The following is a 115,343-nucleotide window of genomic DNA, read 5'->3' on the forward strand; positions in this document are numbered from 1 at the left end:
GCCTTCCTGCTCGGGCCCGTTGAAATCGTCGTTGAGGCGATATCCCGCCTGCCTGCAGGCCTCCAGATAGGGGGCCGTCAACGGCGAGACGGTCGGTGGCTTGCCCACCGGCAGGCCGCCGCAGTCATTGTGGTAGGCACTCTTGCCGCCCTCGTAACTCTCGCTCTTCGTGAAATAGGGCAGCACGTCGTCGTAGGACCAGCCGGCGTTGCCGAGCTGACGCCAATGATCGAAATCCGACCTGTTGCCTCGGATGTACTGGGCGCCGTTGAAGATGAACGATCCGCCCAGCATCTTGCCGCGGGGAAAGTACATGCTTCTGCCATTCAGATTTTCCTGCGGCTGGCTCCGGAAAGCCCAGTTGTTGCGTTCGAACTCGAACAGCTTGCCAGCGATGAACGGCAGATCGTAGCTCGGATCGCGACCGCTGTTGCCTGCCTCGAGCAGTAGAACCCGGTTGGCTGGGTCGGCACTCAATCTGCTGGCCAGCACGCACCCCGCCGACCCGCCGCCTACGACGATGAAATCGAAGTTCAAATCAGCTTCGCGCATACTTCCTGAATGCCCCGATACTCTGTGAGGTGCCTAGATTGCCGAAATGACCGGCTTGAGCAACGGCAGTCCGGGAAAGCGTCTATGAGTCAGAGTCATGGCGAGATTGATCGGAGGGTTCGCCCTAACGAAGAAGTCAGATCATTTCGGGGCGCATCAGAAATGCGCGAAACCAACTATTTCCATTACGGACCGATCTGGGTGGAGGTGCATTTCGCCATGCTCGCATTGCCGTTGAAGGCGGCACGATGTCTCGCGACATCCCTCGAGCCTAAATTCTCGGACTGACGTTTCCCGCGCTTCAGATCGCGCATGCAAAGCTCTAGATGCGAAATCGTGATGTGGCCACCCCGATGTAAACATAGGTCCGCTGAGCGGACCAGCACATGATGCATGCAGGCGTTCTCAGCGTGTATCCAAAGTTCCACCTTCGTAGACGAGGCGGGCAGTCGGAACGCGTTGGCCGAGCCCGGCATCCCGTCGGGTCGCATTGACCTAGGCGCTAGGCGTCACTGGAGAACCAAACCGTGTTAGAAATTCCGAAGCGCTTCGCAGATCAACCTGCCTGGCCCTCAATAGACCACCGCAAGAGCCGCACGGCTATTTTCTCCATCTTCTTCCTGCATGGCTGCATCTTCGGCACCTGGTCCTCCCTTGTGCCGACAATCAAGGCGCGTCTCTCGATACCAGACAGTCAATTCGGCTGGTCGCTGTTCATGATTGTCGTGGGCTCACTCTTCGCCATGCTGGCGAGCCGGTCTCTCATCACGCGTTTCGGCAGCAAACAAGTGGTTCGAGTGTCGGCGCCCATTCTCTTGGCGACAGTCGTGCTGGCCTCGTTCACGAATGTCCCAACCTTGTTCCCCCTGGTGCTGCTGATGCTGGGGCTTGCCGGCAATTTCATGGATGTCGCCATGAACGCGCAGGCGGTCGAGGCAGAGCGCTTATCCCAAAAAGCCCTAATGTCCACGTTCCACGCCATGTGGAGCCTTGGCGGGCTTACAGGTGCTGCCTCGGGAGGCCTGCTTGTCAAATTTGCGGGGAGTTCGATGGGCGCGCTGATAGCTGCGCTATTACTCTCGCTTCTCTTCGTGGCAAACCAGAGCAAGCTTCTTGCCGCAAGGCCAAGTGAGGGCGCCACGGGCGCTCGGCCAATCAGCCCAATGTGGCTGCTGGTTGTCGCGGGCCTGCTTGCCGGTGTGTGCATGTCGACAGACGCAGCGGTCCGTGACTGGGGCCCCCTCTATCTCACTGGCCATTTTGCGCTTGATTTCAGCTTCTCGGGACTAGGCTATGCGGCGTTCGCCAGTTCCATGGCAATCTGTCGGCTGGCTGGCGATCGCGTCAGAACGGTCGTGGGCGAGAAACAACTTCTTGCAATCTCGACAGGCTTGGTGATCGTCGGTCTCTCGATTGTCGCCTTCGCCAAGATCGTGCCTGTGGCGCTGTTCGGGTTTGTCCTGTTGGGCATCGGCGTATCGAATATTTTTCCCACACTGTTGAGCATGGCGGGGCGACGCGGCGACGCATCAAACATAGTGGTGGTCTTCGCGACGGGCTACATAGTTGCCCTGGCCACAGCGCCCAGCTTCGGGATCCTCGCCGAGGCAACCGCCTTGTCCAATATCTACTTGTTGCTGGCCGTGTTGTTCCTGCTTACCGGAACGGCTTTCGTCCGCGTCGCCAGTCGCTTCTGAATTGTGGAAATTCCTCTCCATCGCTGGCGGTTCTTAAGCAAGTGGCTGTCGCCTCCAAGGCAAAGGCATGTTTGATCGAGCCGACCCTATATCGTCCCAGACTCATTGACACGAATTTGTAAACGTTTACACTGTCCAAGCGACATTGTCGGCACCGGTCGGCTCATGATCGAGAGGCATTTAGTGGAAAAACCTCAAGGGCGCGCTATGCACGATCACAATCAAACGCGTAATGTGTTCCTGCAGCTAGTGAAGTTTTGCACCGCTCTTCTCGCGCTTTTTATGTTTGCAGAGCTTAGCCCGACGGCGATGGCGATACTTGCCGACCAAAGTGTTCAGCGCGGCATGATCGCCCAGGAGCAGTCCAAGGCGGCGGAGCATTATCTGTCGATCCTGCTGAACTAAATCCAAGCGCGCTTCGATCCGGTGACGTGCCCCGTCGAACGCGATTGCCCTTAGTAGACGCAAGACCGGTGGCACGCCTTGGCAAACGCACGAGCTGCGGTACGCACCAACCAAATTTGGCGCGGTAGCCTTTGAGACGTGTAAACGTTTACTAGCACAAACCTGGAGGCGTGAGTGCATCTCGATACGATCGGAAGTCATCCCTCGTCCTTTCAAGGCGGAATTCAGGGTCTGATCAATCAGGCTGAGATGATCGTCGACCTAGAGGCAGTGCGGGAAAATTACAGGCGACTGAGCGCCATGGCGGGCGGAGCCGATTGCGCTGCCGTCGTGAAGGGCGACGCCTACGGCCATGGCATGATCCCGAGCGCGCTGGCACTGAGGCAAGCAGGCGCCAGGACGTTTTTCGTGGCAACGGCCAATGACGGCGTGGCCCTCCGAGCTGCTCTTCAAGAAGCAGAGATTTGCGTGCTCGGCGGCTTCCTGCCCGAGGAAAGAGGGGCATTCGTCGGCGCCAACCTGGTACCCGTCCTCAACAGTCGCAATCAGATCGAGGAATGGGAAAAGGTTGCCGTCGGGGTGGAGCGTCCTCTCGCCTCGATTATCCATTTCGACACGGGAATGAACCGGCTCGGACTGCTGGCCGATGATGTCGCGTGGCTTCGCCAGAACTTGCCGCTGCTGTCGCGTATCCCGCCTATCCTCTACATGTCGCACCTTTCGGCAGCCGACGACCTCGATTTCGACAGGTGCGAATTCCAGCGCGGGGCTTTCCTGAGCGCGGTGAGCGGGCTTCCCATCGCGAAAATGTCGCTGGCCAATTCGGCTGGCACCTATCTGGGCGCGGACTACGCGTTCGACATGGTCCGGCCCGGCAAGGCGACATTCGGGATAAACCCGCTGACAGGGCGCCCAAATCCCATGTTGCAGCCAGCTCGCGTCGTCGCGCCGATCATTCAGGTCAAGACGATGAAGCGCGGTGCCCCTGTCGGCTACAGCTCGACCTACCGCCTGACCGAGCAAGCCAAGATCGCGACGGTCGCGATCGGATACGCGAACGGCTATTCCCGGGCCGGCTCAAGCCGCGCACCCGTGTCCGTTGCGGGTTTTGCCGCCCAGGTTGTCGGACGCGTTTCCATGGATCTGCTGACCGTCGACGTATCGGGGGTCCCCGACTGGGCGCTAGTACCAGGCAGTCCGGTCGAAATCCTCGGCCCCCATGTTCGTGATCACGATCTGGCGAAGGCTTGCGGAACGATCGAGCATGAAGTCTTGATTTCACTAGGCCATGGCTGTGCGCGGCGTTACGTCAACGAATAGCACGTGCCATGGCGTTGAGTGCTGAAGCACAGGCCCGCCCCCAGCCTACGCAAGGCACTCTGCCGCCAACGGGCATTGCTATGCAGCCGTTGGCGGCCCCGATAGGCGAGTCACGCAGGGAGGCGCGTTGCTTTGTTGAAATGCGTGATTTGTCATGACCCCATCGTTGTCGCATGAGCCAGCCATCTATTGCAGCCTGCCCGAGCTCATCGGCATGCTGGAAACTATCTTCGTGCGCAACGGAACGTCCGACAGCGTCGCCCGAGTGCTGGCGGCGAACTGCGCGAGCGCCGAACGCGACGGCTCGCGAAGCCATGGCTTGTTCCGGATGGCGGGCTATGTGAGCAATCTGAAGAGCGGCTTCGTCGACGGCCGCGCCGTTCCACAAATCCAGGACGCTGGAGCCGCCTTCCTTCGCGCCGACGCCGGCAATGGCTATGCCAGACCGGCGCTGGAGGCGGCCATGCCACAAGCCATCGACAAGACGCGGTCGGCCGGCGCCTGTGTGCTCGCCATCGGCAATGCCCATCATAACGGTCCGCTCTGGCTGGATGTCGAGCCATTCGCGGAGGCGAGACTGATCGCCCTCAGTGTCGTCAACAGCGTCACTTATGTCGTCCCTCATGGCGGTCACAAGCGGCTCTACGGAACCAATCCGATGGCCTTCGCCGTACCGCGCGCCGATGGACAGGTTCTCCTGTTCGACCAAGCGACGGCAGCGATGGCTCATGGCGAAGTGAAGGCTGCAGCGCGTGAAAACAAGGTCCTTCCCGAAGGGATAGGCCTCGACGCCTCGGGGCTGCCAACCAGCAGCCCGCAGGCCATACTTGACGGGGGCGCGCTGCTGCCTTTCGGCGGACACAAGGGTTCCTCCATCGCCATGATGATCGACATCCTTGGCGGTGCGCTGACTGGCAGCAACTTCTCCCATCAAGTCAATTCGTCGGCCTATCCGGGGGCGGACTCCGCTCATACCGGTCAAACGATTATCCTGATCGACCCGACGAAAGGAAATGGTAGCCTGGGAATGTTCACAGGGCGGATCGAGGAATTGGTCGAGGCGATAGCCGAAGCCGGGCAGACGCGCCTTCCAGGTGAACGCAGGCTCGCCGCCCGCAAATTGGCGGCCGAGCGCGGCATCGCCATCGAGGCCGAGACATGGAAGCAATTACGCGCCCTTTGACACACGCAAAGCGCGAATGCGTGATTGGATTGAGGCGTCAACGGTGGGGGGCGACTCTTCTCTTCAACGGGTTACCCAGACCAGAAGGTACATGGCCGCTGTCGCGACAGCCATCCAAAACCAGCCCCACAAACGGGCTCGTCGCTCGGCAGCGCTATCCTCATCCCTTCGCTCGATCTCGTTCTTGCTGTCCATATCAAGATTCCACGGCAGGGTTCAGATGTCGTTGAGCATCCGCAACGCAGCCTCATGCAGGATGGCGTTTGCCGAGGCCAGGACGTTGCCGCCCCGCTCCGGGCGACCGCCGTCGAAGCGAGTGACGACACCACCGGCGGCCTCGATGAGCGGAATAAGCGCAACGATGTCGTAGGCTTTCAGGGCGAGCTCGACGCAAAGGTCGATCTGGCCGGCGGCAAGCATGGCGAATGCGTAGCATTCGCCGCCGTAGCGAGTGAATTTGACCGACGACGCCAGCCGGGCAAACCCTCGGCCTGGACGGCGTGCGAACGGTTCTGGAGAATTCGTGTGGCAAATCGCATCGGAAAGACGTTGAGTGCCGCTCGTCCTCAAAACGGTCTCGCCAAGGGCTGAATGACAGATCGATTTCGTACCGTCGGACCAGAAGCATTCCCCGGTTTGGGGCTGGTTCATCATTCCCATTGCGGAGCGGCCATCGACAGTGAACCCTATCAGAGTTCCCCAGACCGGAAGCCCGCACAGGTAGGGTTTCATCCCGTTGATCGGGTCAATCACCCATTTGAGGGGCCCGGATCCCGACGGACTGAGTTCCTCGCCCAATATCGCGTGCATCGGATAATTGGCCGATATCATGTCGCGGATAGCTCTTTCAGCATTGCGGTCGGCCTCCGTGACCGGATCGTATGGCAGGCCGGGTTTGACCTCGGCTTCGACCACCAACCTGTTGCGAAACGTCGGCATAATCTCCGCGGCAGCCGCATCCGCTAGTTTGCGGAAAAACTCGAAGTTGGGCAGCAGGTCCCCGTCCCGTTGGGATGCAACACTGAGCTTGCGAAGTGAGGCTTGCCTGGCCATCAGAAGGCGCCCTGCTGGAAGGTCTTGTGGCCACCGCCTAGCCCGAACGCCATCTGGGTCGTCTTCGGGGCCGCCGTCAAAAACGCAGGGCGCTCAGTCATTCTTCCCTCAACGCTACAACGGATGTCATTGACTTCCCTCAGAACCGGCAGGGCGCCCGCAAACCCGCGGGCACGCCGATTTCCCGCGACGGGCTGACGGCCGGGCCGAAAGGGCCAGGCGCCTGCATGCCGTCAGCGCAGCTGGATCCAGACGGCTTTTGTCTCGGTGTATTGATCGTGCGCAGCAAGGCCCTTGTCCTTGCCGCCGAAGCCGGATTCCTTGTAGCCACCGAAGGGCACGGCGAAGTCACCTTCCGAATAGCAGTTCACGGAAACCGTACCGGCGCGGATCGACTTGGCGACGCGATGCGCCGTGTTGAGATCGTCGGTGTAGAGGGACGCAGCAAGGCCGTAGTTGGTGTCGTTCGCGATGCGAACAGCTTCGGCCTCGTCCTTGAACGAGATCACCGACAGGACAGGCCCGAAGATCTCTTCACGGGCAATCTTCATGGTGTTGGAGACGCCGTCAAAGATCGTCGGCTCAACGAAGCTACCACCTGTTTCGGCCAGCACGCGATTTCCGCCCAATGCTACTTTGGCGCCTTCACTGCGTCCGGTCTCGATGTAGGACAAGACCTTGGCGAGATGATCCTCCTCGATCATCGCGCCGATGCGCGTCGAGCGCTCGAGCGGATCGCCGACCGTCCAGGATTCGAACACCGGCTTCAGCTCATCAAGGAGACGGTCCTTGATGCTCTCGTGGACGATGAGGCGGGAGCCGGCAGAGCAGTTCTCGCCCTGGCAAAACAGAATGCCCGTCGCGACATTTTCGACGATCGGGGCGAAGTTCTTGACGTCGCTCATGACGATTGCCGGGCTCTTGCCGCCGCACTCGAGGATGATCCTCTTCATGTTGGAATCGGCGGAATATTTCAGGAAGAGCCGACCGACCTCGCCAGAGCCCGTGAAGCTCACGCAGTCGATATCCCGGTGCAGGCCGATAGCCTGGCCGGCAGTCGGCCCCAGACCCGGGACGACATTGAAGACGCCGTCCGGAATGCCTGCCTCGGATGCCAGCGCTGCCAGCCTGATCAGCGACAAAGACGTCTGTTCGGCCGGCTTCAGCACGAGGGAATTTCCTCCCGCCAGGGCGGGCGCCAACTTCCACATCGCGACGAACAGAGGGAAGTTCCAGGGAATGACGCCCCCGACGACGCCGATCGGCTCGCGCACGATCATCGACACGACGTCGCGCGGGGCCGGCGACATCTGATCGTAGATCTTGTCCGTCGCCTCCGCATGCCAGCGCAGCGTCTCGACGGAGTCTGGCAGGTCGACACTGAGGGAATCGTTGATCGGCTTGCCGCAATCGAGCGTTTCGATGAGCGCGAGTTCGGCGCTGTGCTTCTCGATCAGATCGGCAAAGCGCAGCAAGACTTTCTTGCGCTCCCGCGGCGGCATGCCCGACCAACTGCCGGCCTCGAAACTGCGGCGTGCGGCACTGACCGCAAGGTCGACGTCCGCAGCGCCGCCGGCGGCGACATTAGCAAGGAGCTTGCCGGTGGCAGGATTGACGGTTTCGAACGTCTCCCCCGATTTTGCCGCCACATAGGCGCCGTCGATAAAGGCCCGCGTTTCGAATTTCAGCCTTTCGGCTTGGGCGTGGAAGTCTGCGTGCACGTTCATCTTGAACTCCTGCAAATGACAATGATGGATATTGGTCAGGCTCCGGGCCAGGTATCGGAAAGTGTGTAGCCCCTCGGAAACGGATCGCTCGGGTCGAGCACGAACTGATGGAAGCCGGTGATCCAGGCCCGTCCGGTGATGGCGACAGACACGGCGTCGAGACCTCCGACCTTGGACGTCTCGAATATCTCGCCGACGAATTTCGTGCCTATGATCGACTCATGGATGAATTGTTCGCCGGCAGCGATTTCACCACGCGCGTGCAGCAACGCCAATCGCGCGCAGGTGCCGGTCCCGCATGGCGAGCGGTCCAGTCTGCCTGGTGAGACGATGACCCCATTCCTGGATGTCTTGATCCCGTCGACTACCGCGAGCGGACCGGCAAAAAGCGTCTGGTTGATTGTGTGTATCTCTGGATTCTCGGGGTGGACGGATGGTAGTTGCTCGGCCGCCGCTCGCTTGATTTTTTCGCCAACGTCCGAAAGATCGCGCGCTTCGGACGGCTCGATCTCGAAGCCGCAGTCCTGAGCATCGACAATCACGTAGATCATCCCCCCGTAGGAAACGTCGACGCGGAGCGAGCCTATGCCTTCGACCTCGATCATCCGGTCCCGGTGCATGACAAAAGACGGCTGATTCCTGAACTTGACGCTTTCGCACTTTCCGTCCCGGCACCGTGCTTCGACCTCAATAAGGCCGGCCGGCGCCTCGAGCGTCAGCCTGGTGACGGGCTCCTGCATCGGGATAATTCCTGTCTCCAGGAGAACGGTCACCGTGCATATCGTGTTCGTGCCCGACATCGGCGGATAGGAAGCCGGTTCGATGATGACGAAACCCATCTGGGCGTCAGGGTGAGACGAAGGCAGCACAAGGTTGGTGCAGAGCGTGACCTTCCCGCGGGGCTCATGCAGGAGAAAGGCTCGCAGGTCGTCGCCTTTGGTCTCCAGCCATCGCGCTTTCTCGAACATGGTCTTGCCGGGAACATCGATGACACCGCCGGTAATGACGTCGTTCGGCTCGCCCTCTGCGTGGGCGCCCACAACGTTGATCATCCGCGACAACCGCATTCCTCAATCCTTTCTGCCGGGCCGGCCCTGAAATCGTGCAATCCGATGCTGGACGAGGAAAAACGAATGTCCAGAACCAGTTGCAGCAGCCGGATCCCCGGGGCAACGAAGCCCCGAGGACGACCGGATCGCGTCAGGCAGCTGCCGCAGCAAGCGCCTTGTCAACCAGTTTAACCTCCTCGGCGGTCAAGGGGAGGACCGGGAGGCGGCACTCACCGACAGGCCGACCCGTCTTGGTGCTTGCGGCCTTGGCGACTGGATTGAACGGGGCGGTCCAGAGCAGCAGTGACAGGGGACGCAGCTTGAGCCACAGCGCGGTCGCTTCGGCCAGGTTCTTGTTCTGAACCAGATCATAGAGCCGCACGAGTTGCTGCGGAACAGCGTTGCCGGAGCCGGTAAAAACACCCGGCGCGCCGCTCAGCAGGCTGTAGAAATTCAGATAGTCGCAGCCGTTGAACACCTTCGCACCCTGTGCCGACAGCTGGTCGATGCGCATCATGTTGGAGGTGCTGTCCTTGATGTACTTGACGGTATCGATCTCGCTGAAGCGCTTGTAGACGTCAGGCGTGATGTCGAAACCGGTGTACTGAGGAATATTATAGACCATGATCGGGGTGTTCACGGCGCTGGATATCTGTTCGTAGTGATAGCGAACACCTGGCTCGCCCGGCCCCTCGAAGAAGGGCGGGAGTATGAGCAAAGCGTCGGCGCCAGCGTCGCTCGCATGTTTCGAGTTTTCGATGGCGTCTTCGGTGCGCAAGGCAGATGTCTGGACGATCAGCTTGGCGCGGCCGTTGATGCGCTTGCCGGCAACCTCCGCGATACGCCGCTTCTCGCTTTCAGTCAGAAACGGGAACTCACCCGTCCCGCCATTGACCGCGATGATGTGAATGCCCGCATCGATCAGCGAATCGATGTTTGCGCCCAGAGCCCCCTCATCGAGTGCCGCACCCTTGTCCTTGAATGGCGTGCAAATCGGCACGCAGATTCCTTTTAGTTCGCTCACGTCCATGCTCCTTTTTCGAGATCGGATTTGTTCAAGATTTCAACGAGGACCGTGGCTTGAAACGACTGCCTTGGTAGCCGCCGCAAACATAAACGGCCAATATACTTCTTTTTCATTGCCATTTTTCTACAGCAATATTTATCTCAGCGAATGTTGAGTTTATGTAATCGTTTTCACATAAGATATCAAGCGCCCTCGACATGGTATCCCCGCTAGCTCAGGCAGTGTGATAAGGCTGTGGATCCGCAGGCAACGCGACGCGACCTCGGATGGCGTCCGCGACCTTTTCCGCCATCATGATGACCGGCGCATTGAGATTGCCGCTGACGATCTCTGGCATGATCGAGGCATCGACAACTCTGAGCCCCTCGATGCCGTGCACTTTCGCGTCCTTGTCGACGACCGCGTCGTCGCCCTCGCCCATTCGGCAGGTGCAGCACGGGTGGTAGTTCGTGCCGGCAACGCCGCGCAGCCAATTGGCGATGTCATCGTCGGTCGAAACAGACGACCCGGGCATTTCTTCAACGCCCCGGAATTCGTCCCAGGCCTGCTGACGGACCACATTGCGAATTGCCTTCACGGCCTGGACAGCCTGCACCATGTCGTCGGGATGCTGCAGATAGTTGAAAACGAATTTTGGCGCGGCAGCCGGATCCGCCGAATCCACCCAGACGCGTCCTTCGCTCTTGGGACGCATAAGGCTCAGAAAGTACTGAAAGCCGTTCTCGAGCTTGACATTGCCGTGCTGGAATTCTCCCAGCATCGGGACGAATTCGAACTGGACGTTGGGTACGGCCTCTTCGTCGCGCGTGCGCATAAACGTGCCCACCTCGAAGAAATTCGTCGCGCCGAGCCCCTTTTTGAACAGCAGCCACTGGAGGCCAATCCTGGCCTTGCCAAAGGTCGACAAGTCCTTTGCGGCCGAGACGTCCTTGGTCGCGCGATACATGACCGGCGCCGCGACGTGATCCTTCAGCCCGCGGCCGACGCCCGGCAGATGATGCTTCACAGCTATGCCGGCGTTTTTGAGATCCTCGGCCGGCCCGATGCCGGAAAGGAGCAGGAGCTGCGGCGAGTTGAGAGCACCGCCGCACAGAATCGTCTCACGCTCCGGCTCGAACCGCTGAGCGCCGGATTTCGTGGTAACCGCAACTCTTACGACGCGCTTGTTGCTTGTCTCTATGCCCGTGACCCTTGCACCGGTCAGCACGGTGAGATTGGGTTTGCGCGGTTGCGCATGGATATAGCCCTGTGAGGTGCTCCAACGGATGCCGTCATGGACGTTACGCTGAGTGATGTGCACACCTTCCTGCTGGTACGCATTGTGATCAGCAACATGCTTCAGCCCGCTTTCAACTCCGGCGTTGAGGAAGGCGTGATAGAGGGGATTTTCCGCCTTGCAGGTTTCGATCTGCATTGGCCCTGCCCCGCCGCGATAGGCGTTCGCTCCCTTGTCGAATGTCTCGGCTTTCTTGAAGTAAGGCAGGCATTCGGCATACGACCACCCGCCAGCTCCGATGCTCGCCCAATTGTCATAGTCCCATGGATTGCCACGGACCCAATTCATGCCATTGATGGAGGACGAGCCGCCCAGCACGCGCCCCCTCGCCTCATGAACGATCCGTCCCTGCAGATGTGGTTCTGGCTCCGAATTGTAGAACCAGTTGAAGCGGTCGTTCATCAACGGGAAGCCGAGGGCCGCCGGCATGCGGATGTAGATATGCTGATCCGAAGGCCCTGCTTCCAAAAGAAGGACAGTCGTGGAAGGGTCTTCGGCGAGGCGAGAAGCGATTACCGAACCTGCCGAGCCGGAGCCGATGACGATGTAGTCGAACGTCTTCTTGTCTACCACCTGAAGGCACTCCCTACTGTTTAGTTCGCCACGGTGTGCGGCAAGGCGTGCGGGCGCTGCCCTAGCTTGATAAAGGTCGACTTTACCTCGGTGAACTCGAGCAATCCGTCCAGGCCGTTTTCACGACCGATCCCGCTCTCCTTGAACCCTCCGAACGGCAGCTGAACGGCGGTCTCAAGAAAGGTATTGACGTACACCGTCCCGCTGCGGAGTTCGCGGGAAACGCGAATTGCCTTGTCGATATCCTTCGTCCAGACACCATTGCCGAGGCCATAGTTCGTGTCGTTGGCAAGGGCGATCGCCTGGTCCACGCTGTTGAAACGGGTGACAGCCAGAACCGGCCCGAAAATCTCTTCACGGAAGATCGTCATATCCGGGGTGACATCGGAAAAGATCGTGGGGGCAATATAAAAGCCCCTGCCCAGGCCGTTATCCGTGACCCGACTGCCGCCGAGCAAAAGTGTAGCGCCCTCATCTATGCCGCTCTGGATGTAGGATAGCACCTGTTCCATGTGCTTTTCATGGATCAGCGCTCCGACATCCGCCTTTTCATCCGTCGGCAGGCCGAGCCGGATCTTCCTGGAGCGCTCGACCAACTTATCCAGGAAGGTATCCGCGACGCTGTCCTCGACCAGCAGCCTGGTCCCTTGAACGCATTCCTCGCCTTGGTTGAGGACATAGCCAAGCAGGATGCCATCCAGCGCGGCGTCGATATCGGCATCGGCAAAGACAATATTTGCCGCCTTGCCACCCAGTTCGAGGCCAACGCGCTTTACCTGTTCGGCAGCGCGCTGTGCTATCCTGATGCCGACCGCGGTCGAGCCAGTAAACGAGATCATGTCGACCTTTTGATGCCCGGTCAGCATTTCGCCGACGGTGCGGCCTGAACCGGTGACCACGTTGATAACACCGTCGGGAATGCCCGCTTCTTTTGCCAGCCTGGCGATTTCCAGCGTCGACCCTGAGGTCAGCTCGGATGGCTTGATCACAACCGTGCAGCCGGCCGCGAGCGCGAAGGGCAGCTTTTGGAACAGCGTTACCAGGGGGAAGTTCCATGGCGTTATCATTCCGATCACGCCGCGCGGCTCACGGGTCACAAGGCCTAGATTTGCGTCCCCTATATTGGAGACCAGATCTCCGGGGATTTGCCAGGCGAGCGCTGCAGCGTAGCGCGCAAGCTCAATCGACCATTCGACTTCGGCTTTGGCGAAGCGGACCGGCTTGCCAACCTCTTCGGCCTCAATCAAGGCAACCCTGTCGATCTCACGGGTCAGCAAATCCACCCAGCGCCCGAGAGCCTTTGCCCTGTCGGCGCCGGGAATGGCTGACCACACGGATCGGCTATCGAAGGCCTTTCGGGCAGCTTCGATCGCGGCGTTGACGGCGTTCTCGTCGCTTTGCGCGAATCGCGCCAGCAGTTCGCCATGGGCCGGTGACTTGCGTTCCACCTTGCGAGCGGTGGTCGCCCAGGCGCCATCGATCCAGTTCTCGTATTCGCGCACGTTCATCAGTTCACGTCCCCGGTCAGTTGCGCGCGACGAGCCGGCTCTTGCCGGGCGTTACGGCTACACCGACAACGTCGCCGATCTTGGCTTCAGTGCGATCTGTCACGACGATGAATTTGTGACCATCGCAATCGACGTAGACATTGGTTGTCTGTCCCAGGGGCTCCACGAAGTCGACATTTGCCGAGGCTGCGCCTTCAACGCCATCGCGGACGATCATGAGGTGCTCGGGTCGTACGCCGACATAGAACTGTCCCTGGGCGTCGGCAAAGCTGCTTGCCCTATCGGCGACCTCGCCCGACAGACTGTCGGCAAATGGCTGCACGGAAGCGGCGATTCCCTTCTTGCCGTCAAAGTGGGCAGGAAACAGGTTCATGGGAGGCGACCCGATGAAGTCGGCGACGAATTCGGTCCTCGGCCTGTCATAGATTTCGAGCGGGGTTGCGACCTGCACCATGTCGCCGCGGCGCATGACGGCGATCCTGTCAGCCATCGACATGGCCTCGATCTGATCGTGTGTCACGTAGACGGTCGTGATGCCGAGGCTCGTCACCAATTTCTTGATCTCGGTGCGCATTGTGGCACGCAGCTTCGCATCGAGATTCGAGAGCGGCTCGTCCATCAGGAAGACACGGGGGTTGCGAACCAAGGCCCGAGCCAGCGAGACGCGCTGCCTCTGCCCGCCGGAAATCTGCCCCGGTTTGCGGTCCAGATACTCGGCAATTCCTAGTTTCTCCGCGGTCGCCTGCACCTTCTTTTTACGCTCGCCCTCGGCAATCTTGCGCACCTTCAGCGGGAACTCGATGTTTTGGAATACCGACAGGTGCGGATAAAGCCCGTAGTCCTGGAACGCCATCGCGATATCGCGATGGCGAGGTTCCTCATAGGTGACGTCACGGCCATTGATCTTTATCTGGCCGTCGCTGGGGAGCTCCAGTCCGGCGATCATCCGCAAGGTCGTGGTCTTGCCGCAGCCGGAGGGGCCAAGCATGACGAAGAACTCACCGTCCTTGATGTCGACCGAGACGCCGTTGACGGCGGTAAAGGCGCCAAAGCGCTTGTATACGGATTTGACTTCGATACCCATTATCTCTTCCTCATCCCTTCACGGCGCCGAGGGTCAAACCCCTGACCAGGTATTTTTGCATCAACAGCACGAGCACGACGACCGGCAACGACATCAGCACGCCCGCGGCCGATCCCAACCCCCACGATATGGCCTTGGCCTTGATCGAACTGGCCGCGATCACAGGCAAGGTGCGCGCCTCCGAAGAGGTCAGGATGCTGGCGAGCAGGAATTCGTTCCAGGCGAACATGAAGATGATGACCATGGTCGCCGCGAGGCCCGGCAAAAGCAGCGGCAAGGTTACGCGCCAGAAACACTCGAAGCGGCTGCAACCGTCGATCAGCGCGGCCTCTTCGATCGACTGCGGAATCTCCTGGATGAAGACGCGCATGACCCAGACCACGAACGGCAAGCCGTTCAGCGTATAGACGGCGATCAACAGCCACGGTGTGTCGAAGATGCCGAGTTGCTTGGCGATGATGAACAGCGGGATGACGCTCACCATGGGCGGCAGCATGCGGATCGACAGCACCTCGAAGGCGATGAAGTTCTTGTTCTTCACGTCAAACCGGGCCAGCCCGTAGGCAGCGAGCGTGCCTGCGATCATTGCAAACAGCGTGGCGAGGCATACGATGAAGGTGCTGTTGATCAAGGCATCCATCGCATTCAGCTCGGTGAAAAGCTTGCGAAAGCTCTCCAGTGTCGGCGAAAAGATCCATTTCGGCGGATAGGCCGATATGTCGACATCCGACTTGAGCGAAGACAGCGTCATCCAGACGATGGGAAAGGCGAAGAAAGCAGTCGCGATCAGGGCCAGCAGATAGTAGCCGATGCCGCCGAAGAGGGATCCACGTGGCGCAGTCGAACTCGACATCAGCGTGCCTCCTTTTCGTTCACCATGCGCATGAAGCCGGTGTACTTCACGAAGATCAGAACCACGGCCAGGATTATCAGCAGCGTGAGCCAGGACAGTGCCGCGCCATATCCGAGATTGAAGAAACGGAAATTGACGCGCGCCAGATAGATGCTGAGCAGATCGGTGGCGAAGTCAGGCCCGCCTCGGGTGATGATGTAGACGGTATCGTAGGTTCGGATGGCGTCGACGATCCGCAGCAGACTGGCGATGACGATTACCGGCTTCAGCATCGGAAGCGTGACCATGAAGAAGGTCTGAACGGGCGAGGCGCCGTCAATTGCCGCTGCCTCAAACGGGCTCTTCGGCAGCGCCGACAGGCCGGCAAAGATGATGAGGAACATGAACGGCGTCCACTGCCAGACGTCGACCAGCACCATGGAAGCCATGGCGCTGATTTTCTCACCGGCCCACGGCTGCGGCGGGATACCTGCGAGGCTGAGCAAGTAGTTGAGCACCCCGAGGTCGGGCATCATCATGATGCGCCATGTGATGCCGACCGCGATCGGCGTGATCAGCATCGGCACGATGATGATGGTCCTTAGAACGGTGAAACCCCTGAGCCTGAGGTTGAAGAGCAGGGCCAGCAGAATCGCCAAGGTGAGGGACAGTCCGACCGAGAGCACCGTGAACAGCAACGTCAGCAGGATTGAATGCAGGAACTGGGCGTCGGTGAGCGCATCCGCATAGTTGCCGAGACCGACAAATCCCTGAAACTTGTCAGGATCCGCCGGCCTGTAGCCAGTGATGCTCATGTAGAGGGAGTGGAGGAGCGGAAACAGGCCGACGACAGTCATGATGATCATGGTCGGCGCAAGCAGGACCATGCCCGTGTAGCGCTCCCCGGCGCGCTGAGCGCGGTCGCTTGCGATTGGCAAACTCTCTAAGCTGGCTGTCATGTTTCCTTGGTCTCCAGGGCGCACGCGGGCATCCGCCCGCGGCGCTTTCCTGTTCAACGAACGTCGGGATATCCCGACGCACCGGTGCTGCGACTTCAGCCCTTGACGAGCTTAGCCGCTCGATCAACGGCATCGACCATGGCTGTCTTGGGCGTCTTTCGCCCGGTCACGCCGGCGAGGACTTCCTCGTAGATTGCCCGCTGCACTTCCACCGCGTTGGTGAGGCGATACGGCGGGATAGCGATCGGCTGCGTGCCACGGGTCTTGAAGTCCTCGAAGACATGGAGCCCGGGGATCTTCTTGATCATCTCGGGATTTTCCAGATCCGGCTTGTAGCAAATCGAGGTTTCGCCAGCCTCCGAGAAATATTTGTAGCCACCATCGGCAAGCCAAGCCAGGAACTTGTAGCCTTCGGCCTGCTTCTTGCTCGCGGCGTTCAACACCACGGTCCAGCCGCCAATCATCGACTGCTGGAACTTCTCCGTGGGCGCCACGGCGTAGCCGAACTTGCCAGCATGCGGACCACTTTCAATTCCGGAGAGCGCGTCCGACCAGGATATGATCATGGCTGCCGTGCCTTGGCCGATCGCCGACTGGCCTTCAGGATAGTCGAACCCGGACACGCCCTGCGGGCAATACTGCAAGACCTCCTTCAGCCGCTCGATGGCATGCTCGCCCTGCCCTTCCGAATTGAAGACGGGTTCATTGGCATCGTTGAAGCAACCGTCATCCGTGGGCGCCAGCTTCGTCATGCCCATGACACGGGTCATCCAGTCGCCGGACATGTGGGCGTCCTGCCCTCCCAGACACAGAGTGTTTCCGGCCACATCCGAACTGTGCAGCTTCTTGGCGGCCGCGACATACTCATCCCAGGTGACAGGCACCTTGTCGATGCCGGCCTTTTCGAACAGGTCCCGGCGATAGATGAACACAGGAATTGTCATGGCAAGCGGCAGGCCGTAGTGCTTGCCCTGATAGATCGAGTACTGGAGCGAGCCTTCGGTGACGTTCCCGTAGTTGATGTCGGGAAGACCCGGGGTTGCGGCCTTGATGTCTTCCATCGTCGGCGCCCACTTGTTGCGCTGCGGCTGGCGAACCCAGAGGCTGTCGGTGGTGATGATGTCGAACGTCTCCGACCCCTGCGAGAGTTCGATCAGCATTTTTTCGTAGTGGGACTCATATGGGTTGGACTCCCCCGTGATCTTTGCGGCCGTATAGGCCTTCGCCACCTGGTCGGTCAGGGCACCGGCCCACACCGAGTTGCTGTTGAGGATGTTGAGTGTCACCTCCTCCGCATAGGCGGATGAAGCGCGATACGCTGCCATCGCCGCGGCGAGACCGGCGGAAGCCTTCAAAAAGCTGCGACGGGAAAAGGGCAGTCTGATCGGGGCGGTCACTTGTTGCTCCTCCTGTTTTCATGCAAGGCGAAACGAGTACGCCTTAGCGTTCCCAAATCGTGTAAACGTTTTCATTTTTACGACCCTGCTACCCCTTGTCAAGCGCCATTCCTGAAATATGTAAACGATTTCACCAAAAGCGCTTTAAGACTTGTCAAGGCGGGCGAAGTCGAAGACAAAGGCTGAAGGTCGATGAAACCAACGATCACGGTGGCGGCGTATGCCCGGTAAAAAGACGAAACAGCCAAGGCTCAAGAAACGAGCTGGTGTGTTCGATGTTGCCCGGGAGGCAGGCGTATCCGTCGCGACAGTGTCGAGAGCCTTCAACCTGCCCGATGTAGTCAGCGAGGATGTGCGCCGGCGTGTGCTGGCGACCGCGCAACGCCTCGGCTACGCCGCCAATCCGGCCGCCAAGGCGCTTCGTTCGCGCAAGACACACATTGTCGGCGCTGCCATTCCCACGCTCGACTACGCCATCTTTGCAAAGATGATCAATCACTTCCAGGATACGTTCGCCCAGCATGGCTACATCACGATTGTCGCCACGACAGGTTTCGAGCACGCCAACGTGTTCGAGAAGGTCAAGACGCTGGTCGATCGCGGCGCCGAAGCGCTGCTGCTGGTTGGCGCGATAGAGGATCCGGCATTGGTGCGCTACCTGAAGGAGCCGCATATTCCGGTCGTCACGACCTACTCCTATATTCCAGAGGAGATCGTGCCCTGCATCGGCTTCGACAACTACGCCGCTACCCAGAGCGCGATGGAATATCTCGCGGATCTTGGTCATAGAAATTTTGCCATGATCGCCGGCAGTCCTAAGGGGAGCGATCGTCAGCGCACCCGAATTGCCGCCTACAGGGATTTCATCGCGGCGAGGCAACTGGAGGGTGAGGAGAACATTATTATTCGCGACTTTACCATTCGCGACGGCGCCGAAGCGATGCGCGCCCTGCTGGATAAATATCCCGACACAACCGCATTGGTTTGCAATACCGACGTGGTTGCCTTCGGTGCTCTCAGCGAAAGCCGCCGGCTTGGGATTCGCATTCCCCAGGATATCTCCGTCGTGGGGTTCGACGACGCAGAGTATGCTGCACAGTTGGACCCGCCGCTGACGACGATTGCCGTACCTGCCGAAGAGATGGGGCGCCTGAGCGCCGATATGCTTCACATGTCGCTCTCGACAGGGGAGTCTCCTCGCTTTGTGCGGCTGGACTCTCATCTAATCGTGAGAAAATCCGCCTGCCCACCACGAGGCCTGAAGCAACTGCGCCTCGCCAGCGCCGTGTAGACCATCGGCGCTGCTGCCCCGGAAACAGTGTGATCAAGAGGTAAGGCGTTGCCCCATAAGACACTTCTTCCGGCCCGCCCTGCGGCAATAATTTTCGATTTCGACGGCGTCATCTTGGATTCGGCCGAGATCAAGGCTCAGGCTTTTGCAGAAATCTATTCCGGGCACGGCGAAGAATGGGCTGCTTTCATCCTGGATTATCAGCGCATGCATGGAGGCGTATCGCGCCGGGAAAAGTTCAAACATTTTGACAAAACGATACTCGGCCAAGAGCCGACCGAGGAGAGGCTTTCTTTCCTATCCCAAAGGTTCACGGATATCGTCTTCAAGAAGGTACTTTCCGCACCTTTCATTCCGGGAGCCAGATCGCTGCTGGATGCGGCTCGCGATCACTCTCGGCTTTTTGTCGTCTCGGGTACGCCACAGGAAGAACTTGTCGAGATCGTCCGACAACGCGCCCTGGATTCCTATTTCGAAATCGTCATCGGCGCGCCTACCAAAAAGCATGAGGCTTTTACCCGGATCCTTGCCTTGGGCCTGGCCCGGGAAACGGTGGTGGCTGTCGGCGATTCCATCACCGAATGTTCGGCTGCGATAGAACTGGGAATACCGTTCCTGGGAATCCGCAACGGCCCATCGCCAACGAATTTCCCGGAAGAAGTCCTGCCCCTTCCCGACCTGACTGATGCTACCCGACTGCTTGGATTTTGAGTCCACGCATCGCGGATTTGCCGGAAGCGTCCTCGGCCCCCAGCTTTCAATCGCTATATCTTACAGCCTGCAAAGTGGGCGCGACCCGGGTTCTAGAACCGCGCCGTGAGCATCCAGACGCCTATTAATTACATCCCTGCCGGCTTACGACGTTGTTGAGCCCCGCGGAGCCAACCCGGGAATGAGTTTGCCGGGATTCATGATGCCGTTCGGGTCAAAAAGACCCTTGATAGCGCGCATGATGTCCAGGGCTGGCCCATGTTCGGCTTCCATGTATCTGAGTTTGCCCAATCCTATGCCATGTTCCCCGGAGCAGGTCCCTTCCATTGCCAGGGCGCGATAGGCCAAGCGGGAACTGATGCCGCTCGCGATCTCGTATTCTTCCTGGCTATCCGGATCGATCACCAGACCAAGGTGGAAGTTCCCGTCTCCCGCATGTCCGTTCAGACACACGAAGAACGGGGCCGTTTCGATGTCGGCCTTGGTTTCCACGACACATTCGGTCAGGCGGGAGATCGGCACACAAGTATCCGTCGGCATCACTTTCGCGCCGGGCCGGCTGGCCAACAAGGCATTGTGCATGCGATGGCGCGCGCGCCACAGCGCAGCCCGGCTCTCCTGATCCCTGGCCCAGCGAAACTCGCCTCCGCCCATTTCCGTGGATATCGCCCCGACAGTGGCTATCTGTTCGGCAACGGCTTGGGACGCGCCGGCGAATTCGAAAAACAAGGTAGGCCGTATTTCATAATCGAGCTTGAAGTACTCGACGCATGCCCGCATGGCCGGCTCGTCCATCAACTCCGCTCGCGCAATCGGCAAGCCCAGCTGAATTATTTGAGTGACCGTATCGACCGCGGCCTTTAAAGATGGATAGCCGCACACGGCCGCAACCGTCTCCTCTGGGACGCCATGCACGCGGATGGTGAGTTGCGTGATGATGCCGAGAGTGCCTTCCGAGCCGATGAAAAGCTTGGTCAGGTCGTAGCCTGTCGACGATTTCCGAGCCCGGCTCCCCGTCTTGATGACCCGCCCATCGGGCAATACCACACGCAAGGACAGTACGTTCTCGCGGATCGTTCCATAGCGCACGGCATTGGTGCCGGACGCACGCGTAGCTGCCATCCCGCCAATCGTTGCCTCCGCGCCGGGATCGATGGGGAAAAACAGCCCCAGATCCTTCAGATGCCTATCAAGCGCCTGTCGCGTAACGCCAGGTTCGATGACCACGTCCAGATCGTCGGGATGCACAGCAAGTATTCGATTCATGCGGCTGACATCTAGGCTTACTCCGCCGTGGACGGCGCTCAAATGGCCTTCCAACGACGTTCCGGCTCCGAAGGGAATGACCGCTACGCGATGGGCATTGGCGTTCTTGAGGATCGCCGCGACCTCCGCTTCGCTCTCGGCAAAGCAGACGGCGTCTGGTGCTTCAACCGCGTGGAACCCCTCTCCACCGCAGTGCTGCTGCCTGAGCGCCGTGTTGGTGGTGAAGCGGTCGACAAGCAGCTTTGCGATCTCTTGGACAAAGGCAGTCGGCAGCGGCTGCTTCGACACTGACATTGGAAATCCCATCGACTGAGTATGCCTGTGCTGGCTCATTTGACCGGTTGGAGAGATCGCAGGCTGGCTGTTGGCGGCGCGATTATCCTTTGACCGCGCCGGCCGTCAGGCCCCGGACGAAGTACCTTCCGGACAGGACATAGACGATCAGCGTCGGAAGCGCGGCTATCAGTGCCGCCGCCATGTCCACGTTATACTGCTTGCGCCCAAGGGTTACGTTCACGACGTTGTTCAATGCAACAGTGATCGGTGAACTTCCACCGGCGGAAAACGATACGCCAAACAGGAAATCGTTCCATATCGACGTGAACTGCCAGATGCAGCACACAACGGCGATAGGAATGGCCGTAGGCAGGGCAATGCTGAAGAATATCCTGAAGAAGCCAGCGCCGTCGACCAAAGCCGCCTTGGTCAACTCATCAGGGAACGAGACAAAGTAGTTCCTGAAAAACATTGTCGTGAATGCGATACCATAGACCGTGTGAACCAGTATGAGGCCCGCGGTGGACCCCGACAAATGCAACATGCCGAGCACTCGTGCAATAGGCAGCAGGACCGCTTGCAGCGGAAGGAAGCACCCAAACAACATGAAGGCGAAGAAAAGGTCTGATCCGCGGAATTTCCACTTGGCCAGCGTGTAGCCATTGATGGCGCCGATGGCCGTGGACACGAAAACCGCCGGGACAGTAATGATCAGCGAGTTCAGAAAGAAGGGCGAAAGGCCGACACAGTTGGTGCCGATACAAGCCGTGCTCCAGGCTTTCGACCACGCTTCGAACGTGAATTGCTTTGGGAGGCCGATAAGCGAGCCGGAATAGATTTCATCCAGTGGCTTGAACGACGTAATCAACATGACCCAGAGCGGCACCAGGTAGAGCGTAGCCAGGAAAGCCAGGCAGCCATAGACAAACAGCCTGCCGCCGTAGCGCTCGAATTTGCGCATCTTAATGATCATTGGCTGGCTTCCGAAGTTCGGTGTAAAGATACGGAACGATAATCGCCACCACCGCGGCCAGCATCATCATCGCGCTCGCCGCGCCGACTGCCATCTGGTTTCTTTCGAACGTCGCGGAAAACATGAACATCGACGGCATCTCGGTTGCCCCGCCCGGCCCGCCATTCGTCAGGGCGAATGTGAGGTCGAACGTCTTGATGGCGATCTGGCCAAGCAGGACGACGACGCTGAGAAACGCCGGTCGAAGCATCGGCACGACGACGCTGACATAGATGCGGACCTGAGAAGCGCCCTCCATCTGAGCGGCTTTTATGATCGAATTGTCGATCCCCCTCAGGCCGGCGAGAAAAATGGCCATCGCGAAGCCGGACGACTGCCATACCGCGGCAATGACGACGGTGTAGAGGGCGTAGTTGGGATTCACCAGCCAATCGAATGTGAAGGAGGTCCAGCCCCAGCTCCGAACCACATTCTGGATGCCGAGACCGGGGTTCAAGACCCATTTCCAGGCGACGCCGGAAACGATGAATGACAGCGCCATCGGATAGAGGAAGACGGTTCTGAGAAAGCCTTCCGCCCGAATTCGCTGATCGAGGAGAATGGCGATGAAAAGGCCAAAGAAAGTCGCGATCGACAGGTAGAGTGCCGAGAAGATAAACAAGTTCTTGACGGCTATGTACCACCGCGGGGTCGACCAAAGACGGATGAACTGCTCCAGACCCACAAAATCGTATATCGGCATCACCCTGGATGAACTAAGCGAAATACTTGCAGTCCACGCGATGAATCCGTACGTAATTACGAGTATAATCAATCCGCTCGGAGCCAGAATGATTTTTGGCAACTGGGCGGCGAAGTATCGCTTGATATCCGTCCTTCGAACCATGTCATTCCTCGAATTGCCCGGCCAATTCAGGTTCAAGCAGAACGCCAGCCGGAAGGCCATCGGCGGCCTTCCGGTCGTTGTCAATCACGCCTAACGAGCGTTATCGATTTCGTCAGCGAGAAGCGTCACCGCATCTTGCGCGCTCATGTCCGACACGAAGAACTTCCCTGCAACTTCCTTGAAAATCGCAGCGAATTGAGGTTCGGCGGCATAGCCGCCAGACAGGGTGCCGAGGAACGATCTGTTGTCGATCGCCGTCTTGAGGTCCGCTGCGGCCTGCTTGGCGCATTCGTCAAACTTCGACATGTCGACACCGAGCCGAGGCGGGATCGACCCCTTGATCAAGTTGAACTTTATCTGCACTTCCGGATCGAGGATCACCTTGACCAGTTCGTCCTGCGCGGCCCGAAGGTTCGGATCGGTGGTCTCGAACATGCTGAACGAGTCCATCGCCCAAAGGAAATTCGGCGTTGACGTGGGGGTCGGGAAACACAGGAAGTCCACGCCGGGCTTCAGGTTCTTTGCGAGAAACTCGCCCTTCGCCCAATCTCCCATGATCTGCATGCCGGCTTTACCGCTCGCCACCATTTCACTCGCAACAGCCCAGTCACGGCCGACAAAATTGTCGTCGACGAGACCCCTTACCTGGCGCAGCTTTTCGAAAACCTTGACCATTTCCGGGCTGCGAATGGCCTTGTCGTCAACCTTGAGCGCGACCCGCGTGTAAAACTCGGGTCCATTCAAATCGATGATAAGGCTGTCGAAGATTTTGGCGACCTGCCATGCCTCGTCGCTGGCTGCCAGAGGGATGATACCCGCCTTGCGCAACTTTTCGCCCGACGCGATGAGCTCGTCCCAGGTTTTCGGAATGCCTATACCCGCGGCGTCGAACGCCTTCTTGTTTGCCCAGATCCAGTTGGAACGATGCAGATTGATCGGCACCTCGACCCACTTGCCGTCGGGCGCCGCAAGACGCTTATAGTCGGGCGGGATCAAGTCAGCGCCGCCATTCGCGGTTTCCAAATCGGTCAGGTCCCGCAGAACGCCTTCCTTGGCCCAGGTCGAGGCGTCGTAGCCCAGCATCTGCATCGCGCCCGGTGGGTTGCCGGCGACGATTCGTGCGCGGAGCGATTGCTCCGCATTGACACCATTTGCTCCACCTATAGCGGCGTCCTTCCAGATGACACCGCGCTTTTCCAGCTCCTGCTTGATCGTATTGACCGCGGCCACTTCGCTGTCGGACACCCAATGGTGAATGACCTCAATGGACTTTTCTTCCGCTTGGGCCGTGGCAGACATCATGCCGCATATGGCGGCGGCCAGTAACAGAGTCCGACTACGCATTTCCTCTCCCCAACTATCTCCGAATTGCGATGAGTACAGAGCGCTTGCAACCTGCGTCCCGCGCCTGCCCCGGTAAGCTCGCCATGTAGGTTTTCCGCTCACCGGTATAGAGGTTCATACAACGGAACAGTGCCAGCAATTGCGCACTCGGCAGGAAACTGACGCTATGTGATGCACAAAGGCGCAGCCACTGCGATAGCCGAGGATTTCCGGCAGAATCACTCATCGAAATTCTTCTTGACAAAGGCTCCACGGCAGAGCGATTTTGCGCTAGTCAATATACAGTTTCATTGAATGAAACATTGGCGACCGCCCGAGCACATCATCGACGCCGGGGCCGAGCGGTCCGCTGGTTTCACAACGATCCCTCTCAGCAGGAAATGCAAATGGTTGAGGCACTAAGGCGCGAAGAAGTCAGAGGCGTTATTACACCGATCGTCACGCCGTTTAACCGCGATGAGACAATCGATTTCGATTGCTTTGAACGCGAACTTTCGTTCATGGAAGCATCCGGCATCAGGGTAATCATCATTGGCGGCAGCACCGGATCCGGCAACGAGCTGAACGCCGAGGAGCTGGCGACCTTGATCCGCACCGCGACGACCAAGAGCAATCTGCGCGTCATCGCCGGCATCATCCCCGATACGACCAAGGACGCCATTCACCGGTCTCTGCTTGCGAAAGAGGCAGGCGCCGCCGCGTTGCTACTCTGCCCACCGACTTACAACGGCATGACAGACGAATCGGCGCTTGCATTTATCACAGATGTGGCTGCCGCATCCGAGTTGCCAATCGTCTTTTACGACCACTTCAATTATTCCGTCGATCTCTTGAAGACGATTGCTCGCCTGCCTGAAGTCATTGCAATCAAGTGTGTATTCCAGAACATAGGGGAGCTTGTGCAGACTGTCGGCGATCACGTGACTATAGCTGCCGGCTATGACCCGATCACACTTGCCGGCTATGTGATGGGCGCGGAGGCTTCGATCTGCGGCGTTCACGCGGTATTGCCGAAGCAGAACGTCGATATCTATCGGGCGTTCAAGGACGGCAATATCGCAGAAGCGATGCAGTTGACCAAAGCCATCGGCCCGATTTGCCGCGAAGTCAGTCAGGCAACCAATTTTCCCACCCGCATAAAGTACGCGATCGGCATGCTTGGCCGGGATGTCGGGACGCCCATCCGTCCGCTGGACCGGATTGGCGAAACTGATAAAGCGGCCATCGACGACGCTCTCAGGGTCGCCGGACTGCGATAAGAAGATTTTCTGGGCGGGTCGTCTCACTCTCGAGGTAGACGATCCCGCCTCTCTACAGTACGCGATTTTTCCGCTAGCGATGGCGTCCGATTCTCAAGCGCCGACGCGGGAATCCCTTCTGCCGGGGAATCCAATTGCTCGCGACAGTTGCGCAGTAACCTCGACCAGATGGGCCCCCACGGACGGGATCGCATCGTCAACAACGCGGGTCGTCGGACCGGAGATGCTAATTGCTCCGATCGGTCGACCCGAGGCATCGAATATCGCTGCCCCGACACACCTGCTGCCTATCGTGGCCTCTTCATTGTCCACGGCGTAACCAAGTTCGACGATCTCCGGCAATTCGGCCAGGACCTTGGCTGCGCTGGTCAATGTCCGCGGCGTGTAACGGTCAAAACTGCACCGCTGAAGCAACCGGTTGGCCTCGCCGCGATCGAGCCACGCCAATATGCTTTTGGACAGGGATGACGCATGCCAGGGATTCACTGAACCAACCGCCCCGCCCTGCCTCAGCATCTGTGTTGTCTCGATACTGTCGACGACCACGACTTCCTGGCGGACTAGCAGTGCCAAGTTTATGGTTTCATTGAAGTGTTCATACAATTTCTGCAGATAAGGGCGAGCCACGGCGCGAATGTCACGGCGGTGCAACGCTTTCTGTCCCAGCATAAACAGGTCGATACCCAACGTGTAGCCATTTCCGTCGACGCGCTCGATGACCCCATGGCCGACCAAGCTTGCCAGATATCGCAACGTCGTTGGTTTACCGAGGTCAACCTCCCTGGCGATCGCGGATAGAGACAATGGCCCTTCCGCCTTCTCAAGGACGCGCAGGATCGCCATCGTCCGATCAACAGCGTCGAAACGGACTTTCTCGGTCAAATTTTGTGATGGTTCTGTCAACTAGCCAACTCCGAATGAGGCATGGGCAGACGCCAGCAAAATTGGCCGTTGCCTAAGTCAGCAAGCGCTCAATCAGAGATATTCAGTGCTGAAGCGGTCCCGCTGCCCCAATGCCCGAACGGGAAACCTCGACAATGGGTGAAGCGACTCGTATTTTACACCTGCCAAACAACGATATCACTCACCGAAACATCAGGCAACACAGTCGAACAAGAGTCGATGATTGTCTGACCGCCACCCGACGCGCAGGGCGCCGGCCTTTTCCTTCTCTATCGTTTATCGCAGCGAGGCCGATTGCGCTTCAAGCCGAGGCGGCGTTCGAGAGACCCGCGAACTCGGCACTGTTACCGAATATCTGCTCAATTTGTTCAGGCAGCAGAACACCCTCGTCTTCAACGACTTGGCGCAAATTTCTCTTGCCAGCCAAAGCGCGCTTCGACAATTCGGCAGCCTTGCTGTAGCCGATGAGCTTCGCCAACGGCGTGGCCAAAGCAAGGGATTGGTCCAGCAAGGCTTTGCAGCGATCCTCATCGACTTCGATCCCGTCGATGCAGCGCTCTTTGAAAATCCGCATTCCTTTGGTCAACAACCGCATGGACTGCAGGATATTCAAGACGATCACCGGCTCCATCGCATTCAACTGGAGCTGCCCGGCGCTCGCGGCGAGCGTTACGGCAAGATCATTCCCAATGACCTGGAAACTGAGCTGATTCATCATCTCCGGAATGACCGGGTTGATCTTGCCAGGCATGATGGAAGAGCCGGCCTGCACCGGCGGCAAACGAATCTCCCCAAGGCCGCCGAGCGGTCCGCTGCTCAGAAGACGCAGATCGTTGCAGATCTTGGTCAGCTTGACCGCAATGCGCTTCAGCATGCCTGAAAAGGAGACAAACCCGCCGGTGTCGGACGTTGCCTCGATAAAGTTGCGCGCGGCGATAAGCTGGATTCCGGATATCTGCGACAGATGACGGCAAACGATGCCGGGGAATTCGCGGGGCACGTTGATCGACGTGCCGATCGCCGATCCGCCGAGGTTGATTTCCAGCAACAACCTCGATGCCGATTGAAGCTGGATGATGTCCTCGTCGATCAGTTCGGCAAAGGCCCCGAACTCCTGCCCGACTGTCATCGGAACGGCATCCTGAAGCTGAGTTCTGCCGACCTTCAGAGCATTTGCGTGCTGCAGCGCTTTCGCGCGGAAGGCCTCACGCAAACCGACCTGTGCGGATACCAGCCCCTCGCAGGCTCGCAGCACAGTGAGGCGGATCGCGGTCGGATACACATCGTTGGTCGACTGGGAGAGGTTTACGTCGTCGTTGGGGTGGAGTCTTGTATAGTCGCCAACGGCTGCGCCGAGCTTGATCAAGGCCAGGTTCGTCACAACTTCGTTGACGTTCATGTTCGTGGACGTGCCGGCTCCGCCCTGCATCATGTCCACGGGGAAATTCTCTTCGATCGCACGGAGTCCGATCAGTTCGTCACAGGCGTCCGATATGGCCTCTGTCTTTTCGGGCGAAAGCAGGCCGAGTTCCATGTTCGCCAGGCCGGCGGCCTTTTTCACCATGGCCATCGACTGGATGAGCTCGGGGAAATCCCTCAGGCGCAGCCCGGATACATCAAAGTTCTGTTCCGCCCGACGGGTGTGCACGCCGTAGAGCACATTGCCAGGGATAGCGAGCGGTCCGATCAGATCGGATTCGATGCGTTCGACAAACATGATTGCTACCTCTCTCAGCACAAAATCCCGGCACGACGCACCGCCTCATCACTTGCCTCTGGACAGCAGATCGGCTTGACGACCGCAGGCGACGCCTTCACCTCTGCTTTATTGCGGCGCCAGCTTTGATGGCGAGGGCCGCGACGGTCAGTGCGGGATTCACAGCCGCCGATGTAGGCAGCACCGAAGCATCGGTTACATAGAGGTTTGAGATTTCGTGCGAACGGCAATCCGTGGACACGACCGACGTCTGCGGATCGTTTCCAAGTCTAGCGGTGCCGCACTGATGCGAGGTCGTCTTCCTGCCGAAGGTTCGGGTGAGCACGATGGGGAAGCCAGCCGTGCGCATGATGTGACGCGTTTTGCGGATGAGGGTCTCGTGCGCCCGCATGTTGCTGCGCACCCAATGCATGACGATGCGGCCGTTGCTGACCGTGACGCGGCTGTCGGGATTGGGCAGGTCCTCGCTGGTCAGGAACCAGCCATAGCAATTGCGGGCAATCAGTCCGGCCAGCCAGCGCGGCAGCAATGGTGCGTTGGCCTTCAGGATGTTTCCCGTAATGTGTCCAAGCAACTGGACGTTTCCCAGCGGAAATCCGGTCTCCGGATCGGCATTGTAGAAGTCGTTGAACGCAAGCGTCTTCTGATAAACCGATGTATTAGCGGATAGCGGATCGATCGCCAGCATGGCGGTGGTGTTGTGGTTCATGAAATTGCGGCCGAGTTGGTCGGAGCCGTTGGCCAGCCCGCGCCGGTGCGCGGCATTGGCAGACCGCAACAGCAGCGCCGCGGTCTGGACGGCGCCGGCCGCAACGGCGAAAACGCCAGCGCTGATGCGCTGCTCAACGCCATCCTTCACAAACACCGCGGCAATCACCTGCTGACCGGCCGGATCAGTCTCCAGGCGCAAGACATTGGCCCCAGTCAAGAGGCTGACATTGCCATGCTTGAGCGCCGCCGCCAGCGGGCCGGCCTCGGCATCGATCTTGCCGGATCCGGTATTGGGAAACGCATCCCATCCGGTCTTGGCGCGGCGAAGCCATTCATCGATGTCGATGGCCAGAGGAAGACTGGAGGGGTGCACTCCTGCCCCGTTCAGGCGAGCCCGCACAGCGGCGATGGCCGGCTCGTCCTGCACCGGGGGAAAGCGGTAGGGGCTTGAGCGCGGCGGCTCGGTCGGATCCTGTGAGGCATCGCCGCGCACCTTGAAGATCGTCTCGGCCCGCTCGTACCACGGCTCGAGTTCGTTATAGGTGATTGGCCACCCTGGCGAGGCGCCATCCATGTGAGGGCGAGGCGAGAAATCTTCCAGTCTGTAGCGGTACAAGACCGCGCCAAAGAACTTGGAATTACCGCCGACATAGTAATAATTGCCCGGAAGGAAGGCCTCGCCGTCGGTCCCAACCCACTCTTCGCTCGATCGGTAAAATCCCTTGAGGAATATCGCTTTGTCGTCGCGCGCCTCGGGGGTATCCCGAAGGTGCTCGCCACGTTCCAGGATTACGATGCGCCTGCCGCTATCGGCAAGGCTGTAGGCCAGGGACGCGCCTCCGATCCCTGACCCGATGATGACGATATCTGCTGTCTGATCCAAGTCGGCGCCTCAATCTATTCGTTGTTCGGTCTCAGCATCGAACAGCACGATCTTGGCAGTTTCGACAGCGAGGGTCGCGGGCGTGCGGGCTGCGACGGCCCGTGGTGGCACGCGCGCCGTGACCTCGACGCCGCCTGCCTGGAACAGGGCAAGCGTGTCGGGTCCGGTGGGCTCGACAACGTCGATGTTTACTGACAACTTTTCCGCAGACTGCGCGCCGGCGACGCTGAAAAGTTCAGGACGGATCCCGACAAGGACACTGCGCCCGGCGTATTTGGCGGCCGCCTGCGATGAGACCGGAATTCCGGCGAGTTGAGTTGGCGCCGCTCCAGGGATGTCGATCACAGCCACCGCGCGACCTTCTTTCACCTCGAGCTTCGCCGGAATGATGTTCATCGATGGCGAGCCAACGAACTTGGCCACGTACACGTTTGCCGGCCGGTCGTAGACCGACTGCGGATCGTCGAGGTGCTGGACCACGCCGTCCTTCATCACGGCGACGCGCGTTGCGAGCGTCATGGCCTCGATCTGGTCGTGGGTGACGTATACGATGGTTGTTCCCAATCGTGCGTGGAGACGCTTGATCTCCGTGCGCATGTCGACGCGTAACTTGGCGTCCAGGTTGGAGAGAGGTTCGTCGAACAAGAACAGCTTGGGTTGACGCACGATCGCGCGACCCATCGCTACACGCTGTCGCTGGCCACCGGACAGTTGCGACGGCTTCCTCTCCAAAAGATGTGTCATCTGGAGCAGGTCGGCCGCGGTCTTCACGGCTTTATCCCGCTCGGCCTGCGACACTCCGCGTATCTTCATGCCGAACTCGATGTTCTGGCGCACAGTCATGGTGGGGTACAGCGCGTAGGACTGGAACACCATCGCGATATCCCGGTCTTTCGGCGAGAGGTCGTTGACCACCTTGCCGGCGATACGGATTTCTCCGCCCGATATCTCTTCCAGGCCCGCGATCATGTTGAGCAGGGTGGACTTGCCGCAGCCCGAAGGGCCGAGCAGTACCAGGAAGTCACCGGTTCCGATGGAGATGCTGACCTCTTTCAGAACTTCGAGGTCACCATAGAGCTTGCGGGCACGATCGATTTCAAGAGTTGACATAGCATCAGCCTTTCACGGCGCCGGCGGTAAGGCCGCGCACGAAATATCGTCCAGCGACGACGTAGACAAAAAGGGTCGGCAGCGCGGCGATCATGGCGGCAGCCATGTCGACGTTGTATTCCTTGCGCCCCATCGAGACGTTGACGATGTTGTTGAGGGCTACGGTGATGGGGGCATTCTCACCGGCGGTGAATGAGGCACCAAACAGGTAGTCGTTCCAGATCTGGGTGAACTGCCAGATGCAGGACACGACGATGATCGGCAGGGCCGCCGGCAGCATGATCGATACGAAGATCCTGATGAAGCCGGCACCGTCGATCTTCGCCGCCCTGACAAGTTCATCGGGAATGCTGACGAAATAGTTGCGGAAGAAGAGTGTCGTGAACGCGATGCCGTAGACCGTGTGGACCAGAACGAGCCCCGGCAGAGACCCGGCGAGACCAAGGATTCCCAAAGTTTGCGCCATGGGAAGAATCACGGCTTGAAAAGGCAGGAAGCAACCGAACAACAGCAGCCCGAAAATCACGTTTGAGCCGGGAAACCGCCATTTGGTAATGACGTAGCCGTTGATCGCGCCGATGCCGGTCGACATAATCACGGCCGGGATCGTCAACAGCAGCGAGTTGATGAAATAGGGTTTCAGTCCTTTGCAGGCGGTCCCGTTGCAAGCCTCCGACCAGGCGGTGCGCCAGGCGTCGAAGGTGATTTGCTGCGGCAGACCGATAAAAGAGCCGGCATAGATCTCGTCCAGATGCTTCACCGAAGTGGTGATCATCACCCACAGCGGCATCAGGTAGAACGCGGCCATGAAGAACAGGCTGCCGTAGATGACGGCACGACCGATTCGATGCTGCCGACGGAAGGATGCGGCTTTAGTAGCCAAGGGCGCGGGATTGGTGGCCAAGGACGCGGTATTAGTGGCCATCGCGGGTCTCCTTCAGCTCTGAATAGAGATACGGAACGATGATCGCGGCGACGGTCATCAGCATCATCATCGCACTGGCTGCACCGACGCCCATCTGGTCACGCCGGAAGGTGGCGGAGTACATGAAGGTGGAAGGCATTTCGGTTGCGGAACCGGGGCCGGTGTTGGTTAGCGCCAGAATAAGATCGAAGCTCTTGATTGCGATATAGCTGAGCAGGACGATCACGCTCAGGAAGGCGGGGCGCAGCATCGGCACGACGATGGTCCGGTAGATCCGCGGCAGGCTTGCACCCTCGATCTGGGCGGCCTTGATGACCGAATTGTCGATGCCGCGCAGGCCCGCCAGAAAGATCGCCATGGCGAAGCCGGTCGATTGCCATACAGCGGCAATCACCACGCAATAGATCGCGAAGGTCGGCTGTGCGATCCAGTCAAACACGAAGCTGGTCCAGCCCAAATCATTGACCACTTTCTGCACGCCCAGAGCGGGGTTGAGAATCCACTTCCAGGCCGTGCCGGTGACGATGAAGGACAGCGCCATCGGATAGAGAAAAATCGCCCGCAATGTGCCTTCAACGCGGATCTTCTGATCGAGAAGGATTGCCATCAACAGTCCGAGGCCGGTTGTCAGTGCCAGGAACAGTGTTGAAAAGACGAACAGGTTGAACACCGCCGTGTGCCAGCGCGGCGTCGACCACAGACGGACATACTGGTTCAGGCCGACGAAATCGTATTTCGGCACGATCATGGAAGACGAGAGCGAAATCCAACCCGTCCAGCAGATGAACAGGTAGACCGCAACCAGCACAACCAAGAGGCTGGGCGCCAACACCAGCCGTGGCAACCAATTCTCGATACGGTTCGACAAAGGGGTGGATCTGCTCATCGGCTTGCCCTCAGGTTGGGTCAATGGAGCTGCGAGGAAGCGCTGCCGGGACCTCATGGGAGGCATTGCCCCGGCAGCGAACGCACGCCTCAGCGTGCGTTGTTGATCCCGTCGACCAGGGATTTGACCGCGTCTTCCGCGCTCATATCGGTGACGAAAAACTTTCCGACGACGTCCTGGAACACGCCGGAGAACCGGGGCTCGACGGCAAAGCCGTCGGTGAGCGATCCGTAGATGGCGTTGTTCTTTATGGCAGCGACGCGGTCCGAAAAGCTGCGCTTGGCGCAGTCGTCAAAATCGTCCATCGCCACATCGAGACGAGCCGGGATCGAGCCCTTGATCAGATTGAACTTCTTCTGAACCTCGGGGTCCATGATCGCTTCGGCGACCGCGTCCTGCCCTTTTTCGATATCGGCATTTTTGATCTTGAAGCCGCCGAAAGTATCGAACACGAACTTGTAGTTCGGCGTTGCGGTCGGTGTCGGGAAGCAGAGGAAATCGACACCCGGCTTCATCCCCTTGGCAAGGAATTCGCCCTTCGCCCAGTCGCCCATGATCTGCATGCCTGCCTGGCCGTTGGCGACCAGATTGGTCGCAGCCGCCCAGTCACGGCCGGTGAAGCCGGCGTCATGCAATCCACGCACCTTGCCCAGCAGTTCAAACGTCTTGATCATCTCCGGGCTGGACAGCGCCGTTTCATCGAGATCGATAGCGGCTTTCTTGTAGAAATCCGGGCCGTTCACGTCGATGAGCATGGACTCGAACAGCTCTTCGATCTGCCAGCTCTCGTCGCTCATTGCGATCGGCGTAACGCCAATCGCCTTCAGCTTTTCGGCACTGGCAATAAGCTCGTCCCAGGTTGTGGGAATGGCGATTCCGGCCTTGTCGAAGACGGCCTTGTTCGCCCAAACCCAGTTCTGGCGATGCATGTTGATTGGGGTCGAGAAGAAGGTGTCATCCTGCTGCAGGAATTGCAGCATCACCGGCGGAAGGGCGGCTTTCCAGTTGTTCTTGGCATACAGGGCATTCAGCGAACGCAGCACGCCTTCCTTGGCCCAGCCCAGTCCTTCGAAGCCGAGGAACTGCATCACCGCAGGCGGATTGCCGGCGGCGACACGAGTGCGCAGTGCCTGCTGGGCGTTGGCACCGTTGGCGCCGCCGACCGCGCTATCCTGCCATTCGAAGCCCATGGTCTTGAGCTTGTCGGTAATCACCTTCAGGGCCCCGACCTCGCTCGCCGACGTCCAGACATGCAGGCCTTCGATTTTGGTCTGTGCCATTGCCTGACCCGCAAAGGGCAGTCCCAGCGCGGCGGCGAGCAGTATTCTCTTGAGTTTGGTCATCGTTATTCCCCTATCGAGGTTGAAATGCCCGGTCGCATTTTCGCTGTTATCGGGCGGGTTGGAGTCAGGTTGGATCGGCCGGCATGGCATAGCCGACGTTTTTTCTGCCGTAGCGGCGGACCCGGATGTTGGCTTGCTCGGCGTGCCCGGCGAACCCTTCCATCAGGCACAGACGCGAGCCGTACTCACCGATCAGGGCCGAGGCCTCGTCGGTCAGGATGCGCTGATAGGTGCAAGTCTTGAGGAACTTGCCGACCCAGAGCCCGCCGGTGTAGCGCGCGGCTTTGTTGGTGGGCAGCGTATGGTTGGTGCCGATGACCTTGTCGCCAAACGACACATTCGTGCGGGCACCCAGAAACAGCGCGCCGTAGTTCTTCATCTTCTCGAGGAAGTAGTCCGGATCACGTGTCATGACCTGGACATGCTCGGAGGCGATGCGATCGGCCTCGGCCACCATCTCGTCAATCGTATCGCACAGGATGATCTCGCCGAAATCCTCCCAGGCTTTGGCCGCGACAGCCGCGGTCGGCAGGATTTTCAGCAGACGCTCGATTTCATCGAGCGTGTCGCGGGCAAGTTTCTCCGAGTTGGTGATCAGCAAAGCAGGCGAGTTGACGCCATGCTCCGCCTGGCCAAGCAGATCGGTGGCCACGATCTCGCCGTCGACACTGTCGTCGGCAATCACGAGCGTCTCGGTCGGACCGGCGAAGAGGTCGATGCCGACCTTGCCGAACAGCAGCCGTTTGGCTTCCGCGACGTAGGCATTGCCCGGGCCGGCGAGCATATCGACGGGAGCGATCGTCTCCGTGCCGTAGGCCATGGCGGCAATCGCCTGGACGCCACCGAGGCAGTAAATTTCGTCGGCACCGGCGAGCGCCTGGGCGGCGACAATCTTTTCGGCGATCTTGCCCTGAAACGGCGGGGCGCAAGTGATGACGCGCTCGCAGCCAGCCACTCGGGCGGTCAAGACGGTCATGTGGGCGGACGCAAGCAGCGGATATTTACCGCCCGGGACATAGCATCCGACATTCTGGATCGGTACGTTCTTGTGGCCCAAAACGACCCCAGGCAGCGTTTCGATCTCCAGATCAAGAAGGGTCGCGCGCTGGGCTTCGGCGAACCTGCGCACCTGATCCTGCGCGAAATCGAGATCCTCGCGTTCGCGCTTGGTCAACGCGTTGATGCATCCGTCGATCTCGGCCTTGGTCAGGCGATAGTCATCCCTGTCGAACTTGTCGAAGCGGACGGACAATTCGCGCACCGCCTTGTCGCCGCCCTTCTCCACCTGGGCCAGCAAGGCCTGAACCGTCGTGGTAACTGCCGGCTGACCATCGTCTGCGGTACTGCCTCGGGCGGATTTGACGGTGCGTATCATGGCAATAGCTCTTCGTTCGCGAGCGCGTGGGCGCCGCATCCTCAACGAGATGGGTGGCGAAGTTTGAGGGCGGGGACGGCCCGCCCTCACGTCGGTCCTGCTAGAGGTGCTGCTCGCGGGCGCGCATCTCGGCGTATCCGGCCTGTTCTTTTTCGTAGTAGGCCGGCGACGGAAAATCCCACCAGCCGGTCGCGAACGGGCCCGCCGCGTCGCGCGAGACGATGACTTCGACGAGAGCCGGCCCGCCGCAATCCAAAGCTGCCTTCAGGCTGCTTTCGAGATCTTCATCCTTCTCGACTTTCCAGGCCTCAAGCCCGAATGCGCGGGCGGAAGCCACGATATCGGCCGAGTAAGGCTGGCCATTGCCGGAGTGATGGGTAAATTCGGATGCGATGTGGCGACCCATGAACTTGCGCTGGCCACCGCGGATCGACATGTAGCCCGAGTTGTTCAACACCAGGAACACCACGTTGATGCCGTTCATCACGGCAGTGCCCATTTCGGGCAGCGACATCATGAAGTCGCCGTCGCCAACGATCGCCACGACCTGACGATCCGGGCATGCGAGCTTGGCGCCCAACGCCGCCGGCACCGCCCAGCCCATCGGCGAATAGGAGCCGGAGGTCAGATGAGTGCGCGGCTCGTAGACCGGGAAGCTTTGCTTCACCGAACCCTGGGTGTTGCCCGAACCGACAACCACGATGCCATTGCGGTCGAGTACCTTGCGCAAAGCGACCAGGGGGCGCTGCGACGTGAAGGGCGTTTCGCGGCTGTTTTCGCGCGGCGACACTAGAGCGATCCAGTCAGCCTTCGCTTTCTGGACGTCGGCCAGGAACTTCTCGCGTTTCGCCAAGGCCTTCTTTGCATCAGCCTCCGAGATCAACGCCAGGATTGCCTCCAACGCCACCTTTGCGTCGGAAACGATGCCCACCTCGGTCGGATAGGTTTTGCCAATCTCGCGCGGGTCAAGATCGATGTGGATCAGCTTGCCCGGGGGGATCGAGAACGAAACGCCCTTGGCGTAGGAAGAAGCCGACCAATCTGTGAAGCGGCAACCGACGGAGATCACGACGTCCGCGGACGCGGTGATCTTGTTGCCGCAGGTCGTGCCGGTCTGGCCGACCGCGCCGATGAAGAGCTCATGATCTTCCGAGATGGCGCCCTTGCCGTTCCAGGTGATTGAAACCGCCGCGCCGAGCTGCTCGGCCAAACGCGTCAATTCATTCGAAGCGTTGGCCGTGATGGCGCCGCCACCGGCGACGATGACCGGCCGTTCGGCAGTCAACAGAAGCTTTACCGCCGCCTCGATCGCGCTCGGATCCGGGTAAGCCACACCGATCGGCAGGCGCTTGTCCAGCGGATGAATGGTAACGTCCGCCGCCTCGACCTGCACGTCCATCGGTACCTCGACATGCACGGGGCCCGGACGGCCGGTGAGCATCTCGTTGAAGGCGCGATGCATGATGCTCGGCAGAACCTCGACAGATTGCGCCTGCCAGGCGCGTTTGGTCACCTGCTCGGTGATGCGCGCAAAGGCGTTGTCCTGCTGGCGCTCGATCTCCTGCATGGTGCCGTGGCCATGCATGTAGGTCTGTGGCGAGCCCGAGACATAGAACAATGACGTTGAGTCGCAGTAGGCTGTCGCAAGACCAATGATCGTATTGGTAGCGCCGGGTCCTACCGACGTCGAACATGCCATGGGCTTGCCGCTGGCGCGGAAATAGCCGTCCGCCATGTGAACGGCGCTCTGTTCATGCATGACCTGGATAAAGGGTAACTGCGAGCCGTCTTCTAGAAAAGCATCGAACAAGGCCCAGATGCCGTGTCCAGGTACGCCAGCCACATATTCGACGCCATATTCCTTGAGCGCTCTTGCGACGATCTGCCCACCGGTCAGTTTCATTGTTCGACCCTCTTATGTTTTTGGCTGACGAGGCGGTTGCGAGATATGCTCCTCGTCCATGCTCTTAGTAAGCAGCCAAGCATGGCCCTGCGACAAGTTCGCAGGGTAGGTTTATTCGAAGCAATGTGACGCGCTATCAGAGAAGAGTTGCGACAGTAGGGGTTAACCACTTCCAGAGGCCGGTGGGCGATATGTGCCGATACAGGCTCCAGCCAAGCGCAACATGCGTCACGATTCCTGGCGATTTTCGACGCGATGTAACGCGATATGTGCTGCATATCGCGCAAGAATTCGCACCGCCGCGCAATTCCGTCTCAACAGGGCGTATGGCTTGCTTGCTGGCAATGTCAACCACTTACGACGGTCGAACCCATGTCGAAGCGCAACCAGATTGTCCTGCATGCCCTTGTCGCGCGATACGGCACGCTAGCACTTGATCTCGATATCGCGCACCAGATCGGTTTCGACGGGCTGGAAGCATCCAGTGCCAAGATTCGCGCTTTCCTGGACGCTGGTTTCAGTCCCCAGGAGTTGCGGCGCCTTGTCGGTGACACCTTCATTCCAGGCATTGGTTTTCTTCTCGACGTGGAACGCTACGGCGACGCCCGAAAGGACCTGCTAAAAGACGCGGAAGCGTTGACTGACCTTGCCGCGGCGGTTGGAGCAAGGGGCATTCAGGTCATTACGGGTCCAATCAGTCTCGAGGCGCTGGATCCCACCAGCGTTACGCGGCGACCTGATCTCTACCGAGGCGTTGTTGGCCTGCCGATAGAGGAGCAGATCGACATTACGGCGTCTGGATTGGCCGCGGTCGCCGACATTGCCGCCCAGCGCAATCTGGTCATCTACCACGAAGCGCTGTCCTGGACGCCGCTCAACACCCTCGACAGGCAGCTTCGCACCATCAGGAAAGCAGCGCGCGACAACATACGTCTCGTCGTCGACTTCTGGCACTGTTACACCTCAGGCGACGGTCCCGAACAAATCTCGCGATTGGACAAGGATCTGATTTACGGCGTGCACATCTGCGACTCTCTCCCGTTTGCGGGTGGAGTCCCCAACGAGCCCGTACTGCGCGACGTGGAAACAGGCAAAGGCGCCCTAGATCTCAGAGAGTGGGTGACTGCCGTGAAGTCCACCGGCTACGATGGCTGGTGGAGCTGCGAGCTGTTCTGCAACAAGCAGCATCAGATGAACAGCTATGAGGTCGCACGCGATCTCAAAACTCTCATGCAGGATCTTGTCGGAGGTCCTTAATCGTGGAGGCTTCGATGTGGACCGCCCTATGCGCGGTGGATCACCGTGCCCTGCTTGCTAAACAATTCGAGGGTCTCCGCAGTTAGCTGGCGCCCAACCACCAAATGGTCGATCTCTCCAGGTCCCGAAACCTGAAAGGGCGCAACCCTCGACATCCTGTCGACGGTAGCAAAAACCACCCGAGCGGCACTTCGCCTGCACATGACGCGTTTGATTTCAGCCTCGGCAAGGTCGAACGCGGTCAAGCCGACGGAAGCATCTATGGCACAATCGGCGGCAATGAAGAGATCGGCATGGAACTGCTCCAACTGCGAGAGGCAGACGGGTCCGAAAGAGCATCCTCTGTCCTGGTCGTATAGGCCGCCCAACAGAACCACGCGCGCTTGACGATGCCCTGCCAATGCCGTCGCGACAGACGGAGCGTTCGTCACAACCGTCAAGGTCATGTCACGGGGCAAAGCGCCAGCGCAGGCGACGTTTAGGGCTGCTTGATCCATCAGGATCACTGCGCCCGGTCGCACGAGCCTAGTTGCGGCAGCAGTCAGCACCGCGAGATCGGTGGCGGAAATTTTCAACCGCTCACCTCCGGTGCCGGCCGCCGATGCCTTGGCGAGCGCTCCGCCGTAGACCCTGCGGCAAATCCCGGCTTTGGCAAGGTCGCGAAGATCGCGGCGTACGGTGTCTTCCGACACGCGGAACTCAAGCGCTAGCGCATTGGCCAGGACCTTGCCTTGCTCGGCCAATCTATCGCGTATGATCGCCTGACGCTCTTCCGAAAGCATCATCCAGACCTCCCAGGCAGATCATGGGCAGCTTCCAATTTCGTCTTCATCGCTAGAGGATATAACTCCCTACCGTCCCAAGCCACAATGTCATCATGAACCGGCGCTGCCTGTCGAGCCAAGGGCGCTGCTCATCGATCATGTGGTCGACAAGTCTCACTACCTGCCGCTCACCGACGCAATTTCGCACAGTCATCATTCCTGACGCATTTGGACGTCCATCTCCGACGCGGGAAAAGGGGGAACGGGTCGCGGAACATCGTATCCACCATACCAACCCGTGCTGTCCGACCGCTTACGGGGCGCGGATACCATCGCGGCTGAGCGGCGCTCAAATGGGAGTCTGGACTCGATGCACGATGGACAGCGATCTAGGCGCATCGCGTCACTGTGCGTCACAGATTGGAACCGTGCGAACTTGTCGCTTGATCTAGCGAGTGGAAGGGTACCCTGGGACTTTTCCTCGGCGCCGCCGCTGTCGAATTGGAAGAGTACAACATCCGTCTCCGACCGGTCCAGACAGTGGCCGAAATGCGCAATGGGTACCTATGAGCCTTCTAACGAATGACATCCCCCGCAAACGTCGTCTTCGCGCCGGAATGGTGGGAGGCGGTCGTGGTTCATTCTTTGCAAGTCGCCACCGAACTGCCATGCGGCTTACCAATCGTTTCGAACTTGTAGCTGGCGCTTTCTCGTCCGACCCGCAAACATGCGTTGAAGCGGGCGACGCGCTTGGGGTGGCTGCGGACCGCAATTACCTCAGCTTCCAAGACATGGCGGCCTCCGAAGCAGCACGCGACGATGCGATCGAAGTCGCGATCATCGTCACGCCCAATCATCTGCATTTCGAACCGTGCAAAGCGTTTCTCGACGCGGGCATTCCTGTCATCTGCGAAAAGCCGCTGGTCCACTCGTCGGAGCAGGCGCGCGAGCTTCAGCGGATAGCGGCGGCCAATGACACGTTCTTTGCCGTGACATACACCTATACAGGCTATCCCATCGTCCGAGACGCGCGCGCTCGTATTCGCGCGGGCGAGATCGGGCAGGTTCGCTTCATGCACGTTGAGTATCTGCTCGAATGGTTGGTCAACGACCCCTCGAAACTGGGCAAGGGCGGGATATGGCGCGGCGATCCGGCAAAGGCGGGACCGACGGGCGCGCTGGGGGATATCGGCACGCACGCTTTCAATATCCTCGAGTTTGTGTCCGGGCTCCGATGCACAGCACTCAGCGCCAACCTGATGCGAACCGTCGATTCCTTTGGGTTGGACGACACTGACTTGATCCAGCTGGAATTCGAGGGCAACGCCAACGGCGTCTTGTGGTCCTCCTTTGCCGCTCCTGGCCATCGCAACGGCCTGCGCTTCAAGATCGTCGGCTCCAAGGCCACCATGGAATGGCGGCAGGAGGCGCCGGAAACGCTTAGCGTCTTCCGTCTTGGCCAAGGCGACCTCACCTATCGTCGCGGAAACGGCGACCTGTCGGCCGACGCGAAACTGGCGACCAGCCTGCCGGCCGGCTCTCCCGAAGGCTACCTCGAAGCGCTCGCTGTCTTGTACAGCGACTATGCGACGGCGCTTGAGGCAGGCCGAAACTGGCGAAAAGCGCTGCAGGTGCCGGTTCCCGATATCTACGAAGGGCTAAGGGGCGTCCTGCTGTCCGAGATCAGCGTCACGTCGTCAGCGTCGAAATCCTGGGTCGCGTTCCCGGCTTCCTGACGTAGACAAACACCAAATAATTGGACCCTGTCCTCTCAAAGCAAAAACATCAGGACTGAAAAAATGGATGACCTCTCCCGCGACGCTTATGCAGTGCTCCTGCCCGCCTATGACAAGGTCGAGTTCACCGAAGGATCGACCTCTTTCTTCAGTGCCGGCGGCGTCGCTTCCCTTCTCGGATCGACGCGCGAGGAATATGTGGCACGTCGCATGTCGCCAGTTAGGCAGCAATCGGAAACGCAGCAGCTTCTCCTGGATTACCACGATCGCGCGCGGGCGCTTGCCGGCGACGTGCTGATCGCAATCGATTACGAACTGGGAGGGGTACACCGCCTCCACACCCTCGGACCCCAACTTCCTCATCCGCGCGAAGTTCTGGAGATGAAGGAGACCGAGATCGAGCACTTTGGTGTTGAGGCCGCTCGCGCCGCCAAATCCTGCGGCATCAACTTCTTCCTGGCCCCCGTCGTAGACCTGGTAACCGGAAGCAATCCCTGGCTGCTTGACCGCACCTTTTCCGTGGATAGCGACATAGTCAGTCGCGCCGCGTCGGCATTCATTAGAGGCGTACAGAGCCAGGGGGTGGCGGCAACAGCAAAGCACTTTCCCGGCCATCCCCATGTGCCTGAAGACCCGCACGACAGCGCGACTGTGTCGGTCACTGCCTCGCTGGACGAGCTCAAACCCAATCTGAAATGCTTCGACGCGGCCATTGCGGCGGGTGTGCGCGCCATCATGACCGGGCCCATACCGGTCGATGCAATCGATCCGACCGAGCCTTCGTCGACTTCCGCAAAGGTGGTCGCGATGCTTCGCGGTGCCCACAGGTTCCGTGGCCTGATTGTTTCGGACGATCTCGATCTGCCTGGAACGTTGCGCGGCCGCACGGTTCCGGAAGCCGCGATGGCGTCGCTCAAAGCCGGCGTCGACCTTCTTCTGTTGGCGGGCGGGCCCCAGGTCGATGAGGTGGCAAACACTATCATCGCCAGTGTCCGCGCCGGCAAACTCGAACGAGGTGTCGTTGCCCGTGCGGCGAGCGCGGTGCGTCTGCTGGCTGGGGATTCTGCTCTGTCCTTGCAGGCGGCCTGAGGACCGACCGGTCGCGCAAGCCTGCGCTGGATGAAATTGCCCGGTGCTTGTTCTAGACAGACAAGAGGGCGCACCTCAAAATTGAAACTCGATCCAGCGTTTGACCCAAGGCGGCAGCCGCATTCGACTAGTTGGAGATGGAACCCATGTCAAAGCTCCCGGACTCGTCCTTCCTGCACCATCTGGCTGATTTGGCGGACGCCGAGACCCTGCCCCGCTATCTGGTCGACCTCGCCGTAGAGACAAAGGTGAAGGCTGGATACAGGTTCGATCCGGTGACCGAGGCAGATCGCGAGGCCGAAATCGCGTTGCGTGCCGCCATAGTGAAAGAGTTCCCGGACCACGCGGTACTCGGCGAGGAATTCGGCGAGACGGGCGGCGGCAGCGACTGGCGATGGGTCCTCGATCCCGTTGACGGAACGCGACCTTTCATCTGCGGCATTCCGGTCTGGGGGACGCTCATCGGTCTGACCAATCGCGGCCATGCCGAAATGGGGATGCTCAGCCAGCCCTATATCGGCGAACGGTTCTGGGCGGACGCAACGGGCGCATGGCGCCAGCGCGCCGGCGAGCGAAAGGCGCTCAGGACGCGCAAAATCGACAACCTTTCCGACGCCATTCTCCATACCAACTCACCCGAGCATTTTCATGGTGATCTCAAGGCCGGTTTCGAACGGCTGGACAGCGCTGTAAAGATGACCCGGTATGGCGGGGAATGCTACGCCTTCGCCATGCTGGCGGCGGGTCGGATCGATCTGTCGCTTGAGCCATCCCTGCAGCCCTACGACATTGTCGCCCTGATACCGATCATCGAGAAAGCGGGCGGCGTCGTCACACGCATCGATGGTGGCCGCGCCGAAGAGGGAGGGCCGGTCCTTGCCTCGGCCACGCCTGCGCTCCATCGGCTGGCGCTGAGTGCGCTTCTCGGCACGGCATAGGCCAGCTTCGCGGGTAGCATCGGACTACAGCCTCGCAACCTGAACGGCTCGAGACTACATCTGTATCATGTCGGACCCGTCCCCGAGGTACTGCAGCACTTCCCTGGGAATGCTCGGATCACCCCTGTCGATCACTGTAAGCTCCTTCAGGTGACGGCGCTGAAGCAGGCCCGGTCCCTTGTAGTGCAAAGCGACCTTCGTTGAGTAGGGTTGACGAAAGGCATTGGCCGCGATGCCGCTAGCAATGCCGAACATGAAGCGCTTGGCATTTCGCTTGACCTGCGCGTAGACGCCGAAGGTGAGCTCATTGCTCTGAATGCCTTCGAAATCTGCTGTGAATAGCCTGTCCGCCACCGGGAAACTAAAACCATAGTACTTAAAGACATATTCGGTTTTTCCCGGCTTGTCGAAGCTCGGAAACCGTTCAATATAGTAATGCTGCAGAAACTTATCCGATCTGTACAAGCAGAATGCCGATTTCAGGATGAAGCCTTTGTAGATCGAAGAAAACTGATACCGGTCATAAACACCCAGGATCTCGGAATCCTGAACGGTGCTGTCAAAAACAATGTTGGAGAGGAAATTCACAAACTCAGGCAAATGCCGGGCAGTCGACATTGCATGAAAAAAATTGCCGTCGATCAGCGTCCGAAATTCCTCCGGGTTGGAGAAAAGGATCGGGACGCTCAGCCCGAAGAAGTTGGCGATCGTGCGCAGGTTGGCGCTCGACGGCACGTGGGCGCCGGACAAATATTTGTTAAATTGTTGCCGGTTGACGTTTAATTTGCGACAAACGGCAGCCACAGACCCGTGACGGTCGCAGAGGGTTCTCAAATTCGCCGCCAGCGCGGCATTATCCCCTGCGAGGTGGTTCAATCTGGCGGCCTTCCTGGTGACGCGACTAGACGCTCTGTGTACGCCACATTAATGCAGAACTCAATCAGATGCGAAGTTGGCTCCGCGACGCGAATTCGCCCATACTTGGACCGAATAAGGAGCGCCCGGCATGGCAACTCACGGCAAGACGGGGTGGTCGGTTATGGGCACCGGCACCATCGCCTCGGAGCAGATGGTCGCCGGCATCAGGGCGCAAGGGCATACTCCCCTGTGGGTGGTCAGTCGGCGCAAACTGGACGCCGCGCATTTCGCCCAGGACCTGGATATCCCACAGTGGACAACCAACTTGTCGAATGCACTCGGCGACCCTGACGTCGAGTTCATCTATGTCAGCGCGCGGATAGGGCGCCGAGGGCACTATATCGCTGCCGCGGCGCAGGCCAGGAAGAACGTCCTTTGCGACGGTCCCATCTCTGAAAGCAGCAAGACGGCGGCCGCTTTGGTGCGAATGTGCGATACGGCCGGGATCGTGCTTGCCGTACATCACCCGTTCCGGGCTTCGGCGATCCACCAGACCATGCGCAGGCTGATCGTCGACGGCGAAATCGGCAAGGTTCAATCGACCCTTATAACACGCGAGGGACCATACAAGCCGACAGCCAGGCGCAGGATGGACGATCTCGAAAGCGACAGCGACATCTATCTCGACATGTCCGTCGATGACATCGACCTGGCTAGATTCCTCACGGGCGCGGAGCCTCAGGAAGTTTCCGCCCTCGGTGCGAATGAAGGCGATGCTCCCAATCAGATTTCCTATGCTTTCAAGCTCGACGACGGCAGCATGTTCCAAACATTCGAGAGTTTCACGATCATGGACATGGAAAGCATGGTCGTGGTCGCCGGCGACCGCGGCACGCTGGTCGCCCACGGCACGCTGAACGGCAAGGCTTCGGGCACACTCATGCGACGCCATGGAGCCAAGAATGAGCTCGTTCCGGTACGTGACGGCGATTCCCATGTCGCGACTGTCGAGGATTTCGTCAGCGCCGGGGAGCGAAAGATGTCCTGGCTGGCGCGAGGCTCGGATAACGTCGCCGCCCTGCGGGCCGCCGAGGCGGTGGCCGCGGCTGTAACAAAGCGCCGAACGATCGCAATTCGGCAGTAACATGCAGAACCTGGCTGTCGAAATGACGGCCAAACAGTTTGGTCCACCGATCGCTGGCCCCGGAGCTCAGGCGGACATCTTTCCCCCATACCCCATAGCGCGCGATATCTGATCCGCGATCTCGGCAACGCGCCTGCCTGTCGAGGGGAGATCCTTGTCGGTGACGCGCGCGATCGGCCCGCTGATGCTGATCGCGCCGAGCGGGCGTCCGGTCTCGTCGTAGACAGGCGCCCCGATACAGCGGCCACCTATCGCCGACTCCTCGTTGTCGACCGCAAAGCCCCGCTCCCGTATGAGCGGGAATTCGCCACGCAGCTGGTCCAGTGTGACGAGGGTGTTCTGGGTGTAGCGGGGTAACCCCGATACCTTGATGAGTTTGTTGACTTCATGCGCATCCAGCCAGGCGAGAATGGACTTTCCCAAGGAGCTGGCGTGCCATGGATTCGTGACGCCGACGGATGCACCCTGACGCAAGGTTTGCATGGCCTCGATACAGTCGACGACAACGAGTTCATCGCGTAGCCACAGCGCGAAGCTGACCGTCTCGTTAAACTGCTCGTGCAGGGTTTCGAGATAGGGACGGGCTACGGTTCGTACATCCCGTCTATGGAGGGATTTCTGCCCCAGAATATAGAGCCCGATGCCCAGGACATAGCGGTTGCCGTTTACCTTGGCGACAAGGCCATGACCGACAAGGCTGGAGACATAGCGCGACGTGGTTGGTTGGCCCAGCCCGACCTCACGGGCAATCATGGACAGCGACATCGGCTGGTCCGCACGTTCGAGAACGCGCAGAACGGCAACCGCCCGATCGACGGCGTCGAAACGGGCACTCTTCTGCTCATCGGTGGCAAGGTCGGTGGGCAAGGTCGCTCCGGCGAATCTCCATGACAATCGCCCTCTTGGTGCTCCAAGAAGAGGTTGCCGTCAATTAAGGCGCGGCGCGGCGTCCAACAGCATCCTTGTATAGCGATGCTGCGGCGAATGGAGGACTTCGTTCGTTGGCCCCGCCTCGACGATGTTCCCGTCCTTCATGATTATGATGGACTGTGCAATTTCCGAAACCAGCGGCAGGTTGTGCGTGATGAACAACATCGCAAGGCCATCCTTCTTCAGATCGAGCAGAAGCTCGACGACCGCTGCCTGCACAGACACGTCGAGAGCCGAGGTGATCTCATCGCAGACCAGGAGCTTCGGTTTCAACGCCAGCGCCCGGGCCACCGCAACGCGCTGACGCTCGCCTCCTGACAGATCCGCGGGATAGAGGTCGATTACTCTTTGCGGCAGCCGAACGCGGTCGAGCAGCGACCGGACTTCCGCGCCGACCCTCGCCTTGTCCGTCATCCCGGTCAGGCGAACGGCACGGCCAATGCTTTGAGAAATCGATTCCTTGGGGTTGAGCGAGCGGTCGGGGTTCTGAAACACGATCTGCATGGCGCACAGATCAGCTTTGGAGCGGCTGGACACGGCGAAGGGCATCGAATGGCCTCCAAACAACAAGCTGCCGGTGGCATTGCCATGCAGACCCGTCACGCACCGGCCTGTCGTGGTCTTGCCGCTGCCGCTGCCGCCGACCAACCCCACGCATTCGCCCTTGCCGACCGAAAATGAGATGCCGTGGACGACCTCTACGTGGCCATGCGAGGCGCGCAGGTTCTTCACCTCGAGCACGTTCTGGAATTCGAGTGTGCTGTCGCTCGTGTCAGCCGCCGCCGGACCCGGGCTTTCGGTCACCAATCGCGGTATGGCGTCGAGCAGCATGCGCGTATAGTCGTCGCGCGGCTCCGCAAACACCTGCTTGCAGCCGCCCTGCTCGACAATCCTGCCAGACAGCATGACCGCCACCCGGTCGGCCACGACGTTCACGACCGCGAGGTCGTGAGTTACGTAGACCACGCTGGCGTTGCTGGACTTGACCAGCCTGGCGATGAGTTCAAGGATTGTCTGCTGGGTCGAGACATCAAGGCCTGTCGTTGGCTCGTCCATCACGATCACTTGCGGAGACGTCATGAAGGCCATCGCAATGGCGATGCGTTGAAGTTGCCCGCCGCTCAACTCGAAGGGATAGCGTTTCAAAAAACGCTCGTCATCGGGGAGGTCGACGTTGCGCAGAGCTTCGGCGAGCAACGGCTTCAGGCTGGGCTGCGAGTGACCATGCGCGGCAAGAAGTTCGGCCATTTGCTTGCCGATGGACATTCGCGGACTGAAGCTGGTGGTCGGATTCTGCGGTACCAGCGAGACCTTGCCGCCCTGAAAGGCGCGCCTCTCGCGTCCGGAAAGCGAGAGGATGTCGGTACCGCCAATCATGATCTTGCCAGACGAAATACGCATTCCCGGTCGCGCAAAGCCAAGCAAACTCAGCGCGACGGAGGTCTTGCCCGATCCCGACTCGCCGATGATGGCCAGGACTTCGCCGCGCTTGACGGCAATGGATACGTCACTGACGATTTCGCGGCCATTGAGATCGTGCATGAAAAGCGACTGCACGACGAGCGGAATTGCTTCGGCCATTTCAAATCTCTTTCGAGCGACCAACCGAGCGCGCAAAGCTATCGGTCAGCACGTTGACGGCAACGGAGAAGACGGCAATCGCAAGGGCCGGCGCGATAGCGATCCAAGGCGAGATGGTGATGCCGATCCGGTTTTCGCTGATCATCAGGCCCCAGTCGGCCGCCGGCGGCGGCAGGCCCAGACCCAGATAGCTGAGGGAGGCGTAAAGAATGATCGATCCGCAAAGCCGCACACCGAAGTCGGCCAGAACCGGCGTCAGCACGTTTGGAAGGATGTCGAGGAAACAGATCGCCGCCCAGCTTTCTCCGCGGGCGAAGGCCGCCTCCACGTACTCGTTCTTTGAAATATCCATCGTGATCAAACGCACGATGCGGAAGATGCGGGGCGAATGCAGGATAACGATGCCCACAATCACGGTTGGGAGGCTGGGGCCGGTCGAGGCGAGAAGCACCAGAAGGAAGATGGCTGGCGGCAAGGCATAGATGACATCGGAGATTGCGATCAGCAGGACATCGAGAGGCCCTCGCCGCAGCCCGGAATAGATGCCCAACGGCACGGCCACTATATAGGCCGCGACGGTCGCGCACAGTGCGACAACGAGCACCGTCCTGCCGCCGTAGAGGAAACGGCTGAAAGTGTCGCGGCCGAGGAAATCGGTTCCGAGCCAATGCTCGTGCGTTATGGGCGCGAACGGAGCGCCGACGATTTCATCAAAGGCGTATGGGCTGAAATAGGGTCCAAGCGTTGCAAGGGCGACGATGACCAGGACCAGGACCAGGGCGATGCGGGCGGCGGGCTTGGCCAGCGTAAGGCGCAGGACAGAGGTGGACATGGACCGATCTCCCTGGCTCAGTTCTTCCCGCGCGCTACGCGCAGTCTTGGGTTGAGGAAAAGGATCAGCGCTTCCGACACCAGGTTGATGAGCACGTAGGTAGCCGTGATGATCAGCGTGATGGCGAGCACTGTCGGCATGTCCCGGTTGATGACCGCGTCAGAAAGCGCGCTGCCGATTCCGGGCAGTTGAAAGACGGATTCTGTGACCACGACCCCACCCGCCAACCAGGCCGCATTCAACGCGATCGTCTGAATGGTCGGCGTGATGGTGTTTGGAAGGACATGCCATATCAATACCCGCGCCGGACTTATCCCTCTTAGCCGCACCATGTAGATGTACTCGGCGCTTAGCACTTCGAGGGCCACTGCCCGAACCATGCGCACGACCTGTGCGAGCGTCGTGCCGAGCAGCGTCAGCACCGGCAAGATGAAGAGGCTGGATTGGGATGAAAGGGGCAGGCTGTCGTTGATCAGCGAGACCGGCGGCAACCAGCGCAAATAGACTGCGAAAAGCACGATCAGCACGGTGCCAATGACGAACTCGGGCAAGGCAACCGTGACGATGGTCGGGACAGATATCAGGTGATCCGCCAACCTGTCTTTGTAGATCGCAGCGACAATGCCAAGTACGAACGAGAGCGGTATCAGCAAGAGCAGCGAGGTGACCGTCAGCACCATGGTGTTGACGGCCCTAGGCCCGATCGCTTCCCACACCGGCCGGCCTGAGGGGATTGATCGTCCGAAGTCGCCAGTGAGGGCGCCTTCGATCCAGCTGAAATACTGCACGACCGCAGGCCGATCCATGCCGAACTCGCGCCTGAGCGCCTCGACTGCGGAGGGGTCGGCCTTGGCGCCGAGAGCCGCACGGGCCGGATCTCCCGGCAGATATTGGGTCGCGGTGAAGACAACGACCGAGACGGCAAATAGCGTGACGAAAGCCAGGGCTATTCTTGTCAGCAAAAGCTGCAGCAACGGCTTGTTCAAGGGCTATCACTCTTCATAGGAGAGGAAGCCGCCGTGGCCTGATTGGCGACACGGCGGCCTTGCTGCTTACGCGAGATAGACACCTTCGAATTGATAGTAGCCGAGGTTTCTCTGGGTCGAGGGAACGATGTTCTTGACCTTGGCGCTGGAGGCGTCGAGGAGATCGCGGAAGCCCCAGATGATATAGGCTCCTTCGTTCCAGAGCACCTTCTGCGCCTCCACGTAATATTCGCGGCGTTTGGGGGCATCGAATGTGGCCCTTGCCTTGTTTACCCATTTGTCGAACGCGTCGCTGGTCCAATCCGGTTCGTTCCAGTAGGCGCCCCGCGCGTAGCCTTGGCCGAATTGGGATTCGAGGGTGTGCTGCCCCCAGTCCGAACTTCCCATCTGGGTCTTTTTGAAGTTCGGGCCGGAATAGTAGCTGTCTGGCGGGACGACCATGAGCTCGATGTTCACGCCAATTTTCTTCGCCTGGTTGGCGATGAGCGTGGCCGACGCCTGCATGCCTGGAGCGGCGTCGGAAGTGTAGAGGGTGATTGCCTGGCTGTTGTCGTAGCCCGCCTGCTTGAGCAGCGATTTGGCCTGATCCGGATCGTACGCACGCTGCGGGAGTTCGGCTGCATAGTCCGGGTCGGTGATGCAATGCAGATCGTTGCCGATCCTGCCATAGCCGGACAGCGCATTGTCGAGCAATTGCTGGCGATCGACCATCAGCCTGAACGCCTGCCGGACCTTCACGTCGGTAAATGGTTTCAGGTTTGTCATCATGAATTGATCGGTCGTGGCGCCGCTCTTGGAACGCAGGAGCACAAGCGCGGGGTTCGCTTCGATGAGCCGCGCGAGGCTTCCGTCGAGCTGTGCCACAGCGTCGACCTGGCCGGCCACAAGCGCATTCATGCGGGCGGTGGGGTCGTTTATCGCGATGAACTCGACCCCATCCAGATAGGGCTGACCTGCCGTGCGATAATTATCGCTGCGTGCCAGTGTCACCCGCTGGCCGCGCGACCACGACACGAACTTGAAGGGTCCGGTGCCGATCGGCTTTTCGAAGTCGGTCGTGCCGTCCTTGATGAGGAACATCACCTTGCTGCCCAACACCTGCGGCAACAGGGCATAAGGCTGCTTCAGTTCGATTTCGACGGTGCTTGCATCCAATGCGCGCACGCCTTTCGAATCCAGGAGCGGTGCCAGGTTGGGGTATGCATCGGCTTTGTTGTCGGGATTGAGGATGTACTGGATGGTGTAGGCGACGTCCTTGGCGGTGAAGGGCGCGCCGTCGTGCCATACGACACCATTCTTGAGCTTGATCTTCCAGATGTTGCCTTCACTGTTGTGGGTGAAGTCATCGGCCAGCTTGTTGTAGAGATTGCCATCCTTGTCGAAGTCGGTGAGCCGATCGAAGATCGACTGGGCGACGGCGAAATCCATATCGCCGGTCGAGATGAAAGGGTTGAGCGATGACTTCGCGCCGGCCGCTCCAAGGCCGACCCGGAGCGTCCCTCCCCGCTTCGGTTCGTCGGCAAGGGCCGGGCGAAGCCCTACCCCTGAAAGCACAATGCCCGTGCCCATCAACAAGCCTGTTTTCAATAGATCGCGGCGCCCGATAAGCGCCGGATCAGCGTTGGGGCGATTGATGTCCTTGCTCATGTCCACATTCCCTCTGTTTTGATTGTTTTGTTTGTGTGCTAGTCGACCAACGGACGGGCAGCTGCAGCCTATCCCGGCTCAGGCAAGCAGTCCGGCATGCTTGAGTGCCTTGATGATGTTGTCCTGATCCTCCTTGGCCAGGTTGCCATTGGGCAGGCGCGGTTCACCCACCTTGCGGCCCTGGGCATTGATCGCGAACTTGATGCGGGCGGGAAAATTGATCCCCTTGGTCATTTCGCGGGCGAGCGGTGCGATCTTGTCCGTAAGCCGGCGGCCGAGCGCGTAGTCGCCCGCCGCATGCGCGGCATGAATCTCCACATATTGCTTCGGGATGACGCTGTTGATGCCCGAGATCGAGGCCTTTGCCCCGAACAGGAAGCTCGCAATGTTGACGCTGTCGGCACCCGCGGCGATGACAACCCGGTCTCCGACGGTCTGGACCAGCTCCGTCACAGGCTCCAGAGCCACTTCCTTCAGGCAGATGACCTCGGGCAGCTCGGCAATGCGCTGCATGACGGCCGGCGGGTTGAAGAAATGATTGTAGTAGATGATGGGAAGCGAGGTTGCCGTCCCGACATCCTGGATGAACTTGTCCAGTCCTTCCCCGGACGGGGTATTGTAGATGGGCGGTCCAAGCATGAGGGCGCAGGCGCCGTTCTGCTTGGCGATTTGACCACGCTTTATCGCGTCGCGTGTGGTGGTCGTGATTATCCCGGCGATGACGCGCAGCTTGCTGCTGGTTGTTGCCGCGCCCACCAGGATACCCAGTTCTTCGGCGGAAAGTTCATCGCCTGAACCGGTGCTGCCGCCGACCACGGCGAGGCTGATACCCGCGCTCTCCATGAATTTCAGTTCGTCCTTGAACAGGTCAAGGTCCAGATCACCATCGGGTTTGAAGGTCGAAACGAGCGGCGGGATGATCCCCTTGATCTCGTCCTTTTGAAGCACAGTCGCCATTGCCATTCCTTATTTCACTCAGTGAAAGTCGCTATTACTGAATGAACATCCCGTGAAGTGATCCGCTTGTCAAGAGCGTTTTGCGCAACGGGCTCGAACGACATTTTCGCAGCCGGGTTTTTGAAGCCTCGGATGGTCGTCCATCGAGGCGGATCGCCGGTCTTTTGTTCAATGGAAGACGCGGAAACGCGGATGATTCCGGCCTTCTCCTGGCTTGGAACCGCTTTGCGGGCTCTAGATCCGAATGCCAATCTGGAAGCAGGCGAGGTCAACGAGAGATATCGCGTCAAGATCCGGGTCACCGCCCGAGATGCGGCCGACGCGCTCCCGTATTTGCTCCCGCAGGAAGTCGCGGCGCCGAATGTGCCGGCCCGCTCTCCTGGTATCAACCAGCCGACAAAGCGACCGCCGCCGCAATGGGCACTTTTCCAGGACCTACGGAAGGAGGAACCGGGCCGTTGCGGATTACGGCCCGGCGTCGTCAATGAGTGCCGGCTCGACTATTGTCCGTTGCGCAGATCATCGATCTTGCCAACGGAAAGTTTGATGTCCGAGAAGACAGCGGTCGTCCCCTCGCCCGTGGGCGATTGAACCCCCATGCCGATACGGATGGGTCGCTTTGCAATGCCAGGCAGCGTGAACCAGCGCAGGAAGTTCCAATATTTGCCGTCGGTCGAAAAATGGAGGGCGATTGCTTCCCCATCGCTGTAGACCCGCAGCCACGCATGGTCGCCGGGAAAGGCCGGGCCGTCAGAATCGTCTGATGTAGTCCGCGTGACCACGCTGACGATGGTCGGCTTGCGCGCGGCTGAGAACTCGAAAGCGATCTTCGCCCAGTTGTCACCATCGCATTCGATGAAGAGAGCGCCACCGTCAAAGGCGGACGCGAATTCGACGGAGACCTTTGCGGACAATGCAAAATGCTTGTCTTCGACCTCCCCCACCAGTCGCGTGACATTTGCCATCCGGCTGTTGCCGCTTGGAGCGAAGAACCAATCCGTTTTTCCATTGACGCGAAGCCGCACCACATCGTCCTGGATCGTCGCCGTGCCGTTGTCGGTGCCTTCAACGAGCAAGCTGTCGAGTTTCATTAGTGCTTCCTTTCACTTTGCGAGATTGCGCCGAGTGGAGCGCCGTTTTGATCATGTCCTGCTCTTAAAGGCCGACAGCCGGCGACCAGAGCCGGGCGCGATCCAAAGCCCCGTCGTCCCGCTCTCATGCAGGTTCGTCCACCTTTGTATGGCCGACGAAAACAGGGCTGGTGGTCGCGACGGCGCTAGACGAGAAAGGCTCGTGGGAGACCATGGCGTGACTACTGTTATGGATGGAGTTCTATAGCCAGCCAGACCGAGTCGGTATCCGCGTAGTAGCGATGCCAGGGGTAACTCCACTGGTTTTTGCCTGTAACCCGGCAGAACGGGTCATGCGAATAACCGACAGGCATCACCACGTCCTCGTAAATCGTGGTTTCGTCGCGCAGTTTAAATTTCTGCATGCGGCCACTGCCATGGATTTGGGTATGCGTTTCCAGGAATGGGTGCTCATTGTGGATGAAGCAGTCCGTGTCTCCCGGCGACCACCACAGATTGAGCTTGAGCGTGAACGTCTGCGGCGATCCTGGGGCGGCACGCTCATTGGTGAAGACCAGCGGGTCGGTCGACACCGTGCCGATCTCGTCCTGCGACGAAATGAAAAGCGGCGTATCGCGTGGAAAGCTTTTGATGCGATTGCCCAGCCAATCCCAACCGCGAAACATGCACCCGCCAAGATTGGTGGCTCTTCGCACCTTGAGGATAGCCGCGCGCTCCGCGGACTTGATTTGCCCGCCCTTCAGCCATGTCGATTTCCAGGCAGGCACGATTGCCGGATGCTCCTCCCCGGTGATCATGGCGTTGGGGCTGATATTCACAACGACGGCATCTTCAACGGCATAGTCGCGGACATCTTCCACGAGTTTGGCCAAGATGAAGTCGTCGGCAAACGAAAGGTCTCTCGTTTGGTTGGGCACGGTTTTGTCGTCCATCCTGAGGGTGACTTTCGCCATACCAGACCATAATGCGGCAGTTGAAAGAAGTGCGCGTTCTGACGATTATGGTCGTGACTTGACGCCTTTGGTGCGTCAAACCGCGAAGGCCTGAGTATCTCAAACTCGGTTGGCCTGGCACCGGCACCTATCAGCTTTCCAACCATCGCCTTCTTTGGCGCTCGCCGTGCCGGTGGCCCGATGCTTGCGCCAAAGCGCAACGTCTCTCGCGCGCTTCATGTTGCGTCTAAGTTCGCGGCCCTGCGAACTTGTCAGGGGTACTCGATGTTTGCCTACTAGCCGCCGATGCCTCGGTATTGTCGAGGTCCGCCGCGGTCAATCGAACATTGACGGTGGCGCACTGGCCCTGAAACCGGGGCCGCTTTTGTAGGATCTTGACCCATGACAGCGCATGGCTCGGCCCTCTGGGGTATACGTCCGCAGGACGAAGTGATGCAGACCAATTGCGACTATATCGTCATTGGCGGCGGCTCGACCGGCTGCGTGATTGCCTCGCGGCTCTCGGAGAACCCCGATGCCTCGGTCTTCCTGTTGGAGGAAGGGCCGCGCGACTTCAATCCTTACATCCATATTCCGGGCGCCTACTACAAGACTGCTCAAGGATCACTCCTGAAACGAATTGCCTGGGAACCGACCTCAAGCCAATCGCGAAGCGAACAGCCGACCATGGTCCAGGCCCGGGTGCTGGGCGGCGGCAGTTCAGTCAACGCCATGATCTATATCCGCGGCGCTCCGTCCGACTATGCGCGGTGGGAGGCGCTCGGCGCGGATGGCTGGAACTACGCTGATGTACTGCCCTTCTTTCTGCGTTCCGAAGACAACAATCGGTTCTGCAATCAGGCTCACGCAGCGGGCGGACCGCTCGGCGTTTCCGACATCGACCACATCCACCCCCTCACCCGCGCCTGGCTGCAGGCCTGTCAGCAGGCTGGACTGCCTTATAATCCGGATTTCAATTCCGGCGACCAGGCCGGCTGTGGTCTTTACCAGATCACCGCCAGGAACAAGCGGCGCAGCAGTGCTGCCACGGCCTTCATCAAACCCGCCCGCCGCAGACCCAACCTCCAGATTCGAACCGGTTCCACGGTCACCCGCATAATCGTCGAGAAGGGGCGTGCCGTTGGAGTGGAGTACGTCGCAAAAGGCCGCAAATGGGTGCTTATGGCCAGTCGCGAAGTGATCCTGTCGGCCGGTGCGATTGCCTCGCCGAAATTGCTGATGTTGTCTGGAATCGGCCCCGCCGTGGCCTTGCGCGAACATGGCATTCCTGTCGTTGCCGACTTGCCGGGCGTCGGGCAAAACCTCCAGGACCATATCGAGATATCTCTCGTCTATCAGTTGAACGGCCCCCACAGCTACGACAAATACAAGAAGCCGCACTGGAAGGCCGCTGCCGGTCTGAACTACCTCCTGTTCCGGGATGGGCCCGCTTCGTCGAACCTCATCGAAGGCGGTGCGTTCTGGTGGGGCAATACAAGCGAGGCCATCCCGGATGTGCAATATTTCATGGTCGTGGGAGCCGGCATCGAAGAAGGCGTCGACGCCGTCCCTGGCGGTAATGGCTGCACCATCAACCTCGGACAGATCCGGCCGCGGTCTCGAGGGGAAGTGACGCTGAAAAGCGCCAATCCCTACGACAATCCACGCGTTGCGCCGCGATATTTTTCCGACACCTACGATCTCGATGCGGTGGTTGAAGGAACGATGGGAGCGTTCGATATCATGGAGCAGCCGGCCATCCGTCGCTACATTGCGTCAAGGCAGATCCCGTCCGCCGGCATAGCGACTCCGCTGCAGGTGAGAAAGTTCTGCCAAGAGGTCGCGCACCCGGCGCTGCATCCGGCCGGCACCTGCCGAATGGGCAAGGACGGCATGGCAGTCGTCGATCCCGAGCTTCGCGTCCACGGTGTAGAAGGCCTTCGCGTGGCAGATGCATCGGTCATGCCGACGCTCATATCCGGCAACCCCAACGCTGTGTGCATTATGATCGGCGAGAGGACCGCGAACTTTATCCAGCATGGCAAGTAGGAACGCGCCTCAGTTCTATCTCCAAGATCAGCCTCACGCGCTCGCCGGCCTCCCGCAAGCCGGCTGATAATGACAAGCAGTCCGGAGGCCTACGATAGTGAACGATGTCTCGACGATTTCCCAAGGCATCAAACGAAGCCGGTTCTTCTGCAGTCTGTTCTTTCTCGGCGGCGGTATCGGGATCGGGGCTTGGGCTTCGTCCCTTCCAGTCTTCAGCATTCAAATGAACCTGGATAAAGGGCAACTCGGGCTGGTCCTGATCTGCTTTGCTCTCGGCGCCATCTCGATGATGACCAATATAGGCCGCTTGGCAGCGATTGTTCCAAGCAGTGTCCTCAGCTTACTGGGATCGATTACCTTTGGCGCCACCCTGATAGCCCTCCCTTATGTCGGTGGCGCCTGGCCGCTGGCGGCGGTTGTGTTTCTTGCGGGGGCCGGTTTCGGAACGCTCGACGTTTCGATGAATATCGATGCCTCGGCATTGGAGCGCCGCATGCGGCGGCAGGTGATGTCGTCTTTCCATGCCGTATTCAGTTTCGGAAGCTTAGTCGGCGCGTTTGTGGTCGGTCAAATGCTGTCCTACGGTGGCGCCTTGAGCGTATGCCTTGGCGTCACGGGGGCCGGTGTGGGGGCAGTGGCGCTTGTCGCCTGCGCGGGGTGGAACAATGCAGCCCGGTTCAACGGGCCTGCGGACGCGATAGAGGCGACGGACGGCAATTTGGACAGCGCATTGACGAAGCACCTCTACCTGCTTGGCGGCCTCGCATTTCTGGGGATGCTCGCCGAGGGCGGGATGATGGATTGGAGCGCCATTTACATCGTGACGCGATCCGGCGGCGCAGAAAGCACAGGCGCCTATGGCTTCGCGGCATTTGCGACCATGATGGCAACCGGCCGCCTGTTCGGTGACGCCATTGCCAACTGTATCGGGCAGATGACAATGTTGAGCTATTGCGCAACGATCTGCGCAGGTTCGGTGCTCGTACTGATCCTGATGGGCGGCAATCTTCCCGTTGTCCTGGTTGCACTCACGGTGTGCGGTCTTGGCCTTGCCAACGTCGTGCCCACCCTCTTTGCAGCCGCCGGCCGTGCGGGAGGCGCATCGGCCGCTCGGGCAATGTCAATCGTGACGACGATGGGATATGCTGGATTGCTGCTGGGGCCTGGATTGCTGGGCCTGATCGCACATGTCTCGTCGCTGGCCGGCAGTTTCTGCGTCATCCTGCTGGCGTTCATCGCCATCTCGGTTTCAGCACGCTCGGTGCGGCGGGTGATGGCTTGATCAGCGACGTTTCCCGCGCGAAACGCGGTGTGGCCGCCAAGTTTTTCTCGGACGTTGAGCCGCGCGGAAGAGTACTGTCAAAAGTATCGTCGGATTGATCTACTGGCCCTACATCCCAATGAGACCTCGCTCGCATGGGGTCAGAAGAATCAGTGATTTAGGGCAGTCGGAGACTGCGTTGATGATGTGACATCGATAGTGAATGAGACTATCCGCAAATCGTTGTTTTTTCTGCGAAAAACTACGTCGGAGCACTCTATACTACGCTAACCCCTACTCCCACTCGATTGTCCCAGGCGGCTTCGAGGTGACGTCATAGACCACGCGGTTAATGCCGCGCACTTCGTTGATGATGCGGGTTGCGGCGGCACCCAGGAAGGCCATGTCGTAGTGGTAGAAATCGGCCGTCATGCCGTCGACCGAGGTGACGGCGCGCAGCGCACAGACGAATTCGTAGGTGCGGCCGTCGCCCATCACGCCGACGGTCTGCACCGGCAACAACACGGCGAAGGCTTGCCAGATGGCGTCATAGAGGCCGGCCTTGCGGATCTCGTCGAGATAGATGGCGTCGGCCTCGCGCAGGATCTCCAGCTTCTCGCGCGTGATGCCACCGGGACAGCGTATGGCAAGACCGGGGCCTGGAAACGGATGGCGGCCTATGAAGCTTTCGGGCAGGCCGAGCTCCTTGCCCAGCGCCCTCACCTCGTCCTTGAACAGTTCGCGCAGCGGCTCGACCAGCTGCATGTTCATGCGCTCCGGCAGACCGCCGACATTGTGGTGCGACTTGATCGTCACCGACGGGCCGCCGGTGAAGGAGACGCTCTCGATGACGTCTGGATAGAGCGTGCCCTGCGCCAGGAAATCGGCACCGCCGAGCTTTTTCGCCTCTTCCTCGAACACCTCGATGAACAGCCGGCCGATCGTCTTGCGCTTCTTTTCCGGGTCCGACTCGCCTTCCAGCGCGGTGATGAACTTTTCCGAAGCATCGACCAGGATCAGCGGCAGATTATAGTGCTGGCGGAACATCGCCACCACACCGGCGGCCTCGTCCTTGCGCATCAGGCCGTGGTCGACGAGGATGCAGGTGAGCTGATCGCCGACCGCCTCGTGGATCAGAAGGGCGGCGACCGAGGAATCCACGCCGCCCGAGAGCGCGCAGATGACCTTGCCCTTGCCGACCTGCTTGCGGATCGCCTCGACCGCGTGCTCGCGGTAGGCGCGCATCGTCCAGTCGCCTTCGATGCCGGCGATGTTGTGGACGAAATTCCTCAGCAGCCTCGCGCCGTCCGGCGTGTGCACCACCTCCGGATGGAACATTATGCCGTACATCCTGCGCTCGACATTGCCGAAGATGGCGAAGGGCGAGCTTTCCGATTTGCCGAACACCTCGAAGCCCGGTGGCAGGGCGATGACGCGGTCACCATGGCTCATCCACACCTGATGGCGCTGGCCGGTCGCCCACAGGCCCTCGAACAGCGGGCTGTCCTTCTCGATCTCGACGAAGGCGCGGCCGAATTCGCGATGGTTGGAGCTTTCGGCGACGCCGCCCATCTGCACGCACATGGCCATCTGGCCATAGCAGATGCCAAGCACCGGCACGCCGGCATCGAAGACGATCTGGGGCGCGCGCGGGCTGCCGATATCGGATGTCGAGGCCGGTCCGCCGGACAGGATCACCGCTTTCGGATTGATGCGCTTGAATGCCGCCTCGGCCGACTGGAACGGCACGATCTCGGAAAACACGCCGGCCTCACGGATGCGGCGGGCGATGAGCTGCGTAAACTGGCTGCCGAAATCGACAATCAGGACGGTGTCGGGGTGATTGGCTGTTGTCATGGCGAGCGTTTAGAGAAAGAAACGAGTCTGCGCAATGGGTTGCGTAGCCTGACTTTCAGACTGGTCTGGGCTGATCGTCGGATGAAGCCGCCCGCAGCAAACCCGAACCGATCGCCTGTTCGAGGCGCATGACGGCGTCGGCCAGCTTCTCGTCGATGACATGGAGATATTCGGTCCAGTCGCCGACGTGCCTCAGATCAGCCGCACCGTCGGAAATGCCGCGCAGCCCGATGAGCGGGATGTCGAACAGCTGGCAGGCACGCAAGCAGGCGAAGGTTTCCATGTCGACCATGTCGGCGGCGATCGCTTCGTACGCCGAGCCGGTAATGATGGCGCCGCCGGTCGACAGTGTCGCCTGCTTGATTTCGGGAATACGCAGCGGCAGCGGTACGGTCACCGGCAGGTCGAGAAACGGCGTGGCGCCCTTGTCGAAGCCCAGCGGCGAGGCATCGATGTCGCGATAGGCGACCGAGACCGCCTGGTAGATTTCCGTCTGTTCCAGGGTCCGGCTGCCGGCCGAGCCGAGCGATACGACAAGGTCCGGCAATGCTTTTGCGGATTTCAACCAGGAAAGCTCGGCACCCAGCCGTACCCCGGCTTCGACCGGTCCGACACCCGTCATCAGCGGGGTGAACAGCCGCTGCAGATGAGGGCCATATTCGGCCTTCGCCGCCATGACGAAGAGGACATCCCTGCCACCTATGCGCACGACGTTGCCGGTCATGATCTGCTTCTCCCTGTCCCGGCCCTTCGCTATGGCTCCGGGCGTTCGCCGCTCGAAAAGCCCATTTGGGGGCTTTTTGTCCGCTGCGCGGACCGCTCCTCACCCTGCTATGCCGTCGCGACCGACCACCGTCATCATCGTCCCGGTCATGGTGGCGATCAGCTTGGCCTCACCGTCGGCGGCGAAGGCATAGGCCTGGCCGTCGGCAACGATGATGGTGCGGCCGGGTTTGGTCACCGACCCGCGGAACAGAAAGCGCTCGCCCCGGCCCGGCGCCAAAAGGTTGACCTTGAACTCGATGGTCAGCACGCCGGAATTTTCCGGCATCAGCGAGAACGCCGCATAGCCGCAGGCCGAGTCCAGCGCCGTCGAGATGACCCCCGCATGCAGGAAGCCATGCTGCTGGGTCAGCGCCGCCGAATAGGGCATCTCGATCTCGATGATGCCGGGCGTCACCAATGTCAGTTCGGCGCCGATCGTCGCCATCGCCTGCTGGCGCGCGAAGGACGCCCTGACGCGATCCTCATAGTCCGGAGCCGGTACGATCTTCGCTGCCATCGCCATTGCCTTCACGTTTGCCGGGAAAGCTTATCGCAGAGGCATGGGCGGCAGGCAAATGCTTTTGCTGCACTGCAACAAAACGACATCGAGGCGTCCTGGGCTACGGACTCGTAAAAGCGAAGCTGATGGCCGCCAAGGCCATGCTCGCGCACGCGAGCACAATCGCTAACGCCGAATGTCGCATTTGAGCGCCAGCTCGGCGCATCTCATGGCGACCTCTCGCTACGCCCGGTACAAATTATTGGTCAGGTCAGTTGGCAGGGAGGCCTTGCATGCGTGGTCATTGCTTATGTGGCGCTATTGCTTTTGAAGTCGACGGCCCGGCACAAGCATGCGTGGTCTGTCATTGTGAAAGCTGTCGGCGACAATGTTCCGCGCCGATGACCGCCTACATTGGCGTCCTGAACGGCCAATGGCGATGGCTAAGCAAGCCGCCAAAGCTGTTCAACTCTTCTCCCGGTGTGGAAAGAACATTTTGCGATCACTGTGGCACGCCGCTGTCCTTCCGCTCAAAGAAGATGTCCAACGTCATGCATTTTTTCTCGGCAGCGATGGAGGAGCCGGAAAAATTCGCACCAACGCTGCACGTCGCTTTTGAGGAGAAGCTGCCTTGGTTGAAACTCGCCGACGGCCTGCCGACACGGTTTGGCCCTGACTATACGAAAAACTAGTTCAACCAGAGAAGCGAAGCGTTGAGCGGAGTGGCGAACGCCACCCATGCCGCATAGGGCGCGAACAGCCGGCCGGAAAGCCGATCGCCGTTGCTGGGTGCCCCAGATCTTCATCGCGGTGGCCGCCGGGTCAAGCAACCATGGGCGTTGCCGGCACCTGTCAACGGCGTCAGTTCGCCCGCCGCATGGCGCAGAAGTAAAACCCGTCAGTGCCACTCAGCGCCGGCGAGAGCGAAATGCCACCCAGGGCACCGATCCGCATCGCGGCGGCATGGCCTGGAAAGTGGCTGTCCCAAAGCTGGCGATGATCGACCGAGGCAAAGCCGCCGTGCCGCTCGCGAAACGCGGCGACCTGTTCGCCATTTTCCTCGTCGAACACGGAACAGGTGATGTAGACCAGCAGGCCGCCGGGTTTGACATAGGTTCTGGCGGCATCGAGGATCGTCGACTGCTCGCCCTTGCGGGCGTCGAGCTGTCTCTGCGTCAGCCGCCATTTGGCGTCGGGACGCCGCCGCCAGGTGCCGCTGCCGGTGCAGGGAGCGTCGACCAGCACGATGTCCATATGATTGGCGAGCGGGGCAAGCTCGGCCGGCTTGGTGGCGACCTGCACATTGCGGTTTTCCGAGCGGCGGATACGGTCGAAGATCGGCGCCAGCCGCGCCTTTTCGGCATCGTGAGCGAAGATCTGACCGTGATTGCCCATCGCAGCCGACAGCGCCAGCGTCTTGCCGCCGGCGCCGGCGCAAAAGTCGAGCACCTGCATGCCAGCCGTCGCGCCGGCAAGCGCTGCCGCAATCTGCGACCCCTCGTCCTGGACCTCGAACCAGCCTTTCTGGAAGGCCGGCTCGGCCTGCACGTTCGGGTGTCGGCCGTCACCGTCGATCGGCGGGATGCGGATGCCGTAGGGTGCGATCCGCGAGGCGCTGGCACCGGTCTGCTCCAGTTCGGCCAAGACCTTGGCGCGATCGGCCTGCAGGGTGTTGACCCGGATGTCGAGCGGCGGACGCGTGGCAAGTGCTGCGCCCTCCTCGACCCATGTCCCGCCAAAGGCCCGTTCGAATAGCGGTTCGCACCAATCGGGGATGTCGGCGCGAACCGCAGGCGGCGCATCGGCAAGCCGGCGGTCTGCGATTGCCTGGAGTTCCGTTGCGCTGAGCAGCGGCGGCGCGAACTTGTCACCTTCGAGCGCAGCGTTGAGCGACTGCCCCGTCTGGCTCCATTCGAGCAGCAGCGCCCCGAAGCCGATGGCGCGCGGCGTGTCTTCGCCCAGCAACCAGCCGGCGGAGCGTTTGTGGCGCAGCGCGTCGTAGACGATGTTGCCGATCGCGGCGCGATCACCACCGCCGGCGAAGCGATGTGACAGGCCCCAATCCTTCAGCGCATCGGCCACCGGCCGGTGACGCCGACCAATGTCCTCCAGCACTTCGATGGCCGCAGCCAGCCGTCCGCCCAGTCGCATTCGTCATTCCATCAAATCGAGCACATGAATCCCAGGGCCTGCTCTTAGAGCCTTTCACGCCCGGATTGAACCCCGCTCCGTCGCGCACCGCCGAGACACTGCCGACCAGGCCCAGCGGATCTAGCCGACCAATAAATCTCCCCGGTCCGCGAAAGCAGATCGATCAATAGATGAAAGATCTCTAATGTTCGCAACTGGTGACTGCAAGCACGGCTTGTGGCGCAACCGCTCTGCTTTCCAAGTTTTTCGGTTGGGAATACTCTTGCCGCCATGATTCGCGGCGCGGAAACCGTGGACCGGCGGATCGTCACGAGGAGAGGGCAATGAAGACTTATCTGGCGGAAGTTCTAGGCACATTTCTGTTGGTGTTCATCGGTACGGCGTCCGTGGTGACGGGCGGCTTCGGCGGCGCGCTGCCGCTTGGTCAGGAGGGCATCGGCCTGGCATTCGGCATCGGCCTCATCGCAGCGGCCTATGCGATCGGCCCGATTTCGGGCGCGCATCTCAATCCGGCGGTGACGCTCGGCGTCTTCCTTGCCGGCCGGCTGCCCGCCAAGGACGTCATCCCCTATTGGATCGCGCAGATCATCGGGGCCATCATCGCCTCGCTGGCGTTGTGGATCATCGTTTCCGGCCAGACCGGCGGCCACACCGGCGGCTTCGGCGCCAATGGCTGGGACGAGACGAAATGGGGCATGAGCTCGGCGTTCCTGTGGGAGCTGATCGGCACCTTCACCTTCGTCACGGTGATCCTCGGCGTTACCGCTGAAAAGCACTCGACGGCTTTTGCCGGTCTGGTCATCGGCCTGACGCTGGCGGGCATTCACTTCGCCATGATCCCGGTCACCGGCACCTCGGTCAATCCGGCGCGCTCCATCGGTCCGGCGCTGTTTACCGGCGGTGCCGCGCTCAGCCAGCTCTGGCTGTTCATCGTCGCGCCGTTGATCGGCGGCGCCATTGCCGGCGTCGTCGCCAAGGCGCGTGTCTTCGAGAAGGATTGATTTCCGGAGCCCGAATGCAAAAGGCGCGGGCCATGGCCCGCGCCTTTTGCGTACATTCTTAAGTTGGGATCAGGCGGCGATATCAAAGCGATCGGCGTTCATCACCTTGGTCCATGCCGCAACGAAATCCCTGGCGAATTTCTGCCCGGCGTCCCCGGATCCATAGACTTCGGCCAATGCACGCAATTGTGCGTGCGAGCCGAAGATCAGATCGGCACGGGTGCCGGTCCACCTGAACGCCTTGGTCTTGCGGTCGCGCGCCTCGTAGACCTCTTCCGAACCCGGCTCGGAGCCGGCGACCGGATCCCACACCGTGCTCATGCTGAGCAGGTTGACGAAGAAGTCGTTGGTCAGCGTACCCGGCCTGTCGGTGAACACGCCGTGCTTTGACTGCCCGGTGTTGGCGCCAAGCACCCTCAGACCGCCGACAAGCACCGTCAGCTCCGGCGCCGTCAGGCCCAGCAACTGCGCCCGGTCGACCAGCATGGCTTCGACCGACATGGGCTGCTTGCCCCTGACATAGTTGCGGAAGCCGTCGACTTTCGGCTCGAGCGCTGCAAAGGAATGGACGTCCGTCTGCTCCTGCGAGGCATCCATGCGGCCTGGCGTGAACGGCACCTTCACGTCGTTGCCGCCGTCCTTCGCGGCTTTCTCGACCGCGGCGACGCCACCGAGCACGATCAAGTCGGCCAGCGAGACTTTCTTGCCACCGGTATTGAACTCCTTCTGGATGGCCTCGAGCTTGGCCAGCACCTTCGACAATTGGGCTGGCTCATTGACAGCCCAGTCCTTCTGCGGTGCCAACCGGATGCGGGCGCCGTTGGCGCCGCCGCGCTTGTCGGAGTTGCGGAAGGTCGAAGCCGAGGCCCAGGCAGTCGAGACCAGTTCGGAAACCGACAGGCCGGAGGCCAGGATCTTGGCCTTCAGCGATGCGATGTCCTGGTCGCTGACCAGTTCATGATCGATCGCGGGGATCGGGTCCTGCCAGATCAGCTCTTCCTTCGGCACCAACGGGCCGAGATAGCGCACGACCGGACCCATGTCGCGGTGGGTCAGCTTGAACCAGGCGCGGGCGAAGGCATCGGCGAACTGGTCCGGATGCTCGTGGAAACGACGCGAGATCTTCTCGTAGGCCGGGTCCGCCCGCAGCGCGAGGTCGGTGGTCAGCATGGCCGGCGCGTGACGCTTCGAGGGATTGTGCGCATCCGGCACCGTGCCGGCACCGGCGCCAGCCTTCGGCGTCCACTGATGGGCGCCGGCCGGACTCTTGGTCAGTTCCCATTCATAGTTGAACAAATTGTCGAAGAAGTTGTTGCTCCACTTGGTCGGCGTCGTCGTCCAGGTGACTTCGAGGCCCGAGGTGATGGCGTCGCCGGCAATGCCTGAGGCATGCTTGCTCGACCAGCCGAGACCCTGCGCCTCGATGCCGGCGCCTTCGGGTTCGGCACCGACCAGCGAGGCGTCGCCGGCGCCATGGGTCTTGCCGAAAGTGTGACCGCCGGCGATCAGCGCCACGGTTTCCTCGTCGTTCATGGCCATGCGCGCGAAGGTTTCCCTGATGTCGCGGGCCGAGGCCAGCGGATCGGGCTTGCCGTTCGGGCCTTCCGGATTGACGTAGATCAGGCCCATCTGCACGGCGCCGAGATGGCCGCGAAGCTCACGGTCGCCCGAATAGCGCTCGTCGCCGAGCCACTTGGTTTCGGAACCCCAGTCCACGTCCTGCTCTGGCTCCCAGACATCGGCGCGGCCGCCGGCGAAGCCGAAGGTCTTGAAGCCCATCGATTCCAGGGCGACGTTGCCGGTGAGGATCAACAGGTCGGCCCAGGAAATCTTGCGGCCATATTTCTGCTTGACCGGCCAGAGCAGGCGGCGCGCCTTGTCGAGATTGGCGTTATCCGGCCAGCTGTTGAGCGGCGCGAAACGCTGCTGGCCCGCTCCGGCGCCGCCGCGGCCGTCGCCAATGCGGTAGGTTCCGGCGCTGTGCCAGGCCATGCGGATGAACAGCGGCCCGTAATGGCCAAAGTCAGCCGGCCACCAATCCTGCGAGTCCGTCATCACATGGTGCAGATCCTTGATGACCGCATCGAGATCGAGGCTTGCGAATTCCTTGGCATAGTCGAAGTCCTCGCCCATCGGGTCGGACAGGTTCGACTGCTGGTGGAGAACGCCGAGGTCAAGCTGGTTCGGCCACCAGTCACGGTTGGTCCGGCCGGCGGATCCATGCGCCACGGGGCATTTGCCCGCGCTGTTATCGTCGGTTTTCGCGTCCATCTCTCACTCCAATTTTGCCGAGGTTTGATTTTGCCGAGGTTGATTTTTGCCGAGATTTTGGGGGCGGCCGGCGGCCCGCGCCAATCTGGAACGGTTCCAGACTAGGCCACACTGGCGATAAAAACAAATTGCCTTTCCTGTTTATTTCGATAGGATTTTCTTATGGCAGGCTTGACTGCATGATCGGATTGACAGTTCGCCAGATGCACTATTTCGACGCGCTGGCGCAAACGCTGCATTTCGGGCGCGCGGCGAAACTTGCCGGCGTCAGCCAGCCGGCGCTGTCTTCCCAGATCGCCGAAATGGAGCAACGGCTGAACTGCCGGCTGTTCGAACGCGGCGGCAGGTCGGTGCGCATGACGGACGAAGCGATCACTCTGTTGCCGCGCATCGAGCGCATCCTGGCTGACATACGTGACGTCGAAACGACGGCCCGGCGCGGCCGCACGGCGATGGAGGGACGCTTCCGGCTGGGCATCATCCCGACCGTCGCGCCCTATCTTCTGCCGCGCGCCCTGCCCGAACTGAAGAAACATTTCCCGGCCTTGCTGCTCGAATTGCGCGAGGCGGTCACCACCTCCCTGGTCGAGGACACCGCATCGCGAAAACTCGATGCCTTCATCGCCGCACTTCCGCTCGACCATCCCGGGCTGATCACCGAGGCGCTGTTTCCCGACCGGTTCTTCCTGGCCGTGCCATCAGGCGATCCAGCCTTTGCCTCGCCGCCGGTTCCACCCGAGAGCCCGGCGCTGGAGAGACTGATGCTGCTGGAAGAAGGCCATTGCCTGCGCGAACAGGCGCTGGCCGTCTGCGGCAATGTGCGACCGGTGGCGATGGCAAGCTACGGCGCCACCAGCCTGACGACGCTCCTGCAGATGGTGGCGCACGGGCTCGGCGTCACACTCATCCCCGAAATGGCGGCCGGCCCCGCCGGCACTATCCCCGACCTCAAGATCGTGCCGTTCCAGGAGCCGATGCCGCAGCGCATGATCTGCCTTGCCTGGCGGCGCAACAATGCGCGGCACGGCGAATGCGTCGAGCTGGCGAAGATCATCCGGGGCCTCGGCGCGGCGGTGCTGGCTGGCTGAGAGCCGGTCTAACCGGCGCTACAGAACCCTGGACAGGAACTCTCGGGTGCGCGGCGATGTCGGATTGGCGATCATCTCGCGCGGCGCGCCACGTTCGACGATCACGCCACCGTCCATGAAAACGAGCTGGTCGCCGATCTCACGGGCGAAGCCGATCTCGTGGGTGACGACGACCATCGTCATGCCGCTCTCGGCAAGGTCGCGCATGACCTGCAGAACTTCGCCGACCAGTTCCGGATCGAGCGCCGAGGTCGGCTCGTCGAAGAGCAGCACCTTGGGCTTCATCGCCATGGCGCGCGCGATCGCGACACGCTGCTGCTGACCGCCGGACAGTTCGCGCGGATAGCGGTCGACCTTGTCGGCGAGGCCGACACGCCGCAGCAGCACCTCCGCCTCGGCCTTCGCCTGGTCCAGCGGGATTCGCCGCACCTGCGTCGGCGCCTCGATCAGGTTCTCCATCACGGTCATGTGCGAGAACAGGTTGAACGACTGGAACAGCATGCCGATCTCGGCGCGGCGCCGGCACAGAAGATCGTCCTTCACCTCATAGAGCTTGTCGCCCTGGAGGTCGTAGCCGACGAACTGGCTGTCGACGAGCAGGATGCCGCCGCTGAGCTTTTCCAAATGGTTGATGCAGCGCAGGAACGTGCTCTTGCCGGATCCCGACGGGCCGATGATGCAGGCGACCGAACCCTCCGGCACATCGAGGTCGACGCCTTTGAGAACTTCAAGCTGGCCATAGGTTTTGCGCACGCCGCGCGCGAACACCATGGAATCGGCCGGCACGCCGAAGCGGGCACGATTTTCGGATTTCACATCGCTCATCGGGCAAGGCCGCGCAGGCTGATGGCGTTGCGCAAGGCGCGCATCGTCAGGGGGTCGCGGCGGATATCGCTGCGGCCGAAATGGCGCTCCAGGAAATGCTGCCCGACCGACATGATGCTGACCACGGCGAGATACCAGAAGGCGACCACGATCAGCAGCGGGATCGTCTCGAAGGTGCGCGCGTAGATGCTCTGCGCGGTGTAGAACAGGTCATCGACGGCGATGAACGTTACCAGCGAGGTCATCTTCAGGAGGTTGATCGCCTCATTGCCGGTCGGCGGCAGCACGAAGCGCATGGCTTGCGGCAGGGTGATGCGCTTCAGGATCATGCGATAAGGCATGCCGAGCGCGCTCGCCGCTTCCGACTGACCGGACGGCACCGACTTGATGCCGGCGCGGATGATCTCGGCCATGTAGCCGGCCTCGCACAGCGAAAGCGCGACGACGGCAGAGAAGAACGGGGTCATGAAATCATTGGTGCGCACGGAAAACAGCGTGCCCAGGAACGGCAGCGTCAGCGATATCTCGCGCACCAGCAGCGACAGGTTGAACCAGAAGATCAGCTGGATCAGCGCGGGCACGCCGCGGAAGAACCAGACATAGACGCCGGAAAAGGCGCGCAGCACCGGGCTCGGCGACACCCGCATGATGGCGATGACGGTGCCGACCACGATCGCCAGCACCATGATGATGACGGTAAGCATCAGCGTGTTGCCGAGGCCGCGCATGATCGAGGGATGGAACAGGTAGCCGGCTGCCGTGCCCCAGGCAAAGGCCGGGTTGCTGGCGAAAGCGCGAATGATCAGGAAGGCCAGCAGCAGGGCGAACGCCGTGCCGATCCAGATGCCATAGCGGCGCTGCGGCACGACGATCAGCCGTGACACGGCGGCGGCGGCGCCCGGCTCGATGCCGATCTCGGTCGGGTGGGCCACGCCCATCGGATGTCTCCAGGTTGCGGGCCGGCGCCTGATGAAGCATCAGACGCCGGTAGTCTCTATTCGGCGCGAAGCGCGTCCATGGAGCCAACGAAATACGGTTCCTTGATCGCGTAGGCACCCATGCCGTACTTCTCCAGGATAGCCTTGTACGTGCCGTTCTTGAACAGCTCGGCAAGTGCCGCCACCATCATGCCGGCGGTCTCCTTGTCGTCCTTGGCGATCGCCATGCCGAGTGGCGCGACTTCATAAAGCGTCGGCAGGACGACCAGTTGCCCTTTGCTCGTCACCTCGAAATAGCTCGATGCCGTGGCATCGTCCATACGCCCGTCGACGCGGTCCGAAAGCACAGCCTGGACGATATCGGTAGAGGAATTGAACACCGACTTTTCGATCGCCTTCTGGCCCTTGTCGGTGCATTCCTTGCCGAGCTTGTCGACCAGGAAATCCGAAGCACTGCCGGCCGAGACGCCTATGCGCTTGCCACAAAGCGGCGTGTCGCCGCTGAAGCTCGCCTTCTTGTCGGGTGACGTCGATACGGCGAGGCCCGCTTTCAGGAACATGACGAAATCGACCTGCTTCAGGCGCTCCGGCGTGGCCGAGAAGGTCTCCCAGGCGATCTTGAAGCGGCCGGCCGCGAGGCCCGGGATCATCGACGGAAACGGCGTGCGCTGGATATCGAGCTTGGCGTCGACGAGCTTGGCCACCTCGCCGGCGAGTTCGATGATGATCCCGGTCTGCTTGCCGTCGGCGTCGAGATATTCGAACGGCGCGAAGTCTAGCGTGTTGGCGACGGCGAGCGTTCCGCTCTGCTTCACCTCAGCCGATTTCGGCACATCGGCGGCTTTGGAAACCCCGCCCCAGACGGTGGCGGAGACCGCCAGCGCGAGACTGGTCATTCGCAGATATCTGTTCATTGCTGTTCCCCTTTCTTGTCCTGTTTACGGTCTTTACGGCAGAGCCCGGGCCGGTGGCCGACACGGGCTCGGCATCCCTTACGAAGCGGCTGCTTCGGCCGCCTTCTTCTTGCGGTAGTGATAGTTCTTGTCGATGCGCTCCATCAGGTAATCGCCATAGAGAACCGGCTCGTATTTTGGCTGTGTGCCGGCCGGCACGCAGACCGGAAGTGCGGTGATCGTTTCATCCATGGACGGATCGAAGAAGAAGGGCTGCGAATAGCGCTCGCGTCCGGAGCGGTTGATGACGCGGTGCGGCGTCGAGACGAACTGGTCGTTGGACCATCGCGCCAGGATGTCGCCGACATTCATGACGAAGGAATCCGGAACCGGAGGTGCTGGAACCCAGTCGCCGGCCTTGTTCTTCACCTCGAGCCCGCCGACATTGTCCTGCGCCAACAGGGTGATGAAGCCATAGTCGGTGTGGGGGGCCGAGCCGAACAAGCCCTCTTCCTGGGGCTGCGTCGGATAGTGCAGCAGCCGCAGGAAGGTCGTCGGCTGCTCGAAATAGCGGTCGAGGCTGTCGGAGGGCAGCCCGAGCGAGAGCGCGATGGCACGCACCATCTTGCGGGCGAGCGTGCCCATCTCCTGGACATAGCGCTCGATGGTCTCCCTGAAGCCGGCAAGAGCGGCCTCGTCAGGCCACTGGTTGGGACCTTGCAACGGCTTGCCGGCCAAGGCCCGGGGGTCATCGGCGCCGACCTCGTGCATGAAGAAGATCGATTCGCTCTGGTTCGGCTTGCTGACGGCCGCCACCGACGAGGTCACGATCGTCGAGCCGGCAAAGGGCAGGAAGCCGCGGAAATTCTTGTCGATCTTCAGCTTGGCCTTCTCCTCCTCGGGCAAGGCGAAGAAACGCTTGGAGGCCTCGCGGACCGCTTCGACATCGGCGCGCGGAATGGGGTGGCCGGTGACATAGAGGAAGCCGATGGTCTCGAGATAGCGGCGCAGTGTCGCTGCCGTTGCCCGGATCGCGGCTTCGTCGTCGCCATAGAGCGCCGAGACGTCGAGGATCGGAATTTCAGAAAAATCGCCGCGCTCTTGTGCATCCATTTTCGAACACCCTGTCTTGAACATAAGATACAGTACTGTATTTCTACACATCCGAACGGCCTCATCAATAGGCTTTCGATCGCAAAACGAAGGACGCGGCATCATGGCACCACGCAAGATCATCATCGACACCGATCCGGGCCAGGACGACGCCTTCGCCATCCTCTTCGCACTGGGGTCGCCCGATGAACTCGACGTGGTCGGCATCACTACGGTCGGCGGTAACGTGCCGCTTGCACTGACCTCGAAGAATGCGCTCAAGGTCGTGGAGCTTGCAGGGCGGCCGGATGTGCCTGTTTATGCCGGCTGCCCGGCGCCGATGGTGCGCACGCTGATCACCGCCGAATACGTCCATGGCGAAACCGGCCTCGACGGCGCCGACCTTGCCGAACCGGTGACGCCGCTACAGGACGAACACGCGGTCAACTACCTGGTGCGCGCGATCATGGACGCGCCTGAAGGCGAATTGACCGTCTGCACGCTCGGGCCGATGACCAATCTGGCCATGGCCATGACCATGGAGCCGAGGATCGTGCCTCGCCTGCGCGAAGTGGTGCTGATGGGCGGCGGCTTCTTCCAGGGCGGCAACGCCACGCCGGCCGCCGAGTTCAACATCTTCGTCGACCCGCACGCCGCGCACAAGGTGTTCGACAGCGGCGTGCCGGTGACCATGGCGGGTATCGACTGCACCTACACCGCACTGATGACGCCCGAATGGCTGGACCGCCTGCGCGCCACCGGCAGCCGCGCCGCGATCGAGGCCGCGAACCTGGCCGACTTCTACCGCCAGTACGGCACCCACAAATTCGAGACGCCGGCGCGCCCCATCCACGATGCCTGCGTGACAGGTTATCTCCTGGCGCCGCAAATCTATGAACAGCGCCAGTGCGCGGTGACGGTCGACATTGTCTCGCCGGAGACGATCGGCATGACGGTCGTCGACTGGTGGCACGTCACCGGTCGGCGCAAGAACTGCAATGTGCTGCGGCGCATCGATCCGGCGCCGTTCTTCGAACTCATGCTGGAGCGGATAAGCGCATTGCCCTGAGTTGCGCCTTCCGCGATAGATGGGCACTTGATGAGTCGCGAAGCGCATCGGAGCCGGCAAACGGATTGCAGGCGTTGAGCATGGCGATGAAGGTCTTGACCACATGAAAGCCGACAGCGCCACTGGCAGAGGCAAGAGACCGCCCAAAGCCGCCGCGCCCGCGAAGGCGCCGCGGCAGACGCTGAGCCGCGAGGCCTGGATATCGGCGGCGCGCAAGGTGCTGGAGAAACACGGCATCGGCGAGGTCAAGATCGACCGCCTCGCCAAGCAGTTCAAGGTGACGCGCGGCAGCTTTTATTTCCATTTCACCAGCCTGGCCGATCTTCGTGACGGACTGCTGCAGGAATGGCGGGACATCAATTGCCAGCCCTTCTGGGCGATGCGCGAGATACTAGATATAGACGGCCTGCAGTTCTTCACCGACATCGTGCATGTCTGGGTCGACGAGGCCCCGTTCAGTCCCCTGCTCGACCTCGCCGTGCGCGACTGGTCGCGAACTTCGAAAAAGCTGGCGCGGGAAGTCAAGGATATCGACGACCTGCGCATCGAGCTCCTGATCCGTTCCTTTCGCGCCATGGGTTATCCCGAGGACGAGAGCCTGGTCAGGGCCCGCATCACCTATTTCCACCAGATCGGCCAATACGCTCTGTCCTTCAAAGAGGACCCGGCGGTGCGCCGGAGCTACCAGCCGCTGTTCGGCGAAGTGCTGCTCGGCCCGCTGGTCCAGGAGCCGGGTTCAGCGCCGAGGCCGGTGGAAATACGCGGCGGACGGCGATAGCAGGGCGAAGGCGCATCAGCCCGTTGGGGGTATGGCGATGCCGGCATGGTGACTTCCCAACTGCCAGAAGGGTAGCCGGAACCGTTCACGCTCCGCTTCGACGACATGGAAGCCCGCCGCCCGGATCAGGTGCAATGGATCGCGGTTGAGGTGGCAGCCGCCGGCGAGTCGGCCCCAGGGCCGGTCCAGACGCTCCTGCCATTTGCGGCAGCGCGGCCCCTCGGCCTGGCCGTGCTCGATGAAGATCAGCCGGCCCGTGGGCTTCAGGATGCGCCGGATCTCGGTCAGCGCCGCCTCGGGATCCGGAATGGTGCAGAAGGCGTAGGTGACGACGACCGTGTCGGCGAAGCTGTCGGTCAACGGCAGTCTTTCACCGCTGGCCCGGATACAGTCGACATTGAATGGCAAGGAATGGCTCTTCGGTTCGGCCAGGCCGAGCATCGTGCCGTCGGGATCGACGCCGACCAGCCGCTTCACCCTGCCGGCGTCGTAATAGGGAAGGTTCAGGCCGGACCCGAAACCGACCTCGACGACAACGCCATCTGCCCGTGGGATCAGGCGCCGTCGCATATGCGTGAAAGTGCGGGCTGAACAGCCGACGTGGACGAAGTAGGGAGCCATGCAGCGCGCGTACCAGGAGAGACAGGATTGGCACATGTCTCAGCCTCCCTGCCCTGCGCCGGCAGCGCCAACAGGGGCGCCACCGCCGGCAACAGGCCCTGCTGTGCAATGGCGGATGAGAGTATTGACCAGTGACATTTCTCGCTCCAAGGGAGTCTCATGATCGGGCCCGATCGGCCCGATGTCGTGGGAATGGATAGAAGGCCGGCGTCCCCTCAGCGTCCCCGCATGGCCGTGGTCGGATCGATGGAGCGATTGGAATTCCGATTTCTGGGTTTCCGGAGTTCCGCTTGAGCGGCCGGCGGGTGGAACTTGCCTTGCGCAAGGCGGCGGCGCTCCTCATCTACCTGGCCGAGGCCGGCGGACCGGTGGCGCGCGATGTCGTCGCCACGCTTCTGTGGCCCGAGACCGACGAACAGGCCGCTCGCGCCCGCCTTCGGCGGACACTCTATAAAATCCGCATCGCGTTCGGCAGAGAGATCATCGCCGCCACAGGCGTCTCGCTGAGCCTACACCCAGCCTTGTCCGCCGAGATCGACACCAGGGTTTTCGAGCAGGCCTGCAATTCCCGCTCTCTCGACGAGGCAGCCGACATCTACAACGACGATTATCTCGCCGGCTTCTCGCTGCCGGACAGTCCGGAATTCGAGGAATGGATCTTCTTCCGGCGAGAGACCTTGCGCGGCCGGCTGGTGCAGGCGCTGGAGCGGCTCGTCGAAGCCAAGATCGCCGGCGGCGAGCCGCGCGGCGCGGTCGTTCATGCGACACGGTTGACGGCGCTCGACCCTTTGAGCGAAAGCGCGCACCGCCACTTGATCCATGTCCACCTGGCCGCCGGGGACAGGGCGGCGGCCGAACGCCAGATCGAGACGTGCATCCGGCTCTTGCGGGACGAACTCGGCGTAGCGCCGGACCCCGCCATGCTGGCCATGCTGCGCGAGCCAACTCAGGACGCTACCTTGGATATGCCCAGGACGCGTTACGTCGCAGTGGACGGCATCCACATCGCGTACCAGATCGTCGGTAGCGGCCCGACGGACATCGTGCTTGTTCCCGGCTTCATTTCGCATGTCGAGCGTATCTGGGAAGACGCAGGCTGCCGCGCCTGGCTGACCGCGGTTTCGCGCCTGGGTCGCCTGATCCTCTTCGACCGGCGCGGCATGGGGCTTTCAGACCGCGTCGGTGCCCGTCCCACGGTCGAGGCAACGGCGCAGGATATTCTGGCGGTCATGAACGCGGCCGGCAGCCGCCGGGCCTTGCTGGTCGGTGCGTCGGAGGGCGGGCCGGGCTGCATCCGTTTTGCAGTCGAGCATAGCGACCGGCTGAGCGGCCTTGTTCTCTGGGGCTCGCTGGCGAAGGGCAGCCGCGCCCCCGACTATCCCTACGCCTTGACCGTCGCGCAGTATGATCTGTGGAAGCAACGCCTGCTCGCGGGTTGGGGTGGCCCAGCGGAAATCGAAACCTTCGCCCCAAGCCTCACTGGCGACCGTCAGGCGAGGACCTGGTGGGCCGGATTGCTCAGGGCAGCCTCCAGCCCGGGCGCGGTCGCGGGCCTGCTCGAGGCATTACGGGATGCAGATGTCCGTCACCTCCTGGCAAAAGTCTCCGCCCCGACGATGGTCCTCCACCGTTCAGGCGACCGCGCCGTGCGCATCGAGGCCGGGCGGTTCCTCGCGTCCAGGATTCCGGGCGCCCGGTTCATCGAGGTCGACGGCGACGACCACTGGTTCTGGGTCGGCGACCGGCAGTCCCTGCTCGACAGCATCAGTGCCTTCGTACGACGCGGCTGATCCCGCCTCACGCCGTTTTCTGCGCCACCAGCCCCAACTCTTCCACCATCGCCTGACGCATCAGGAATTTCTGCGGCTTGCCGGTCACCGTCATCGGCAATTCGGTGCGGAAGCGAATGTGGCGCGGTATCTTGTAATGGGCGATCTGGCCCGCACAGAAGGCCTTGATCTCCTGTTCGGTGGCGACCTGGCCGGGTTTGAGCACGATCCAAGCGCACAACTCCTCGCCATATTTGGCGTCCGGGATGCCGAAGACCTGCACTTCCCGCACCTTGGGATGGCGGTAGAGGAATTCCTCGACCTCCCTGGGATAGACGTTCTCACCGCCGCGGATGACCATGTCCTTGACGCGGCCGACAATGTTGCAATAGCCCTCGGCGTCGATGGTGGCGAGGTCGCCAGTGTGCATCCAGCCGTCGGTGTCGATTGCCTCACGGGTCTTTTCGTCGTCGTCCCAATAGCCTTTCATCACCGAGTAGCCGCGCGTGCAAAGCTCGCCCGGCGCGCCGACGGCAACGGTGGCGCCATCGGCATCGACCGCCTTGACCTCGACATGCGGATGGATGCGCCCGACGGTCGACACGCGCTTTTCCAGCGGATCGTCGGTGCTGCTCTGGAACGAGACCGGACTGGTCTCGGTCATGCCGTAGGCGATGGTCACCTCCGACATATGCATCAGCGACACCACCTTCTTCATCACCTCGATCGGGCATGGCGAGCCGGCCATGATGCCGGTGCGCAGGCTGGAGAGATCGAAGGATGAGAAATCCGGATGATCGAGCATGCCGACGAACATGGTCGGAACGCCGTAGAGGCCCGTGCAGCGCTCCTGCGCGATCGCTTTCAGCGTCAGGCCGGGATCAAAACCCTCGCAAGGGAAAACCATGGTCGCGCCTTTCGACACACAACCCATCGTGCCCATCGACATGCCGAAGCAATGATAGAGCGGCACCGGGATGCAGAGCCGGTCGTCGACAGTGAGCTTGATGGCCGAAGTGACGAAGTTGCCGTTGTTGACGATGTTCAGATGAGTGAGCGTCGCGCCCTTGGGAGCGCCTGTCGTGCCTGAGGTGAACTGGATGTTGATCGCGTCGCCCGGCTTCAGACCCTCGGAGATGCGGTCGAGGCTGTCATGCTCGTCGCGGCCGGCCATGGCTAGCACGTCGCCGAAATTGAACATGCCTGGCGAGTTCTCCTCGCCCATGCGGATGACGATCCTCAGCGCCGGCAATTTGGCGGCCTTCAGCTTGCCCGGCGTCGCCGTGGCGATTTCCGGCGCCAGCGTCTCGATCATGCCGAGATAGTCCGAGGTCTTGAAGCTCGCCGCCGTCACCAGGGCCTTGCAGCTGACCTTGTTCAGGGCATATTCCAGCTCGGTCAGCCGATAGGCCGGGTTGATGTTGACCAGAATCAGGCCGATGCGGGCGGTGGCGAATTGCGTCACCAGCCATTCCCAGCGGTTGGGCGACCAGATGCCGACGCGATCGCCCTTGCGCAGGCCGAGCGCCAGGAAGCCGGCGGCCAGCGCATCGACGGTGTCCGACAGTTCGCTCCAGGTGAAGCGCTTGTCCTGGCCGACGAAGATTGCGGCATCGAGCGTGCCGTATTTGCTGACGGTATCGGAGAACAGGGCCGGAATGGTCTCCTCCAGCAACGGCACCTTGCGCTCGCCCGAGACATGCGCCTTGCCGTGGACGGGCGCGACAAAGACAATGCCGGAGCGCGCGCCGCGTCCGCGCAGATTGGTGGCGTTCTTCAGCTCGTCGAGATTGACCGGCATCGCTCTCTCCTCCCAGCACGGACCGAGCCTATCAGCCTGCCGGAACGGTGGAAATCCCGCCGATGGTAGTGACACCCCTCCCGCCAGGGAAAGCAGGCTATCCGACCGTCGCCGTCATTTTCGCGGCTATATCCCGGAAGATGGCCTCATCGGCGGCGGAACGATCTTTCTTCGAGGCCACCAGGCAGGCCTGCGACTTCAGCACGACGCCATCGCCCAGCACCTTGAGATGGTTGGCGCGCAGCGTCGAGCCCGTGGTGGTGATGTCGACGATGACGTCGGCAAGGCCGGCCGCCGGCGCGCCTTCGGTGGCGCCGAGGCTTTCGACGATGCGATAGACCTGGATGCCGTGCTTGAGCGAAAAGAACTGCTGCGTCAGCCGCCAGTATTTGGTGGCGATCCTGAGCCGCCGGCCATGGCGCTGGCGGAAATCTGCGGCGACGTCATCGAGATCGGCCATGGTGTCGACATCGAGCCAGATCTCGGGCACCGCGACCACGACATCGGCATGGCCGAAGCCGAGACGGGCGACGATCTCGGCCCGCGCTTCCCAGTCGGCGAGATTTTCCCGCACAAGGTCCTCGCCGGTGATGCCGAGATCGACCGCGCCCTGCCCTATTTCGCCCGATATTTCGGAAGCCGACAGGAAGACCACTTCGACATTGTCCAGGCCCTCGACGCGGGCGTGATATTTGCGCTCGTCGCCGGGCAGGCTGACGGCGAGGCCGGCCTTGGCCAGCACCTCCAGTGCCTGCTCCTTGAGCCGGCCCTTGGACGGGATCGCCAGCGTGATCATGGTGCCGTCTCCCGCAACGCCTCGATGCGGTCGAGCCACACCGAGAAGCCGACACCGGGGATCGCGGTCTTGGCGCCGAGCAGCGTCAGCAACCTGTCATAGCGGCCGCCGCCGGCCAGGGGACGCTCGCCACTTGCGGCCGCGACTTCGAAGACCACACCGGTGTAATAATCGAGCGGACGGCCGAAGGCGGCGTCGTAGCGGATTTTTCCCGACGGCAAGCCATGCGCCTCGATCGCCTTGGCGCGGGCCGCGAATTTTTCCAGCGCCGCACCCAATGAAAGTCCGGCGCCGGCGGCGAAGGTTTCCAATGCCTGGGCCGCTCCATCGAGCGGCACGTCGATGGCCAGAAAACCTTTCAACGCCGCGAAGGCCTCGTTCGACAGCCGCACGCTGCGCAACTCGGCTTTCTCGATCAGCCGCCGCGCGATGTCCGACGGCGCGCGCCCGGCCGATGCCGACAGGCCGGCCTCCTCCATGCCGCCGGCAATGTGCTGGGAAAGGCCGTCCAGATCGCCGTCGAGGACAAGCGCCGCGACCGGGCCGGAGAGCTGGCCGTTGCGCGGCGGGTTGGCGAGATCGGCGAGTGCCGCCTCCAGCATCGGCGCCGAGCCGAAGGCGCGGGCGAGCCGCATGCGCCATCCGCGCGGGAGCCCTAGGGCCGCCAGTACCGCCTCGAAGATGCCCTGGTCGCCGAGCGTGACCGCCAGCGACTGACCGGGCAGGACCAGCGACAGCAGGGCGTGCGCGTCGGCAACCGAGCGGGCATCGGCTTCAGCCGTGTCGCGATCGCCGAGATCCTCGATGCCGGCCTGAAAGAACTCGTTGCCGCCCTCGCGGCGCTGGCGAAACACCTCGCCGAGATAGGAATAGCGGCGCGGCGTGCCGGCCTGGCTGGTTATGTGGTCGAGACAGACCGGAATGGTGAATTCGGGCCGCAGGCAGAGCGTCTGCCCGGTCTCGCTCTCCGTAAGGAAAATGCGCCGGCGCAGATCCTCGCCGGCCATGTCGAGGAACGGATCGGCCGGCTGCAGCACGGCAACTTCCACCGCATGCGTGTTGCGGGTTGCGAAGAGCGCGATGATGTCGGCTGATATGGCGGGGTAGCGGGAGGTCATATGCCGCGCCCTTCCCTTCTCCCCCTGTGGGAGAAGGTGGATCGGCGCGCAGCGCCGAGACGGTTGAGGGGTGCGTGTCGGAATGAAGCGTTTGCGTTCCCTGGAACACCCCTCATCCGACCTCGCTTCGCGAGGCCACCTTCTCCCACAAGGGGAGAAGGACAAGAGCGCGCGGCGCTCGTCACTTGGTCCGCTCCTGGGCCTGCGCCGCCAAGATCTTCTTCACTTCGGCGACCAGCTCGCTTTCCGCCACCGTCACCTGCGCCGGGCGCGCGGCGCGCCATTCGGCATTGTCGGTGATTTCGGCGGACATGCGCGCGCCTTCGATCAGGTCCTTGATCTGCAGTTCACCCTTGGCGCGCTCGTCGCCGCCCTGAATGATGGCGACCGGACAGCCGCGACGGTCGGCATATTTGAGCTGCGCCTTCATGCCGGCGCCGCCGAGGTACATTTCGGAGCGGATGCCGGCGGCGCGCAGTTCCGCCACCATCTTCTGGTAGCGGCCGAGGCTTTCCGTGTCCTTGTCCATGACCAGCACGACAACCGGCGCGATCACGTCGGCGCTTCCGAGCTTGCCAAGGTTCTTCAGCGCCGTCATCAGCCTGGAGACGCCGATGGAAAAGCCCGTCGCCGGCACCGGCTCACCGCGGAAGCGTGAGACCAATCCGTCATAGCGGCCGCCGCCACCGACCGAGCCGAAGCGTACGATCTGGCCGTCCTCATTGGGGATCTCGGCCAGCAGTTCGGCCTCGAAGACGGGACCCGTGTAATATTCCAGGCCGCGCACGACGGAACGGTCCATGGCGATGCGGTCCTCGCCGTATCCGGCGGCCCTGACCAAGGCTTCGATCGTTGCGAGTTCGCCAACGCCCTCCTGGTAGACCGCGTTCCCGCTGACGCTGGCATCCTGGCCGGCCTGCGCATTGCGCGCCGTCGCCAGAAGGACGGCCTGGGCTTGCGTATCATTCAGCCCGGCGCCCTTGGCAAAATCCCCCTCGCCTTCCTTGCCGCCATCCCAACGCCCTGGGCCAAGCAGAAGCCGGACACCTTCCGCGCCGAGCTTGTCCAGCTTGTCGATGGCACGCAGCACGGTCAGCCGACGACCGGCATTCTCCTCGCCGCCAAGGCCGATTGCTTCCAGCACGCCGTCCAGCACCTTGCGGTTGTTGACGCGGATGACATAGTCGCCGCGCTTGATGCCGAGCGCTTCCATGACGTCGGCCATCATCATCGCCATCTCTGCATCCGCCGCAACGCCCGGCGTGCCGATCGTATCGGCGTCGAACTGCATGAACTGGCGGAAGCGGCCGGGGCCGGGCTTTTCGTTGCGGAACACCCAGCCGGACCGGTAGCTGCGGTATGGCTTGGGCAGGCGTTCGAAATTCTCGGCGACGAAGCGTGCCGTCGGCGCTGTTAGGTCGTAGCGCAGCGACAGCCACTGGTCGTCATCGTCCTGGAAGGAGAACACGCCTTCGTTCGGCCGGTCCTGGTCGGGCAGGAATTTGCCGAGCGCATCGGTGTATTCGATCAGCGGCTGGTCGGCCGGCTCGAAGCCATAGAGCTCATAGACCGAGCGGATCGTCGCTATCATCTTCTCGACGGCGCGGATGTCCTCGGCGCCGCGGTCGGCAAACCCGCGCGGCAGCCGCGCTTTCGTCTTTTCCGATTTGTCGGCCATAATCTGGGCACCCGATGGTTCATGACTTCGTGGCGCGGTAAATCTACCGCGTTCCACAGCGCGCGTTTCCTAACCGATGAAGCCGGGAGCGGCAAGGGTTGGCGCCCCGCGGCGCACCCGACGAGATCAGGAAAAATCGAAACCCTCTGAAACAAAAACACGCCAGAAGTGAAACAATGCCGCCATGAGCGCGGCATCGTGCCGACACAATCGCGGCCGATACAGCGCATCGAAACGAAGGGGTTCAGGACATGACCAGTGCAACGGAATTCCAGGCCAACGGCGAGGCCGGTGAACTGCCCACACGCTTGCGCCCTGCGGGCACCCATGCACCGAAAATGGCTGGCCAGGCGGCCGGGCCGTTCGATGTACCCGCCGACACCGGCAAGGGATCTTCCCTGCGCGACGCCCTGGTGACCGGCCTGCTGGTGATCTATCCGACAGTGGCCACCGTGGCGGCAATCGTCGCCGGGCTGTTCCTGGCCGGCGCCAACGGCACCTGAAACCGTCCGTTTCGCTGGATGCGATTTTCATTCTTGATCAGGGGATTGAGCATGCGACTGGGCTACGCATACGCGCTTGGCTGCGCGTTTTTACTTGGGGCGGCCAATCCGGCCAGCGCCGCAGGCTGCAAGCCGGGGGACGCGGGCCTTGCCGGCCATTACTACCTGCGCGGCGTCATGGAGGTCGGCTCCGAACTGCTGCTGAAGAAGGACGGCAGCTTCGAGTTCATGCTCGCCTATGGCGCCAATGACCAGGACGGCAAGGGCTGTTGGGTGAAAAAGGGCTCGACGGTCGAGGTCATCCCCGCCGGACGCAGTTCGGCATCGACGCATCATACGCCCGACGACAGCGGTTTCAGCGGCCTTGTGCTGAGCATTTCAGGCCGCAGCCTGGTGTGGGACATCAATGGCAGCGGACACAAGGGACGGTTCGAGAAGTGAGGGCAGCGCGACACCTGGCAAGGTCGGCGCCGCCCCTCATCCGGCCTTCGGCCACCTTCTCCCCGTGAACGGGGAGAAGGAAAAAGCAGCTATTTCGGCCGCTTGAAAGCCTTCCGCTGCTTCTCGACCTCCTTGCGGCATACACAGCCTTCGAGATGGTCGTTGACCAGCCCCATGGCCTGCATGAAGGCGTAGACCGTGGTCGGGCCGACGAAGCTCCAGCCGCGCTTCTTCAGGTCCTTCGAAATCCGCACGGAAACCGCGGTGGTCGGGTTGGCGCGCAGATGGGCGAGATCAACGGTTTGCGGCCGTTCCTCCTTGCCGGGTTCGAACCTCCAGAACCAGGCGGCCAGCGAGCCGAACTCGTCGACCATTTCGCGGGCGCGTTTGGCGTTGTTGATGGTCGAGACGATCTTGCCGCGATGGCGGATGATACCGGCATTGCCGAGCAGGCGTTCCACATCCTTGTCGGTGAAGGCGGCGACCTTGTCGAAGTCGAAGCCGGCGAAGGCCTCGCGAAAATTCTCCCGCTTGCGCAAAATGGTCAGCCACGACAGCCCCGACTGAAACCCTTCGAGGCAGATCTTCTCGAACAGCCTACGGTCGTCGGCCACCGGCCGGCCCCATTCATGGTCGTGGTAGTGCAGATAGTCGGGCAGATTGCCATGCCAGAAGCAGCGCACGACACCGTCAGGACCGGCAAGCAGGCCGGTGTTTTCATTGCTCATCTCAAGAGATCCATCCGTTAACGCGCTTCCGCGCTGCTTTTACCGTGGCTTTACCAGATTCCTGAACCCGGCGGTAACCACACCAAAAGGTTTACTGACAGAACCGCATTTTACGCATTCCGATTCATGTTTCGGTTGCTGCTCGCCGCCAATGATCGCGCAAACCGGGAGCGTTCTTGCCCGGCGTATCAGGCTATCAAGGTGCGTTCCCGATGAAATTCCTGCTTCCGTTGTTCAGCGCGGCGGTGCTTGCCGCAAGCGTCATGCCCTCCCTTGCCGACGACCGCTATGCCGACAGGCCGCCGGTGATGGTGAGCCCCGACCTTTCCGCGCCCTGGGTGCTGCAGCTTGGCCATGCGCCGGGCATCGTGCGGCAGAACCGACAGGCCGTGCAGCAGCCGCGCCAGCGCACCGCGCAGCCCGACCGTGTGCAGACGGCGGGCGTGCAGGCGCCGGCCAAGCGCATGGTCATGCGCCCGCAGATCAACCCGGTCTACCTGCCGCAGGAAGTCGCTTATGACGGAGGCCAGAAGCCAGGCACCATCGTCATCGATACCACGCAGAATTTCCTCTATCTGGTCGAGAAGAACGGCAAGGCGCGGCGCTACGGCGTCGGCACCGGTAAGCCCGGCTTCGAATGGTCGGGCACGCACAAGATCACCAACAAGCGCGTCTGGCCGGACTGGCGTCCGCCAGCCGAGATGATCAAGCGCGAGGCGGCCAAGGGCCGCTACCTGCCGACTTATCTGGCTGGCGGCATGGAAAACCCGCTCGGCGCGCGAGCACTCTATATCGGCACGACGGAGTACCGCATCCACGGCACCAACCAGCCCTGGACGATCGGCGGCGCGGTGTCGTCGGGCTGCATCCGCATGCGCAACGAGGACGTGGTCGACCTTTATGAGCGGGTCAATGTCGGAACCACGGTCGAGGTGATATAATGATAGCGAATCAGCCGGTTAAGCAGTGCTGAGCAGGTTTTTGCGCGCTGTTGCCCTCAAGCCATAGCGCGCTTCTGGAAGACGTGCTTAGACTGGCGGCGAGTTAACGGGGGACGGGCCGTGTGGGGATACGGCCGGTCACGAGAGGGCAGCACGGGTAACCGGGCTGCCCTTTTCGTTTCACGGTGCGACAGGTCGCCCCGGAGGCACGGTGTTTCGCTTTCAGGGCTGATTTCCGGGCCATGCTCTGCTATTGCAGTGCACAATCTTCCCACCAAAGGTTCGAGCTATGTCCCTCTCCGACGACAGCCGCTATCTCAAGGGCGGCCCTGTCGCCCAGCGCATCATCGCCGCCGTGCGCGAGGACGCGGCCATTGCCAAAGCCGAGGGTTTCCCGCCCAAGCTGATCTCGATCACCGTCGGCGATACCGACGCGGTCGATGTCTATGTACGCAACCAGCGCGCCAAGGCTCAGCTCGCCGGCATCGATTTCGAGGAACGGCGCTTTCCCGCCACCATCACCTCGGGTGAGCTGGAAGCAGCCATCCACGGGCTGAACGCCGATCCGCGCGTCACCGGCATCATCATCCAGCGGCCGGTTCCCGCGCATATCCCGGTCAAGACGCTGCAGGCAGCGGTGCATCTGCTGAAGGATGTCGAGGGCATGCACCCGGCCTCGATCGGCAACATCGTCTACAACCAGCTCGACCTCGCGCCCTGCACGGCCGCGGCCTCGGTCGAACTGCTCAAGGAAACCGGCCTCGACCTCAAGGGACTGGAAGTGGTCGTCGTCGGCCATTCGGAAATCGTCGGGAAGCCGATCGCCTTCCTGTTGATGAGCGAAGGCGCGACGGTGACGGTCTGCCATCACATGACGCGGTCGGTCGCCGCCCATGCGCGGCGCGCCGACGCGCTGTTCGTCGCCGTCGGCAAGCCAAGGCTGATCAAGGCCGACATGGTGAAGCCAGGTGCGGCCGTCATCGACATCGGCATCAATTCCGAAATCGGGCCTGATGGCACCAGCCGCATCGTCGGCGACGTCGACACCGACAGCGTCAAGCACGTGGCCTCGTGGATCACCCCGGTTCCAGGCGGCGTCGGCCCGATCACGGTGGCCATCTTGCTGCGCAACACGATGGTCGCGCTCAGCCGCCAGCGCGCGCTCTACGAGGCGACCTACGGCACGGCCGACAGGCTGGCGGCGGAATAAGACAGGGCGGCGTCACCCCCCTCACCCAGCCTCCGCTTTGCTCGGCTGACCTCTCCCCGAGGGGAGAGGAGACTATCACCGCCGGCGTCAACCTCTTCTCCCCGACGGGGAGAAGGTGGCCGCGAAGCGGCCGGATGAGGGGGATTTGCCGTAACTCTGACAGGGGCAACGCCGCGCTACTCAGCCGCAACAAGCCTTTCCTCGGAGACGCCTTCCGGTCGCGGCCCGCCATAGGCCCAGTCGAGCAGCTTGACCGTGTGCACCACCGGCATCCTGGCAGCGGACGCGATCTGCGTGATGCAGCCGATATTGCCCGTGGCGACGATCGCGGCGCCCGTCGCCTCGATGTTTTTCACCTTGCGGTCGCGCAGCCTGGCCGAAATCTCGGGCTGCAGAATGTTGTAGGTGCCGGCCGAGCCACAACAGAGATGGCCCTCGCGCGGCTCGCGCACGATGAAACCGGCCCTGGCGAGCAGTTCCTTCGGCTGACGCGTGATCTTCTGGCCGTGCTGCATCGAGCAGGCCGAGTGATAGGCGACGACCGTGCCCGGCTTGCGCACCGGTTCGGGCAGATCGATGGCGGACAGATACTCGGTGATGTCCTTGGCCAGCGCCGACACGCCCGCGGCCTTGTCGGCATAGGCCGGATCGAGCCGCAGCATGAAGCCGTAATCCTTGATCGTCGTGCCGCAGCCCGACGCGGTGATGATGATGGCGTCGAGCCCGCCCTCATCGATGGCACGGGTCCAGGCATCGACATTCTGCCTGGCCGAAGCAAGAGCGGCTTCCTCCCGTCCCATGTGATGAACCAGTGCGCCGCAGCAGCCCTCGCCCGGCGGCACCACAACCTCGACGCCGAGCCGTGTTAGCAGCGAGATGGTCGTATCGTTGATGGCGGGATCCAGCACCGATTGCGCGCAGCCGGTCAGGATGGCCACACGTCCTCTTTTCGCTAACTGTACGGCATGGATGCCCGGCAAGGCCATCGGCGAGGCCGCCGGGATTGATGCCGGCGCAAGCCTGAGCATCGCGCCGAGCGGCTTCAGTGCCGGGATTTTTTCGAACGGGCCGATGAACGGCTTGCCCAGCTTCGCCAGCTTGAGCGCCGCGCGGAAGCGACGGGGATAGGGCAGCACGAAGGCGAGCATGGCGCGGGTCAGCCGGTCGAGCAGCGGCCGCCTGTAGGTTTCCTGGATATGGGCGCGGGCGTGGTCGACCAGATGCATGTAGTTGACGCCTGATGGGCAGGTGGTCATGCAGGCGAGGCAGGACAGGCAACGGTCGATATGGGTGACGATTTCCTTGTCGGCGGGACGGCCGTTCTCCAGCATGTCCTTGATCAGGTAGATGCGCCCGCGCGGCGAATCGAGCTCGTTGCCAAGCGTCACATAGGTCGGGCAGGTGGCGGTGCAGAAGCCGCAATGGACGCATTTGCGCAGGATTTTTTCGGACTCGGCGACATGCGGATTAGCTAGCTGTGCGGGCGAAAAATTGGTCTGCATCTCTGATGTCCTAGGCCATGCGGCCGGGATTGAGGATGTTCTTCGGATCGAATTCCTGCTTCAGCCGCTGGCTGAGTGCCGCCAGCGCCGGCGCCTGCGGTTCGAACACCGGCAAGGCAGCGCGGTGGGCAGGCGCGGCGCGCACCAGCGTCGCGTGGCCGCCGCCGTGTTTTCTCAAGAGACCGCGCAGCAAAGCGGCTTCCGGATCCCCCTCTTCCATACGCAGCCACACCAGCCCACCCTGCCAGTCATAGAAGGCGCTGACGGCGGCCTGCATGCGCAGCGTCAGGACCATCTGGTGGCCCTGCGCAGGCGTCATAGAGACCCGCCAGACCGGCTTCCCGCTGCCGTCCGCGAAGGGCCTGATATCCCTGATATCACGCCAGATTGCCTTGGAGGTCTCGCTGGTAATCTCGTCCAGCGGGCCGGCCTTGCCGAGCAGCGTTTTCAGGGCTGCTATACGATAGTCAACGGACGGGCCAAAGCCTTCGACGCGCAGCAGCGTGGCCGCTTCAGTGCCGAGCGCTCCGCCCGCGACGCGCGCGGCAATGCGCTCCGGCAAATGGGCGGCACTCGATACTTCGGCGCTGGAGCCGAGCGCCAGGGCCATGGCGGCGCAGGCGGCATCGTCGAGCAGGCCACGGACGGCGAGCGTGACTTCGGTCTCGGCGGCTGGCAGCACCTTGAAGGTGACGTCGGTGAAGACGGCCAATGTACCCCAGCTGTTGGCCATCAGCTTCGACAGATCGTAGCCGGTGACGTTCTTGACCACGCGGCCGCCCGACTTGAACGCTTCGCCCCGACCGGAGACGACGTTGATGCCGAGAATATGATCGCGCGCGGCGCCCGCCTTCAGCCGGCGCGGACCGGAAAGGTTGGCGCCGAGCACCCCGCCGATGGTGCCTTTGCCTGGCTCGCCGCCAAGCAGCGGACCATAGTCCATCGGCTCGAAAGCTAACTGCTGACCGTTGTCCGCCAGCAGCCTTTCGATATCGGCCAGCGGCGTGCCGGCCTTTGCCGACAGCACCAGTTCGGCGGGTTCGTAGAGGGTCACGCCCGAGAGTTTCGACAGGTCGAGTGTGTGCTCGGTCTGCAGCGGACGGCCGATGCCGCGCTTGGAGCCGTGGCCGAGGATTTCGAGCGACGTTTCCTCCGCCGCCGCCCAGGCAATGGTGGAGAGGACTTCGGTGGAAGTGGATGGGGTGAAGGTGGTCATAGGTTCGCGCCTTTCCTCGTCCCCGCGAAGCGGGGGAAACAGGATAGGCCGAGTTCTGTCGCGCCCCCCTCTGTCCTGCCGGACATCTCCCCCTCAAGGGGGGAGATCAGATGTCGTGCAGGGTTTCGCCAATCTTCTGCGTTGAGGAAAAGGCGAAGCGCACGAACTGCCAATCTCCCCCCTTGAGGGGGAGATGTCCGGCAGGACAGAGGGGGGTGTTCACGCGCCGACATATCAGCTCAAAACCTCGGAATATCCGGAAATGCCACCTGCCCGCGATGCACGTGCATGCGGCCCAGTTCGGCGCAGCGGCGAAGTTGCGGAAAAACCTTGCCGGGATTGAGCAGATGGTTGGGGTCGAAAGCGCATTTGACGCGCATTTGCTGGTCGAGGTCGACCTGGTTGAACATTTCCGGCATCAGGTCGCGCTTCTCGACCCCGACGCCATGCTCGCCGGTGAGCACGCCACCGACCTTGACGCAGAGCCGCAAAATGTCGGCCCCAAAACTTTCGGCCTTGTCGAGTTCGCCCGGCACGTTGGCATCGTAGAGAATGAGCGGGTGCAGATTGCCGTCGCCGGCGTGGAAAACGTTGGCGACGCCGAGACCGTATTTTTCCGACAGCTCGCGCATGCCGGCCAGCACGCGCGGCAGTTCCTTGCGCGGGATGGTGCCGTCCATGCAGTAGTAATCGGGCGAGATGCGGCCAACGGCGGGGAAGGCCGCCTTGCGGCCGGCCCAGAAACTCAACCGCTCCTGCTCGGACTGCGAGATGCGGCACGTGGTCGAGCCGTTGGCGATGGCGATCGCCTCGACCGCCGTGATGAGATGATCGACCTCGACGCCGGGGCCATCGAGCTCGACAATCAGCAGCGCCTCGACATCCAGGGGATAGCCGGCATGGACAAAATCCTCGGCGGCATGGATCGCCGGCCGGTCCATCATTTCCATGCCGCCTGGAATAATGCCTGCGCCGATGATGTCGGCGACGCACTGGCCGCCCTGCTCGCTAGTCGGAAAGCCGATCAGCAGGGCGCGCGCCGTCTCCGGCTTCTTCAGGATGCGCACGGTGACCTCGGTGACGACGCCAAGCAGACCTTCCGAACCGGTCATGACGCCGAGCAGGTCATAGCCCTCCGCGTCGAGGTGGCCGCCGCCGAGCCGCACCACCTCGCCATTCATCAGAACCATCTCGATGCCGAGCACATTGTTGGCGGTGAGGCCGTATTTCAGGCAGTGCACGCCGCCGGAGTTCTCCGCCACGTTGCCACCGATCGAGCAGGCGATCTGGGAGGATGGATCGGGGGCGTAGTAAAACCCCTCCTGCTCGACGGCAGACGTAATGCCGAGATTGGTGACGCCGGGCTGGGCGACGACAAGGCGGTTGGGAAAATCGATCTCGAGGACGCGGTTGAACCGGCTCATGACGAGCAGCACCGCGTCCTCCAGCGGCAGCGCGCCGCCCGACAGCGAGGTGCCGGATCCCCGCGGCACGACGCGGATGTTGCGGTCGTTGCAGTATTTCAGCACGCGCGAAACCTGCGCCACCGTTTCGGGCAGCACCACGACCAGCGGCACTTGCCGGTAGGCGGTCAGGCCATCGCTTTCGAAGGCACGCATTTCATTGGCCGTGTCGACCACGCCCTCGCCCGGCACGATGATGCGCATGTCGGCGACGATTTCGCTGCGCCGGCGCAGCGTATCGGCGTCTGGCTTGGGCATGGCAAGGCCGGACATCGGCGCTTCCTCCACTCGACTGGTAAAAATGATTTACCAGCTGGCGGCATTTGTTGCAAATCTTGCTTTGGTGGCGTCAGGGCGGCGGATGCAGGCAAAGCTTCCGCAGCGGCAATCTGCCGCTGCACATCCGTTGCGTCCGAAGCATGGCGCGGACTATTCGCCCGGATGTTTCGCCGGCTCGGAATGCATCCGTCGCACGCGGCGCACGCCCCACCAGACCAGCAGGATGGCGAACGGCACCGAGGCGGCGGTGACGACCTCCGGCGCGAAGGCGTGGCCAAAGACCGACGCGCCCTTGGCCACATAGCCGATGAGGCCGACGACGTAATAGGAGACGGCGGCGACCGAAAGGCCTTCGACGGTCTGCTGCAGGCGCAGTTGCAGGCGGGCGCGGTTGTTCATCGAGGCAAGCAGGTCGCGATTCTGCTTCTCGACCTCGACGTCGACCCAGGTCCGCAGCAGAGTGGTGGCACGGGTCAGCTTGCGCGACAGATTGGCCTGGCGCTCCTCGACCGAGCGGCAGGTGCGCATGGCTGGCGCCATGCGCCGCAGCAGAAAGCCCGCCCAGGTGTCATAGCCCTGCACAGGCTCCTCATCCAGCGCCTCCAGCCTTTCCGTGACGATGCCGTCATAGGCGCGGCTGGCGCCGAAGCGGTAGAGGCTGGAAGCGGCATCGGCCTCCAGTTCGGCGGCAAGCTCCGTCAGGCCGGCGAGCAGCGTCTGGTTGTCGCGCGTTTCGGCGACCTTCATTTCCAGGGTCGTCTGCGCCAAGCGGTCCTCGATGCGGCGGGCGCGGCCGGACAAGGTGAGCGCCAGCGGCAGGCCGAGCATGGCAAGCGTGCGGTAGGTCTCGATGTCGATCAGCCGCTGCGACAGCGCGCCGGTGCTGGCCGGGGTCAGGCCGCGGTCGAGCACCAGCATGCGGGTCATGCCGTCGCCGTCCTGGCGGAAGTCGGTGACGATGGCCGCGCTGCCACGCTCGACAAGCGAGTAACAGAGGCTGGTCGGGTCGAAGCCGGCGACCTGCCTCTCGCTCGCCTGCGTCCATTTGCGGATCTCGAGCCGGATGCCCGAGATGACGGTTCCCGGCGGCGAAAAGCCATTGCCAAAGGGCGAATCCTCTTGCCCCCGGCCATTCTCGGCCAGCGGCCCTTCCCAGAGATAGGTCGAGAATTCCGTGTGCCGCTCCCAGCGCAGCGTCCCCTTGCCCCATTTCATGGCGTGGTGGCGGGCGTGACGCTCGGGAGCGGCGATGCCGAGACGGCGCGACAGTTCCGAAAGCACGGCGTGGTCGACCGCTGAGCCGCCTTCGGTCATGAAGGAGAGTTGGACAAGCACGCGCGGCTTCTCGACCAGCGGATGGGGGCGGGCGTGAACCTCGCCGAGCGCGCCGGGCCGGCCTTCATGCGCCGGAAAGCCCATGACGCTGCCCTGGCTGCGCGGCTGGAATTCAAGATTGGACGTCTCGTCCGACACGTCTGGTCCCCCTGGTTTCGACCCTTCGTGCAATGGCGTCGTCTTGCGGCAATCGGCAAGGGACGTAAACAGCAAAATTTAGCGCGAGGCGAAATGCCGGCGCGGCGCGAAAATCGACCGAACGAGACGAATTGGATAAATAATTTGACCAGTTGGCGACAGAGGCTCTAATCTGCGCGACATCATTCCCTTCTCCAGGCGCTTCCTTTGAGCGACATTTTCTCCAGGATCGAGCATTCGCGCACCGCCGACGAGGTGGTGCAGCAGATCGAAAGCCTCATCCTCGAAGGCGTGCTGCGCACCGGCGACCGGCTGCCGGGCGAGCGCGAACTGGCACGCCAGTTCGATGTGTCGCGGCCCATCCTGCGCGACGCGCTGAAGGCGCTCGAAGCGCGCGGCCTGCTGTCGACCCGTCCGGGCGGCGGCACGCACGTCGCCGACATTATCGGCCAGTTGTTCACCAAGCCGGTGGCGGACCTGATCTCGACGCATCGCAAGGCGGTGGCCGACTATCTGGAATACCGCCGCGAGATCGAAGGCATAGCCGCCGAATACGCGGCGCGGCGCGCCACACCGGAGGACCTTGCCTTGCTCGATCGCATCATGGCGCGCATGGACGAGGCGCATCGTACCGGCGATTTCGACGACGAGGCCGAAATCGACGTCGAATTCCATCATGCGATCTGCGAATGCGCGCACAACATCCTGCTTCTGCACACACTGCGCTCCTGCTACCGGCTGTTGTCGGAAGGCGTGTTCCAGAACCGGCTCCTGGTGTTCACCGTGCCCGGCGCGCGCGAGGCGCTGCTGGCGCAGCACCGGGCGATCCACACCGCGGTCAAGGCCGGCGATCCGGCCGGCGCCCGCCAGGCGGCGATGGACCACATGACCTATGTCGAGCGTTCGATGGCGGAAGCCGAACGCAGCGGCGACTGGCAACGCGTGTCGCGGCTGAGGCTGAGGCAGCGTTCGGAAGCCGGCGACGGCGAACCAGCGCGCAGACGCTCCTAATCAATTCGATCAAGCGGGGACCATCATGAGCGACATTCTGACCATCGCAGACCTCAAGGATCTCGCGCGCCGGCGCGTGCCCAAGATGTTCTTCGACTATGCCGACTCGGGCGCCTGGACCGAGAGCACCTACCGGGCGAACGAGGAAGACTTTCAGAAGATCAAGTTCCGCCAGCGCGTGCTGGTCGACATGAGCAACCGCTCGCTGGAATCGACCATGATCGGCCAGAAAGTGTCGATGCCGGTGGCGCTGGCGCCGACCGGCATGACCGGCATGCAGCATGCCGACGGCGAGATGCTGGCAGCGCAGGCGGCAGAGGAATTCGGCGTGCCGTTCACGCTCTCGACGATGAGCATCTGTTCGATCGAGGATGTCGCCTCGGTGACGAAGAAACCGTTCTGGTTCCAGCTCTATGTGCTGCGCGACAAGGATTTCGTGCTCGATTTGATCGACCGGGCGAAGGCGGCGAAGTGCTCGGCGCTGGTGCTGACGCTCGACCTGCAGGTCCTCGGCCAACGCCACAAGGATGTCCGCAACGGGCTTTCGGCGCCGCCCAAGATGACGTTGGCCAACATCATCGACCTGGCCTCAAAGCCGCGCTGGTGCCTGGGCATAGCCGGCACCAAGCGCCGCACCTTCCGCAACATCGTCGGCCACGCCAAGGGCGTCGGCGACGTCTCTTCGCTGTCGTCCTGGACGACGGAGCAGTTCGATCCGCAGCTGTCGTGGAAGGACGTCGCCTGGATCAAGGAGCGCTGGGGCGGCAAGCTGATCCTCAAGGGCATCCTCGACAAGGAAGATGCGCTGATGGCGGCCAAGACCGGCGCCGATGCCATCATCGTTTCCAACCATGGCGGGCGCCAGCTCGATGGCGCGTCGTCGTCGATCATGGTTCTGGAGGAAATCGCCGATGCGGTCGGCGACAGAATAGAAGTGCATATGGACGGCGGCATCCGCTCCGGCCAGGACGTGTTGAAAGCGCTCTGCCTTGGCGCCAAGGGCACCTATATCGGCCGGCCATTTCTTTACGGCCTGGGCGCGCTCGGCAAGGAAGGGGTTACCAAAGCGTTGGAAATCATCCGCAAGGAGATGGACATCACGCTGGCGCTGTGCGGAAAGCGTCTGGTCACCGACATGGGCAAGGAGCAGCTCCGACGCTAAGTCAGTGACATCTGACCACGGAGATACCCAGACCTTGGCGGAACCCGGCATCCATTTCCTCGACGCACACGGGCCGGACGGCGTGCGTCTGTACGCGATCGGCGACGTGCATGGCCGGGTCGACCTGCTGGCCGCCATGCATGGCCAGATCGAGGCCGAGATCGCGAGGGACAGGGTCGCCGACTGGCGCATCATCCATCTTGGCGACTATGTCGATCGCGGACCGGACTCCAAGGGCGTCATCGACTTCCTGATCGAGGCACGCGAACGCGATCCGCGAAACCTGATGCTGGCCGGCAACCACGACATCGGCTTTCTCGACTTTCTCAAGACACCCGACCCGGAAGGGCTCTTCATCCGTTTTGGCGGCATCCAGACCGCGCAATCCTACGGAGTGACTATCAACAGCGGCAACGGCGCCTGGTTCGGCAAGGCGGAATCAGCCATGCGCAAGGGTCATCAAGCCCTGCTCGAAGCGGTGCCGCAAAGCCATGTCGACTTCCTGCGGTCGCTGCCACTCTCGGTGACATCAGGCGACTTCTTCTTCTGCCATGCCGGCATCAGGCCGGGCATTCCCCTGGAAAAGCAAAGTCCGCAGGACCTGATCTGGATCCGTGACGTTTTCCACGATCACACCGGCCTCTTCCCGAAGATCGTGGTGCACGGCCACACACCGGTCCCCGAGGCGGAAGTGATGGCCAACCGCGTCAATGTCGACACGCTTGCCTGGCAGTCAGGCATGCTTACCGCGCTCGTCGTTGACGGCGCGGACAAACGCATCCTGGAAATATCGATAAGGGAGCCTTAACGGCCCCGGTGCCCAAGGGCGCGAGGGATCCGGGCGCGAGGGATGCCCTGGCTTAGCGCAGGGAGGCGGTGACGCCGTAGCCGTCAACCGCATTGTGGTTGTTGGCGGCATCGGCGGCATAAATACCAAGACCGCAAAGTACGATGGCGGACAGCATGGCAAAGGACAGAAGCGCTGCTTTCACGGAGGTCATCTCTTGTTGAGCTTCCTGCATCTGTGCACGAGGCGGTTACCAATGCGTTGAAACGGAAAATACGTGTCAAAGTTTCGACGATTTCGCGCTTCTAGGTGTGTTCTGTATCGATGGTGTGTCGCACGGGTCACACAAAAGGTTCATCCCGGTTGCACAGCCGACATAGGGCGCGCGCCTTCTAGGATGGCGGGCGGACACAAGCCAAGGATGAAAGGGGTTTTCCCCAACCGGTTTCATGGTCGCGTGCCAATTATGTCACGCGGAGCATGAACGGTCGTTTAGAGCGGATCAGAGTTTGATAGAATCTCTGACCCGCTCTAACTTCTTGTTTTTACGCAATTCCCAAGGGGAAGCGCTGCGCGCTTCTCCCGGGAAAACCGCTACACACTTTTCCTGGAATTGCTCTAGATCGTCGCCACCCAGGCACGGGCGATGGCCAGACCAGCGGCATCGGCGTCAGGACCGTTGCGGGCCATTTCGCCGTCGAGCTTGCCGGCCCAGTCGGGATGGCGCGCGGCGATGGTCGGCGCGAAGGAGGAGCTCCAGTTCTTCACCATGGGCCGGTCGGCCTCGAAATGGAACTGGAAGCCGTAGACGGCGCGGCCGACGCGAAACGCCTGGTTTTCGGCGACATCGTTGCCGGCGAGCCGCACAGCGTCTTCCGGCAGTTCGAACGTGTCGTCGTGCCACTGGAAGATCGGGAACTTTTCCGGCAGCTCAGCCAACACCGCATCGGCCTTGGCATCGGCCGTCAGCGACACGCCGCGCCAGCCGAATTCGTTGGCGCCGCCGATGCGGTTCGCGCCGCCAAAGGCGCGGGCGACGAGTTGACTGCCGAGACAGATACCGAGCACGGCGCGGTCCTTGCCAGCGAAATCGCGGGTCAGTTCGAGCAGCGCCGGGAAATAGGGATATTCTTCGTCGGCCAGCGCATTCTGGCCGCCGCCGAGCACCACCATGGCATCGTGGCCGGTTGCGTCCCGTGGCAGCGCATCACCCTTGTAGGGAAGCCGCACATCAAGATCGGCACCCGCTTCGGCCAGTGCCGCACCGACTTGGCCGAGGCCGGTATTGTCGTAGTTCTGGACTACCAGCACCCGCATCGAAAAACCCTGCTGACATGAAAATGCTGTCGCGAGCGATATCATGGCGCCGGCGTTTCAGCCAAGATGCGTATCCCAGGAGAAAACTATGCCACTGCAGAACCGGGTCGATCCGTTCGGCGCCATTCACGCCGTGCCGGAGCGCGGCCTATTCACCGGCAATCGCGGCATCATCCACGCCCCCGCGACAAAGACGCTCCTGAAAAAGCGCTGGGCGCTTCCGGCCTGGATCATCTGCGTGTGCCAATTCCGCAATGTGCAGCGCGAGCCGATGGGCCGCAACCGGCCCGGTGGCAAGGCCGGCTGGACCGAATTGTTCTTTCTCGACGAGGTGACGGCGCTCGCCGCCGGGCATCGCCCCTGCTTCTTTTGCCAGCGTGAACGGGCCAAGGATTTTGTCGGTCGCTTCGGCCAAGCCTTCGGTATTGCCGAGCCGCGCGCCCCGCAGGTCGACAAGCGACTGCATAAGGAGCGGCTGGCGTCGGGCGGCAAGCGGCCTGCGGTCGCGATGGATGCGCTTGCCGGCCTGCCCGACGGCGCGATGATCGCAGCTGGCGGCAGCGCCTATGCCTTGCGCCACGGCAAGATATTGCCATGGACTTTTGCCGGATACGGCCCGCCAACCAGCCCTGATCATTTCGGGGACGAGACGCTTGTGCTGCTGACCCCGGAAACGACGCTTGCCGTGCTGCGCCATGGCTTTCAACCCGTGTGGCATCCTTCCGCCAAGGCTTGACGCAGGCGGCCGTCTCGCTCATTCCTCGGCCATGCGCGCCAACTACAAGATGCAACGTCTGTTCGTGCCCGACGACCTCGGACCAGACATCGAGTTCGAACCCGGCCAGCAGCAGAGCCATTATCTCCTGCATGTGCTGCGGCTCGCCGAAGGCGCCGAGATCCTTGTCTTCAATGGCCGCGACGGCGAGTGGTCGGCGGCGATATCAGCGAAATCCAAGCGGTCGGTGCGGCTGAAAGTACTGGCGCCGCAAAGACCGCAACCGCCCTTGCCCGACCTCATCTATTGCTTCGCGCCGCTGAAGCAGGGCCGGCTCGACTATCTGGTGCAAAAGGCGGTCGAGATGGGCGCCGGCATCCTGCAACCGGTCATCACCCAGCACACGCAGGTGGCAAAGCCTTCCATCGATCGCCTGCGCGCCAATGTCGTCGAGGCCGCCGAGCAATGCGGCATCCTGGCTGTGCCGGAAGTTCGCGAGGCGGAAAAATTCGAGCGCCTGCTGACCGGGTGGGACAAGGAAAGGCGGCTGATCTTCTGCGACGAGGACGCCTCGACCAACAACCCACTGCCTGCCTTGCAGGCGGTAGAGGAGAAGAAGCTCGCTTTGCTGGTCGGGCCCGAGGGCGGCTTTTCCGACGAGGAGCGCAAGATGCTCCGCGCCCTCCCCTTCGTGACCGCCATTCCGCTCGGGCCACGTATCCTGCGCGCCGACACGGCGGCCGTGGCCGCGCTCGCGGCGATGCAGGCGACAATTGGCGACTGGTAGGACGTTGTCTGTTGCAAGAGGTGCTCGCGGGCCGAGGTCTTCAATTCCTCTTGACCTGTGGCTCAGGATTTTTCGCTTGATCGGCTACTGACATTTCGTCCATTTAGCGCCGGCGGTGGGTCCAACCGCCTTTGAGGGCTTGAAAATGGCGCGCGACACAACCGATTTCCGGCCAATCGAAGGCGTAGACGAGCTTGTCGAGCATCTAGCCGAAGGCAACAAGCCGCGCGAAAAATGGCGCATCGGCACCGAGCACGAGAAATTCCCGTTCTATGTCGATGGCAACGCACCGGTGCCTTACGGCGGCGAGCGCGGCATCCGCGCCATCCTCGAAGGCATGCAGAACAAGCTGGGCTGGGATCCCATCATCGATGACGGCCGCATCATCGGCCTGGTCGAGCCGACAGGCCAGGGCGCGATCTCGCTTGAGCCTGGCGGCCAGTTCGAACTCTCCGGCGCGCCGCTGGAAACGATCCACCAGACCTGCCGCGAAGGCAATGCACACCTGGCGCAGGTGCGCGAGATCGCCGAGCCGATGGGCATCCGCTTCCTCGGCCTCGGCGGCAGCCCGAAATGGTCGCTGGCCGAAACGCCGAAAATGCCGAAGTCGCGTTATGAAATCATGACGCGTTACATGCCCAAGGTCGGCACCAAGGGTCTCGACATGATGTATCGCACCTGTACGATCCAGGTTAACCTCGACTTCGAGAGCGAAGCCGACATGCGCCGCAAGATGCAGGTGTCGCTGAAGCTGCAGCCGCTGTCGACGGCGCTGTTCGCCAATTCGCCCTTCACCGACAGCCGGCCGAACGGGCTGCAGAGCTGGCGCGGCGACATCTGGCGCGACACCGACAACCAACGCTCCGGCCTGCTCGAATTCTGCTTCTCGCCCGATTTCGGCTTCGCCGACTATGTCGAATGGGCGCTCGACGTGCCGATGTATTTCGTCATCCGCGACGGCCACTATCACGACATGACGCATATCACCTTCCGCCAGTTCATGGCCGGGGCCGCGCGCAACGAAGTGCCGGACGGGCTGCCGACGATGGGCGACTGGGCGAACCACCTGTCGACCTTGTTCCCCGACGTGCGGCTGAAGCGTTTCCTGGAAATGCGCGGCGCCGATGGCGGCCCCTGGCGGCGCATCTGCGCGCTGCCGGCTTTCTGGGTCGGCCTGCTTTACGACGAGGCGGCGCTCGATGCCGCCGAGGCGTTGACGTCGAGCTGGACCTACAAGGAAGTGCTGGCCATGCGCAATGCCGTGCCTGAACTCGGCATTTCCGCACCCTTCCGCAACACCACGCTGCGCGAGGTCGCCCGCGACGTCATGGCCATTTCGCGCACCGGGCTGAAGAACCGCGGCAAGAAGAACCGCGACGGCTACGACGAAACCTCGTTCCTGAACACGCTCGACGAGGTCGTGGCGCGCGGCACCACCAGCGCCGAGGAGATGCTGTCGGCCTATCACACGCGCTGGGGCGGCTCGATCGAGCCTGTGTTCATGGAATATGCCTATTAACCCCCGCACGCTGACGGGCGGCAAAAGCCGCTTCAATCGGGCGTTGAAACGAATTAGGCTCTCTTCGAGGATTTCCCGGAGGAGAAGCCGATGCCTACCTTGTTCGACATGCTGACGCAGGCCCAGAACGGCAACGGCATGCAGGCGCTTGCCCAACAATACGGGCTTTCGCTGCAGCAGACACAGGCGGCGGTCGCCGCACTGCTGCCGGCCTTTTCACAAGGGTTGCAGCGCAACACCGCCGATCCCTATGGGCTCGGCGCCTTCATGACGGCGATGGCAAGCGGCCAGCACGCCAAGTATTTCGAGGACGCGACGCGCGCCTTCTCACCGCAAGGCGTCGACGAGGGCAACGGCATTCTGGGCCATCTGTTCGGCTCGAAGGATTTGTCGCGTGCCGTGGCCAGCCAGGCGGCGCAGGCGAGCGGCGTCAGCCAGCAGGTGCTGCAACAGATGCTGCCCGCGATCGCGTCGATGGTAATGGGCGGACTGTTCAAGCAGACGACAAGCCAGATGCAGGCAGCGGCTGGTCTGGGTGGCGGCGGCAACAATCCACTGGGCGAGATCATCGAGCAGATGATGCGGCAGGGCGGCATGCAGGCGCCGGCGCCACAACAGCGCCAGGCGCCGTCCCCTCAGAACCCCATGGACAACCCGCTCGGCAAGGTCTTGCAGGACATGTTCGGCGGCGGCTCACCGCAACCACAAAGCCAGCCGCAGCCGGCGCCAAATCCCTATGGCGACAATCCGCTCGGCAAGGTGCTGCAGGATATGTTCGGCGGCGGCGCGCCACAGCAACCACAAAGCCGACCCCAGCCCCAGCAGACGCAGAGCCCATACGGCGACAACCCGCTTGGGAAAATCTTCGAGGAGATGCTGCGGCAAGGCGGAGGCGGAGGCTTCGGCCTGCCCGGCGGGCAGCCGGGGCCACAGCCTCAAGCGCCGCAGCCGCAGCCGCGCCAGGCACCACAGCCGCAGGTCAATCCAAGCGGCCGGCCTCGGAACCCGTTCGACGACATTTTCGGCAAGATGTTCGAGACCGGCGCCCAGCAGCGTGACGACTACCAGAAGGGCGTGGAAACGATCTTCGACCAGTTCAAGCGGGACATGGACCGGCGATAGGCGTCAGGCCAAAGCCATTTCCCGGCAAGCTAGAAAAGAAAAGCCCGGTCCTTGGGAGGACCGGGCAGCGTGCAGGCAGGCCGGCGGGGAACCGGCAGGGAGTGGGGAGCCTGCATGAAACTTGGTCGCGCTGAACCGCAGAAAGGTTCAACAAGACCGAAACTGAACCAATCAGGCTACCTTGCGGGCGATATCCTCGATCGTTTCCACGCGGTCGCTGGCGATCTCACGCAGGATTGCCGTCGGATCGCGGCCGAACGGCACGTCGATCGCGACATGCAGGTCGGCGCGCGTCAGGCCGATATCGGCAAGCTCGGCATCCGACATCTCGCCCAGGCGGTAGAAAGCACGGCGGTTTTTCCAGGCGCGGTAGATATTGAAGGCCGTGTTGACCACGCGCGCCGCAACGGACGGACGCGAAGTGATGCGCGAGGTCTCGGTGGCGAAATCGATCGTGGTCATGTCGGTCTCCTTCAGACTCGAACAGACGAAACCCGACGATCGGCGCTGGCGACAGCGGCCGTTCCGGCTTCGATTCACATGCCTTCATGTGGACAATGCGAATTTGCCATCGACCGATTGATTAATCCAACGAATGTTTTTAATCTTTGGCATCAACACTAGTGATGGATCATGTCGATGAAAGCGCCGCTCGATCTCGATCAATTGCAGACCTTCATCTCGATCGCCGACACTGGCAGCTTCACCCGCGCAGCGGAAGAAGTGCACCGAACCCAGTCGGCGGTGTCGATGCAGATGCGCCGGCTGGAGGAGCGGATCGGCAAGCCGCTGTTCGAGAAGGAGGGGCGCACCAACCGGCTGACGGAGGAAGGCGACAAGCTGCTCTCCTATGCAAGGCGGCTGCTCTATCTCAACCGCGAGACACTTGCCGCCTTCGACGACCAGCGGCTCGAAGGCACGATCCGCATCGGCACACCCGACGACTATGCAGATCGTTTCCTGCCGGAGATCATGGCACGTTTCACCCGCTCCAATCCGCGCGTCGAACTGACCGTCATCTGCGAGCCGACGCCGGGGCTGGTCGAACACATCAAGCGGGGCAATCTCGACCTGGCGCTGGTGACGCACAATGATGTGCGCGGCCAGTCGGAGGTCGTGCGACGTGAGCCGCTGCTGTGGGTATCCTCGGCCAATCACGCGACGCACGAGCAGGAAATCCTGCCGATGGCCTTCGGCCGGCCGAACTGCATCTGGCGGCGCGCCGCCGTCGACGTGCTGGATCAGCAGAACCGCGACTACCGCATCCTGTTCACCAGCTTCTCGGCGACCGTGATCACCGCGGCCGTGCTGTCCGGCCTGGCGGTCTCGGTGCTGCCGGAATGCGCGCTCAGGCCTGGCATGCGGGTGCTGGGCGAAGCCGATGGCTTCGGCGCCCTGCCGGACTGCCGCATCGGCATCATGCGCGGCCAGACCTCGCGGCCGGAGATCGTCGATGCGCTTGCCCGCCATATTTCGGAAAGTCTGGACAACATCTCGATCCCGCTTGGCGAGGAAACGGGAACGTTCGACTTCGCCGCCCTCGCCTTCGCCAAGATGAAGCGGAGCAAGCCGAACCAGATCCTGCCCGGCTGGTAGATGCGGATCATCAATATCGGGGCTGACATGGCTGCCTTGACGTGGGACGCCAACCAGCCCTCAATCGGCCGATGAGCGAAGCAGCATCCGAATCACGCACCAACGCCACCGAATACACGGTGAGCGAGATATCGGGTGCGCTGAAGCGCACGGTCGAGGACGTCTTCGGCAATGTGCGGGTGCGCGGCGAAATTTCGGGCTATCGCGGGCCGCATTCCTCGGGTCACGCCTATTTCGCGCTGAAGGACGACCGCGCCCGGCTCGACGCCGTGGTGTGGAAAGGCACGATGAGCCGGCTGAAATTCCGTCCCGAGGAAGGGATGGAGGTGATCGCCACCGGCAAACTCACCACCTATCCCGGCAAGTCCAACTACCAGATCGTCATCGACAATCTGGAGCCGGCCGGCGCCGGGGCGCTGATGGCGCTGCTCGAGGAGCGCAAGCGCCGGCTGCAGGCGGAAGGGCTTTTCGATGCGGGCCGCAAACGCCGGCTGCCGTTCATGCCCCGCGTCATCGGCGTCGTCACCTCGCCGACCGGCTCGGTCATCCGCGACATCATCCACCGCATCAAGGACCGCTTTCCGCTGCATGTGCTGGTCTGGCCGGTGCGCGTGCAGGGCGACACGGCGAGTGCGGAAGTGACCAATGCCGTGACCGGTTTCAACGCGCTGGCATGGGACAGCCCTATCCAGCGTCCCGATCTCTTGATCGTCGCGCGCGGTGGCGGCAGCCTGGAAGATCTGTGGGGCTTCAACGACGAGGCACTCGCCCGCGCCGTCGCCGCCTCGGGCATTCCGGTGATCTCGGCGGTCGGCCACGAGACCGATTGGACGCTGATCGACCTCGTCGCCGATGTGCGCGCGCCAACACCGACAGGCGCGGCCGAAATCGCCGTACCGGTGAAGGCGGACCTCGAAGCGACGCTGGCCAGCCTCGGCGCACGGCTCAAGGCAGCCGTCCTGCGCAATTTCGAGCGCAAGCGGCAGGCCGCCCGTGCGGCAGCGCGTGCGCTGCCCTCGCCTGATCAATTGCTGGCGCTGCCGCGCCGGCGCCTCGACGAAGCGACATCGAGGCTCGGCCGTGGCCTGATGGTTTCCACCGAGCGTAAGCGGGCACGATTCTTCGCCGTAAAATTGACGCCGGCGATGCTGTCGCAGCGGATTGCCGAGGCGCGGCGCACCAACGACCGTAATCTTTTGCGTGCGCAAGGGGCGTTGCGTACTCTGGCGAGAAGCCGGCGGGCGGAACTCAATCGTGCAGCGGATCAGTTGCCAAAATGCGCCAAGGCATCGCTGCAACGGCACAGGCAGCAACTGGCTTTGCTGCAGGGCCGCATCACGATCGAGCCGACAGCACGGCGGCAACGTGTTCATAGAGATTTGCTGACCGCTTTGACGCGACGCGGCGGCCAGGCGATGCTGCTTAGGCTGGAGCGGTTGCGCGGCCGCATCATCCAGGCCGACCGGCTGATGGCGACGTTGTCGCACAAGGCCGTCCTGGCGCGCGGCTTCGCGCTGGTGAAGGATGCCGACGGCGCCGTCATCAAGCAGGCCGCGGACGTGGCGTCGGGTATGGCGCTTTCGCTGGAGTTCGCCGACGGCACTGCCGATGCGGTGGCAACCAGCGGCGCGGCGCGGCCAAAGCCCGCCGCCAGGCCCGCGGCCAAGGCCCCAGTTGCCAAGACGAGAGAACCCGGCAATCAGGGATCCTTGTTCTAAGAGCATGACCGACAATCCGCACCATCTGGCAACGCCGTCCGGCAAGCCGCGCGCGCGAAGCTTCAATATCGGCTTCGACGGAACGCCTGGGCCGTTCAATGCGATCACCGACGTGCCCGGGGTCGCGGTCGGTTATGCGACGCTGATTTCAGGCGATGGTCCGCTTGTCGTCGGCAAGGGACCGGTGCGCACCGGCGTGACCGCCATCCTGCCCAGGCCTCGCGCCGAGCTGGCCACGCCGGTCTTCGCCGGCATCTTCAGCCAGAACGGCAATGGCGAGCTGACCGGCTCGCACATCATCGAGGAAACCGGTGCTTTCAACTTTCCGATCACCATCACCAACACGCATTCCTGCGGTGTTTCGCGTGACGGCACGCTGCGCTGGATGAACCGGGTGCTGCCGGCCGCGATCGACAGCGCCTGGGGTTTGCCGGTGGCGGCGGAGACCTATGACGGGTTTCTCAACGACATAAACGGCCACCATCTGACATCGGAGCATGTCGCCGAGGCGCTCGACGGCGCGGCCGGCGGACCGGTCGAGGAAGGCAGCGTCGGCGGCGGCACCGGCATGATCACCTTCGGCTTCAAGGCAGGCTCGGGCACGGCATCGCGCATCGTCGCATGGCAGGGGCGCACCTACACGGTCGGCGCTTTCGTGCAGTCGAATTTCGGCAAGCGGCACAATTTCTGCATTCGTGGCCGGCGCGCCGATCCCGAACTCACCGAACCAGCGATCCGCGAAGCCACGTCGCGCGCGGAAAAGGGTTCGATCATCGCCGTCATCGCCACCGACGCGCCGTTCCTGCCGCACCAGATGAAGCGGCTGGCACGGCGTGTGCCGCTCGGCGTCGCCATGACCGGCGGCTTCGGCTATCACAGTTCGGGCGACATCTTCCTCGCCTTCTCGACAGCCAACCCCGCCGCGGCGCTGGGGCTGTCTGGCCGCATCGCCAGCGCCGATTTCATTCCCGACGCAGACATCGACCCGTTCTTCGACGCGGTGATCCAGGCGGTGGAGGAATCGATCCTCAACGCCCTGGTCGCCAATGACGACATGACCGGCCGCGACGGCAATTTCGTGCCGGCGCTGCCAAAGACGTGGTTGAAAGAAAAGTTCGGCTGAGACGAAAACGCGGGCCGAACGGCCCGCGCTTTCAGACAGGATTGTCCCTGAAAATCTATTCCGCGGCCTTGCTGGAAGCCTGCTGGTTTTCGTCCGCCTCGGCAGCTTCCTCGAGCCGGGAAGCGATCAATTCCTGGATGTCGCCGACTTCCTCCTGGATGTCCTCCAGCGGTATGCCGACCTCGGCTGCCTTGGCGGCGCATTCGCGGGCCAATGTCTCGGCCTGTTTCTCGATCCTGGCGTGGGACTGGCAATGGACCTTTTCACCGATCCATCCCCGCAAGAACTCGATCGCATGTTCACTCATACTGCTTTTCCCTGGCGGCAAAGCCGGTTGGTAATCATAAACGTCGGCATCCCGCAAAGGATGCATGCTCCCATTCCAGCCGAGTCGCGGCCAGTCGGCAAGCCGATGCCGTCCAGGGTCCACAGAGCCGAAGGAAATCGAGGGGTGAAGAACATTTTCTGATTCTGAAGGACTGTACCGTTGGCGGGATCTGCCCGCTCCGAGCAATTGCTTCTACCTTTTACGGCTTCCAGTCCGTTTCGTATCTCAATGGCTGTCGCTGCAGCCGCCTTATGTCGTTACGCTTCGAGGCGCGAGCCATCGAAGCCGCCGCTATATAGTGACATCCTCATGCGATGTCGACTCTCCTCAAGGCCTGTGCACACGAGCCATGCAAAGGTCGCATGGATCGCTGATGCGGTCAGAAGTTTTCGACCCATGGCCTGAGCTCCATTTCCCAGGTCCAGGCGCTGCGGTGCTGGCGGTGGATGGACAGATAGGCCGCGGCGATCGCATCCGGCGACAGCCGGCGGTCCTGCGGCTCGGACTCCTGTCCGGACGCGGTCGAGGCGATGGCCCCGTCGATGATGAAATGCGCGACGTGAATGTTCTTGGGCGCCAGTTCACGGGCCATCGATTGCGCCAGCCCACGCAATCCGAATTTGGGCATCGCGAAGCCGGCAGACCCGGCGAACCCCTTCACGCTTGCCGTCGCGCCGGTGAAAAGGATCGACCCCGAGCCCAAGGCCAGCATCCGGCGGGCCGCCTGCTGAGCCACCAAGAACCCACCATAGGCCCCGACCAGGAGCGCCTGACGGACCGCCTCGGGATCGAGCTCTGCTATCGGGCCGCGAGCGCGGCCGCTGGCGTTGAAAACCACGAGGGAAAGCGGGCCAGCCTTGTCGGCGACATCAAACAGCTGCTCCACCGAGGCCGGATCCGAGACATCCGTCGCCACGGCTTGCGCGCCGGCTTGCGCCTGCAATGCACCGAGCTTCTCGATATTTCGAGCGGCCAGGACGATTTGGAACCCTTCCCTGGCGAGAAGACGCGCCAGCGATGCGCTCGATCCAGAACCCGCTCTGGCAATGACGGCGACATTGGATGTCATGTGACCTCTCCTTCTTCCACTGATTGCAACGGTTGGCGCATGCCGAAGTCTGCCGGATCAACGCCCCACCGGCAACGCGCAAGGCGGAAAGAGAAATGGCCGGGCGCGAAACGCCCGGCCAAAAGAAGGTCACAACCTTCAGAGGGGAACACCGTTCAGCGAAATGGGAGGAGAACACCGAACGGATTTTTCTCTTTTGAACCGATCTTCACGCAGATGCGACGAACGATTTTCCAAAATCAGCCGGGACTGCAAAAAATCCATTCGTTCTTGTGGCAACAGGCTCAACCCGCTCCGGTTTCCGGCTCAAGCAGGTCGGCGTAATGGCGGCGCGCGACGTCGGGATGCGAGCGCAGCCGGCTTTTCAGCACATTGGTTCCGACATCGCGAAACAGCGGATTGTCAGGATCGCTGGCCGGCCCGCGCGCCTGCGTCGCCAATTCCTCGGGGAGTTCGAGCAGCGGTATCGTCGCATCGAGTTTGGCGCTGAAGAAGAACGGCACCGAAATGCGTTCAATGCCGGCGGGCGGCGTCACGACGCGATGCACGGTCGCACGCAAATAGCCGTTCGAGGCCAGCTCGAGCAATTCACCGATGTTGACGACGAGCGTGCCGGGAATGGGGTCCACATCCACCCAGCTGCCATCATAGTCGACCTGCAGCCCCTTATTGTCATCCTGAAGCAACAGCGTCAGGAAACCGCCATCCTTGTGCGCGCCGACACCTTGATCACCGCCGGTCGCCTCACGGCCCGGATAGCGCACGATCTTCATGCGGTGGTTTGGCTGCTCACGGTAGATCGGGTCGAAGGCATCCTCTGGCTGGTCGAGCGACAGCGCGAAGGCTTTCAAGAGCCTGATGGCCACCCCTGTCGCCTTGGCCTGCCATGCCAGCAGGGCGGGTTTGAGTTCTGGCAACGCAGCCGGCCACTGGTTCGGCCCCTGCAGCCGCGTCCACGCGGGAATTCCGGGGCCTTGCGCTATGGGCTGGCGCTCGACGCCGATATCGAGCTGTTCGCGCCAGTCGGCCTTGCCCTTGGTCAGCTCGCCGCCGGCGCGCGTATAGCCGCGGAACTGCGAGGACTTGACCATCTCGATCGCGAGCTTGTCGGCCTCGGCCAAGGCAAAGAAGCGGCGGGACGCGGTGAGCACCTCGCTGATCTCGGCCCAGGAGATCCCGTGTCCGGCCAGGTAGAAAAAGCCGATGTCACGCGAGGCGGAGCGGAGATCCGCCAGAAATGTCCGACGTTCCGATGCGCCTTGCTCAAAGCGGCTCAAATCGAGCACGGGTACTATTCTGGGCATATCAGGCTCCTTTACCGGTTTCCTTCCGCCGCCAATGCCTACAAGTCTCATCGACTCCCCCTTGCCCGGAAAGAAACGATTGGCCCTTCAAAAGCCATCGCGACGAATAATTTTCCACGCCGCGCAGGCGATATGATGATGATCGTGATCACGGCAGGAGATATGGCCGAACTGAGAAGGGTGTTGCGTTGCGGTAAAGACGAGGAAGACTTCCCAACCTTATGGCGAGCCTGGCCGGCGACGGCGGCTTTCAGCATGCCGCGAAGTATTTATGGGCCTTTCTCCAATTTTTGGCGCTTCACGTCAGATATCAGCCGTAAATCCGTTTATAATAAAATTATAGTAAAATAATACTCGCAATATATTTGTTTTAAGCACAAAATTCCGCACCTGAATAGTCGCCGATACTGACGACCATCTTCGAGCTACCCAGTCCTGCCGACTTGAGGGCGATCACTTCAGGAGGGACTATCCCGACCAGCGTTAATCGCTTTGGTCCCGCTCTCCTGAGGGGCCGATCGCTCAAGAGGAGATCTCGAGATGGACGGGTATGACGAATCGATGTTCGACGACCTAGCCTTTGATGAAGCGGAAGGCCCCGCCGACAGCTATGACGAATTCGACGAAATGGACGAAGGCGACGGCTTCGAAGGTGCCGATGAAGGCGACGAAGGCGACGAGTATGACGCGGGCGACGAGTACGAGGCTTCGAGCTTCGACGAGATGGACGCCGGCGACGAATTCGATGAAGGCGACGACTTCGACGAAGGCGACGATTTCGACGAGGGCGATGATGACGGCTGGGACCAGGCGCTGGGCTTCGCGCTCGCGGCTGAAGACAGCGACGAGTTCTTCCGGCGCATCGCCCGCGGCATACGCGGCGCCGTGCGCACCGTGCGGCGTGCCGCTCCCACCATCGGCCGCATCGCCCGCGCCGTGGCGCCGGTCGCCAGCCTCATCCCAGGCTACGGCACCGCAATTGGCGGCGTTGCCAATGTCATCGGCCAGCTGATGGCGGACGAAGCCTCCGAGGACGAAGCGCTCGACGCCTTCGCCGAGCTCGCGGTGCGCAATCGCGCCGCCATCCCGCTGGTCGCGGGGCTCGCCGCCAGACGCGTGCTCGGCCCCGCCGCCGCCCGCATGCCGGCGGCCGCCCGCGTCCAGGCGGTGCGCACCGTGCGCCGCGCCGCCACCCAGCTCGTCAACCGTGGCGGGCCGACCGCGATCCGCGCCTTGCCGCGCATCGCCAACAGCGTGCGCCGCACCGCGGTCACCCGCCGCACCCCGGCTTCCGTCCGGCCAATGGTGCTGGCGCGTACCGCGCGCCGTGTCGCGGCACGCGGGCATGGCCTGCGCCGGCAGCTGACGCAGCCCTTGCAGAGAGGGCGGCGGATCGTGCGCCGCACGGCCGCGGCGGTCCGCTCCGGCATGTCTCCGGCACGCAACCTGGCGCGCGCCGCCGGGCGGGCGCTCGGGGGAATGGGCGGCATTGGCGGTTGGACCGGTGGGTATGCACCTGGCTATGGCCATGGCCAGGGGTCCGGGCGCCGGCGGCGTATCGTCATCCGTGGTCCGGTCAGCATCACCATCCGGCCCAACTGAAACCCTCTCGGTGCAACCAGAAGGATCGTGGCGATGCGCACGGGTTCTTCGACCAGGCGGTTCCTGGACACCAAGCTGCGGGCGCTGAAGGCGCGCGCGCAGCGCCTGAACCGGCTGACGCCGCGGCGCATCGGGCTGCGTCCCGAAGACCTGCCCTATGCCCCGTCGCGGGCCCATTTCCACGCCGCCAACAAGCGGCTGGCCACCATCGGCAACGCCATCAACAGGCAGATCGCCATCATCGAGCGCAACTGGCCGCCGGCGACGGCGCAGGCGGCACTCACCCAGATGGCGTTGCTCGACCGCAGCATCGACCGGCTGCGCCGCAGCTTCGGCATGTTCTTCGAGGTGATGTCGCAGCGCGGTTCGGGTTTCGCGCCGGCGCTCGCCGCCCATGACGCGATCGCGCTCGACTGCTACACGGTCGTGCGTGCCGCCCTGCCGGGTGTGTTCGCCGGACCGCTCTTGAAGCCGCTGACCTATATGGAACACGGCTATTCGCCGGCCACGCAGCGCCGTGGCGTGGCGCTGGCCCGGCTGCTTGGCGACAGCAATCCGTTCCCGGTGATCCGCGTCCCCTGGGACCGCGACAATCCCTGGCAATCGGTGTTCCTGCACGAGGTCGCGCACAATCTGCAGGCCGATATGGGCCTGTGGCAGGAAAACGCGCAGGCGGTCGGTAACCGGCTGGCCTCGATGCGCTTCGATCCGCTCGTGGTGACCATTCTGCGCCGCTGGCACAAGGAGATCTTCGCGGACCTCGCGGCGCTGCTGCTCGGCGGCACGGCGTCGGTCTGGGGCATGATGGAGTTCCTCGCCCACCCCGGCGCGCGCGCCTTGACCTATCGCCCCGGCGGCGCCCATCCGACCGGCTGGATCCGGGTCCTGATCCTGACCGAAATGCTGCGCCGCATGGGCTTCGCCGCCGAGGCGGCGCGCGCCGAACGCGTCTGGCGCGCGCTCTACAATCCGTCGCGCGGCCACAGGCTGCCTCCGGTGCTGCTTGCGTCGGTGCCGCGCCTCATCCCGGCGGTGGTCGACGAAATCGCCTACCAGCCTCGGCGGGGGCTGGGCCAGCACGCGCTGGCCGATGCCATTCCATTCACGCGCGCCGACGAAGCCCGCATCCGGCGCGGCGGAATCCAGATCGCGGCGGGGCACGTACCCGACCTGCCGCCACGCTTTCTTGTGTCGGCCAGCCGTTTCGCGCTGGAGGCCGGCGCCGAACCGGACGCCATTGCCAAGCTCGTCATCAGGAACCTGGCCCAGCGCCAGGCAAGCCGACGGCCCGCCGCGCAACCGTCCCCAGCCGCACTCGTTGCATGAGGTGAGATGTCATGGCCGACCTGTTTACAACCGCCGCCAGCCCGGTCTCGAAATTTCGGTCGCCCGCCACGGTCGCCGTCGACAATCTGCTGCGCAAGACGCTGCGCGTCAGTGATCCGCGCGATCCCGACCAGATGGCCAACGCGCTGCTGAACTTCTACCCGCAGGAAGCGGACAGGGACCGCCGCGAACGCGCCGGCCTGCCCTATTCAAGCGTGCCCGATTATGTGCCGCAGGTGCGGAACACCGGCCCGTCCTCGGTCGAGATGGCGCAGGCGCAGGACGATCTCGAACGCGACCTGCAGACGCTTTCGACCTCCTCGCCGCTGAAGGACATCCGCATCGAGATGATTGGCTGGGGTCGCTCCATCCGGCAGCTCGCCAATGACGGGCTGGCCGCCGCGCGTCTTTCGCTGGATTCGGTCAACCACGACCGCGCCATGTCGGCGCGCCGCCAGCTCGGCGAATATTCGCGCCTGGCACGCTATGTCGGCACGCTGACCGATGGCAGCGCCATCCTGTTCCGGCGCTTTGCCCAGAGCTGCGATGTACTGGCGGGGCTGATCCTCGTCGCCATCGGCGAGGGGCTGGCGTCCAACGGCATCACACGCAGCACCTCGATCGTGCGCTCGGCGGCCGGCGAACTGCAGGCGCGCCGCAATGCCGTCATCATGGCGCTGCGCAGCCTGACCGGCTCGGTCGAAAGCGCGCTTGGCCAGGAGGACTGGCCGCGCGGCATCGAAGCCTACCGCAATCTGGTCCTGCAACTGGAAGCCGGCGGCCAGGCGGACCTGCGCGCCCTCCTGGAAGAGAACGCGCTGTCGCAGGCGATGGACGACCTGGTCGACCTCTCGACCGGGGCAAGCGTCGAGAGCCTGCGTGAGCTGTCGACCGCGTCGGCGATGCTGGTTCACCGCTTCCAGCGCCTGATCCAGTTCGGCCAGAGCATTCCGGTTCCGATCGACGTGCCGATCACATCGGGACCACCGGAATCGCCGCCGCTGGTGGCGTTCGTCTCCAGCCTGCAGCTCTTCGTCGATGCCTTCGTCGCCAAGGGCAGCTCGCGGCTGCTCTATGTCGCGCGCCCGCCGATCATCGTCTACGGCCTCTATGGCGCCGGCGGCCCCGACCAGGGCGCCGTCCGGCTGATGAACCTCACCATCGCGCGCGGTTTCCTGCTCGAGCAGGTCGACTGCTTCGCCGGCTGCGGCTGCGACGACGACGAGATCAGCTGCCAGGTGCTCCTGGATTACATGCTGTTCCTGCTCGACCGGGCGATCGATCTCTATGCGGTCGGCATCGATCCGGACGGCCTCGGTGAACAGGAGAGACGCGCGACCGCCGTCGGCCTCGCCGTCGGCGCGGTGCTGGACCTGACCGACCAGGTGGCGAACCCCGGCGTGCTGCTGTGCGAATTCAGCGACAAGCTGAAGACCAAGCTCGCCACCATCTCCGGCGAGTTGCTCGACCCGTTCGGTGGCGCTGGCGCCTGGGACCCCGGTCTCAAGGGGCTGATGGTGCGTGAGCTGCGAACCTTCTACCAGGCCGAGGAGCAGACCGAGCGCCTGGTGCGGTCGCTGACCCAGCAATGCGACTTCAACGTTTTCAACTTCCGCAACAACCAGTCGCTGATCCGCTGGATGATCCGCACGATCCTGCAGAACACGTTCAACCAGGGCACCAACCTGCCGAGCCCGGTCCAGATGCCGTCACCTATCGCGAGCTCGATGGCTAGCATGGGTCAGAACCGTCCCGACTACTGGTCGGCGTGAGCAGGCATGAGAGGAGCAGGACAATGGCTGCGAAAATTCCGTTTCCCTATCATCCGGCCAACAAGTTCCACGCCGGGGTCAAGGCCCGCTTCGAAGTGGAGGCCCAGACGCCGCAATCGATCGACCTGTTGACCAAACAGGTCGATACCGGCAGCCAGGGAACCCAGAAGGCCATCGGCGACGTTGCCAAGGCGATCAGGAGATATCCCGACGGAGACCAGTCGAAGACCTTCGAACGGCTGACCGCCGCGATGGAGACCATCGCCACCGCGCTGCAGAACCAGCCCAAGGGTAGCGAGATCGACAAGAAGCTTGGCAACATCGGCAAGGCGATCGACAGGTTTGACGAAACGGTGCGGTCGTTTGGCCTGCGCGACAGGGACAATGTCACGGCACTCTACGCGGCGGCGGTCGACACGACCGGCGACATCGTTGGCCGCACGAATGCGGGCCAATGGCTCATCCGGGCGGAATTCCCGTCGCTGCAGGCCATCGTCAAGTTTCAGAAGACCAAGCCGCAGGACGAACGGCGCAGCGAGTTCGTCAAGCGCGTGCGCGCTGTCGAGCCCGTCCCACCAGGCCTTCCCGCGACGATCACCGACAGCGAGCTGGCGCGCTTCTTCGACCTGGTGCCGGCCGTGATCAGCGCCATCAATGCCAGTCAGGACACTGGCTCCAGCGAGCCGCCCAAAGCCTGAAACCGTGAGCCGCCAATTCGAGCAACATGAGGTCTGTTATGGCTAGCGAATCCAATGAGGTCATCCAAAGGCTGTTCCAGCGCTTCTTCAGGGACGAGCTGCCCGGATTGTCGCCGGCGGACCGCGCCGCTTTCGAGAGCGAGTTCGAGGGCCGCTACGGTGAACTGCTCGATCGCTCGTCCAGTGCGACGACAACGAGCTTCGCGGATCTGGTGGGCTTCGGCGACGGGCCGCTCAAGCCGTTCGACGCGCTGCAGATGCCGTTGCTGCGCAATGACTTCGACGAATCCATCATTCCGCCGCAGCTGCAGGCCTCGGCAGAACTCTATTACATCTACCAGATGGACCGCATGAAGCTGTTCCAGGTCGTCGATGTGCTGCGCCGGCTGTTCCAGAACGGCCAGATCCGCATCCAGCGCGGCCCCGGCGCGCGCGGGCTCTACATCCTCGAGAAGTGGCGGCCGATCCGCTACAAGCGCCGCGACCGGCTGATCGCCTATCGCCGCGTCTTCAACTATGGCCGCGCGCCGGTGCCGTCGGGGGCGACCGTCAACCGCAGCTTCCACTTCATGCTGGTCGCCTTCATGAACGCGATGTCGCAATACTTCCAGGATCTGACCATCGGCCAGGTCATCCGCGGCAGCTCGACCATCAATGACCGGCCGTTCGCGGCGCTCGCCACGGTGCAGCGTGTCGGCACCGACCTGCGCTACCATCTCGACCGTTCGAGCTATGGCAACATCCTGGCGCTGACCCGTGAAACCGGCCAGTACGTGCAGCAAATCTTCGAACTGTTCGACGCGCCCGACATCAAGAAGTCCTTCGACGCCAACACCAAATGGGATGTCATCGAAGCCGTCGCCAACCGGCACTTGGGCGGCGCGGCCGAGATGTCGCAGCGCGCCAAGATGGCGGATGCGGGGCGCAGGACGCTGCAATACATCGCCGAGAACGATTTCCGCACGACGATCACGCCGGCCGAGTTCGACGCCGACGCCAAGAAGATGGGCTCGCAGGCCGACGCGTGGCTCGCCGCCTACCGGCTGACGGGCGAAGGGCGCCGTTTCCCCGGCCTCGATGGCGATCGTGTGCACTGGTCGTACGGGCTCAGCCGCAACACCGCCTCGCGCATCGCCGCCTAAACCGTTGCAGCTGTTCAGCATCCGGTGGAGTCGCCGGACAGCTCCAACTCTCTATTTCTGAAGGGTGTCCGCGATGGACCACCATCTGGCTCTTCCCGGGCGCTTTTCGCCCAAGCCTCCGAACATCGTCATCGATGCGCCGCTGGCGCTGTCGCCGATGGGGCTGCTGGTCACGGTGACGCTGTCGCAATCGGCGCGGGTTTGGCTGCCGCGTGGCTTCTACACCTTGCTCGACAATGACGAGTACTACCGCCACCGGCCGGACCAGATGGGCGGCGGCTGGCTGCATCCCGATGCGCGGGACGCGACGCTCAGGGAATTGGTGCTTGAGCTCGAGCCGTGGCGCCGCGCCTGGCAGAACGGCCGGCTGTCGTCACGCGTGCACTGGGTCGGCGACGCGCAATATGAGAGCGCGCTGCCCGAGCGCGAAGGCACTGCCCTGCTGCCGCGCTTCGAAGGCTGTTGTGCCGCGCTTGAAGCCCGGCTTGGCGACCTCGCCGGCACCGCAGCACCGCTCGACGAATGCGCGCGCGACGTCATTGCCCTGTCGGCCGCGCTGCAGCCCGAGAGCACCTACATCCTGACCATCGCCGGCAGTGCCGGTGCCCGGCCGCCGCTATGCGACTATCTGGAGCGGCTCGCGTTTCCGGCCACACGTCATCCGGGCGCGATCCCGGGTTGGTCTGGTCCGGCCTTCTGGCCCGCCGCCGCCCCGATCGCCGCGAGCGGCCGCAGCGCCGCCATCGTGCAGGTCGTCGCGCCGGTCATCCTGGCGCTGCCGGACGGCTGGAGCGAAACCGACTGGGCGCTGGAGGATCCAGCCGACCATGACGAGACGCCGGACGATCCCTGGCGCAATGCCTGCGCGCTCTGGTACGAGCTGGCACCAGTGGAGGCGGCGGCATGAAACCGGCCCGCCTCCACCCGGTCCACGGCCTGCGCACCAATGCGCGCGACCTGGTGATGATCAGCGTCGCCGGGCAAGTGGCTTCGCCGACAGAGAAGGGAACGCCGTGGCGCATCGGCTACGACGGCAGGCCGCGCTCGCTGCCGGGCACCGGCGGCATCGTGCTCAACCATCGCGTCGGCGACCCTTGCGTCGGGCTCGCCGGCGATCATGTCGAACCGGCGGTGTCGATCCGCAACGAGGCGCGCGCGGCCGGCGGCAGCCCTGATGCCGCCAACCAGGCGCTGCAGAGCTATTCCTGCGTCGGCAATCACGCCATCGTCACGACGGGGCGCGCCGCCGGCGCGCGCGGCGTGGTGACCGGCAAGCATGGCGGCGTCGACACGGTGCTGATCGACTTTCCGCTGCCGGCGATGCGGCAGATGGCGATCGGCGACCGCATCCAGGTCTGGGCCTATGGACTTGGCCTGCGCCTGACCGACTATCCCGACGTTGCGATCTGGAACTGCTCGCCACGGCTGCTCGCGCGCTGGCGGCCGGTGGAGCGCAACGGCAGGATCCACGTCAAGGTCACGCATCGCATTCCCGCCCGCGTCATGGGTTCGGGGCTGGGCCGCAACAATGTGCTGCGCGGCGACTACGACATCCAGATGTCCGATCCGGGCATGGTGCGTCGCTACAAGCTCGGCTCGCTGCGTTTCGGCGACATTGTCGGCATCATGGACGCAGACAACCGCTACGGCCGCTCGCGGCTGGGCGGACATGTATCGGTGGGTGTGATCGTGCACTCGGACAGCACCGTGGCGGGTCATGGCCCGGGTGTCGTCTCGCTGCTTTCGGCACCGGCTTCGCTATTGCAGCTTGAGCTCGATCCGAGCGCCAACATCGCCAGCTATCTCGATATCAGGCCGCCACAGCCGGCGCGGCCATCCTTTCCGCTGCCGACGGTCGAACAGCGGGAAAGAACCGTGGCGCGGCTGCGCCGGCGGGCTACGGCGGCGGACGCAAAAGTGGCGGCCGGTCCGGGGTAGCCCGGCAACGGGCAGGCATTGAACAGGACGCAGGAAAGGGAGCCGGCATGTCATATCTCGACGAACAACTCGACGCGCTGGTCGACGAGGCAGCGCAAACAGTCGGCCACCGCCGGCCATGCGGCTGCGCACAATGCCGCCGGCAACAGGGCTTTCGCGCCGTGGAGGTCAGGCGCCGGCATTTTCCAAGCGGTGGCTGCGGCTGCGGTTGCGGCGGCGACACCTCCTTCGACGAAGCCACCGTGCGGCGGGGACGTGCTCCGCGGCCGGCGCGCGGCCAGACCTCGGCACGGGCTCGGGGTTCGCAACTGCCGGGCTGGCGCGGCTGGACGCCGCCGGTGTCGCTGGCCGCGATCGATGCGGCGCGCACCGCCGCCGGCAGGGGCCAGGCCGTCGATCCATTGCTGCGGCCGTTCCTGGCGCCGGGGCCGCAGGTCTATCGCATCACCCGCGCCGGCATAGACCGCGACCGTCCGCTCAGCATCGGCATGACCAAGGGGACCAATTCGATCGCGCAGAGGATTGTCGAACATTACCGGCAGCCGAGCCGCGCCGACCCCCGGGTCAACACCGCGATCCGCAACCTGCAACCGGGTCAGGTCCTGGTCCAGGCGGCTCGCCTGACCCGCCAGGCGATGCATCCAAGGCGGGCCCGGAACTATGAGGGCTGGCTGCAGGACCGGGAGCGGCCACTGCTCTATGACCCCAACAGCACCACATTCGATGAAGCGGGGCTGATGTACACCAACTGAACCAAGGGAGATCTCCATGCACGGGCAAGTCGCACCTCATGCAAGGTCGGTATGGGCCGACCTCGATGCCATCGTTCTCCAGGAGGTCAAGGCGCTGCGCTCGGTCCCGCCGCGCCCGGCGGAACCACAATTTGGTTCCGACGAGGAGTTCATGGATCGCGCGACGGCCTACCTTGAGGGCCGGGGCGAAGAGGCCCATCTTCTAGTGGACCGCCTGCGCGACATGCTCGGCCCGGCAGCGGACGCGGACATGGCCGCGACCGACGTCCCACGGGAGGTGGCAAGCGGAGGCGGGATCTACGATGTGGCTCCGCCGGATGTCGCGCCGCCGCA

The 115,343-nt window shown here is 62.1% G+C and carries 104 protein-coding genes and 1 pseudogene (2 of these 105 cut by a window edge); 45 read left to right on the forward strand and 60 right to left on the reverse strand.

All coding sequences use genetic code 11. The features are described from left to right. Positions 1-552 carry the 5' end (the start) of a GMC family oxidoreductase N-terminal domain-containing protein gene (locus EN804_RS16805; RefSeq protein WP_135920338.1) on the reverse strand. Its footprint begins 1,068 nt before the window's first position, so the window shows 552 of its 1,620 coding nt (coding positions 1-552); it begins with the start codon at positions 550-552; its stop codon lies beyond the left edge, outside the window. Positions 553-714: 162 nt separating this feature from the next. Between EN804_RS16805 and EN804_RS38690 the strand changes: the two genes are divergently transcribed. The 5 genes from EN804_RS38690 (at position 715) to EN804_RS16825 (ending at position 5,157) form a co-directional block, all read left to right on the forward strand. Then, positions 715-840: a hypothetical protein gene (locus tag EN804_RS38690; RefSeq protein WP_281404929.1), complete on the forward strand. Its 126-nt coding sequence runs from the start codon at positions 715-717 to the stop codon at positions 838-840. A gap of 239 nt (positions 841-1,079) precedes the next feature. After that, on the forward strand, positions 1,080-2,249 hold the full coding sequence (locus EN804_RS16810; protein ID WP_189524526.1) for an MFS transporter: 1,170 nt from the start codon (positions 1,080-1,082) through the stop codon (positions 2,247-2,249). A 165-nt stretch (positions 2,250-2,414) separates the two neighbouring features. Then, positions 2,415-2,654, forward strand: coding sequence for a hypothetical protein (locus EN804_RS16815; RefSeq protein ID WP_135920342.1), 240 nt, complete (start codon positions 2,415-2,417; stop codon positions 2,652-2,654). A 174-nt stretch (positions 2,655-2,828) separates the two neighbouring features. Next, on the forward strand, positions 2,829-3,974 hold the full coding sequence (gene alr / locus EN804_RS16820) for an alanine racemase (protein WP_135920344.1): 1,146 nt from the start codon (positions 2,829-2,831) through the stop codon (positions 3,972-3,974). Positions 3,975-4,128: 154 nt separating this feature from the next. After that, positions 4,129-5,157 carry an Ldh family oxidoreductase gene (locus tag EN804_RS16825; RefSeq protein WP_135920345.1) on the forward strand — a complete coding sequence of 343 codons (1,029 nt, stop codon included), beginning with the start codon at positions 4,129-4,131 and terminating at the stop codon, positions 5,155-5,157. A 216-nt stretch (positions 5,158-5,373) separates the two neighbouring features. Here EN804_RS16825 and EN804_RS16830 read toward each other — a convergent pair whose 3' ends face one another. From EN804_RS16830 to EN804_RS16875, 10 genes are all read right to left on the reverse strand, one after another. Next, positions 5,374-6,210, reverse strand: a complete 837-nt coding sequence (locus tag EN804_RS16830; protein ID WP_135920346.1) for an inositol monophosphatase family protein — start codon at positions 6,208-6,210, stop codon at positions 5,374-5,376. Between the two features lie 233 nt (positions 6,211-6,443). Continuing rightward, positions 6,444-7,937: an aldehyde dehydrogenase gene (locus EN804_RS16835; protein WP_127870978.1), complete on the reverse strand. Its 1,494-nt coding sequence runs from the start codon at positions 7,935-7,937 to the stop codon at positions 6,444-6,446. Between the two features lie 35 nt (positions 7,938-7,972). Continuing rightward, positions 7,973-9,004, reverse strand: a complete 1,032-nt coding sequence (locus EN804_RS16840) for a proline racemase family protein (protein ID WP_135920347.1) — start codon at positions 9,002-9,004, stop codon at positions 7,973-7,975. A gap of 133 nt (positions 9,005-9,137) precedes the next feature. After that, positions 9,138-10,016: a dihydrodipicolinate synthase family protein gene (locus EN804_RS16845; protein ID WP_135920348.1), complete on the reverse strand. Its 879-nt coding sequence runs from the start codon at positions 10,014-10,016 to the stop codon at positions 9,138-9,140. Between the two features lie 211 nt (positions 10,017-10,227). Further along, positions 10,228-11,862 carry a choline dehydrogenase gene (locus EN804_RS16850; RefSeq protein WP_135920349.1) on the reverse strand — a complete coding sequence of 545 codons (1,635 nt, stop codon included), beginning with the start codon at positions 11,860-11,862 and terminating at the stop codon, positions 10,228-10,230. 20 nt (positions 11,863-11,882) lie between these two features. After that, the gene (locus EN804_RS16855; protein ID WP_135920350.1) at positions 11,883-13,370 is read right to left on the reverse strand and encodes an aldehyde dehydrogenase family protein; all 1,488 of its coding nucleotides are present in this window, start codon (positions 13,368-13,370) and stop codon (positions 11,883-11,885) included. Between the two features lie 16 nt (positions 13,371-13,386). Then, positions 13,387-14,454 carry an ABC transporter ATP-binding protein gene (locus tag EN804_RS16860; protein WP_189524527.1) on the reverse strand — a complete coding sequence of 356 codons (1,068 nt, stop codon included), beginning with the start codon at positions 14,452-14,454 and terminating at the stop codon, positions 13,387-13,389. A gap of 10 nt (positions 14,455-14,464) precedes the next feature. Continuing rightward, positions 14,465-15,307: a carbohydrate ABC transporter permease gene (locus EN804_RS16865; RefSeq protein WP_127870972.1), complete on the reverse strand. Its 843-nt coding sequence runs from the start codon at positions 15,305-15,307 to the stop codon at positions 14,465-14,467. Next, positions 15,307-16,245: a sugar ABC transporter permease gene (locus EN804_RS16870; RefSeq protein ID WP_127870971.1), complete on the reverse strand. Its 939-nt coding sequence runs from the start codon at positions 16,243-16,245 to the stop codon at positions 15,307-15,309. The genes EN804_RS16865 and EN804_RS16870 overlap by 1 nt, the downstream gene beginning before the upstream one ends. A gap of 95 nt (positions 16,246-16,340) precedes the next feature. Next, positions 16,341-17,642, reverse strand: a complete 1,302-nt coding sequence (locus EN804_RS16875; protein ID WP_127870970.1) for an extracellular solute-binding protein — start codon at positions 17,640-17,642, stop codon at positions 16,341-16,343. A gap of 220 nt (positions 17,643-17,862) precedes the next feature. Between EN804_RS16875 and EN804_RS16880 the strand changes: the two genes are divergently transcribed. Then, on the forward strand, positions 17,863-18,933 hold the full coding sequence (locus EN804_RS16880) for a LacI family DNA-binding transcriptional regulator (RefSeq protein ID WP_127870969.1): 1,071 nt from the start codon (positions 17,863-17,865) through the stop codon (positions 18,931-18,933). Between the two features lie 48 nt (positions 18,934-18,981). Further along, the gene (locus EN804_RS16885) at positions 18,982-19,644 is read left to right on the forward strand and encodes an HAD hydrolase-like protein (protein ID WP_135917236.1); all 663 of its coding nucleotides are present in this window, start codon (positions 18,982-18,984) and stop codon (positions 19,642-19,644) included. 144 nt (positions 19,645-19,788) lie between these two features. Here EN804_RS16885 and EN804_RS16890 read toward each other — a convergent pair whose 3' ends face one another. The 4 genes from EN804_RS16890 to EN804_RS16905 form a co-directional block, all read right to left on the reverse strand. Next, on the reverse strand, positions 19,789-21,204 hold the full coding sequence (locus EN804_RS16890; protein WP_210237369.1) for an FAD-linked oxidase C-terminal domain-containing protein: 1,416 nt from the start codon (positions 21,202-21,204) through the stop codon (positions 19,789-19,791). Positions 21,205-21,286: 82 nt separating this feature from the next. Beyond that, positions 21,287-22,159 carry a carbohydrate ABC transporter permease gene (locus tag EN804_RS16895; RefSeq protein WP_127870966.1) on the reverse strand — a complete coding sequence of 291 codons (873 nt, stop codon included), beginning with the start codon at positions 22,157-22,159 and terminating at the stop codon, positions 21,287-21,289. Further along, positions 22,149-23,045, reverse strand: coding sequence for a sugar ABC transporter permease (locus EN804_RS16900; RefSeq protein ID WP_135920543.1), 897 nt, complete (start codon positions 23,043-23,045; stop codon positions 22,149-22,151). The genes EN804_RS16895 and EN804_RS16900 overlap by 11 nt, the downstream gene beginning before the upstream one ends. Positions 23,046-23,135: 90 nt before the next feature. Next, positions 23,136-24,389 carry an ABC transporter substrate-binding protein gene (locus tag EN804_RS16905; RefSeq protein WP_127870965.1) on the reverse strand — a complete coding sequence of 418 codons (1,254 nt, stop codon included), beginning with the start codon at positions 24,387-24,389 and terminating at the stop codon, positions 23,136-23,138. A gap of 386 nt (positions 24,390-24,775) precedes the next feature. Here EN804_RS16905 and EN804_RS16910 point away from each other — a divergent pair, with 386 nt between their 5' ends. Further along, the gene (locus EN804_RS16910; RefSeq protein ID WP_167531282.1) at positions 24,776-25,648 is read left to right on the forward strand and encodes a dihydrodipicolinate synthase family protein; all 873 of its coding nucleotides are present in this window, start codon (positions 24,776-24,778) and stop codon (positions 25,646-25,648) included. Positions 25,649-25,741: 93 nt separating this feature from the next. Here the strand turns inward: EN804_RS16910 and EN804_RS16915 are convergent, their stop codons facing one another. The 9 genes from EN804_RS16915 to EN804_RS16955 form a co-directional block, all read right to left on the reverse strand. After that, positions 25,742-26,551 (reverse strand): IclR family transcriptional regulator, encoded by an 810-nt coding sequence (locus EN804_RS16915; protein WP_245511669.1) that lies wholly within the window; start codon positions 26,549-26,551, stop codon positions 25,742-25,744. Between the two features lie 301 nt (positions 26,552-26,852). After that, positions 26,853-28,268 carry an aspartate ammonia-lyase gene (locus EN804_RS16920; protein ID WP_127870963.1) on the reverse strand — a complete coding sequence of 472 codons (1,416 nt, stop codon included), beginning with the start codon at positions 28,266-28,268 and terminating at the stop codon, positions 26,853-26,855. A 97-nt stretch (positions 28,269-28,365) separates the two neighbouring features. Next, positions 28,366-29,862 (reverse strand): GMC family oxidoreductase, encoded by a 1,497-nt coding sequence (locus EN804_RS16925; RefSeq protein WP_127870962.1) that lies wholly within the window; start codon positions 29,860-29,862, stop codon positions 28,366-28,368. Positions 29,863-29,871: 9 nt separating this feature from the next. Beyond that, positions 29,872-30,972: a sn-glycerol-3-phosphate ABC transporter ATP-binding protein UgpC gene (ugpC, locus tag EN804_RS16930; RefSeq protein ID WP_127870961.1), complete on the reverse strand. Its 1,101-nt coding sequence runs from the start codon at positions 30,970-30,972 to the stop codon at positions 29,872-29,874. Between the two features lie 4 nt (positions 30,973-30,976). Next, complete coding sequence (locus EN804_RS16935; protein WP_245511668.1) at positions 30,977-31,897, reverse strand: carbohydrate ABC transporter permease; 921 nt, start codon at positions 31,895-31,897, stop codon at positions 30,977-30,979. Next, positions 31,887-32,783, reverse strand: a complete 897-nt coding sequence (locus EN804_RS16940; RefSeq protein ID WP_127870960.1) for a sugar ABC transporter permease — start codon at positions 32,781-32,783, stop codon at positions 31,887-31,889. Before EN804_RS16940 ends, EN804_RS16935 begins: the two co-directional genes overlap by 11 nt. 89 nt (positions 32,784-32,872) lie before the next feature. Continuing rightward, positions 32,873-34,126, reverse strand: coding sequence for an ABC transporter substrate-binding protein (locus EN804_RS16945; RefSeq protein ID WP_189524528.1), 1,254 nt, complete (start codon positions 34,124-34,126; stop codon positions 32,873-32,875). 64 nt (positions 34,127-34,190) lie between these two features. Continuing rightward, entirely contained in the window at positions 34,191-35,501 is a 1,311-nt protein-coding gene (hisD, locus tag EN804_RS16950) for a histidinol dehydrogenase (protein WP_135920354.1), read from the reverse strand. A 100-nt stretch (positions 35,502-35,601) separates the two neighbouring features. Beyond that, positions 35,602-37,404, reverse strand: coding sequence for a thiamine pyrophosphate-binding protein (locus EN804_RS16955; RefSeq protein ID WP_135917240.1), 1,803 nt, complete (start codon positions 37,402-37,404; stop codon positions 35,602-35,604). A gap of 372 nt (positions 37,405-37,776) precedes the next feature. On the opposite strand from EN804_RS16955, the gene EN804_RS16960 reads away from it, so the two are divergent. Further along, positions 37,777-38,661, forward strand: a complete 885-nt coding sequence (locus EN804_RS16960) for a sugar phosphate isomerase/epimerase family protein (protein WP_135920356.1) — start codon at positions 37,777-37,779, stop codon at positions 38,659-38,661. A gap of 26 nt (positions 38,662-38,687) precedes the next feature. On the opposite strand, the gene EN804_RS16965 is transcribed toward EN804_RS16960, so the two are convergent. Then, positions 38,688-39,446, reverse strand: a complete 759-nt coding sequence (locus EN804_RS16965) for a DeoR/GlpR family DNA-binding transcription regulator (protein WP_135917242.1) — start codon at positions 39,444-39,446, stop codon at positions 38,688-38,690. A gap of 545 nt (positions 39,447-39,991) precedes the next feature. Here EN804_RS16965 and EN804_RS16970 point away from each other — a divergent pair. The 3 genes from EN804_RS16970 to hisN all read left to right on the forward strand — a co-directional run bounded on the left by EN804_RS16970 (position 39,992) and on the right by hisN (position 43,188). Then, the gene (locus EN804_RS16970) at positions 39,992-41,161 is read left to right on the forward strand and encodes a Gfo/Idh/MocA family oxidoreductase (protein WP_135920358.1); all 1,170 of its coding nucleotides are present in this window, start codon (positions 39,992-39,994) and stop codon (positions 41,159-41,161) included. 63 nt (positions 41,162-41,224) lie between these two features. Then, a complete protein-coding gene (locus EN804_RS16975) occupies positions 41,225-42,250 on the forward strand; it encodes a glycoside hydrolase family 3 N-terminal domain-containing protein (RefSeq protein ID WP_135920360.1) in 1,026 nt (341 codons plus the stop codon). 146 nt (positions 42,251-42,396) lie between these two features. Beyond that, on the forward strand, positions 42,397-43,188 hold the full coding sequence (gene hisN / locus EN804_RS16980; RefSeq protein WP_135920362.1) for a histidinol-phosphatase: 792 nt from the start codon (positions 42,397-42,399) through the stop codon (positions 43,186-43,188). Positions 43,189-43,242: 54 nt separating this feature from the next. Here the strand turns inward: hisN and EN804_RS16985 are convergent, their stop codons facing one another. Continuing rightward, positions 43,243-44,064: a helix-turn-helix transcriptional regulator gene (locus tag EN804_RS16985; protein ID WP_127870954.1), complete on the reverse strand. Its 822-nt coding sequence runs from the start codon at positions 44,062-44,064 to the stop codon at positions 43,243-43,245. A gap of 163 nt (positions 44,065-44,227) precedes the next feature. On the opposite strand from EN804_RS16985, the gene EN804_RS16990 reads away from it, so the two are divergent. Next, positions 44,228-45,190: a Gfo/Idh/MocA family oxidoreductase gene (locus EN804_RS16990; RefSeq protein WP_246693435.1), complete on the forward strand. Its 963-nt coding sequence runs from the start codon at positions 44,228-44,230 to the stop codon at positions 45,188-45,190. Positions 45,191-45,256: 66 nt separating this feature from the next. Here EN804_RS16990 and EN804_RS16995 read toward each other — a convergent pair whose 3' ends face one another. The 8 genes from EN804_RS16995 to EN804_RS17030 form a co-directional block, all read right to left on the reverse strand. Further along, complete coding sequence (locus EN804_RS16995) at positions 45,257-46,057, reverse strand: IclR family transcriptional regulator (RefSeq protein ID WP_246693436.1); 801 nt, start codon at positions 46,055-46,057, stop codon at positions 45,257-45,259. Between the two features lie 60 nt (positions 46,058-46,117). Next, positions 46,118-47,701: an ABC transporter ATP-binding protein gene (locus EN804_RS17000; RefSeq protein ID WP_246693437.1), complete on the reverse strand. Its 1,584-nt coding sequence runs from the start codon at positions 47,699-47,701 to the stop codon at positions 46,118-46,120. Between the two features lies 1 nt (position 47,702). Next, on the reverse strand, positions 47,703-48,533 hold the full coding sequence (locus EN804_RS17005) for an ABC transporter permease (RefSeq protein WP_135898169.1): 831 nt from the start codon (positions 48,531-48,533) through the stop codon (positions 47,703-47,705). A gap of 17 nt (positions 48,534-48,550) precedes the next feature. Continuing rightward, complete coding sequence (locus EN804_RS17010; RefSeq protein ID WP_127870951.1) at positions 48,551-49,519, reverse strand: ABC transporter permease; 969 nt, start codon at positions 49,517-49,519, stop codon at positions 48,551-48,553. 66 nt (positions 49,520-49,585) lie between these two features. Beyond that, complete coding sequence (locus EN804_RS17015) at positions 49,586-51,166, reverse strand: ABC transporter substrate-binding protein (protein ID WP_246693438.1); 1,581 nt, start codon at positions 51,164-51,166, stop codon at positions 49,586-49,588. Between the two features lie 78 nt (positions 51,167-51,244). Beyond that, the gene (locus tag EN804_RS17020) at positions 51,245-52,123 is read right to left on the reverse strand and encodes a dihydrodipicolinate synthase family protein (protein WP_246693439.1); all 879 of its coding nucleotides are present in this window, start codon (positions 52,121-52,123) and stop codon (positions 51,245-51,247) included. Between the two features lie 500 nt (positions 52,124-52,623). Beyond that, entirely contained in the window at positions 52,624-53,214 is a 591-nt protein-coding gene (locus EN804_RS17025; RefSeq protein ID WP_135920368.1) for a DUF1349 domain-containing protein, read from the reverse strand. Between the two features lie 227 nt (positions 53,215-53,441). Beyond that, complete coding sequence (locus EN804_RS17030) at positions 53,442-54,146, reverse strand: hypothetical protein (protein WP_189521919.1); 705 nt, start codon at positions 54,144-54,146, stop codon at positions 53,442-53,444. Positions 54,147-54,599: 453 nt separating this feature from the next. Here EN804_RS17030 and EN804_RS17035 point away from each other — a divergent pair, with 453 nt between their 5' ends. Continuing rightward, positions 54,600-56,195, forward strand: coding sequence for a GMC family oxidoreductase N-terminal domain-containing protein (locus EN804_RS17035; protein WP_135920555.1), 1,596 nt, complete (start codon positions 54,600-54,602; stop codon positions 56,193-56,195). Positions 56,196-56,292: 97 nt separating this feature from the next. Continuing rightward, positions 56,293-57,477, forward strand: a complete 1,185-nt coding sequence (locus tag EN804_RS17040; protein WP_189524530.1) for an MFS transporter — start codon at positions 56,293-56,295, stop codon at positions 57,475-57,477. Between the two features lie 273 nt (positions 57,478-57,750). Here EN804_RS17040 and guaA read toward each other — a convergent pair whose 3' ends face one another. The 3 genes from guaA to EN804_RS17055 form a co-directional block, all read right to left on the reverse strand. Beyond that, positions 57,751-59,313 (reverse strand): glutamine-hydrolyzing GMP synthase, encoded by a 1,563-nt coding sequence (gene guaA, locus EN804_RS17045; RefSeq protein WP_127278505.1) that lies wholly within the window; start codon positions 59,311-59,313, stop codon positions 57,751-57,753. Positions 59,314-59,368: 55 nt separating this feature from the next. Beyond that, positions 59,369-60,037: a 5'-methylthioadenosine/S-adenosylhomocysteine nucleosidase gene (locus EN804_RS17050; protein ID WP_135920372.1), complete on the reverse strand. Its 669-nt coding sequence runs from the start codon at positions 60,035-60,037 to the stop codon at positions 59,369-59,371. A gap of 99 nt (positions 60,038-60,136) precedes the next feature. Beyond that, positions 60,137-60,595 carry a PaaI family thioesterase gene (locus tag EN804_RS17055; RefSeq protein WP_023686843.1) on the reverse strand — a complete coding sequence of 153 codons (459 nt, stop codon included), beginning with the start codon at positions 60,593-60,595 and terminating at the stop codon, positions 60,137-60,139. Positions 60,596-60,870: 275 nt separating this feature from the next. Between EN804_RS17055 and EN804_RS17060 the strand changes: the two genes are divergently transcribed. After that, a complete protein-coding gene (locus tag EN804_RS17060) occupies positions 60,871-61,269 on the forward strand; it encodes a GFA family protein (protein ID WP_135880928.1) in 399 nt (132 codons plus the stop codon). Here EN804_RS17060 and EN804_RS17065 read toward each other — a convergent pair. Together EN804_RS17065 and EN804_RS17070 are read right to left on the reverse strand one after the other, a co-directional pair. Continuing rightward, positions 61,266-61,361, reverse strand: a pseudogene (locus EN804_RS17065) (tryptophan-rich sensory protein); the annotation flags it as partial. The gene EN804_RS17060 and the pseudogene EN804_RS17065 sit on opposite strands and share 4 nt — an antisense overlap. 77 nt (positions 61,362-61,438) lie before the next feature. Continuing rightward, positions 61,439-62,728, reverse strand: coding sequence for an RsmB/NOP family class I SAM-dependent RNA methyltransferase (locus tag EN804_RS17070; protein ID WP_135920374.1), 1,290 nt, complete (start codon positions 62,726-62,728; stop codon positions 61,439-61,441). 323 nt (positions 62,729-63,051) lie between these two features. Here EN804_RS17070 and EN804_RS17075 point away from each other — a divergent pair, with 323 nt between their 5' ends. After that, positions 63,052-63,729 (forward strand): MIP family channel protein, encoded by a 678-nt coding sequence (locus EN804_RS17075; protein ID WP_135861795.1) that lies wholly within the window; start codon positions 63,052-63,054, stop codon positions 63,727-63,729. 69 nt (positions 63,730-63,798) lie between these two features. Here the strand turns inward: EN804_RS17075 and katG are convergent, their stop codons facing one another. After that, positions 63,799-66,000: a catalase/peroxidase HPI gene (gene katG, locus EN804_RS17080; RefSeq protein WP_135920376.1), complete on the reverse strand. Its 2,202-nt coding sequence runs from the start codon at positions 65,998-66,000 to the stop codon at positions 63,799-63,801. 179 nt (positions 66,001-66,179) lie between these two features. Between katG and EN804_RS17085 the strand changes: the two genes are divergently transcribed. Then, positions 66,180-67,088: a hydrogen peroxide-inducible genes activator gene (locus EN804_RS17085; protein WP_135920378.1), complete on the forward strand. Its 909-nt coding sequence runs from the start codon at positions 66,180-66,182 to the stop codon at positions 67,086-67,088. Positions 67,089-67,106: 18 nt separating this feature from the next. Here the strand turns inward: EN804_RS17085 and EN804_RS17090 are convergent, their stop codons facing one another. The 4 genes from EN804_RS17090 to EN804_RS17105 form a co-directional block, all read right to left on the reverse strand. Further along, positions 67,107-67,913, reverse strand: coding sequence for an amino acid ABC transporter ATP-binding protein (locus EN804_RS17090; RefSeq protein ID WP_135920380.1), 807 nt, complete (start codon positions 67,911-67,913; stop codon positions 67,107-67,109). Beyond that, on the reverse strand, positions 67,910-68,851 hold the full coding sequence (locus EN804_RS17095) for an amino acid ABC transporter permease (protein WP_135920382.1): 942 nt from the start codon (positions 68,849-68,851) through the stop codon (positions 67,910-67,912). The genes EN804_RS17090 and EN804_RS17095 overlap by 4 nt, the downstream gene beginning before the upstream one ends. A 56-nt stretch (positions 68,852-68,907) precedes the next feature. Next, on the reverse strand, positions 68,908-69,765 hold the full coding sequence (locus EN804_RS17100) for an ABC transporter substrate-binding protein (RefSeq protein ID WP_135920384.1): 858 nt from the start codon (positions 69,763-69,765) through the stop codon (positions 68,908-68,910). Between the two features lie 78 nt (positions 69,766-69,843). Further along, complete coding sequence (locus tag EN804_RS17105) at positions 69,844-70,857, reverse strand: 2OG-Fe(II) oxygenase family protein (protein ID WP_135920386.1); 1,014 nt, start codon at positions 70,855-70,857, stop codon at positions 69,844-69,846. Positions 70,858-70,960: 103 nt separating this feature from the next. On the opposite strand from EN804_RS17105, the gene EN804_RS17110 reads away from it, so the two are divergent. Next, positions 70,961-71,905 (forward strand): nucleoside hydrolase, encoded by a 945-nt coding sequence (locus EN804_RS17110; RefSeq protein WP_135920388.1) that lies wholly within the window; start codon positions 70,961-70,963, stop codon positions 71,903-71,905. A gap of 103 nt (positions 71,906-72,008) precedes the next feature. Beyond that, positions 72,009-72,683, forward strand: coding sequence for a TetR/AcrR family transcriptional regulator (locus EN804_RS17115; protein WP_135920390.1), 675 nt, complete (start codon positions 72,009-72,011; stop codon positions 72,681-72,683). Positions 72,684-72,698: 15 nt separating this feature from the next. On the opposite strand, the gene EN804_RS17120 is transcribed toward EN804_RS17115, so the two are convergent. Then, entirely contained in the window at positions 72,699-73,340 is a 642-nt protein-coding gene (locus EN804_RS17120) for a class I SAM-dependent methyltransferase (RefSeq protein WP_135920392.1), read from the reverse strand. 281 nt (positions 73,341-73,621) lie between these two features. On the opposite strand from EN804_RS17120, the gene EN804_RS17125 reads away from it, so the two are divergent. Continuing rightward, on the forward strand, positions 73,622-75,094 hold the full coding sequence (locus tag EN804_RS17125) for an alpha/beta hydrolase (protein ID WP_246693441.1): 1,473 nt from the start codon (positions 73,622-73,624) through the stop codon (positions 75,092-75,094). A gap of 7 nt (positions 75,095-75,101) precedes the next feature. On the opposite strand, the gene EN804_RS17130 is transcribed toward EN804_RS17125, so the two are convergent. The 4 genes from EN804_RS17130 to hisS form a co-directional block, all read right to left on the reverse strand. Beyond that, positions 75,102-76,874, reverse strand: coding sequence for an AMP-binding protein (locus tag EN804_RS17130; protein WP_135920394.1), 1,773 nt, complete (start codon positions 76,872-76,874; stop codon positions 75,102-75,104). Positions 76,875-76,971: 97 nt separating this feature from the next. Next, on the reverse strand, positions 76,972-77,670 hold the full coding sequence (hisG, locus tag EN804_RS17135) for an ATP phosphoribosyltransferase (RefSeq protein ID WP_127870940.1): 699 nt from the start codon (positions 77,668-77,670) through the stop codon (positions 76,972-76,974). Then, positions 77,667-78,788, reverse strand: coding sequence for an ATP phosphoribosyltransferase regulatory subunit (locus EN804_RS17140; protein WP_127870939.1), 1,122 nt, complete (start codon positions 78,786-78,788; stop codon positions 77,667-77,669). The genes hisG and EN804_RS17140 overlap by 4 nt, the downstream gene beginning before the upstream one ends. A 181-nt stretch (positions 78,789-78,969) precedes the next feature. Continuing rightward, complete coding sequence (gene hisS / locus EN804_RS17145; protein ID WP_135920396.1) at positions 78,970-80,466, reverse strand: histidine--tRNA ligase; 1,497 nt, start codon at positions 80,464-80,466, stop codon at positions 78,970-78,972. Between the two features lie 251 nt (positions 80,467-80,717). On the opposite strand from hisS, the gene EN804_RS17150 reads away from it, so the two are divergent. Together EN804_RS17150 and EN804_RS17155 are read left to right on the forward strand one after the other, a co-directional pair. Then, the gene (locus tag EN804_RS17150) at positions 80,718-80,969 is read left to right on the forward strand and encodes a hypothetical protein (protein WP_127278595.1); all 252 of its coding nucleotides are present in this window, start codon (positions 80,718-80,720) and stop codon (positions 80,967-80,969) included. A 51-nt stretch (positions 80,970-81,020) separates the two neighbouring features. Next, complete coding sequence (locus tag EN804_RS17155) at positions 81,021-81,410, forward strand: hypothetical protein (protein ID WP_135920398.1); 390 nt, start codon at positions 81,021-81,023, stop codon at positions 81,408-81,410. 89 nt (positions 81,411-81,499) lie between these two features. On the opposite strand, the gene EN804_RS17160 is transcribed toward EN804_RS17155, so the two are convergent. Then, the gene (locus EN804_RS17160) at positions 81,500-82,138 is read right to left on the reverse strand and encodes a DNA-3-methyladenine glycosylase I (protein WP_127870937.1); all 639 of its coding nucleotides are present in this window, start codon (positions 82,136-82,138) and stop codon (positions 81,500-81,502) included. Between the two features lie 212 nt (positions 82,139-82,350). Between EN804_RS17160 and EN804_RS17165 the strand changes: the two genes are divergently transcribed. Continuing rightward, positions 82,351-83,079: a L,D-transpeptidase gene (locus tag EN804_RS17165; RefSeq protein WP_127278592.1), complete on the forward strand. Its 729-nt coding sequence runs from the start codon at positions 82,351-82,353 to the stop codon at positions 83,077-83,079. A 289-nt stretch (positions 83,080-83,368) separates the two neighbouring features. After that, positions 83,369-84,289: a bifunctional 5,10-methylenetetrahydrofolate dehydrogenase/5,10-methenyltetrahydrofolate cyclohydrolase gene (locus tag EN804_RS17170; RefSeq protein WP_135920400.1), complete on the forward strand. Its 921-nt coding sequence runs from the start codon at positions 83,369-83,371 to the stop codon at positions 84,287-84,289. Positions 84,290-84,465: 176 nt separating this feature from the next. On the opposite strand, the gene glcF is transcribed toward EN804_RS17170, so the two are convergent. The 4 genes from glcF to EN804_RS17195 all read right to left on the reverse strand — a co-directional run bounded on the left by glcF (position 84,466) and on the right by EN804_RS17195 (position 90,222). Continuing rightward, positions 84,466-85,791, reverse strand: coding sequence for a glycolate oxidase subunit GlcF (glcF, locus tag EN804_RS17175; protein WP_135920402.1), 1,326 nt, complete (start codon positions 85,789-85,791; stop codon positions 84,466-84,468). A gap of 10 nt (positions 85,792-85,801) precedes the next feature. After that, on the reverse strand, positions 85,802-87,007 hold the full coding sequence (gene glcE / locus EN804_RS17180; protein WP_135920404.1) for a glycolate oxidase subunit GlcE: 1,206 nt from the start codon (positions 87,005-87,007) through the stop codon (positions 85,802-85,804). 239 nt (positions 87,008-87,246) lie between these two features. Continuing rightward, positions 87,247-88,743, reverse strand: a complete 1,497-nt coding sequence (locus EN804_RS17190; RefSeq protein ID WP_127870932.1) for an FAD-linked oxidase C-terminal domain-containing protein — start codon at positions 88,741-88,743, stop codon at positions 87,247-87,249. 156 nt (positions 88,744-88,899) lie between these two features. Further along, complete coding sequence (locus tag EN804_RS17195) at positions 88,900-90,222, reverse strand: DUF3422 family protein (protein ID WP_135861811.1); 1,323 nt, start codon at positions 90,220-90,222, stop codon at positions 88,900-88,902. A gap of 207 nt (positions 90,223-90,429) precedes the next feature. Here EN804_RS17195 and EN804_RS17200 point away from each other — a divergent pair, with 207 nt between their 5' ends. From EN804_RS17200 to EN804_RS17210, 3 genes are read left to right on the forward strand one after another with little or no spacing between them, the layout of a single operon-like run. Then, the gene (locus EN804_RS17200) at positions 90,430-91,233 is read left to right on the forward strand and encodes an FCD domain-containing protein (RefSeq protein ID WP_127870930.1); all 804 of its coding nucleotides are present in this window, start codon (positions 90,430-90,432) and stop codon (positions 91,231-91,233) included. A 25-nt stretch (positions 91,234-91,258) separates the two neighbouring features. Next, entirely contained in the window at positions 91,259-92,395 is a 1,137-nt protein-coding gene (locus tag EN804_RS17205) for an alpha-hydroxy acid oxidase (protein WP_127279737.1), read from the forward strand. 34 nt (positions 92,396-92,429) lie between these two features. Continuing rightward, the gene (locus tag EN804_RS17210; RefSeq protein ID WP_135920406.1) at positions 92,430-93,203 is read left to right on the forward strand and encodes a metallophosphoesterase; all 774 of its coding nucleotides are present in this window, start codon (positions 92,430-92,432) and stop codon (positions 93,201-93,203) included. 52 nt (positions 93,204-93,255) lie between these two features. Here EN804_RS17210 and EN804_RS17215 read toward each other — a convergent pair whose 3' ends face one another. Continuing rightward, positions 93,256-93,396, reverse strand: coding sequence for a hypothetical protein (locus tag EN804_RS17215; RefSeq protein WP_023782442.1), 141 nt, complete (start codon positions 93,394-93,396; stop codon positions 93,256-93,258). Between the two features lie 404 nt (positions 93,397-93,800). Continuing rightward, positions 93,801-94,499, reverse strand: a complete 699-nt coding sequence (locus tag EN804_RS17225) for a type 1 glutamine amidotransferase (protein ID WP_135920408.1) — start codon at positions 94,497-94,499, stop codon at positions 93,801-93,803. Positions 94,500-94,587: 88 nt separating this feature from the next. Here EN804_RS17225 and EN804_RS17230 point away from each other — a divergent pair, with 88 nt between their 5' ends. From EN804_RS17230 to EN804_RS17245, 4 genes are all read left to right on the forward strand, one after another. Beyond that, positions 94,588-95,235, forward strand: a complete 648-nt coding sequence (locus EN804_RS17230; protein ID WP_135920410.1) for a hypothetical protein — start codon at positions 94,588-94,590, stop codon at positions 95,233-95,235. Between the two features lie 31 nt (positions 95,236-95,266). Next, on the forward strand, positions 95,267-96,001 hold the full coding sequence (locus EN804_RS17235; protein ID WP_135920412.1) for a 16S rRNA (uracil(1498)-N(3))-methyltransferase: 735 nt from the start codon (positions 95,267-95,269) through the stop codon (positions 95,999-96,001). A 145-nt stretch (positions 96,002-96,146) separates the two neighbouring features. Further along, positions 96,147-97,520, forward strand: a complete 1,374-nt coding sequence (locus EN804_RS17240) for a glutamate--cysteine ligase (protein ID WP_135920415.1) — start codon at positions 96,147-96,149, stop codon at positions 97,518-97,520. Positions 97,521-97,610: 90 nt separating this feature from the next. Continuing rightward, the gene (locus tag EN804_RS17245; RefSeq protein WP_135880948.1) at positions 97,611-98,642 is read left to right on the forward strand and encodes a DUF937 domain-containing protein; all 1,032 of its coding nucleotides are present in this window, start codon (positions 97,611-97,613) and stop codon (positions 98,640-98,642) included. A gap of 171 nt (positions 98,643-98,813) precedes the next feature. Here the strand turns inward: EN804_RS17245 and EN804_RS17250 are convergent, their stop codons facing one another. Further along, positions 98,814-99,104, reverse strand: coding sequence for a DUF1127 domain-containing protein (locus EN804_RS17250; RefSeq protein ID WP_127280520.1), 291 nt, complete (start codon positions 99,102-99,104; stop codon positions 98,814-98,816). A gap of 177 nt (positions 99,105-99,281) precedes the next feature. Between EN804_RS17250 and EN804_RS17255 the strand changes: the two genes are divergently transcribed. From EN804_RS17255 to EN804_RS17265, 3 genes are all read left to right on the forward strand, one after another. After that, positions 99,282-100,238, forward strand: a complete 957-nt coding sequence (locus EN804_RS17255) for a LysR substrate-binding domain-containing protein (protein WP_127280522.1) — start codon at positions 99,282-99,284, stop codon at positions 100,236-100,238. A gap of 71 nt (positions 100,239-100,309) precedes the next feature. Next, the gene (gene xseA, locus EN804_RS17260; protein ID WP_135920417.1) at positions 100,310-101,956 is read left to right on the forward strand and encodes an exodeoxyribonuclease VII large subunit; all 1,647 of its coding nucleotides are present in this window, start codon (positions 100,310-100,312) and stop codon (positions 101,954-101,956) included. 4 nt (positions 101,957-101,960) lie between these two features. Continuing rightward, on the forward strand, positions 101,961-103,079 hold the full coding sequence (locus EN804_RS17265) for a P1 family peptidase (RefSeq protein WP_135880950.1): 1,119 nt from the start codon (positions 101,961-101,963) through the stop codon (positions 103,077-103,079). Between the two features lie 55 nt (positions 103,080-103,134). On the opposite strand, the gene EN804_RS17270 is transcribed toward EN804_RS17265, so the two are convergent. The 3 genes from EN804_RS17270 to EN804_RS17280 form a co-directional block, all read right to left on the reverse strand. Continuing rightward, positions 103,135-103,386, reverse strand: coding sequence for a DUF768 domain-containing protein (locus tag EN804_RS17270; protein ID WP_015316487.1), 252 nt, complete (start codon positions 103,384-103,386; stop codon positions 103,135-103,137). Positions 103,387-103,786: 400 nt separating this feature from the next. Further along, positions 103,787-104,476, reverse strand: coding sequence for an SDR family NAD(P)-dependent oxidoreductase (locus tag EN804_RS17275; RefSeq protein WP_135920418.1), 690 nt, complete (start codon positions 104,474-104,476; stop codon positions 103,787-103,789). Positions 104,477-104,760: 284 nt separating this feature from the next. Further along, positions 104,761-105,762 (reverse strand): isopenicillin N synthase family oxygenase, encoded by a 1,002-nt coding sequence (locus EN804_RS17280; protein ID WP_245464414.1) that lies wholly within the window; start codon positions 105,760-105,762, stop codon positions 104,761-104,763. On the opposite strand from EN804_RS17280, the gene EN804_RS38015 reads away from it, so the two are divergent. From EN804_RS38015 to EN804_RS17330, 10 genes are all read left to right on the forward strand, one after another. Then, positions 105,655-106,131 (forward strand): hypothetical protein, encoded by a 477-nt coding sequence (locus EN804_RS38015; protein ID WP_245464415.1) that lies wholly within the window; start codon positions 105,655-105,657, stop codon positions 106,129-106,131. The genes EN804_RS17280 and EN804_RS38015 overlap by 108 nt on opposite strands. 189 nt (positions 106,132-106,320) lie before the next feature. After that, positions 106,321-107,382, forward strand: coding sequence for a hypothetical protein (locus EN804_RS17290; protein WP_135861824.1), 1,062 nt, complete (start codon positions 106,321-106,323; stop codon positions 107,380-107,382). Between the two features lie 33 nt (positions 107,383-107,415). After that, on the forward strand, positions 107,416-108,708 hold the full coding sequence (locus tag EN804_RS17295) for a hypothetical protein (protein ID WP_135920420.1): 1,293 nt from the start codon (positions 107,416-107,418) through the stop codon (positions 108,706-108,708). Between the two features lie 11 nt (positions 108,709-108,719). Beyond that, positions 108,720-110,480, forward strand: coding sequence for a hypothetical protein (locus tag EN804_RS17300; protein ID WP_245511643.1), 1,761 nt, complete (start codon positions 108,720-108,722; stop codon positions 110,478-110,480). 23 nt (positions 110,481-110,503) lie between these two features. After that, positions 110,504-111,178 carry a hypothetical protein gene (locus tag EN804_RS17305; RefSeq protein WP_135920422.1) on the forward strand — a complete coding sequence of 225 codons (675 nt, stop codon included), beginning with the start codon at positions 110,504-110,506 and terminating at the stop codon, positions 111,176-111,178. 38 nt (positions 111,179-111,216) lie between these two features. After that, positions 111,217-112,320, forward strand: coding sequence for a hypothetical protein (locus tag EN804_RS17310; protein WP_135920424.1), 1,104 nt, complete (start codon positions 111,217-111,219; stop codon positions 112,318-112,320). Between the two features lie 73 nt (positions 112,321-112,393). Next, positions 112,394-113,227: a hypothetical protein gene (locus tag EN804_RS17315; protein WP_127280028.1), complete on the forward strand. Its 834-nt coding sequence runs from the start codon at positions 112,394-112,396 to the stop codon at positions 113,225-113,227. Further along, positions 113,224-114,258: a DUF4438 domain-containing protein gene (locus EN804_RS17320; RefSeq protein WP_127870914.1), complete on the forward strand. Its 1,035-nt coding sequence runs from the start codon at positions 113,224-113,226 to the stop codon at positions 114,256-114,258. The genes EN804_RS17315 and EN804_RS17320 overlap by 4 nt, the downstream gene beginning before the upstream one ends. Before the next feature lie 47 nt (positions 114,259-114,305). Next, positions 114,306-115,010 carry a hypothetical protein gene (locus EN804_RS17325; RefSeq protein ID WP_127870913.1) on the forward strand — a complete coding sequence of 235 codons (705 nt, stop codon included), beginning with the start codon at positions 114,306-114,308 and terminating at the stop codon, positions 115,008-115,010. Between the two features lie 16 nt (positions 115,011-115,026). Beyond that, positions 115,027-115,343, forward strand: the 5' portion of a protein-coding gene (locus EN804_RS17330; RefSeq protein WP_127281154.1) for a hypothetical protein. 34 nt of this gene lie beyond the right edge of the window; only the first 317 of its 351 coding nucleotides appear in the window; it begins with the start codon at positions 115,027-115,029; its stop codon lies beyond the right edge, outside the window.

The organism is Mesorhizobium sp. M8A.F.Ca.ET.161.01.1.1, assembly GCF_004792105.1.
Classification (GTDB): Bacteria; Pseudomonadota; Alphaproteobacteria; order Rhizobiales; family Rhizobiaceae; genus Mesorhizobium.

Coding starts and splice junctions, on each gene's coding strand:
- EN804_RS38690 (WP_281404929.1), top strand. CDS start 715: ATGCGCGAAACCAACTATTTCCATTACGGACCGATCTGGGTGGAGGTG.
- EN804_RS16815 (WP_135920342.1), top strand. CDS start 2,415: ATGATCGAGAGGCATTTAGTGGAAAAACCTCAAGGGCGCGCTATGCAC.
- EN804_RS16825 (WP_135920345.1), top strand. CDS start 4,129: ATGACCCCATCGTTGTCGCATGAGCCAGCCATCTATTGCAGCCTGCCC.
- EN804_RS16830 (WP_135920346.1), bottom strand. CDS start 6,210: ATGGCCAGGCAAGCCTCACTTCGCAAGCTCAGTGTTGCATCCCAACGG.
- EN804_RS16835 (WP_127870978.1), bottom strand. CDS start 7,937: ATGAACGTGCACGCAGACTTCCACGCCCAAGCCGAAAGGCTGAAATTC.
- EN804_RS16840 (WP_135920347.1), bottom strand. CDS start 9,004: ATGCGGTTGTCGCGGATGATCAACGTTGTGGGCGCCCACGCAGAGGGC.
- EN804_RS16845 (WP_135920348.1), bottom strand. CDS start 10,016: ATGGACGTGAGCGAACTAAAAGGAATCTGCGTGCCGATTTGCACGCCA.
- EN804_RS16855 (WP_135920350.1), bottom strand. CDS start 13,370: ATGAACGTGCGCGAATACGAGAACTGGATCGATGGCGCCTGGGCGACC.
- EN804_RS16860 (WP_189524527.1), bottom strand. CDS start 14,454: ATGGGTATCGAAGTCAAATCCGTATACAAGCGCTTTGGCGCCTTTACC.
- EN804_RS16865 (WP_127870972.1), bottom strand. CDS start 15,307: ATGTCGAGTTCGACTGCGCCACGTGGATCCCTCTTCGGCGGCATCGGC.
- EN804_RS16870 (WP_127870971.1), bottom strand. CDS start 16,245: ATGACAGCCAGCTTAGAGAGTTTGCCAATCGCAAGCGACCGCGCTCAG.
- EN804_RS16880 (WP_127870969.1), top strand. CDS start 17,863: ATGCCCGGTAAAAAGACGAAACAGCCAAGGCTCAAGAAACGAGCTGGT.
- EN804_RS16890 (WP_210237369.1), bottom strand. CDS start 21,204: ATGTCAGTGTCGAAGCAGCCGCTGCCGACTGCCTTTGTCCAAGAGATC.
- EN804_RS16895 (WP_127870966.1), bottom strand. CDS start 22,159: ATGATCATTAAGATGCGCAAATTCGAGCGCTACGGCGGCAGGCTGTTT.
- EN804_RS16900 (WP_135920543.1), bottom strand. CDS start 23,045: ATGGTTCGAAGGACGGATATCAAGCGATACTTCGCCGCCCAGTTGCCA.
- EN804_RS16905 (WP_127870965.1), bottom strand. CDS start 24,389: ATGCGTAGTCGGACTCTGTTACTGGCCGCCGCCATATGCGGCATGATG.
- EN804_RS16910 (WP_167531282.1), top strand. CDS start 24,776: ATGGTTGAGGCACTAAGGCGCGAAGAAGTCAGAGGCGTTATTACACCG.
- EN804_RS16920 (WP_127870963.1), bottom strand. CDS start 28,268: ATGTTTGTCGAACGCATCGAATCCGATCTGATCGGACCGCTCGCTATC.
- ugpC (WP_127870961.1), bottom strand. CDS start 30,972: ATGTCAACTCTTGAAATCGATCGTGCCCGCAAGCTCTATGGTGACCTC.
- EN804_RS16935 (WP_245511668.1), bottom strand. CDS start 31,897: ATGGCCACTAATACCGCGTCCTTGGCCACCAATCCCGCGCCCTTGGCT.
- EN804_RS16940 (WP_127870960.1), bottom strand. CDS start 32,783: ATGAGCAGATCCACCCCTTTGTCGAACCGTATCGAGAATTGGTTGCCA.
- EN804_RS16945 (WP_189524528.1), bottom strand. CDS start 34,126: ATGACCAAACTCAAGAGAATACTGCTCGCCGCCGCGCTGGGACTGCCC.
- hisD (WP_135920354.1), bottom strand. CDS start 35,501: ATGATACGCACCGTCAAATCCGCCCGAGGCAGTACCGCAGACGATGGT.
- EN804_RS16955 (WP_135917240.1), bottom strand. CDS start 37,404: ATGAAACTGACCGGTGGGCAGATCGTCGCAAGAGCGCTCAAGGAATAT.
- EN804_RS16960 (WP_135920356.1), top strand. CDS start 37,777: ATGTCGAAGCGCAACCAGATTGTCCTGCATGCCCTTGTCGCGCGATAC.
- EN804_RS16965 (WP_135917242.1), bottom strand. CDS start 39,446: ATGATGCTTTCGGAAGAGCGTCAGGCGATCATACGCGATAGATTGGCC.
- EN804_RS16970 (WP_135920358.1), top strand. CDS start 39,992: ATGAGCCTTCTAACGAATGACATCCCCCGCAAACGTCGTCTTCGCGCC.
- EN804_RS16975 (WP_135920360.1), top strand. CDS start 41,225: ATGGATGACCTCTCCCGCGACGCTTATGCAGTGCTCCTGCCCGCCTAT.
- hisN (WP_135920362.1), top strand. CDS start 42,397: ATGTCAAAGCTCCCGGACTCGTCCTTCCTGCACCATCTGGCTGATTTG.
- EN804_RS16990 (WP_246693435.1), top strand. CDS start 44,228: ATGGGCACCGGCACCATCGCCTCGGAGCAGATGGTCGCCGGCATCAGG.
- EN804_RS17000 (WP_246693437.1), bottom strand. CDS start 47,701: ATGGCCGAAGCAATTCCGCTCGTCGTGCAGTCGCTTTTCATGCACGAT.
- EN804_RS17005 (WP_135898169.1), bottom strand. CDS start 48,533: ATGTCCACCTCTGTCCTGCGCCTTACGCTGGCCAAGCCCGCCGCCCGC.
- EN804_RS17015 (WP_246693438.1), bottom strand. CDS start 51,166: ATGAGCAAGGACATCAATCGCCCCAACGCTGATCCGGCGCTTATCGGG.
- EN804_RS17020 (WP_246693439.1), bottom strand. CDS start 52,123: ATGGCGACTGTGCTTCAAAAGGACGAGATCAAGGGGATCATCCCGCCG.
- EN804_RS17025 (WP_135920368.1), bottom strand. CDS start 53,214: ATGAAACTCGACAGCTTGCTCGTTGAAGGCACCGACAACGGCACGGCG.
- EN804_RS17030 (WP_189521919.1), bottom strand. CDS start 54,146: ATGGACGACAAAACCGTGCCCAACCAAACGAGAGACCTTTCGTTTGCC.
- EN804_RS17035 (WP_135920555.1), top strand. CDS start 54,600: ATGCAGACCAATTGCGACTATATCGTCATTGGCGGCGGCTCGACCGGC.
- guaA (WP_127278505.1), bottom strand. CDS start 59,313: ATGACAACAGCCAATCACCCCGACACCGTCCTGATTGTCGATTTCGGC.
- EN804_RS17050 (WP_135920372.1), bottom strand. CDS start 60,037: ATGACCGGCAACGTCGTGCGCATAGGTGGCAGGGATGTCCTCTTCGTC.
- EN804_RS17055 (WP_023686843.1), bottom strand. CDS start 60,595: ATGGCAGCGAAGATCGTACCGGCTCCGGACTATGAGGATCGCGTCAGG.
- EN804_RS17060 (WP_135880928.1), top strand. CDS start 60,871: ATGCGTGGTCATTGCTTATGTGGCGCTATTGCTTTTGAAGTCGACGGC.
- EN804_RS17070 (WP_135920374.1), bottom strand. CDS start 62,728: ATGCGACTGGGCGGACGGCTGGCTGCGGCCATCGAAGTGCTGGAGGAC.
- EN804_RS17075 (WP_135861795.1), top strand. CDS start 63,052: ATGAAGACTTATCTGGCGGAAGTTCTAGGCACATTTCTGTTGGTGTTC.
- katG (WP_135920376.1), bottom strand. CDS start 66,000: ATGGACGCGAAAACCGACGATAACAGCGCGGGCAAATGCCCCGTGGCG.
- EN804_RS17085 (WP_135920378.1), top strand. CDS start 66,180: ATGATCGGATTGACAGTTCGCCAGATGCACTATTTCGACGCGCTGGCG.
- EN804_RS17090 (WP_135920380.1), bottom strand. CDS start 67,913: ATGAGCGATGTGAAATCCGAAAATCGTGCCCGCTTCGGCGTGCCGGCC.
- EN804_RS17095 (WP_135920382.1), bottom strand. CDS start 68,851: ATGGGCGTGGCCCACCCGACCGAGATCGGCATCGAGCCGGGCGCCGCC.
- EN804_RS17100 (WP_135920384.1), bottom strand. CDS start 69,765: ATGAACAGATATCTGCGAATGACCAGTCTCGCGCTGGCGGTCTCCGCC.
- EN804_RS17105 (WP_135920386.1), bottom strand. CDS start 70,857: ATGGATGCACAAGAGCGCGGCGATTTTTCTGAAATTCCGATCCTCGAC.
- EN804_RS17110 (WP_135920388.1), top strand. CDS start 70,961: ATGGCACCACGCAAGATCATCATCGACACCGATCCGGGCCAGGACGAC.
- EN804_RS17115 (WP_135920390.1), top strand. CDS start 72,009: ATGAAAGCCGACAGCGCCACTGGCAGAGGCAAGAGACCGCCCAAAGCC.
- EN804_RS17120 (WP_135920392.1), bottom strand. CDS start 73,340: ATGTGCCAATCCTGTCTCTCCTGGTACGCGCGCTGCATGGCTCCCTAC.
- EN804_RS17130 (WP_135920394.1), bottom strand. CDS start 76,874: ATGCCGGTCAATCTCGACGAGCTGAAGAACGCCACCAATCTGCGCGGA.
- hisG (WP_127870940.1), bottom strand. CDS start 77,670: ATGATCACGCTGGCGATCCCGTCCAAGGGCCGGCTCAAGGAGCAGGCA.
- EN804_RS17140 (WP_127870939.1), bottom strand. CDS start 78,788: ATGACCTCCCGCTACCCCGCCATATCAGCCGACATCATCGCGCTCTTC.
- hisS (WP_135920396.1), bottom strand. CDS start 80,466: ATGGCCGACAAATCGGAAAAGACGAAAGCGCGGCTGCCGCGCGGGTTT.
- EN804_RS17150 (WP_127278595.1), top strand. CDS start 80,718: ATGACCAGTGCAACGGAATTCCAGGCCAACGGCGAGGCCGGTGAACTG.
- EN804_RS17155 (WP_135920398.1), top strand. CDS start 81,021: ATGCGACTGGGCTACGCATACGCGCTTGGCTGCGCGTTTTTACTTGGG.
- EN804_RS17160 (WP_127870937.1), bottom strand. CDS start 82,138: ATGAGCAATGAAAACACCGGCCTGCTTGCCGGTCCTGACGGTGTCGTG.
- EN804_RS17165 (WP_127278592.1), top strand. CDS start 82,351: ATGAAATTCCTGCTTCCGTTGTTCAGCGCGGCGGTGCTTGCCGCAAGC.
- EN804_RS17170 (WP_135920400.1), top strand. CDS start 83,369: ATGTCCCTCTCCGACGACAGCCGCTATCTCAAGGGCGGCCCTGTCGCC.
- glcF (WP_135920402.1), bottom strand. CDS start 85,791: ATGCAGACCAATTTTTCGCCCGCACAGCTAGCTAATCCGCATGTCGCC.
- glcE (WP_135920404.1), bottom strand. CDS start 87,007: ATGACCACCTTCACCCCATCCACTTCCACCGAAGTCCTCTCCACCATT.
- EN804_RS17190 (WP_127870932.1), bottom strand. CDS start 88,743: ATGTCCGGCCTTGCCATGCCCAAGCCAGACGCCGATACGCTGCGCCGG.
- EN804_RS17205 (WP_127279737.1), top strand. CDS start 91,259: ATGAGCGACATTCTGACCATCGCAGACCTCAAGGATCTCGCGCGCCGG.
- EN804_RS17215 (WP_023782442.1), bottom strand. CDS start 93,396: ATGACCTCCGTGAAAGCAGCGCTTCTGTCCTTTGCCATGCTGTCCGCC.
- EN804_RS17225 (WP_135920408.1), bottom strand. CDS start 94,499: ATGCGGGTGCTGGTAGTCCAGAACTACGACAATACCGGCCTCGGCCAA.
- EN804_RS17230 (WP_135920410.1), top strand. CDS start 94,588: ATGCCACTGCAGAACCGGGTCGATCCGTTCGGCGCCATTCACGCCGTG.
- EN804_RS17235 (WP_135920412.1), top strand. CDS start 95,267: ATGCGCGCCAACTACAAGATGCAACGTCTGTTCGTGCCCGACGACCTC.
- EN804_RS17240 (WP_135920415.1), top strand. CDS start 96,147: ATGGCGCGCGACACAACCGATTTCCGGCCAATCGAAGGCGTAGACGAG.
- EN804_RS17245 (WP_135880948.1), top strand. CDS start 97,611: ATGCCTACCTTGTTCGACATGCTGACGCAGGCCCAGAACGGCAACGGC.
- EN804_RS17250 (WP_127280520.1), bottom strand. CDS start 99,104: ATGACCACGATCGATTTCGCCACCGAGACCTCGCGCATCACTTCGCGT.
- EN804_RS17255 (WP_127280522.1), top strand. CDS start 99,282: ATGAAAGCGCCGCTCGATCTCGATCAATTGCAGACCTTCATCTCGATC.
- xseA (WP_135920417.1), top strand. CDS start 100,310: ATGAGCGAAGCAGCATCCGAATCACGCACCAACGCCACCGAATACACG.
- EN804_RS17265 (WP_135880950.1), top strand. CDS start 101,961: ATGACCGACAATCCGCACCATCTGGCAACGCCGTCCGGCAAGCCGCGC.
- EN804_RS17270 (WP_015316487.1), bottom strand. CDS start 103,386: ATGAGTGAACATGCGATCGAGTTCTTGCGGGGATGGATCGGTGAAAAG.
- EN804_RS17275 (WP_135920418.1), bottom strand. CDS start 104,476: ATGACATCCAATGTCGCCGTCATTGCCAGAGCGGGTTCTGGATCGAGC.
- EN804_RS17290 (WP_135861824.1), top strand. CDS start 106,321: ATGGACGGGTATGACGAATCGATGTTCGACGACCTAGCCTTTGATGAA.
- EN804_RS17295 (WP_135920420.1), top strand. CDS start 107,416: ATGCGCACGGGTTCTTCGACCAGGCGGTTCCTGGACACCAAGCTGCGG.
- EN804_RS17300 (WP_245511643.1), top strand. CDS start 108,720: ATGGCCGACCTGTTTACAACCGCCGCCAGCCCGGTCTCGAAATTTCGG.
- EN804_RS17305 (WP_135920422.1), top strand. CDS start 110,504: ATGGCTGCGAAAATTCCGTTTCCCTATCATCCGGCCAACAAGTTCCAC.
- EN804_RS17310 (WP_135920424.1), top strand. CDS start 111,217: ATGGCTAGCGAATCCAATGAGGTCATCCAAAGGCTGTTCCAGCGCTTC.
- EN804_RS17315 (WP_127280028.1), top strand. CDS start 112,394: ATGGACCACCATCTGGCTCTTCCCGGGCGCTTTTCGCCCAAGCCTCCG.
- EN804_RS17320 (WP_127870914.1), top strand. CDS start 113,224: ATGAAACCGGCCCGCCTCCACCCGGTCCACGGCCTGCGCACCAATGCG.
- EN804_RS17325 (WP_127870913.1), top strand. CDS start 114,306: ATGTCATATCTCGACGAACAACTCGACGCGCTGGTCGACGAGGCAGCG.